Consider the following 113,207-nt stretch of genomic DNA (forward strand, 5'->3'; position numbering starts at 1 on the left):
GCTCGACTTGCATGTATTAGGCACGCCGCCAGCGTTCGTCCTGAGCCAGGATCAAACTCTCCAAAAAGGTTTGTTCGATATAGCTCATTCATTACACTTGGCTGTGTTTGTTGTTACTACTCGTTGTTCAGTTTTCAAGGAACCGGACGGCTTGTTAGCCGTTTGCTCGTCCCCTTGTCAGAGGCGACTTTTATAAGATAGCACAGACTGGGTACCGGATGCAAGTGCCCTTTTATGGCAAAACCACCATTAGGCAAGAAAATGTTGCGGAAACGTGTCTGGACGGAACCATTTCCAAGATTTCCCGTACAACCTAATGGTGCGGAGATCATTCTCCGCGAAGTTGATCAACGGAAGGAGTTTCGCTATGAAACGCATTCGTAAATCCGTTTTACCTCTGGCACTGGGACTTGCTCTGGTTTCGGGAGGACTGCCTGCCGGTTCTGTCCGAGCGGCGGAGGCGTCCGGCTTCCCGGATCTGCCGGGCTCTCATTTTGCCAGCACCGCCGTGTCGACGTTGAGCCAGCTGGGATACATCGCCGCCGACCGCGACGGCTTATTCCACCCGGACCGCAAGATTACCCGCGGCGAAGCGGCCTCGCTCCTGCTGAAGTACATGAAGGCTCCCGAATCGATAGCCCGCACGGGCTTCCGGGATGTGGGCGCGAACCATCCTTATGCCGGCGCCATCTATGCTCTGAAGGACTTGGGGATTATGAAGGGGGACGGCGAAGAGTTCCATCCGGATGCCGAGATCACCCGGGAGGAGCTGGCCTCCGTACTGGTCCGGGTGTTCAAGTGGACGGACAATGGGGTCCAGGTCTGGTTTAAGGACAGTGAGGCGATTTCGCCGGACCATAAGGAGGATGTAGCGCGGCTGAAGCAGCAGCTGGTCACCGGGCAGGACACATTCATGCCGTCCGATTCGGTTACGCGGGCCGAGCTGGCCGTCTTCCTCTACCGGGCGGCGGACCTTGACACGAAGACTCCCGGCCAGATCCCGCTGGAGGACTTCTTCCGTCAGCCGGCTCAAGTTTCCTTCTCCATGTCTCCGGATGGCAAGTATATGGCCTATATGCAGCCGGCCGATAACCGGATGAACGTATTCGTCAAGAAGATCGGGGAGAAGGACGCCGTACAGGTCACGCACGCCACCGAACGGGATATTATGGGCTACATGTGGAAAGGCAATGACCGTCTGGTCTATATGACCGACAAGGGCGGCGATGAGAACTATCATCTGTACAGTGTGAAGCTGGACGGCAAGGATGATAAGGATCTGACTCCGTTCCCGAATACCCGCGCCATGCTGCTCGACGATCTGAAGGAAGTCAAGGACGAGATGCTGGTGCTGCTGAACAAGCGGGATCCCCGCTTCTTCGATGTGTACCGTCTCAACGTGCAGACCGGCGAACTGAAGCTGACTGCCGAGAATCCGGGGAACATCACCGGCTGGATGACCGACCATCAGGGGCGGATCCGGATCGCGTCCTCCTCCGACGGCAATAATACGGCGATCCTGTACCGTCAGTCCGAGGACCAGCCTTTTGCGCCCCTGCTGAATACAGGCTACCAGGACACCTTCTCCCCGATCACGTTCGATGCGGATAACAAGGAGCTGTTCGTCGCCACCAACCTGAACCGGGACAAAATCCAGATCGTCCGCTACGATCCCGAGACGAAGCAGGTGAAGGAGACCGTCTTCGAGCACCCGGATGTGGATGCGTCGAATCTCATCTACTCCGTACAGAAAAAGCAAGTGCTTGCTGCCGTTTATGAGACCGACAAGGTTCATTACCAATACTTCGATGACAGCTACAAGTCGCTCATGCAGACGCTGGAGTCCAAGGCTGAAGGCAAGACCGTCTCTCTTCAAAGCATGAGCGAGGATGGGAACCTCGTCATGTACCGCACTTACAGCGACCGTTCCTTGGGCGCCTACTACTCCTACGACCGGAAGGCCGATAAGGTGGAGAAAATCGCTGACGTGGCCCCTTGGCTCGACGAGAGCAAGCTGGCGGAGATGAAGCCCATCACCTACAAGTCCCGGGACGGCTTGACCATCCACGGCTATCTGACCCTGCCGAAGGGCAAGGATCCCAAGAATCTGCCCGTCATCGTCAATCCCCACGGCGGACCATGGGCCCGCGATTCCTGGGGCTTCAACCCGGAGGCTCAATTCCTGGCAAGCCGGGGCTATGCGGTGCTCCAGATGAATTTCCGGGGATCCACCGGATACGGCAAGGAGTTCATGTTCCTCGGCAATAAGCAATGGGGCAAGAACATGCAGAATGACATCAGCGACGGCGTTCAATGGCTGATTCAAGAGGGCATCGCAGATCCTAACCGGGTGGCCATCTATGGCGCCTCCTACGGCGGTTATGCAACATTGGCAGGCTTGACTTTCACGCCTGAGCTCTATGCCGCCGGCGTGGATTACGTCGGTCCGTCCAGCCTCTTCACCCTTCTGAATTCCCTTCCTCCGTACTGGGAGTCCGAAAAGCAGAAGATGTACGAGATGGTCGGTGATCCCGTGAAGGATAAAGCGCTGCTGGAGGACATCTCCCCGCTGTTCCATGCGGACCGGATCGAGGATCCTCTGTTCGTCGCACAAGGCGCGAACGATCCCCGGGTGAATAAGGCCGAATCCGATCAGATGGTGCAGGCTCTTCGGAGCCGCGGCGTCGACGTGCCTTATATGGTGAAGGCCAACGAAGGACACGGCTTCGCCAACACGGAGAACCAGCTGGACTTCTATCGGATGCTGGAGAAGTTCCTGGCCCGCCACCTGAAGCCGTAATTACCGACAACATACAACAGGAGCCCCCACAAGGGCTCCTGTTTGTTTTGGGGCATCGAGGCCTACGCCTCGGTTCTCCAGCGCTTCAGATGCGGCAGCTGCTGCTGGAGAAGGGCCCGGGCTTCTTGCTCGGGCATTCCTTTTTCCGTCATGAACGGCACGCATTCGTTAATCATCTCTTCTAACGTCTGTCCCGGGTTCTTGTAGCTTCCGTTCTCGTAGCAGTAGATGCAGTAATCTCCCGTTTTGGAGCCGTCCGCTTGGGTTCCGTGGAGCTCGTCCCCGTGCATCGGCATGCCGCAGCTCTGGCAATATGTTTCCGTCATCTTCAAATTCCTCCCTAAATTTGGATTCCCCATTATCATAACCGTACGCTGTGACAGCCTATTGTCAGGTTTCTTCCGGAATTCGGACCGGCTGGCGGATAATGGTCCGCAATCGCTCCGGCGCCGTCCGACGAGGGTCGTTCAGATAAATCTCGTGGTGCTTCCCGGTCAGCTCCCAGCCCATCTGCTCGATGTAGTCATGCAATCTCCCAATGGTCGGAGCCTCCTCCGCATAGGGTCCCGTGTGAAGGAGCTGGACCGAGGGACCCTCTTGATAAGCCTCGTACCGTACACGCTGCAGAGCCGCCAGCTCCTTCTTCCGCTTCACCGCTTCCATCGCCGCATGAACCAGCTCGCCGGTCACGGGCTCCGGCTGCAGGATCAGCATGGTCCATTTCCAAATGCTTTTGTTATCGTAGCTGAAATCCTCCATCCGGTCGGTCCACCACAGTCCCTCCAGCGGCATGACCCCGTAGTCCGGGCCGGACGGACTCTTCTTCACGAGAAACTTGACGGCGTACGACACGGCATACAGAGCCTCCACCGCCGCCTTGTAATCCTCCGATGTATTCGGATCTCCCATTCCATCCACGGCCAAATACGCGAATGCGGGAACCCGGACGAGCTTGGGCTCCCGTGCGGCATCGTAATAGGCATTCCAAACCTTCTTGTAATCGATCTTCTCCATAGCGGGCCTCCCTCCTATGGACTTAGTATAAGCCTTCGCTGTGACAGCACCCTGTCAGCTTTGTACGGAAGAGGCTCCGGAATATTGCATGACGATGCGAAGGGCCATATCCCGGATCCGCTCCCTCAGGCGGGCCGGCTCAACGATCTCCATCCGGTCTCCGAAGCTCAAGAGATACCCGTAGAGCCACTCATCCTCGGGCCAGGCGGCCCTCGCCAGCACCGTCCGCCCGTCCGATCCCGGTTCCGGCTCCACAGCGTCTATCCCGAACCAATCCTCGGCCAGAAGCCGCAGCTCCGCCGGGAACCGGAGGACCATCGGCACATGCGGCGCGGGCGCCGCCCGGTCTCCCTCCCACGGCGCGGACTCCGGGTCCAGTTCCCGGCGTTCGAATCCTTCCCCGGTAAGCTCCAGCTCTCCCATCCGGGCCAGCTTGAAGAGGCGGAAATCTCCCCGGCTCCGGCAGAAGGCATAGAGATACCAGGTGCCGTTCTTCAGCACGAGGGTATACGGCTCCGCTTCCCGCCCAAGCAGCTCTCCCTTGGCGCTGCCGTACTGGAAACGGACGAGCCTGTTATTTTCCAACGCATCCCGGAGCATCTCCACCCGCTCCTTCAGCCACGGCGCCGAGCCCCAGGCGTTGTAATCGATGCGGATGCTCTCCGTCCGCTGCCGGAAGCGCTCGGAGGGACGGCCGGCCATGACGGCCCGGATCTTGTCCTGCACCGCGGCGGCATGGGGATCCCCGATGGATCCCGCCACCCCGTCCAATGCCACCATCACCGAGGCCAGCTCGTCCACCGAGAAGACATTCCGGTCCAGCCGGTAGCCGTCCGCAATCCCCAAGCCGCCGTTCATCCCGGGAAACGACACGATAGGAATCCCCGCCTGGCAGATCGTATCGATGTCCCGATATACGGTCCGGACGGACACGCCGAATTCGTCGGCCAAATCCTTGGCCCGCACCCGCTTCCGGTTCGCCAGCAGCACCACCATATGCAGCAGCCGGTCCAATCTCATTGCTTATGCCCCCTAGCTTCAGCTTCATCATCCCGATCTTTCCTTCTTCTCCATCATGACCCGAAAAAGAGCCAACCGCAAGATCCGCGCCGGAACATAAAGAAAAACGGCACTCCCGAGAAGGAGTGCCGCTGGGTATTCCGGATCAGCCTTGGCTGCCGATGAAGACGTAGCGAAGGATGACGAGAACTGCGAGGATCCACATGAGCCAGTGGATGTCGTATTTTTTCTTGTTGGCCAGGTTGTTGACGCAAGCCAGCACCACGTAGGCCACGATACCGAAGGAGATGCCGTTGGCGATGTTGTAGGTGAAGGGCATCAGCACGATGGTCAGGAAGGCCGGAATGGCGATGACCATGTCCTGGAAGTCGATGTCCTTGACGGACTGCATCATGAGCACGCCGACGATGATCAGCGCGGCAGCCGTAGCGGCTCCCGGAATAAGGGAAACCAGCGGGGCCAGGAACAGGGAGAGCAGGAAGCAGGCGCCGGTGGTTACCGCCGTCAAGCCGGTGCGTCCGCCTTGGGCTACGCCCGCAGCGCTCTCTACATAAGCGGTTACGGTGGAGGTTCCCACCATGGCGCCGCCGCCAACGCCGATGGCGTCGATCAGCATCGCTTTGCCGACGCGCTTGCGGCCTTCCTCCGGGTCCTTCATGATGCCGGCGCGGTTCGCGGTGCCGACGAGGGTACCGAAGGTATCGAACAGCTCAACGAAGGTGAAGGTGACGATAACGGAGATGATCCCGGTGTGGATGATGCCATCCCAGTCGAAGGCCATAAATTGCAGGCTGCTGAAGTCCGGAGTCCAAGGAGTCTTGTCCGCGTTGATGCTGCTGAACTTCACGTCGCCCATCAGCATGCCGGCTACGGTGGTGCCCAGAATGCCGAACAGGATGGCGCCGGGCACGTTCAGAACCATCAGGATGGAGATCAGGAACAATCCGATCAGGGCCAGGACCACGGTATGGTTCTCCAGGCTGCCCATATGGATGATGCTCTCGAAGGACAGGAGATCGGTGAACTTGCCCTTCTCCACGTTGTTCAGGGTCTCGATGCCGACAGTCATGATGCCGCTGTTCTTCAGACCGATGATGGTGATGAACAAGCCGATGCCCACGGTAATGGCATGCTTCAGGCTGTCCGGTACTGCAACCAGCAGCAGCTGGCGGACCTTCGTCACCGTAAGGATGATGAAGATGATGCCGGAAATGAAGACGGCCGTCAGTCCCATCTGCCAAGTGAACGGCTTATCGGTTGCCGCACTGGAGAGAACCACCGAAGCGAAGTAGGCGTTCAAGCCCATACCCGGAGCCAGAGCCACCGGAAAGTTGACGAACAAGCCCATAGCGATGGTGAAGACACCTGCGGCGATGGCGGTTGCCAGGAACACCGCATACCAATCCATGCCCGTCCGGCCGAAAGCCGTGAGCGTGTCCGGGTTGACGGCCAAGATGTAGGCCATTGTCATGAAGGTGGTCAAGCCGGCCATAATCTCCGTACGGACCGTGGTGCCGTTCTGTTTCAGTTTGAAAAACTGATCCATTGTCGCTAACTCCTCCTAAAAAATGATGTGAACAACAAACAAAAAGAGCCGGGTGTCATTGACCCCGGCTCCCCTGGATACAGCCAAAAACGAAAACGAACGGAAGAAACATAAAGGTTCCTCCGCGCGCCGCGTGGCTTGCATCCCATTCGTAGCCAGATCATTTACGGTGATCTCGTAGAGACTTCCAGGCCGATTCCCGGAATTATACGAAATGAAATTTTGTTGTTATGATTACCTCTAATTCTAAAATCCATGTCGATCCCTGTCAACAAAAATACGAATAATTCGATGGTTAATTTTTGGCCATGTTCGGAATCTGTAACAAATTGACCGGGTGGTAAATAATGTCATACATTCATAATTCGAAGAAAGGTTGGTAAATAGAACGATGACGGCCCGCGAAGGCCGTCATCTCATGCTGCAATATAGGTTATTCCCACTCGATCGTCGCCGGCGGCTTGGAGGTCACGTCGTACACGATGCGGTTGACGTTGTCCACCTCGTTGACGATGCGCACGGAGATCTTCTCCAGCACATCCCACGGAATACGCGCCCAGTCGGCGGTCATGCCGTCGATGGAGGTCACCGCACGGATGCCCACGGTGTAGGAGTAGGTGCGCTCGTCGCCCATGACGCCTACGGATTTCATATTCGGCAGGGCGGTGAAGTACTGCCAGATCTCCCGGTCCAGACCGGCCTTGGCGATCTCCTCCCGCAGGATGGCGTCGGATTCCCGCACGATGTGCAGCTTCTCCTCGGTGACCTCGCCCAGCACGCGGATGGCCAGACCCGGACCCGGGAACGGCTGGCGCCAGACGATCTCCTTGGGCAGGCCGCATTCCTCACCCACCTTGCGGACCTCGTCCTTGAAGAGCTCCTTCAGCGGCTCCACCAGCTTGAACTTCATATCCTCCGGAAGACCGCCCACGTTGTGGTGGGACTTGATCGTCTGGGCGGTCGCCGTGCCGCTCTCGATGATGTCGGTGTAGAGGGTGCCCTGCGCCAGGTATTCGAAATCGTCGAATTGGGTGGACTCTTCCTCGAACACACGGATGAACTCGTTGCCGATGATCTTCCGCTTCTTCTCCGGATCGTCCACGCCGGCCAGCTTGCCCAGGAAGCGCTCGCGGGCGTCGATCTTGACCACCTTCAGGCCGAATTTGCCCACGAAGGTCTCCATGACGCTCTCAGCCTCGCCCTTGCGGAGCAGACCGTGGTCGATGAACATACAGGTGAGCTGCTCGCCGATGGCCTTGTGGATCAGCATGGCTACCACGGAGGAATCCACACCGCCGGACAGGGCGCACAGCACCTTGGCGGACCCGACCTGCTCGCGGATGGCGCGGACGGTATCCTCGATGAAGGTCTTCATGCTCCAGTTGCCTTCGCAGCCGCAGATCCTGTAGAGGAAGTTATGGATGATTTCGTTGCCGTAGACGGAGTGAACCACCTCCGGGTGGAATTGAACCGCGAACATGCTGCGGTCCGGATGGCTCATGCCGGCCACCGGCGCATGTCCGGTGAAGGCGTCGATGACGAAGCCCTGCGGCACCTCGGAGACCATGTCGCCGTGACTCATCCACACGGTCTGCTTCGGGTCCAGTCCCTCGATCAGGCGGTTCGACGGGGTGAACTCCACCTCGGCCTTGCCGTACTCCCGCTTGGCCGCGCGCTGCACCTTGCCGTTCAGCTGGAACGCCATCAGCTGCATGCCGTAGCAGATGCCCAGAATCGGCACGCCGAGCTCATAGATGCCCGGATCCACGTGAGGTGCTCCCTCGGCATACACGCTGGACGGACCGCCGGAGAAGACGATTCCCTTCGGATTGAGCGCCTTCAGCTTGTCCAGGGAGGTGTTAAAGGGCAGAAGCTCGCTGTATACCCCCAGGTCCCGAATCCTTCTGGCAATCAATTGGTTGTATTGGCCACCGAAATCCAACACGACGACTATTTCGTTCGGCTTCATGCATCTACCTTCGCTTTCCAGGACAGGAATGTTCGGAAATCGCCCTTTGGGCCTGCCTGTCCCCTTCATATATTTTGTCTCATATTCTATACGTTCCGCCAAGGCGCTGTAAAGGGCCGCGGTGCAGGAATCCGGAAGTCCATGCAAGGATAAACGCCTAACGGCGTCTTCAAGACGCCGTGCGTTTACCCAGGAGTCGAACAATCATCCTCGATTTATACTTTCTAGAGACTTCGAAAAAAGGCGGGTCGCCCCGCCTTCCCTACAGCCCGACGCCTCTTCCGCGGCCTGTCTCTTCCCCGAACAGACTTCGCCACAGCTCCGTCATCCGGCTCCGCGGCAGCCGCGGCGGGGGATCGTCGGCGAAGCGGACGTGCTCGTACAGCCGCACCAGCTCGCAAAGCGCGTCACGGGCATCGGGGAACCGTTCCCCCGTCTCCAGCGCGTATTCCCGAAGCGTCCGGTCCGGCGGCTTGGGGCCGTAACGGCGGAACACCGAGAGCCATAGCCGTTCCAGCACCTTAAGGGCCAGCGCCGGCCGCCCCCGCCCTCTCCGCCGGTAACGGGCGAGCAGCAGCAGGGCTAGGAGGTGGCGCTGGGTGCGGACCAGCCAGACCGCCAGCCCCAGCGCCAGCAGGGCCGCGGCTAGCAGAAGCCGATGGGCCGCCACCCAGTCCCCGAGCCTCGGGGCCAGCCGGTCCCAGGCGTCCGCCGCCGCCGACTGCCACGCCCCGAAGGGCATGGGGGTGCCGCGGGCGGAATCGCCGGCAGGAGCCGAGGCTTCTGCGGCTGCGGGCGGAGTGCTGGCGTCCAGACCGGCGAGGGCCGCCGCAGCCTCAGCAAGCTCCGCGCTCCCGGCTTCGCCGAAGCCGGTGAAGCCCGGCGTCGGGTCGAAGGGCACCCAGCCCCTGCCGGGGATGTAGGCCTCGACCCAGGAATGGGCGTCCTTGCTGCTGACGTTCACGGTCAGGAGGCCGTCCCCTTCCCCCGTCCGGGTTCCGGGGGCGAAGCCCTTCACCCAGCGGGCGGGAACGCCTGCGGAGCGGAGCATAACCGTCATGGCGGTGGAGAAGTAATCGCAGTAACCGGCACCCTCGGGACCGAACAGGAAGCGGTCCACGAAATCTTCACCGGCTGCGGGCACCCCCACCTCCGTCAAGCTGTACCGGTAATGCTCCTTCAGATACCGCTCGATCAGCTGGGCTTTGGCGTAGGGGGTGGCCCCGGAGGCCGCCGTGCGGACCGCCAGCGTGCGGACCCGCTCCGGCAACTGCGCCGGCAGCTGCAGGTAGGTCCGCGCCACGGCCTCCGGCACCGAGCCTTTGGCCGCCAAGAGCGCCCCGGTCTCCGAGGACGGGTAGCCGGCCTCGCGGACCCGGAGCCGGGCGTAGCCGATCCGGTCCCGCATTCCGCCGGACACCTCGTACCGTCCCGTCTCCGGATCGGACTCCAGCGATCCCGTCGGCAGTTCCCGGCCATCCAGGGTGTACATGGCCAGAACCGACTCCACGGTTCCCCCGGCGAACAGGACGCCCGGGTCCCGCCGGCCGGAGAACAGCAGCTCCTGGACGAAGACCGCCCGGACATCCGGCTCTCCGCCGGAGAGCTCCTTCGGATCGGCGGCTTCGCCCCCGGCAGACTTCACGGCCGTCCATCCGCTGCCGTCGTAGAAGCTCTTCGATTCCCCCCGCCAGTAGGTCATGAACGGGGTCCGTGCGGTAAAGACCGGCTCGTCCAGCACCTCCAGCGGCCCTCCCAGCGTCCGGTCATCCTGGCCGTAGCCGGTCACCCCTTGGCGGACCGAGAACGCACCGGTCCCGGGGGACAGGCCTTCCGTCACGGCAGCGGCCCGTGAACCGGGCTCATGGAACCAATCCGCCCACTTGGACCAGGTATCGAACGCAAGGGGCTTCATGAAGCGGGCCGCTCCGCTGCTGCCCGAGGCGGCCAAGGCGGAAGTGAAGATGAGAAACGTCACTGTTAGAGCTGCCGCATACACCCCCGGCGGCATCCCGCCCCGCCGGCCGGAGCCGAAGGCGGACGTCCAGGAGGGGTCTGCCGGGCCGGCTCCAACCGCCGTTACGACGCCGGCGCGGCTGCTGCGGACCAGACCCGGCGCATAGAGATGCCGGATCCGCTCCAGATGCAGCACGGCCAGAAGTGCCAAGCCGGCGGACCCCGACGCCCACAGCTCCCGCGAGGTATCCCAGCCCGGCCACAGCTGCAGGCCGATGAGGTACGCCCAAGTGGCAGCAACCATCCAGAAGCCCCGCCTGCGGTGAACCAGAATGGTCTGCACCACGCCGGCCAATAGCCCCCAGCCTGCCAGGAATATGACGGTCCGATTCTCAGCGCTGATAGAGTCCCAGCTTCCAGACAGGGCTGCCTTCCCATCCTCCCAGAGGATATCGCCATAGGCACGGAGCCAATCGAGCCCATAGCCGGAATGGCCGCCGGTCTCCCGGAACAGCCAGCCGACCGCCAGCCAGATGCCCAAGACCTTCAGCGGCACGCCGGCCGCAGCCGGCACCCGGGCAATATCCAATAGGACGAACAGCGCGGTTGCCGCATACAAGGGCCCCGTCTGCGCCGGCTCCGTCCAATCCGACATGCCCGCGATCGGCGTGATCCAGGCCCACAAGAGAACCAGCCAGAGAAGGCCGGCTGCCGCATCGAATGCCGGTGAGCGGCCGTCTCCGGCAGGCGGGGCGCTCCTCGGACGGGGAGCCGGCGAAGCCTCGGGGAGCTTCCTCCCCCGCCGGCTGTCCGCTTCCACACTATGCTCCCGTCTGGTCCGCATGGAGCATCACCGCCCTTCTGCGCGCAGCCGGAGCCGCTTCCATGACCGGGCAGCCCGCATGCGCCAGCTTGCGCTTGCGCTCCCGCTCTGCCGGAGACAGAAGGGCTCCGGCCCGAAGCAGAAGTACCGCAGCAGGGCGGTTGGAGGCGCGAAGCCGGGCAAGCGCCTCTACCGTCTCCTCCCGCAGCGCGGGGGTAATCACAACGAAGGTATAGGCACCCCGCTGCAGCTCCTCCCCCTTGGCGCTTAAGAGCCCGGTCAGCGATGGCCCGCCGTCCGGATGCACCCGTGCCAGCAGCCGGTGGGAGGAGGCGAAGTCCGGGCGCACCGCCGGAGGCAGCCATACCTCCGTCCGGCCGCCCACGGCCAGTCCCGCCTCCAGCCTCTCGTCAGAAGCCAGCTTCAGGAGACCGGCCGCATATTCCACGCCCGTCTCGAACAACAGGGCCCCGGCCTCGCCCCCGTACGCTCCGGCGTCCGCGTCGAGGAAGATCATATACCGGGACTCCTCGGCCGGTTCCACGGCGCGGGTCATCAGTTCTCCGGTTCTGGCGGTGGATCTCCAGTGAACGCTGCGGAGCGGATCGCCCCGCGTGTAGGGCCTCACCGTCGAACCAGGCACCCCACCGCCGCCGTTGAAGAGCAGGCGGAGCGAAGGCTCCTCGCCCCCCCGGTCCCGGGGTGCGGGAGAGGCAGCCAGCGGCCGGACCTCCGGGAGCACGGCGAAGCCGCCGAAGAGCGGAATCCGGCGGCGCTTGACCGCCATGCCCCACAGATCTCCGGAGACCAGCTCCGTCCCCTCAAAGCGGTATTCGCCCCTCGGCAGCCCTGACAGCCGATAGCGGACGGTAAAGCTGCGGGAGAAGCCGGGGTACGCCAAACGCGTCACCTTGAACTCCTCTCCGTCCTGCACCCGGGTCCACCGGTCTGTCACCGCTACCCACAGCAGGGGCAGGAGCGAGGTGTGCCGGATCTTAAGCTCCGCTTGGAGCGTCTCACCCGGAGCCACCGTCTCCGCCGCAAGCGTGCGGACGGCCCGGACCCGGACCATCAGGAACAACAGCGATGCGGCGGAGAGCCCCCAGATCCCGGCCAAGACCATAGCCAGAAACCAGACGGAGCCCCCGCCCCTCGTATAGGCCAGCGCTATGGCTCCCGCCGCCATCGCGCTCATTATCAACAGCCGGTACACCCTGCCCCATGCCATGTCGGTCCGGCCCCCTTACGAGCCCGGCGCATAGCGCAGGCCGGGTACCGGCACCGCTTGCGCCACCGAGGCCAGAACCTGCTCCGCTGACCTCCCGGCCATCCGGGCCTCCGGGGTCAAGAGCAGGCGGTGCGCCAGTACGGGCTCCAGGACCTCCTTAAGATCGTCCGGAACCACATAGCTGCGCCCCTTGCGATAGGCCTGGGCCTGCCCGGCCAGCATCAGAGCCAGAACGGCGCGGGGACTGGCTCCCAGCAGCACGTCCTTATGTTTCCGCGTTCCCACGGCCAACTCCACCATATATTCCCGCAGCGACTCATCCACATGGACGTGGCGCACCTGCCGCTGCAAGCGGATCAGCTCCTCGCGGAACAGCACCGGCTTCAGCTGCTCCAGGGGGGACTGCTCCTGCATCCGGCCGAGCATCTCCACCTCATGGTCCCGGTCGGGATAGCCCAGCCGAATCCGCATGAAGAACCGGTCCAGCTGCGCCTCGGGCAGCTGGTAGGTGCCTGCATGCTCCAGCGGATTCTGAGTGGCCAGGATCAGGAACGGCTGCGGCAGGGGATAGGTCTCCCCGTCCACCGTCACATGCCGTTCCTCCATAGCCTCGAGAAGGGCCGCCTGGGTCTTGGGCGAGGTCCGGTTCAGCTCATCCGCCAGCACCAGATTGGTAAACAGCGGGCCGGGCCGGAACTGGAACTCATTCAAGCCCCGGTTGTAGACCGACACCCCCGTCACATCTGAGGGAAGGAGGTCAGGGGTGAATTGGATGCGCTTGAAGCCGGCATCAACGGTTTTGGCCAACGCCTTGACCAGCATGGTCTTCCCGACGCCGGGCACATCCTCGAGCAGCACATGCCCCCCGCACAGCAGGGAGGTGAGCACGAGCTCGACGGGCCGCCTTTTGCCGACCATGACTTTTTCGATATTCGAGATAATGCGTTCCAGCTGGAGCAGCGGTTCGTCGAAGGGCATAGAGGAAGCGGATGGTCGTGCCAATGGAAAAACCTCCTGATAGAGCGCTGCGCCGGCTCCCTCTATTAGGGCCGCATAAACGCACGCTAGTAATCTATGATGTCTAGTTTTTCCATCCGCCTATGATTTTAGACATGAGATTGAGAGAATCCCGGCTTCAGCCGGTCCATGAAGGAGGCGGCCCAGGCCGGATGCCGGTCTCCAAGCCGGGCCCACGCGTACAGCCCTTGCCGCTCCCGGACGTCCAGCTCCACCTTGTACTCGTCTCCGGCCAGGGAATAGCCCGCCACAGGCTGGCCCAGCATGGCGGCGGTCACACGCAGCGGAACCAGAATCTCGCCCTCCGCCGTCCAAGTCAGATCCGCCAGATGATGGACCTTCATCGGCTGCCCGGGACGCTGCTCCAGGATCGTCCGCCGCACAGGATCGAACTCCAGCACCGACGCCCCGATCCGGACTGAAACCTTTCGCTCTCCCCCCGCCATGCTCACGCTTGCGCCCAGATGCTCCGCCAGCTTACGCAGGGGTACGGTGAACCGGCCGCTGTCGAAGCCATACTCCGCCTTCGACAAAGTCCAGGATCCAGACCCGCCAAGACCTATGCGCAGCGGAGGCAATCCGGCCACGCCCCCCGGCGACGCAGCCCCTCCCGTCACCGAGGCTGCAGCCACACGCGCCTCATGCGGGACGGAGGCACTTCCTTCACCGCCCGTCGCTCCAGCTCCCCCTCTTTCGGCCCTCTTCAGCGCCTCCGCAGATTCCGCCATCGCCTCCTCGCCCTGCCGGGCCAGCCGAAGCTCGCTCTTCCGGTCCTCGGCCCACTGGGTACCCCGCTCCTCCGCCGCCAGTTCGCTCTCCTTCGACATCGCTTCGAACCGCTCCACCGTATAGGTTCGTCCCCACTTGGAGGCACTCAGGCGGAATTGAGCCGGCTTGACGCTCTCGTCCAGGGCGGCGAAATCATAGCCCTTCTCCCGGTAGTAGGCGATGATGCCCGGCAGCGCCTTGACCGTTTCCTCATGGCCGATGCCGTCGTGCATAAGTACGGTCAACTCATGCTTTAGGGGGCTGTTGCGGACCTCCTCCAGGATTTCCTCCGCCTTGACCCCTTTTCGGACTGCATCCCGCGAATCCACATTCCAGTCGACGACGGAATATCCTGCTTTTTCCAATTGATAGAAGTAGACGGCGTCGAAGTTGGAGGCTGTGCCTCCCGGCGCCCGCAGCAGGAAAGGCTTCCGACCCGTAATCGACTCCAGAATGCCGTCCGTCTTCACCGCCTGCTTCCAGAACCCGCCGAAGTCCCGGTAGAGCTCCTGATAGACATGATTATACGAATGGTTGCCGATGGCATGCCCTTCCTCGGACATCCGCCGGATCAGCTCCTTATGCTCCTCCGCATACTGCCCCAATACGAAGAAGGTGGCGGCAATCCGCTCCCGCTTCAGGATGTCCAGCACCTGGCCGGTCAGCTTGCTGGGACCGTCATCGAAGGTCAAGTATACGGTAGGCCGCTCCGGCTCCCTGTACCCTCTCCCTTGGTCCTGCTCCACCTTGGCTCCGGAAACCAGCTTGCCCAGCAGCTCCGCCGTACCGTCCGGCGCCTTGGCGGCCGCCGCCGCATCCGCCAGCCCTCCTCCGGCCAACAGCATCATGGCCGACATTGCCGCCATAGACCGCCGGATACCAGCCCGCACGCCACTCCATCGCTTCCCCATTCGCGGATTCCTCCCGTCTCTGTCCGTTCACTCGAGTCTGATAGAGTATATGGGAGATTCCGAACCGTTATGACAGAGGTATTTTTCAGATTTATTCGAAAATTTAGACCGAAAGGGGTGGTGAAACGTGAAGCGCTTACATATAATAAGAGTACCATGATCCGTAAGGAGGCGTTTCCATGTTGCAGGAGACTCGGAATTTAGGCATCGGAATGGTATGGGGCACCTTGTTGGCCATACCTTTGTGGATGGCGCTGATCGGATGGGTCCAGATTCTCGCCGGATGATCCCCCACTTAGCTTGCTTGTTCCTAGCGGCTAATCTGTTAAGATAAAGGGAAGTCGTTTCTCTTAAGGAGTCCTATGCCCAAGCTCAACCTATGGAACCTGACCGCCCTTCTCTACCCGCTGGTGATGACCGTGGGACTAATCTTCGGCGTGCCCAATGCCGCTCCGGCTTATGTGATGTACTTCCTCCTCTTCGTCTCCCTGGGCGGCTACGGATGCTTCATCAGCCTCTACTTCAGGCATCAGCGGCAGATGGAGCATAAGCAGCATATGATCGAATGGATGGCTGAGTCCATTCCGGGAGGCGTCTATATCGTGGACAGCTCCTACCGGTATACCTTCGTCAGCATCAACACCCCCCGCTTCCGGGATCTCTTCCCTGCCCCCGAATCCTTGATCGGACGGGACTACCGAGAGCACATGCGCTCGATCGGCGTTGACCCGGAGCAGTCCGATATCATCCGCGCCCTCGAGAAGGGGGAGTGCATTTATAACGTCGTGATGCATTACGGCCCTTATACGCTATCCTATGATACGGTCCCCTTGATTCTCCCCCATTCCGGCAAAATCATCGGCGCCACCACCTACTGGCGCGACATTACGGAGCAGGAAGCCTCTCTGGCCAAGCTGGAGGAGCTGAAGACCGAATACCAGAGTCTCTCCCAGCAGCTTCGTGCCCTGGTCGATACCATGCCCTTATCCGTCTTGTACATCGATGAGGATGCCGTCATCACGACCGTCAATCAGGAATTCGTCTCTTACCATCCGGAATTCACCAAGGAAGAGCTCATCGGCATGAGTTGCCGGGAGCTGGCCCGGCTCCGGGGCGTGCCCTTCGAATCCATGTCCATTGCCCAGGCGCTCCAAGGCAAAGAGATCGACGGTGAATGGACCACCATGGGCGAACAGACCTTCCTGTGTTACAGCTACCCGATCCGCAACCCCGATACCGGGCGCATTCTCGGCGCCGCCGCCCTCTACCAGGATATCTCCGAGATGGAACAGCTTCGCATTCGGTTGACCCATATGGAGAGCCTGAGTCTGATCGGGAAGATGGCCGCCAGCATCACCCACGAGATCCGCAACCCCATGGCTGTGGTCCGGGGCTTCGTTCAGCTGATCCAGAAGCGGAACCCCGGTGCCTTCCAAGATTACTACGGCATCATCATGCAGGAGCTGGACCGGGCCAACGAGATCATCAACGACTTCCTCGCGCTGGCCCAGAACCGGATCGTCGAGCTGAAGGAAGGGGATCTGAACAATACCCTCCGGGTCCTTGCGCCGATGATCGAGGCAGACGCCAACCTTCGCGGCATCCATCTTAGCATGGAGCTGGCGAATTCCCTTCCGCCCATCCTGCAGAACGAGAAGGAGATCAAGCAGCTCCTGCTGAATCTCTCCCGGAACGCCCTCGAGGCCATGTCCTCCGGCGGGGTTCTGACCATTCGCACCTCGGCAGGACCTGAGGGCGTATTGCTGGTCCTGTCCGATACCGGGTCCGGCATTCCCCAGGAAGTGCTGGACAAGGTTCTTCAGCCGTTCTTCACGACCAAGGAGAACGGAACCGGGCTCGGACTTGCCGTCTGCTCCAGCATCGTGAAGAAGCACAACGGCACTCTCTCCGTGGAATCGACGGAGGGGCAGGGCACCGTCTTTACCATTCAGATTCCATATCTCTGAACAAGCCCGGTATACAGCAAGAGAGCCTGCATCCGCCGTCCAACGGCATATGCAGGCTCTCTATCATTTTGCGGGACCGGACCGCTCAACCGTTGCCGCCTCTCCGCTTCAGCTCGCCTAAGAAAAACTGCAGGATCAGAATCGACAGTGTGAACGCCACGCCCGCACTGACCACGATCCAAGGATATATCCGGATCATGACGGCGCCGTAGGACAGGATGGAGCACCATTCTCCGGTCTGCGTCAGCAGAAGTGTATACGGCTCTGGGTCATAATCCAGGATCTCGCCGCCGAATAGATATACGCCCAATACCGCCAATTGTCCCATCAGGAAGAGAACTTGAACCAGCTCCGTCAGGAAGGCGAATAGGATTTCCTCCCGCATGTGGGGAAGGATGTGCCTCCTGATGACTCTGCCGCTGCCGGCTCCCATAACCCGGGCGGCCGATACGTAGGCCTTGGAGGCATAGAAGGAGCTGCGCTGCGCCATCTGATGGGCCAAGGGAAAGACGCCGGCTAAGGTCATCAGTACATAGGCGAAGAAGGCGAACCACGCCAGATTGGGATTGCCGGGCGGAAGACCCGTGTCGATCTGCATGGATCGGTACACGCCTACCAGTCCCGGATAGACGAACAAGAGCGCCGGTACGGCTGAGAAAATCGCTTGGAGCGCCGCCAGCGCTCCTCTGCCCCTGCCGCTGACGCCGGCAGCAAGACCGGCGGGCAGCGCCAGGGCGAACCGTGACACGGCAACCGCCAGGGCGAAGCCCAAGGTGTACTTGGCGCCGTTCAACAGCAAGCTCAGCACGTCGAAGCCCCGGTGGTCGGTACCCAGCCAGTGCTTGGCATCGGGCGGGAACGGAGGAGCGACGTACTTCTCCTCCCCTTGGACGATGCGCTTCTCAAATTCGATCTTCGTGCCGGGATTCAGGCCATAAGGCTTGATCACCCCGCCGAGCAGAACGGCGGCGGCCAGCAGGAGCAGGAGCGCCCAGGCGGCGGCGTACCGGATTTTGGGCCAATGGAATGCCATGGATTAGACCGCCTCCTCGGGCCGGACCGTAAGCCATACCCGGAGAAGATAGATGATCAGCTGCAGCAAGAGCGCCATCCCTCCGAGCAGGATGCTGGTTGCCGTTAGGGAGGTGACGCCGGCAAACTTGGGATTGATGGAATAACCGCCGATGCCGACGATCTGGCACAAGCCCTCCGCTATCACCATCCCTGCCAGAGAAGCCGTGACCGCCTTCGGCAGAACCGACAGCACATCCTCCCGCGTGTTCCGGAGCAGGTGCTTTCGAATTACAGTCGGGTAGGACAGCCCCTTGGCGTAGGCCGTCAGCACGTAATTCTCCCGCCACTCCCTCTCGATGGCGAGACGGAGCGTCCCGTAGACGAGGAGCGCCGGGAATACGGCGATCGTCACGAATGGGATCAGGAACGGCGTCCCGGAAAATTGAAGAATCTTGAACACCTGATCCCCCGTCCACTTGACGAGGTAAATGCCCAGCACCTGCAGCATCACCACCAGGAAGAAGTCCGGAATGCCGAGCAGGAGCCCATGCACTCCGTCCAGCAGCCGGCCGGCACGGGGCAGAAGCGCAGCAAGATAGGCTCCGAGATAACCAAGCAACACGCCGCTTGCGAGGGCGGGCACATAATATTTCAACGACGTCTCGATCATGACTCTCAAATAGTCGCCCAAGGGCTTGAACTTGCCGCTCCGCAGATAGATGCTGCCGAAGTCGCCGGATGCGAAAGCCTTCAGCTGCTTGACTACTCCATCCTTATATGCGGACAGCGATAAGCTAGGGGGAGAAACGACCTTCATGGCGGTTCGGACTCCATCCTTGAGCAGGAACATCTTCCGGTATTTCTCCGCCTGTCCCGCCGGCACCTCCACCAGTCCGCTTGCGGCATCCGCAATACGGGTCCCGGGCACACGCGGAACCACCTCCTCGAGGGTCGCTCTTCCCGGATAGGTGTACACATAGAGATGATTCATATCCGCCTGGCTGCGAACCGCCCAGCTCAGATTGCTCAGCAGTACAATGCCAGCTGCCACCCCAAGAGCGATGCACAGCCCGTATAGGATTCTACGGATCACTGCCACGGCTCTCCCCCCTATTCTTCCATTTTTTCCTACTTCTCTATCGTTGCTATCATATAACCGCAGGTCAAAAAAGACAATCCTTTCCGGACATCCGGATAGGGAGCTTGTCCCCGATGCACAAAAAGGCCTTGGAAGGCATCGCCCTCCAAGGCCCATCTCATCTGCAGATCCAAGCCGCCCGTCTGGCGGAGCAGGCTTCAGTCGCCCTTCACAGCCGCCAGAACCTCGACAGCATGGCCTGCCACCTTCACCTTGCGCCATTCCTTCACCAGCTTGCCTCCCTCGTCGATCAGGAAGGTGGAGCGTTCGATGCCCATGTATTCCCGGCCGTACAGCTTCTTCAGCTTCCATACGCCGAACAGCTCGCTGACCTGGTGCTCGGGATCCGACAGGAGCTCGAAGGGAAGCCCGTGCTTGGCCGCAAACTTGCCGTGGGACTTGAGATCATCGGGGCTGATTCCCAGGATGACCGCTCCCGCCGCTTGTATGCCCGGATGATAATCCCTGAAATCGCAGGTCTCTTGGGTGCAGGCGGGTGTCATATCCTTCGGATAAAAGTAAAGGACCACCTTCCGGCCCCGGTATCCAGAGAGGCTTACCTCTTGTCCTGACGTGGATGCCAAGGTGAAATCAGGGACTGTCTGCCCCACCGCCAATGCCGTTTCTTGCGCCATATCCATCTTCTCCTTCCTCATCCAACATCCTTCCACGATCATATCAGACCGCCCGGGCGGTATACAACGCCGGATCTGCAGGAATGTCGAAAAAAATCGAAGATAGAGGAAGGATTTTCCTTTAAAAAGTCGAACATACTAAACAATAAAAACGCCCTTATCCATTGGAGGCTGAATCCGCTATGTTTCGTACCATGGACGATTTCTATCAGGCCTGGAACCAGGAGAGCGACCATACCCTGAAGCTCCTCTCCGTCCTGACCGACGAATCTCTCAGCACGAAGGCCGCCGAAGGCCACCGGTCCTTAGGCTATCTGGCTTGGCATCTCACCACCACCATTCATGAGATGCTGTCGCGCACCGGTCTGCATTTCGAGGCTCCGGAGGAGGACGACTGCCCCTCTTCGGCTCAGGATATCGCCGAGGCCTACCGGCAAGCCAGCGACAACATGATTACAGCCATGCGCGAGAGCTGGAATGACAACAGCCTGATCTTGACGTGCAACATGTACGGAGAGGAGTGGCCCAACAGCCAGACCCTCTGGGTGCTGGTCACCCATCAGATCCATCATCGCGGCCAGATGACCGTTCTCATGCGCCAGGCCGGGCTTGCGGTTCCGGGCATCTACGGACCGTCCAAGGAAGAATGGTCCGCTATGGGCATGGAAGCGCCTGCTCTTTGACGCGCTTAATCAAATAAGGAAGGCCGGGATCTCTTCATTAAGCATGAAGATCCCGGCCCTCATAAGTGGCGGAATACCATTATGATAACCGCTTACATTCCACCCCCACAATCGAGGGTTCCGTAACGAACCCTTATGACTGTGAGGGATTTCACAAAGCAGTTACAAATCGTATCCGACAACCTTGACAAAATGTGATATGATTCATTGTGTAGCTAAAAGAGGTTTACCGATTGAGTTCCCATCCGATCAGAACAAGGAGTTTGCGGTATGATGACATGCGGAGACAAGATTGCAGCTCTGCGGGAAAAACGCGGGCTGACACAAGAGGACCTGGCATCGAAAATTGGAATCTCACGCGCCTCCCTATCCCATTACGAGAAGAGCCGCAGAGATCCCGACTATACGATTCTGACCAAGCTTGCCGATTACTTCAAAGTGTCCATCGATTATCTGCTTGGCCGTACCGAGGATCCTTCGAACATCTCAGACCTGGGTGTCCGCGAGTTTACGGAGCACATGGAGCTGTCCGATGAGCAGATCCTGGACAAATTCGCCTTCACGGTGGATGGAAGGAAGCTCACTCCGGAAGAATCCAGGCGCTTCATAGCCTTCATCCGCGCGGAACGTTCGATGTACCAAGACAAGTAAGACCGATGGGACATCCGAAAGCCTCAGCCCGTCTTCAGATCATTGGAATAATTGGAACTCTTGAGGGTAAGCTCCTCCAATGCAGTCCAACGGCCCCCGCCGCCTTCTTGGAATGGTTCCAGGTTGGCGGCTTTCCACTTCGTAAACGCTTCTTCCGAGACCCTCATCTCACGGACAATATGGTCCACATCCAGTATGATCTTCATATCCGCACCTCATTTACCTTTGTATAATCCAGCCGGACCAGTCAATATGCCCTTGATAGGGAAGCGGAAGCTTGAACGATGCGCCGTTGCGATATATGTCAAAGCTAGCAGCTCTGATTTATAATTATTCTATACAATTCGATTATACTTCGTTAAAACGAACCTGTAAACGGATGTAAATTGTCGAACCACCTCGTTCCCGACTGGAAGGGACCGTAAACCCATCTCCAATAAGGGAAATAAACCAAAGGTCATTTTGAAAATATTTCCTCCTCTTGTTCTGAATCCGGAATGCGCTTCCCAGAATGTGACAACATACGATTTTTGCCGTGTTTTCAAGCCATTTTGTCGCTCCCCTCCTCATTGCTCCTCAGCTGGATCCCCCAATCGGATAAAGGCTTATTTAGAATGGTTTTTAATAATACTTGAAAACGCTGTCATTTTTCACTGGAAAATTTCCAGCCAGCTTTTGTCCGGGACTGGGACAATCCGATCATTTTGAATGGCGGTACAAAGGGAATCTCTCGCACTATGGTTCGTTATTAAGAATACGCTTTCGTCTATGACTATCGGTTCGCCATGGCATGTCCCTGGTCCTGGGAGTACAAGCCGCCATTGCTTCGATACCGGACCATCGCCCTATCATCCGCCTGTATGAATTGTTCGTTCTAGGAGTCTCGGTTATAATGATTACAACGAGTAAGGGAAGAGGGTAAGCATGAAGAACATTGGATTCCGCATCAAAGCAACACGGCTGGAGAAGAATATCTCCCTCTCGGAGCTGGCGGAAGCTGCGGGTGTGGCCAAATCCTATCTCAGCAATGTGGAGAGGGGCATCCAGAGCAATCCTTCTATTCAAGTCATCGAGAAAATAGCGGTCTCTCTACAGGTTCCCATCCACTACCTGCTGTTCGGACAGCAGAACGAAGCGGCGCTGGACCCGAAATGGCTGGATCTGATTCGTGACGCCATATCCTCCGGCATCGACATACAAGAGCTCCAAGAGTATGTGGCCTTCCTGAAGTGGAAAAAGAACAGGCCCTCCCATTAAACAAGCCCTCCCTCCGGTTAACGGAAGGAAGGCTTGTTTTTACTTCATAGCATTACGATCGGCCGTTCCCCGGCCCTTCCGGGCCTCCGCCAGCAGATCGACCAGGTGAACCGCCCGCATCTCCCCGCTGATCCCGGCCTTGTGGATGCCGTGCTTCATCTGCAGGAGGCAGCCCGGGTTGGAGGTGACGAGGATGTCCGCCTGCGTCCGCTTGACGTGGACCATCTTCTCATCAATGATGCCCCCGGCCATCTCCGGCTGGACCACGTTGTAGATGCCCGCCGAGCCGCAGCAGCGGTCGGATTCGTGGAGCTCCACGTACCGGACGCCGCGGATGCCGCGGATGATCTGCCGGGGCGGGTTCTTCACCTTCATGACGTTCTGCAGGTGGCAGGAACCCTGGTAAGTAACCCGGCTGCCATCCAGCTCGCCGAAGTCGTCCAGGGGCGCCAGCTCCAGGAACACCTCGCTCACATCCTTGACCCGAGCCGAGAACCACTTGGCATCCTCTGCGGTGACGCCGTCCTTGCCGTGATGCAGCAGATGGTCATATTCCTTCAGCATGGCCCCGCAGCCGCCGGCGTTGGAGACGATGACGTCTACCTGGGCCTCCTTGAAGGCGCGAATGTTGTTCACGGCCAGCTTCCGGGCCCCCTCGTTCTCCCCGCTGTGGGCATGCAGGGCGCCGCAGCAGTTCTGGCCCGGGGGAATGACCACGTCATAGCCGGCCTCGGACAGAAGCATCACGGTGTTCTTGTTGGTCTCCAGGAACAGGATGTCCATGATGCAGCCGCTGAACATGCCGGCGGTGCCTCTCTTCGGACCCTTAGCCGGAATGAAGGTGCCCAGCTCCAGCGCGACTCCCGAGGAGCTGGCTTCCGGCAGGATAGCCTCCATCGACCGCATATGGTCCGGCAGGATGCGCAGAAGGCCCAGCTTCCGGGTCAGCCGCTGCAGCCCGGACTTCTGATAGAAGCGGATCAATCCGCCGAGAAGCCGCATCCGCTTCTGATTGACGAACAGATGCTTGAACGCCGCGGTGCGGATCCACTCGATCCAGGCCGGGTGGCGGGTGTTCTCCTCGATGGCCTCCTTGGCCGATTCCAGCAAGCCGCCGTACTGGACGCCGGACGGGCAAGCGGGCTCGCAGGCCCGGCAGCCCAGGCACAGGTCCAGCTGCTTGCGGAGCTCATCTCCCGCATGCATGTGGCCGTCCACGGCCGCCTTCATCAAGGCGATCCGCCCCCTCGGAGAGAAAGCCTCCAGCCCCGTCTCCCGATAAGTCGGGCAGGCCGGGAGGCAGAAGCCGCAGCGGATGCAGTTCTGCAGCTCATCATAGTTCATGAGCTCCTTCATCCGCTCGGCAGCCGGGTTGCGCTTCAGCTCGGGCATGATCTTAAGTGCGCCGCTCATTGACGGACCACCACCCTCTTGCGGGTCTCACCTGCGAACATCTTGCCGGGATTGAGAATGCCGTGGGGATCGAAGGCCGCCTTGATGCCCTTCATCACTTCGATGCCGGCTGCGCCGACCTTCCACTCCAGATAAGGAGCCTTGGCGTGGCCCACGCCATGCTCGCCGGTGATGGTACCTCCGAGCCGCAGAGCCGCCTCGAAGATCTCCTCGAAGGCCGCCTCCACCCGGAGGATCTCCTCGTGGTCCCGGGCGTCGGTCATGCAGGTGGGATGCAGGTTGCCATCTCCAGCATGCCCGAAGGTGCAGATCCGCACGTTATGCTTCTCGCTGATCTCCATGATCTTCTCCACCATCGGGGCGATCTGGCTCCGCGGCACCGTGGCGTCCTCCAGGATCGTCGTCGGCTTCATCCGGGCCAGCGCCGAGAGAGCGATGCGCCGGGCCTTCATAATATTATCGATATCATCGTCGCTCTGGGCGACCTTGACGTCAATGGCCTCCTCCAGGCACAGATCCCGGATCTTCCGGATGTCCTCGTCCACCACCGTCGGATGGCCGTCCTGGCCGATCACGAGCAGGGCCTTCACTTCAGTGGGCAATCCGATCTTGGCAAAATCCTCGACCACCCGGATCGTTCCCTGGTCCATAAACTCCAGCGTGCCCGGGATGATGCGGGCCGCGATGACCTTGGACACCGTTCGTCCGGCGGCGCGCATATCGTCGAACAGGGCCAGCAGCACCCGCTTGTAGGGCGGGGCCGGCAGCAGCTTCAGGATAGCCTCCGTAATCACCGCCAGGGTGCCTTCGGAGCCGACCAAGAGCTTGGTCAGGTCATAGCCGGCCACATCCTTCGTCAGCTTGCCGCCGGTGCGGATAACCTCCCCGTTGGGCAGGACCGCCGTCAGGCCGAGGACGTAGTCCTTGGTCGTCCCGTATTTCAACCCGTGGAGTCCCCCCGCGCATTGGGCGATGTTGCCCCCGATGGTGGAGACCGGCATGCTGCCGGGATCCGGAGGGTAGAACAGGCCGATCTCCCGGACCGCATCGTGCAGGCTCTTGGTGATGACTCCCGCCTCCACCGTAGCCGTCAGATTTTCCTGATCGATCTCCATAATCCGGTTCATGCGGGTCAGCACCAGGACTAGACCTCCATGGAGCGGCACGGTGCCGGCGGCCAGATTGCTGGCGGAGCCCCGGGTGTAGACGGGAATCCGTTCCTCATGGGCCACCTTCATGATTGCGCTGACCTCCTCCGTGCTGACCGGAAAGGCCACCGCCTCAGGCAGGGCTTGGTACATCGGCGTGGCGTCGTAGGAATAAGATACGAGGGATTGTTCGTCGTCCAGAAACCTCTTGTCACCTAGTATGCTCTTGAACCGGGTCTTCGCTGCGCTGCTGATCTTGTTCGTCATGAACCTGCTCCCTCCCATAAGGTCATCAGATGACTTATGTCACTGATTATACTTGAAAACGCTTTACAATGCAATAACTCTTGACAAAAACGTGAACTCACGTACTATATAAGTATAGAGATCAGATGACCCACTACTTGTCAATCCATTCCATTGGGAGATTTTATGGATTTTTCTGGAGAGGATGATCAGATGACGGGATCTTTGATCCTGAGTTTCCCATCAAACTGAGGTGTTGCTATGGAGTACTCTCGGGTGCAGACCAAGAAGATATACGAGCTGGTGGCCGATCAGATTCGGGACCGCATCCAGCGTGGAGAAGTGAAGCCCGGAGATCGGCTGGAGTCCGTCGAGCAGCTAGCCAAGCGCTTCCAAGTAGGACGCTCCACCATCCGCGAGGCCTTGAGCGCCCTTCGGGCCATGGGCCTTGTGGATATTCGCCAGGGAGAAGGCACCTTCGTGACCGGCTTCGACCTGTCTCGACTGGCGGAGCCCATAGAAGATTTCATCATGATTAATAAGAAGGAAATGCTGGAATTTTTCGAGGTCCGCAAGATTATCGAATCCGGTGCCGCCTTCATGGCCGCCTCCAAGCGGAAACAGGAGCATCTGGATGCCATGCAGGCTTCGCTTGTTGCTATGAGCAAGGCTACGGGGGGAGACAATCTGGGGGAGACCGCGGACGCCAACTTCCACATGGCTATTGCCGAAGCCACGGGGAACAGCGTGCTGCTCCGGATGATGAACCAGATCTCCGACACCCTCCGCGAGACCATGAAGGAGAGCCGCCGGCTCTGGCTGTTCTCCGAGGATTCCACCCTGGAGCGACTGTATCAGGAGCATACCTCCATCTACCGGGCGATCGAGGAGATGAATCCTCCGCTGGCCGAACAGCTGATGCTGGCCCATCTGGTGAAGGTGGAGAATCTCTTAATCCGCTTCAACCAAGAGGAAGAACTGGCGTAGGGGACCTGAATGGCTTCTTCGCACCTTTAATCATCATGTCATCTGATGACCAGATTTTGGCGAACTCTCTTGGTTTGAATATCTATGTAAGCGATCCCGCACCATACGATCCTCTGAAGGAGGCTGACGAAGTGAACGTATCCTTGTTCATTACCTGCATATCCGACGCGATGTATCCCAACGTGGGCAAGGCGGTGGTCCGGATGCTGCGCCGGTACGGCTGCAAGGTGGATTTTCCCCAGGACCAGGTCTGCTGCGGCCAGCCCGCCTACAACAGCGGGTATCACGAGGATACCAAGAAGGCTGCGAAGCAGCTGATCCGGGCTTTTGAGAAATCGGAGTATGTGGTGGCTCCTTCCGGCTCCTGTGTCTCCATGGTAAGGCACCATTACCCGAACCTGTTCGCAGCCGATCCCGAATGGCGCGGCAAGGCCCAGGCCCTGGCTGACAAGATGTTCGAGTTCTCCGAATTTATGGTCCGGGTGCTCGGGATTACCCAGGTGGAGGCGGAGTATGAAGGCATCGCCACCTACCACTGCTCCTGCCACATGACACGGGGCCTCGGCGTCGTCTCCGAGCCGATCCAGCTGGTGCAGGGCATCGATAAGCTGAAGTATGTCGACCTGCCGTATAAGAACGATTGCTGCGGCTTCGGCGGCACCTTCGCCGTGAAGATGCACGACATCTCCGGCGAGATGGTGGACGAGAAGGCCAAGCATATCATCGAGACCGGCGCCAACATCCTGCTGGGCTCGGATATGGCGTGCCTGATGAATATCGAAGGCCGTCTCCGGCGGCTGGGCCACGACGTGAAGGCCTACCACGTGGCGGAGCTCTTGGACGAGGGGGTGAGACGCTATGAATCCAAACGAGCTGGCTCCCTTAAGTGAACGGGTCGACAAGGCGATCCGGGATCCTTTTCTGAAGAAATCGCTGGCTAACGCCCAGGAGCGCTTCCGCACCGGCAAGGCCAACGCCGCGGAGGCCCTGGGCAACCTGGAGGAATGGCGCGTTCGCGCCGAAGCCATCCGCACCCACACCGTCTCGCATCTGGACTATTACCTCGATAAATTCTCGACGAATGTGGAGAACAACGGGGGCAAGGTGTTCTTCGCGGAGACGGACGAGGAAGTGGTCCAGTACATCCTGGATCTGGCCCGGGCCAAGCAGGCGAAGACGGTCATTAAGGCCAAGTCCATGGTGTCCGAGGAGATCCACCTGAACAAGCGCCTGGAGGAGATCGGGGTCGACGCCATCGAGTCCGACTTGGGTGAATACATCATCCAGCTGGCGAATGAGACGCCCTCCCACATCATCGTGCCCGCCATCCACAAGAACCGCAAGCAGGTGGCGGAGCTGTTCTCCAAGGCGTCGGGCCAAGAGCTGCCAGAGGATACGAAGCAGCTGACCCAATACGCCCGAACCGTCCTCCGGGACAAATTCCTGAAGGCCGACATCGGTCTGTCGGGCTGCAACTTCGCCGTGGCCGAGACGGGCTCCGTGGTACTGGTGTCCAACGAGGGCAACGCCCGCCTGTCCACCACCATCCCCAAGACCCACGTTGTGCTCATGGGCATGGAGCGGATCGTCCCCGGCTGGGAGGAGCTGGATACCGTCCTTTCCCTGCTCCCCCGCTCTGCAACGGGACAGAAGATCACAAGCTACGTGACGGCCATCAACGGGCCGCGCAAGCCGAACGATGTGGACGGACCCGAGGAGCTGCACGTCATCATCGTGGACAACGGCCGGAGCAACGCTCTCGGTACGGAGTATCAGAAGATTCTGAACTGCATCCGCTGCGGCGCCTGCCTGAACGTCTGCCCTGTCTACCGCCACATCGGAGGCCATGCCTACGGCAGCGTCTACCCCGGCCCCATCGGGGCGGTGCTGACCCCGATCCTCCAGGGCTTCGAAAACTGGGAGAAGATGCCTTACCTGTCCAGTCTGTGCGGAGCGTGTACGGACGCTTGTCCGGTGCGGATCCCCCTCCATGACTACCTGCTGGACCTCCGGAAGGATGAGGTGGAGGAGAAACGCACACCGGCGGTGGAGCGGCTCATCTTCAAGGGCTTCGGTACGGCCATGGCGAACCCGTGGATGTACAAGACGGGCATCAAGCTGGCCAAGTACGGCCTGAAGCCGTTCAAGGACAAGGACGGCTACATCCGGAAGGCGCCGAGCCTTCTGGGCAAATGGACCAAGGCCCGGGATCTGCCGGCCCCGCCGATGCAGACGTTCCGCGAATGGTGGAACGAAGAAGGCAAGAATGGAGGCGATACCCCCGATGGCAAATAAAGAGCAGTTCCTGAACAAACTGGCCTCCAAGATGGGGCGGGACCGGATCCGGACCACAGAGGACCCCAAGTGGCTGCGCCACCCCTGGGACCACCTCCACAAGGAGCTGGACCAGGCAGGTCTCGTCACCCAATTCGGCAGCGAGCTCATGAAGCTGGGCGGCATCGTGGTGCCCGTGGCGGACGAGGCCGAGCTTGGCCGGGCCATCGGCGCCTACCTGAAGGAAGCCGGAATGACCCGCCTCATGGCATGGCCCGCTGGAGACATGGTGAAGGGTTCGGACCCGACGGAGCAACTGGCGGAGGAGGGCATCGAGGTCAGCTACTGGAGCGAGGACGGGGACCGGGACGGGCTGATCCGCCAGGCGGAGAGCAGCCAAGCGGGTCTGGTATACGCCTCCCACGGCGTGTCCGAGACCGGCTCCATCGTGCTCTACAACCGGGGAGACCGGGGGCGGCTGGTCAGTCTCTTGCCCAACCAGTTCCTGGCTGTGGTCCGGGCCAGCACGGTCGTGCCGCGGATCACTCAGGTTCTTGGACAGATGGCCCCCCGGGCCCGCGAATATTCCTGCGTCAACTTCATCACCGGCCCCAGCCGGACCTCTGACATCGAGATGGATCTGACCATCGGGGTGCACGGTCCGGGGCGGATTACGATTTTCCTGATCGAGGACATCTGAAGCCAAGATCCGCGCTTCCTCTACAACTGCAGGCTTCACCGGGGAGCCTCCCGCTCCCCTTCTTATAGCTTTATCATTCTATTCGGAGAGGTGCAGCCGACCATGACATGGAAGCAAATCATTGACCCTGTTGCGGATAACCTGGTTCTTTCAGCACTCGTTGCTCTGATCCCTACCCTTTATTTCTTTTGGGCTTTGGCGGTCAAGCGGATGAAAGGGTACATCGCCGGCACCACGACTCTACTACTCTCCATTGTAGTCGCCCTGATTTTCTACCGCATGCCCGTCTCCATGGCCGTCATGTCTTCCCTGCAGGGCGCGTTATACGGCCTCCTGCCCATCGGCTGGATCATCATCCCATCCGTATTCCTATACAAGCTGACCGTGAAGACCGGCCAATTCGAAATCATCCGCTCCTCCATCGTGACGATTACGGAAGACCGTCGTTTGCAGGCATTGTTGGTAGCGTTTTCATTTGGTGCGTTCCTGGAGGGTGCCGCAGGGTTCGGTGCTCCCGTGGCGATTACCGCCGCGCTGCTCGTAGGCTTGGGCTTCAACCCGCTCTATGCGGCCGGGTTGTGCCTGATCGCCAACACCGCTCCCGTCGCCTTTGGCGCCATCGGCATCCCGATCATCGCCATGGAGGGCCCGACGGGCATCCCCGCCATCGAGATCTCCAAGATGGTCGGCCGCCAGCTGCCCTTCCTGTCCCTCTTCGTCCCGTATTATCTCGTCATCATGATGTGCGGCTTCCGCAAGGCCAATGAAGTGCTTCCGGCCATCTTCGTCACCGGCGGAGCGTTCGCCCTGACCCAGTTCCTGTCCTCCAACTTCATGGGACCAGAGCTGCCGGATATTCTGTCCGCCCTCGTTTCTCTCGTCGCCCTGACCCTGTTCCTGCGTGTGTGGAAGCCGAAGACCATCTACCGCTTCGCCCACGAGGAATCCGCGCCCGGCGTGCGTGCTCAAGACCGGCCGAAGTATACGGGCGGGCAGATTTTCCGGGCATGGTCGCCGTTCCTGGTGTTGACCGCTTTGATCTCCGTGTGGGGCGTTCCAACATTCAAGAAAGCGCTTACCGGAAAATATGACGGCGCCAACGAGCTGCTCCGCTGGATCAGCAAGTGGCTGGGCCACCATCTGACCTTCTATCCGAACGTGCCGGGGCTTCACAACCTGGTCATCGGGCTGAACGGGAAGCCCATCGCCGCCCAATTCAAGCTGGAGGTGCTTGGCGCTGCCGGCACGGCCATCCTGCTGGCCGCCATCGTCACCAAGTTCATCGTCGGCATTTCCTGGTCCAAGTGGTTCGTCACCTTCGGCGAAACCATCAATGAGCTGAAGTATCCGGTCATCAACATCATGGCGGTGGTCGGCTTCGCCTACGTCACCAATGCTTCAGGCATGAGCGGCTCCTTGGGCAACCTGCTGGCCAAGTCGGGTCCGCTGTTCCCCTTCTTCTCCCCGTTCCTGGGCTGGCTCGGCGTCTTCATCACCGGCTCGGACACCTCGTCCAACCTGCTGTTCGGCAACCTGCAGAAGGTGACGGCCCAGAGCGTCGGCATGGACCCGACCCTGGCCGTGGCAGCCAACACCAGCGGCGGCGTGACCGGCAAGATGATCTCGCCACAGTCCATCGCCGTCGCCTGTGCATCCGTAGGCCTGAACGGCAAGGAGTCGGACCTGTTCCGCTTCACCGTCAAGCACTCCTTCATCATGGTCACCATCATCGGCATCATCACCTACGCCCAGGCCACCATCCTGACTTGGATGATTCCATAAAAGATGCTTTACAAAGAGCCGCTTCCTTTCGGGGAGGCGGCTTTTTGCGCTGCTTGTACATATTCCCTGCCCGCCGGGCGGAAAATAGCCGCATGACCGGAGGTTCACCGGCGTGCCGGTACAGGATTACGGAAGGAGGCTCCGCTTCAAACGATGATCTACATTCAGAACGCCGCACCAGTCGGCGGTTCGCTGCTCTTGTCCGCAGGATTGGCTCTGATCCCCATCCTGTATTTCTTCTGGGCGCTGGCGGTCCGGCGGATGAAGGGGTATGCCGCCGGCTTAAGCACCTTGGCCATCGCATTTGCCATTGCCGCAGGGGTCTACCGGATGCCCGCATCCTCCGCCGTAATGGCTGCTCTCCAAGGAGCCGTCTACGGTCTCATCCCCATCGCCTGGGTCATCATTCCCTCGGTGTTCTTGTACAAGCTGTCGGTGAAGAGCGGCCAGTTCGAAACGATCCGCGCCTCCATCGTCTCCATAACCGAGGACCGGCGGCTTCAGGCACTGCTGGTCGCCTTCTCCTTCGGCTCCTTCCTGGAGGGAGCCGCCGGCTTCGGGGCTCCTGTCGCCATCTGCGCCTCCCTCTTGGTGGGGCTGGGCTTCTCTCCGCTTCTGGCGGCCGGGCTCTGCCTCGTCGCCAATACGCCTCCGGTGGCCTTCGGCGCCATCGGCATTCCGGTGCTGGCCATGGAAGGGCCCACGGGGGTGTCGGCACTGGACATCTCCCGGATGCTGGGGAGGCAGCTGCCCCTCCTGGCGGTGGTCATCCCCTATTATTTCATCGTGCTGATGGCCGGCTTCCGGCGGGCCAACGAGGTGCTGCCCGCCATCCTGGTCAGCGGCTTCAGCTTCGCCGCCGCCCAGTTCGCCACGGCCAACTATCTGGGCCCGGAGCTGCCGGATATCGCCGCGGCGCTGGTCTCGCTGGTGGCCCTGACCGTGTTCCTGCGGTTCTGGAAGCCGCGGACCGTCTTCCAATTCGGCGGGGCGGCGGCAGGCGGAGCATCAGGGGCGGCGGCCGCCCGCAAGCAGGAGTCTCCGGCACGCCGCCGGACCCCGGCGGGAGGCGTGCCGAGCTTCTACCGGGCGGAGGAAGCCCCCGCTCCCTCCGCCCTGCACGTGGCCGATGGGGAGAATGAATTCCCCATCGAGCTGGCGGATTCGGCGGCTCTGCCGAATCCTGATCCTGCCGGCGCTCCCCCTCCGGGCTCCGGCTACATCCGGCTCCGGGATACGGAGCTGGCCGAGGAGATCGCCATGGGGGGCGGAGGGTTCTCCAGGGCCGCCGCGCCGCCGGGGCCGCCGAGATTGACGGCGGGGAAGGTGCTTACGGCGTGGTCGCCTTTTCTGGTGCTGACGCTGATGATCTCCCTCTGGGGCCTGCCCGCCGTGAAGCTGGCGCTGTCCGGCACCTACACCGGCACCAATGCCTTGCTTCGTGGCCTTAATGCGGCCGGTCATGCCCTCTCCTTCCATCCGGCCGTGCCCTGGCTTCACAACGTGGTCATCGGGGAGGACGGAAAGGCCATGGCGGCCTACTTCAAGGTGGAGCTTCTCGCCGCGGCGGGCACCGCCATCTGGGGAGCGGCTCTCATCACCCTGTTCATCTACCGGCTGTCCCTGCCCATGTGGCTTCGAACCTTGCGCGAGACGGCGGGCGAGATGAAATTTTCCATCCTCACCGTCATGTCCGTCATCGGCTTCGCCTATATCGCCAACTACTCGGGACTTAGCGCCACCCTGGGGCATACGCTGGCTCTGACCGGAGCCCTCTTCCCTCTCTTCTCCGCGCTGATCGGCTGGCTCGGCGTGTTCATCACCGGCTCGGATACGTCCGCCAACCTGCTGTTCGGCAACCTGCAGAAGGTGACGGCCGACCGGGTGGGCATGGAGCCGGTGCTCGCCTTGGCCGCCAACACCAGCGGCGGGGGCACGGCCAAGATGATCTCGCCCCAGTCCATTGCCGTGGCCTCAGCCGCGGTAGGCTTGAACGGACGGGAATCGGAGCTTCTGCGGTTCACCTTCAGGCACAGCGTCATCCTGCTGATCGTCATCTCCCTCTTGACCTTCCTGCAGAGCAACGTGCTGGGTTGGATGGTGCCTTAATCTGGTGTTCGCTAGGCAGTGCCTCCGCTGCGCGGTATAATTCCTGTAAGTGGGAAATGGCAGGGAGTGATGATAGCTATGAAACAATCGGGCGAGGCCTATCTTAGGGAAGTGGTGCTGATGCGGGAGCAGGTACCCACCTTCGGGCAGTATCCGTTCCACCTCCCGCCAATCCGGGATCTGGAGCGGCTGCCGCTGCATCCCAAGGTGACCTACATCGTCGGGGAGAACGGCATGGGCAAGTCCACTCTGATGGAGGCCATCGCCGCCGCATGGGGCTTCAACCCGGAGGGCGGCACCAGGAACTTCAACTTCTCCACCAAGGCCACCCACTCCGCCCTGTTCGAATATCTCCGGCTGGTCCGGGGACCCCGGAAGCCCCGGGACGGGTTCTTCTTCCGGGCCGAGAGCTACTACAATGTGGCCTCGTATATCGAGGATTTGGAATTGATGGACTCCTACGGCGGACAGAGCCTGCACGAGCAATCCCACGGGGAATCCTTCTTCGCCGCCTTCCTGCACCGGTTCGGCGGTCGGGGTCTCTATATTCTGGACGAGCCTGAGGCCGCACTCTCGCCCCTCCGGCAGATGTCGCTCTTATCCCGCATCCATGAGCTGGTGCAGCAGGATTCCCAATTCATCATCTCCACCCACTCCCCCATCCTGATGGCCTATCCGGATTCGGTCCTATACAACCTGACCGTAGACGGAATCGAGGCCCGGAAGCTGGAGGAGACGGATCATTACATCATCATGAAGCAGTTCCTGAACAACCGCGAGCGCATGCTCCGGGAATTGTTCGGGGAGTAACCGGCGGGAAATGAGCCGGCGCAGCAAAAAGCCTCCGGCCCTGCAAGGGCCCGAGGCTTATTGGCGTTCCATCGATTGAATCAGCTGCTCGCTGGACATGTTGAACGGCACGTTGATCCGCTTCAGCAGGTGGGTGCTCTTGGACAGATCGGACACCCCGTCCTCCACGGTCAGCGAATATTCGAAGCCCAGCTCCTTGATGATCTCCTCCGCGTCCTCGTTGTAGTAGCCATACGGATACGTGTAGACGCTCACCTTGGTGCCCAGCTTCTTCTCGATCTCGTTCTTCAGCTTAAGCGTGTCCTTCTTGAACCGCTCGCGGTACGCTTCCCGGGATTCGCCGGCATGGGGCTTGACCCCCTGCTCCGTATCGGTCTGGTTGTGCAGATCGTACGAATGGTGCTCGATCTCGACCAGCCCGGACTTGACCATCTCCTTGGCCTCATCCCAGGTAAAATGCCGCCGGATCGGCGTAATGCCGTCCATATGGGTCTTCCGCCCGACGGACCAGCCGATGATGGAGATAGTGGCCTTCATGTTCAATTCCTTCAGGAGCGGATACGCAAATTCATAGTTATTATAATAGCCGTCGTCAAAGGTAACGAGAACCGGCTTGGCCGGCAGCGGCGCCTTGCCCTTGCGGGCCTCGTCGATGTCCTTGAAGAGAATCGGAGTATAGCCGTGTTCCCGGAGTGCGACCAGATCCGACCGGAGCTTATCCGGCCCGACGGTGCCGTAATCCCACGTCAGCGGATCCGGATTGATCTCGTGGTAGAGCAATATGGGAATGCGGGCGGGAGCGGCGACGGGAGCGAGAGCCGGCTCCGAGCAGGCTGCAAGCCCAACAGCAGTCAACAACAGAAGCAGCAGAACCGCGAACAATTGGGCTCTGCCGGGTACATATCGGTTCATGAGCGTTCGAATTCCAATCATCCCAATCTATCCTGAAATAACGATATCCGGAAGGGCCAGGCCACAACGGACTGACTCCATTGTACAGAACCTGCCGGAGGATGACAATCTTCGCTTTATACCAATTCCAAAAGCCGCCAATTTCCCCCGCTGTCCTTGGACAGGAACCAGATGTGCGAGAACACGCCCTCCGGAAGCACCACCTCGTCCCGCCTCGCCAGGAAATCCTCCATGCCGAAGCCGGGCGACGCGTTGCGGATCAGGAGTGCGATCGGATAATCCATGCTGTACGAATCCCGCTTGCCCACCTTCTTGCGGATCAAGAGGTTAAGCTCCCGGAGCAGCACGTCAAAATCCCCCGGCCCCACCGCCGCAGGCGGCCGCCCGTGATTCAGCACCCGCATGGCCTCCTCCTGGCTGGAGAACAGGTGCGTGATCTCCACGCCCAGCTTGCGGCGGAGCCCGCCCTTCTCCTCCAGCACGGAGTCCGGCCGCTCCTGCTGGTACAGAAGCCGGTAGCCCGCCCCCGGAAATTCCCGGTTGTACAGCCCGATGAAGAGGCGGATCGCCTGCCGTTCCCAATCTCTCTTCTCCCTGGAGCGGTCGGTCATGACCATCGGATTCCTCCTGTCGAGATTCATTGATTATTAAGAGCCTGCTCCCCGGTACCGCTTCACCCCGAAGTTCCACAAGAGCATGGCTCCCCCGAAGAACACGACGCCCACCACCGGAGTCAGAAGAGCCATGCCCCCCCACTCCGCTCGGTCCAGATAATAAGCAGCCGGGTAGAAGCCCACGAATGCAAACGGCAGAACCCCCGTCAACAGCACGGTGATCAGCCGGTTATAGATGGTGATCGGATATCGGCCGTAATTCTGGATGTTCCAGACCAGCGGCAGAATGCCTGTTGGCGCGTCCGTGAAGAACGAGATGGATGTGAAGGCGATATAGATCCCCGCATACACGAGAATGGAGCCCGCCACCAGCAGGATCAGCACCAGCGGATCGGTCCAGGTCCAGTCCACGCCCAGCGACGGCCACGTCCAAGCCATAATGACAAGGCCTACCACGGAGCCCGCCATGGACGGCGGGTCCAGATTTTCCAGGATCAGCTGGATCAGGTTGTAAGCCGGCCGGGTCAGCACCCGGTCCATCTCACCCTTAACGATATACCGCTCCGTGAAGCCCCACAGATTGAAGAAGCAGGTAAAAATTCCGTATGGCACCATAAAATAGCCGTAGACGAACAGCATCTGGGACTGGGTCCAGCCGTCCAGCAGGTTCGTATGCAGGAACACCACCAGGAGGAAGAACAGGTTGACCCCCTGGAACATCAAGTCCGACAGGATCTCCACCAGGAGGTCGGAGCGGTAGGTCAAGCGGGTTTTCATATAGTTTTTGAAATAATCCCAGAACAATGCAGGATAGAACATTCTTCCTCAACCTCCTTGAACGAACAGCCGCCGCCGGGACAGCTGCCACATCACAGCCATAGGCACGATCAGCACGACGAACCACAGCGCCTGGACTCCCAGCACGTTCCCGATGCCGATGCCGCCCGTCTTACCGGAGAACACCGCCGCGGGCAGGTAGGTGATGGCTTGGAAAGGCAGCAGCCGCAGCACGGTCTCCGCCCAGCCCGGGAAGAAGGAGACGGGAATGATAAGGCCGGAGAAGAGGTCCACGAGCACCCGCTTGAAGCGCATCATGCCTTCGTTGTTCTCCACGAAGAAGGCGAAGAGTCCGGTCAGGATGTTGATCTGCGAGTTGATCAGGAAGCTGAACAGCAGCATGGTCAGAAAGGCTACCCACAGGACCGGATCCCGCGGCAGCGCCACCGGGAAGAACAGCCATACCAGCACCATGCCCGGAGTGGAGAAGAACAGCAGGCGGAACAGGCCTTCGCCCAGGCCCTGCATCATTTTTACAACTAAATAAGGATAAGGGCGAATAAACTGTATAGCGACGCTTCCGTCGCGGATCTCGTTGGCGATCTCACGGTCCAGATTATTGAAATAGAAGGCGCGGGCCATCCAGGCCACGGCCACGTACGTCGTCATCTGGGACAGGTTCATCCCGCCGAGCCCCTCGGCTCCCGAATAGATGGCGTGCCACAGGAAGTATTGGGCCCCGATGTTCACCATATAGATCAGGATGCCGCTGTAATAGTTCATCCGGTAAGCCAGCATGGACAGGAATCGGATGCGGATAAAATCGGCGTACGCGCTGATCATGAGCGCCCACTTCCTTGTCCAACAGGCTCCTCGGCTGTGTCCCCGGCGGATGCTTCGGCAGCGGCGGTTTCGGCGGTTTCGGTGGCTTCCGCGCCTTCACTGCGTTTCGCGGCACTGCCGGACTTGTAGATCTCCCGGACGATGTCGTCGGTCTGGGTCTCGATGATCTTGATGTCCGCCAGATCCGCGGCGCCGACGACGCGTCCCAGCACCTCGGAGACGTTGGTCCGCTCCTGAGGCACCCATACCCGGGCGGTGAACTCATTTTCCTTGGACCACTCCACCCCCAGGTCGTGGGTCAGCTGATGGAGGGCGATCAGGTCGACGGGGGCGCCGTAGGTTAAGACCAGCTCCTTGCCCTTGCCCCAGCGGGACTTCAGTTCGTCCAAGCCGCCGTCGTAGATGATGCGTCCGTCGTCCAGCATGATGACCCGGGAGCAGAGCGCTTCAATATCCTGCAGGTCATGGGTGGTGAGCAGAATCGTCGTTTCGTACCGCCGGTTCATATCCTTCAGGAACTCGCGGATCTCCGTCTTGACCATAATGTCGAGTCCGATGGTCGGTTCGTCGAGGAACAGGATGGACGGATTATGCAGCAGGGACGCCGCCAGCTCGCAGCGCATCCGCTGTCCCAGGGACAGCTTGCGGACGGGCCGGTTCAGGAGCTCGGACAGCTGAAGCCGTTCGACCAGCTCGTCGAGCCGCTTCTTGAAGTCGGCTTCGCTCACGCGGTACACCTTACGGAGCAGTTGGAAGGACTCGATGACGCCGATGTCCCACCAGAGCTGGCTGCGCTGGCCGAACACGACTCCGATGCCCCGGACGAACTCCTCGCGCTCCTTGAAGGGCACATAGCCGTTGACCCGGATCTCTCCGGAGGTGGGCACCAGAATGCCCGTCAGCATCTTGATGGTGGTGGACTTGCCGGCACCATTCTCGCCGATGTAGCCGCAGATTTCCCCCTGGGGAATTTGGAACGAAATATCGTTAACGGCGGTGATGCTCCGGTATTCGCGCCGGAACAGATCTCGCAGGGCTCCGGACAGGCCCTCCCGGTTCTGCTGGACCCGGAATTCCTTGCGCAGTTGCTTAACATCAATGGCCCACATAGATGGAGCGGTCTCCTTTCGCCTGCAGGTGGCAATTTTCGTCAATGATGACGTGAAGTTCCTGCTAATATACGGTATAATCGGACAAGATGCCATTCACAATAACCCCATGTTTGTCCGGACCGCGTCAGATGAAACTTTTTCTTGGCGATTCGCGTCTAATCATGCAGGTCCGGTGTGAAGGAAGCTTTTTCCGTTCATACTATGAGTTCTAAGCCTATGGTTTATCATACAACAACCCCTTGCAAAAGGAAAAAGAACAAGCCCGGAATGTTGGATCGAAAGGAGCGCACTCATGCGTAAAAAAATCATGTGGTCCTTAATCGGAGTCGCCGTGGTCATACTGGGTTTTGCCGGTTATTATGCTTATTCCTTCTGGTCGTTCGCAGATAAGATATCCACCGATTCCGGCGAATCCCGGTTCCACTTCCCTAAGATGACGAACACCGCCAAAGGAAGCGAGAGCCTGGCTCCTCCCAAGTGGGAGGGCAAGGAACGGGTCAACATTCTTCTGTTAGGCGGAGACTCCCGGGGCCTGCAGGCCAACGAGATTCCCCGGTCGGACTCCATCATGATCGCATCGCTCGATCCGGTTTCGAAGAAGTCCTATCTGTTCTCCATTCTCCGGGATACCTATGTGAAGATTCCCAACAACGGCATGGACCGGATCAACACCGCCATCTCCACCGGTGGCCCCGAGCTGGCCATGAAGACCGTCAGCAATCTGATGGGCATTCCGATCCAGTATTATGTGTACACGGATTTCAAAGGCTTCATCGCATTGGTGGACGCGCTGGACGGCATCGATCTGGAAGTGGAGAAGGACATGCGCTATACCGATGCCGCGGACAATCACGAGTACGACATCAATCTCAAGAAGGGCTTCCAGCACCTGAACGGCAAGACCGCCTTACAATACGTGCGGTTCCGCCACGATGCAACCAGTGACTTCACCCGCACCGAGCGCCAGCGGAAGTTCATGAAAGCGGTGGCCGAGAAGCTCCAGTCCACTACCTCGCTTATCAAGCTGCCGAAGATTCTGTCCAGCATCGATCCTTATATCGAGACGAATCTGTCCGTCACTCAGATGCTGAAGCTGGCCTCCCTCGGCTTCGAGGTGAAGACCGACGGCATGGTGAGCCAGCAGATTCCACCTCAGGATCTCTTGGAGGAGAAAGTCGTGGGCGGCGCCCAGGTGCTGGGAATCGATCCGGCCAAGCTGCAGCCCTTCATCAAGGAGCTGTTCGGCGAGCCGGCCGCCACGTCCCATCCCGCCTCCGGCAGCGGCAAGCTGAGCTTGGGTGCGGAGACGGGTGTGATCAACGGCGGTGCGGCGCCTTCCAAGGTACCTGCGGCGGCGACGAAGAAGCCGGTGACCACCCCCAAGCCCACGGTACAAGCGACGCCGAAGCCTACGGTGAAGCCTGCCGCCACTACGGAGACCAAGACGGGCGAGGAGCCCGTGAAATCCAGCGCGGCTCCCAGTCCGGCCGCTACGAAGGCCCCGGCGGCTAGCCCCAAAGCCAGTGCCGGGACAAGTGCCGGTACCGGCTCCGCCAAGCCTGCGGCCGGTGCGGCTACTCCAGCGCCTACGCCCAAGGCCAGTGCCGGGACGGCCAACCCCTAAGCGATCCTGCGGGATGAATTCCTGCTGGTACTTATAGAAGGAGAGAGAAACCATCATGGCTACACGCAATCGTTCTGAGGCGCTTTATAAGGAAGCGCTGGAGCACATCGTCGGAGGGGTGAACAGCCCCTCCCGTTCTTTTAAGGCGGTGGGCGGCGGAGCCCCGGTCTTCATGAAGCGGGGCGAGGGCGCCTACTTCTGGGATGAGGACGGCAACCGCTATATCGACTACCTGGCGGCCTATGGGCCCATCATTCTGGGACATGCCCATCCTCAGGTGACGGAGGCTATCTGCCGAGCCGCCCAGAACGGCACCCTGTACGGGACGCCGACGGAGCTGGAGATCACCTTCGCTCGCACGTTGAAGCAAGCCATCCCGTCCATGGACAAGGTCCGCTTCGTCAATTCCGGCACGGAGGCGGTTATGACCACCATCCGGGTGGCCCGGGCTTATACCGGCAAGACCAAGATCATCAAGTTCGCCGGCTGCTACCACGGCCATTCGGATCTGGTGTTGGTGGCGGCGGGCTCCGGCCCCTCCACCTTGGGCACTCCGGACAGCGCCGGCGTGCCGAGCAGCATCGCCCAAGAGGTGATCACGGTGCCGTTCAATGATCTCAAGGGGCTGGCCGCCGCCTTGGAGCGTTGGGGCGACGACACCGCCGCGGTGATGGTGGAGCCCATCGTGGGCAACTTCGGCATGGTTATGCCGGAGCCGGGCTTCCTCGAAGGGCTGTGCCGCCTGGCGCGGGAGCACAAGGCCCTCGTCATCTATGACGAGGTCATCACGGCGTTCCGCTTCCATTGGGGCTCCGCCCAGACCTATGAGGGTCTGCTGCCCGAGGCGGTTCGGGCGAGCGGCGATGAAGCCGCCAAGAAGGCCGCGTTCGCGGCCATCGAGCCCGACCTGACCGCGCTCGGCAAGATCATAGGCGGCGGGCTGCCGATCGGCGCCTACGGCGGGCGGGCGGAGATCATGTCGCAGGTGGCGCCCCTGGGTCCGGCCTATCAGGCCGGGACCATGGCGGGCAACCCTGCGTCGATCTCCGCGGGCATCGCCTGCGTGGAGACGCTCCGGGAACCGGGCGTCTACGACAGGCTCGATGCCCTGGCCGCGCGCCTGTGCGCCGGCCTTGCCGATGCCGCCGGGGCGGCGGGCGTGCCGCTCACCATCAACCGGATCCGCGGGGCCTTCTCGACGCACTTCTGCGGACATCCCGTCCGCAATTACGACGAGGCCCAGGATACCGACGGTGAGCGCTTCGGCGAGTTCTTCCGCCTCATGCTCGAGCGGGGCATCTGCCTGGCCCCGTCCAAGTACGAGGCGTGGTTCCTGACCACCGCCCACACGGAAGCCGACGTGGACGCCACCATCGCCGCCGCCCGGGACGCCTTCCGGATCATGGGCAGCCGCGAGTAATCCTCTTAAAGCCTTGTCTCCCATTCCGTCTGACGGATGGGAGGGACAAGGCTTTTTTTGTCCGCCAACAGCAGCTAGGTGCGCCGGCACCTTATTTTACACCCACCGGTCCTCGGGTGGACCTTGGCTCGGTTAAGGCGCCTGAGCACCTTATCTTCCGCCGCTCCCTCCTCTCCGCCGCGTTAAGGCTTCTCACCGCCTTATCGCTACATCCCACCGGTCCCACACTGGACCTTGGCTCGGTTAAGGCGCCTGAGCGCCTTATCTTCCGCTGCTCCCTCCTCACCGCCGCGTTAAGGCTTCCCTCCGCCTTATTCCCTTGCCACCGGCTCCACTGGCGGACTGGGCTCGGCTAAGGCGCCTGAGCGCCTTATCTTCCGCCGCTCCCTGCTCACCGTCGCGTTAAGGCTTCCCTCCTCCTTATCGCCATCCCAACTTCGGAACCGGTGGGTCACGCCCCCCTCACCCGTTCGCGGTACGACCTCCCTCCCCTAACCTCCTCCAAAAACCGAACAATCCCGCTTGTCCCCACGCATTTGTTCGACTCTGCGATGGCCATTTTTTGCTGCCAAAAATGCCTATACAGCCATATACAGCAGCGGTAACGCTTACATTTTTGTGATAACTCTCACATCTATTGTCGAGTTTTAAAATTCGTGTTATTCTATATTTACTTTTACCTGAGTACAAGTGGCGTATCTACAGCTTGATTTCTCTCGATTTTCACGCTGCTTTCGAGGGGATTTTTTTATATACAGCCTATTTTACCCGGTGAAGCTATGCAGCAGTTAAGTCCTGGAACCCCAGGTAAACGCTGCTTTCAACCGGGTTCACATGCATCATCTATGCATAATTATTCATTATCCCATGCAGGAGGTGGAGGTCAGTCAACTGACCGCATAACCATGAACCAAGCCATGATCCAAGAAGGACGCTTCGAAAATCTGCTCCTGACCGAGCATGACAGCTGCGGCATCATCTGTTTGATCGAAAAGAACGGGAAACCCTCCCGCGACAACATCCAAAAAACGATTAATGCCCTCGTCAAGATGGAGCATCGTTCGGGATTCATCAATGGTGAAGGCGACGGCTGCGGCATTCTGACCGATATCCCCCGCGCCCTATGGGAAGCCAAGCTCAGCCAAGCGGGCCTCGACGGCCAGCTGGCCTACGCGCCTCACTTCTCCGTGGCCCATATCTTCGTGCCGCGGAAGCTGGAGCAGACCCCTGCCCAGATTCAGGCGGAGATTCGCCGGATGTTCGCCGACCGTCAAGTGGACATCATCCTCGAGCAAGAGAACCAGGTCGATAACCGGGTGCTCGGCCCCAACGGCCTGAACGACGAGCCGCTGTTCTGGCAGATCGCCGCCCTCTGCAACAAGCAGGAGGCGAAGACCGCTGACCATCTGTTCGAGCTGCATATCGCCATCGAAGAGCGTTTTTATGTCCATGTGGCCTCGCTCAGCAATGTGACCGCCGCCTACAAGGTAATGGGCGCCGCCAGCATTTTGCCCAAGTACTTCAATGATACCCGCGATCCGCTGTTCGCCGCCCAGGTGACCATCGGACACAACCGGTATTCGACCAATACCCAGTCCAGCTTCTTCCGGGTGCAGCCTTTCTCGCTCCTGGGCCACAACGGGGAGATCAACACCATCAAGAAGATGCGTCTGGAGGCCGAGATGATCGGCGTTCCGCTGGTTGACGGCGGCTCCGACTCCCAGGATATGAACCGGACGCTCGAAACCTTCATCCACCGCTTCGGCTTGACCCTGTTCGAGGCCATGGAGCTGGTGTTCCCGCCGATCCACAGCGAGATGAAGCAGCTTCGACCGGAGCTGCAGGATCTATACGTCTATTTCCGCCAGATCTGGGGCCACTTCAACCAGGGCCCGGCCGGCATCGTCTCCCGCTACGACAACGAGTGCCTGTTCAGCGTGGATGCGCTGGGCCTGCGTCCGCTGTGGATGGTGGAGAGTGACACCACCCTTTATTTCTCCTCCGAGCAGGGCGTCATCACCGTCGGCGACATGGTGGCGGATCCGAAGCCCATCGCTCCTGGCGAGAAGGTGGGCGTCGTCCTGACTCCGGGCGAGCATATTCAAGTAATCCCCTACACCGAGCTGCAAAATATGGTCCTCGACCGCACCCGCGGACGCGTGGAGCTGACCGGGCTGCGCCGCCACCTGACCGGCGGGCCGCAGGTTCTGACATCCGATGAAGTGTTCTCCGAAGAACATCCGGATGTGTCGGATTCCGTCTACAGCGCCTTCGGCTGGGACCGCGAGGGGATCCAGAACATTGAGACCACGTCCGAGACCGGCGCCGAGCCGATCCGCTCCTTGGGCCATGACGGCCCGCATGCGGCTATCAACGGGGAGCGTCAGAACATTCCGGACTACATCAAGGAGAGTGTCGCCGTCGTCACCAACCCGGCCATCGACCGGGACCGCGAGATGGAGCATTTCTCCACCCGTGTGGTCGTCGGCCCCCGTCCAGCCCTGTACAACCAGCCGGCGCAGCCGGACCAGACCCGTCTGGAGTTGCTGTACCCGATGCTTCTGGAAGGCAACAACGGCAAGGATAGCCTCGACATCCTGCACCAGCCTTCCCTGGAGCAGCTGATCACGACCTTCCGCCAGCACGGCGAGCAGGCGGTGGCGACCTTGTCCGTTACCTTCGCCCGCGGCACCAGCCTGGCCGAAGGACTCGACAGCCTGGCACAGCAAGCCGTAACCGCCGTGCAGAACGGAGCCCAGCTCCTCATCCTGGACGACTCGGAGGCCCACCAGAACGACCGCCTGTGGCTCGACCCGCATCTGGCCGTGTCCAAGGTGGACATCGCCCTCCGCGGCGTCAAGCTGGGCAGCGGCGACAACCTGCGCCGCCGCACCTCCATCGTGCTGCGCTCCGGCGCCATCCGCAACCTGCATGACATTGCCGTCGCCTGCGGTCTCGGCGCAGACCTGCTCTCGCCGTACATCCTGTTCGCCACCGCCTCCGCCAAGAGCGGCGCGGGAGCGGCTCACAAGGTCTTCACGGCGCTGTCCAAGGGTCTTGAGAAGGTCATCTCGACCATCGGCACCCACGAGCTCCGCGGCTATACCCGCTTCTTCTCCTCCATCGGCTTGAAGCCGGAGGTGGCGGAGGTGTTGGATATCATCAACTATCTGGGCTCGGAGAAGGCCGGCGCCGGCTTCGCCAAGCTGGAGGCCGACGCGGAGGCCCGCTATGCGGACTTCACCAACCCGAAGGCCAAGGCGGCCCGGAACTTCCACTTCTTCCAGCGCATGTGGAAGGCCCTGAACGAAGCAGCCGCAGGCACCGCTCCGTACAGCGACTATCGCGACAAGCTGCGCGACGAGGAGAAGAAAAATCCGATCTCCATCCGCCATATCGCGGAATTCGATTATGAAAAGTCCCAGAGCGAAGGCCGCAAGCCGCTGCAGCCGTCCGAGGTGGATATCTCCATCGGCGGACACAGCCTGCCCATGCTGATCGCTTCCATGTCCTTCGGCTCCCAGAACGAGACCGCGTTCCGGGCCTACGCCGAAGCCGGCGAGCGCCTGAACATGGTCACCATGAACGGCGAAGGCGGCGAGATCAAGGATATGCTGGGCCGCTACAAGCGGACCCGTGGCGCCCAGGTCGCCTCCGGACGCTTCGGCGTCAACGTGGAGCTGGCCAACGCCGTGGCGTTCCTGGAGATCAAGATCGGCCAGGGCGCCAAGCCGGGCGAAGGCGGTCACCTGCCGGGCTCCAAGGTAACGGCCAAGATCGCCGCCGCGCGGAACGCCACCATCGGCTCCGACCTGATCTCGCCGTCCAACAACCATGACATTTACTCCATCGAGGACCTGGCCCAGATCATCTCCGAGCTGAAGGAGGCCAGCGGCCGCAAAGCCAAGATCATCGTCAAGGTTCCGGTCGTACCGGGCATCGGCACCATCGCCGTAGGCGTGGCCAAAGCGGGCGCGGACGTCATCACCCTGTCCGGCTTCGACGGCGGCACCGGCGCGGCGCGGATCCACTCCATCACCCACGTGGGCCTGCCGACCGAGATCGGCACCAAGCTGGCGCACGTGGCCCTGATTGAGGCAGGCTTGCGCCACAAGGTGGAGATCTGGTCCGACGGCGGCCTGAAGTCCGGCGCGGATGTGGTGAAGATGGTCCTGCTCGGCGCCAACCGTGCGGGCTTCGGCTCCATCGCCATGCAGTCCATCGGCTGTACCACCTGCCGCGGCTGCCATCTGGATACCTGCCACGTGGGCATCGCTACCCAGATCGACTCCATGGAGGAAGCCGAGGAAAAAGGCCTGCGCCGCTTCGTGCCGCGCGTCTACGACACCGCCGTTGACAGCCTGGTCCGCCTCTTCGGCAGCATCGGCGAGGAAGTGCGTGAGATCGTGGCGGAGATGGGCTTCAAGTCTCTGCAGGAGATGGTCGGACGCTCCGACCTCCTGAAGCAGTCCGCTGCCCATGACGCCATCGACCTGTCCGACCTGTTCCGCCCGGCTCCGCTGTCCTTGGCTGCCGCTCAGGCGGCCCGCGCCAACGACGAAGCCGCCGTGTCCTCCGACATCCGGATCGCAGCCGGAGCCGAGGGCCAGGCCATGTTCCCGGATCAGCTCCAGTTCCACTCCGCCATTCTTCGCCAGTGGAAGGGCATCGATGCGGAAACCCGGATCCTCGGTACCCGCTTCTCCAGCCACCGGGTCCGCGACCGATTCGACGGCAGCTACGACCAGCTGCCGGATGTGCGCCTGACGCTGGCCGGGGGCTCCGTGCCGGGTATCGGCCTGGCAGCCTTCAACGCCCGCGGCGTGAACATCACCGTCGAAGGCGGCGCCGAGGACGGCCTCGGCAAGATGTCCTTCGGCGGCAAGGTAGCCATCCTGAAGGCGCCCGGCAAGAACGGCGTCTACATCAATGGCTCCGTGGGCAAATCCTTCGGCTATGGCGCCCAGAAGGGCCTGTTCCTGATCCAGGGCGGCGCCGACTCCCGCGCATGCATCCGCTTCTCCGGCGCCGACGTCGTGTTCGGCGGCGAGCTGACGGGTCCGCTGCAGGATGAGCTGGGCTCCATCGCCTCCCGATCCAACCTGAAGGGCTTCGCCTTCGAGTACATGACCAACGGCCGCGCCGTGGTCCTGGGCGACCCGGGCCCCTGGATCTGCGCCGGCATGACCGGCGGTGTCATCTACCAGCGCCTGAATCCGGAGCTGGGACTCGACACCGCTGCCATCGAGCGCCGGATCGCCAAGGGGGCCAAGGTGAAGATCGAGCCGGTGGGACCGAAGTCCAAGGCCGATCTGAACGAGCTGCTCGGCGCTTACCGCGACGAGCTGGCGTCCCACGGTCAAGCCGATGCCGCGGCGAAGATTGACGTGCTCTTGGCCGACCTGGACACCCACTTCGTCCGCATCGCTCCGGTCAATCTCCAGGCCGACCAATCGGTGGCCACGGAATAATCGCCATACACAAAAACGGTTCGCACCCGCCGGGAATCCGGCAGTGCGAACCGTTTTTTTAGTTCCCGTAGAAACGGGGAGTGAGCAGTCTCATTGCTTTTCGGAGCGCCTCCGGGTCAGACCCCGTTTGACTCATCCGGAGCAAGTCGGAGATATCCAGCCGGTTGTCCCGGTTATAGTCCTTGGAATGGTTGGCCATGGACAAGCTTCTCCCGGCGGCCGCCCTTCCATAGGCTCCGGTCGCCGCCGTAGACAGAATCTCGAAGGAGCCTGCGGCTCCCGGCTCCAGGGATTCGCGAAGGCGCAGCTTGACGGCAGTGCCGTAGAGGGAATGGCCCCCGGACATCAGATCGGACAACCGGCTCCGGACGGAGCCGACCGTGACATAGATGTGCGACGGATCGAAGGCGGTCAGCTCCTCCGAGAAGATCAGGTTGACGCTCCGGCCGTCATCTAGAATCTGCGCGGCCGTCAACTCCGGACCGACGGAAAGCCGGCGGATATGCAGGCGGTAGACCGACGTGCCGTTCGGACCGGCAACCCGAAGCATGTAGGAGTTGTCCCCCACTTGCAGAGTCAGGGAGGAGGGATTCAGCGCCTGGCCGTCATACCCGAGGAGAGAAGCCCCGGAAGGAAGCGTGACGTTGACATCCGATTGATGGTAGAGAACCGTCGCCGTAATATCGTATCTCAAGACGTCGGGTCCGCTTACGGCCCCGTCCACGAGAAGACCGTTCAGCTCCGACGGACTGGGGGTCTGATCCAGATCTCGTCCCACCCATACGAGGGCGGTCCCGGCTCCGGACGCATTGGAGCCCTGGAAGAAGAAGCTGTCCCACCCGCGGAACGGAGCCATCGGATCCGGCACGTATTGGTATACGCCCGTCACATTGGCCTGCAGAAGGGTGCCGAAGAAGGGTCCCGTCCCACTCTGCACTTGATACGCAGCCAGAGTAAGCTCCGGGTTCAGAATGCGGAGATCCAGGATGCCCCCGGCCGGACTGACTTCGTATTGTCCCCCCTTGACGTTCACCCCAGGCAAGGTGCCACCTCCGCCTGTGTTCGCCTTAACGTCTGCATACTGGATCAGGAAATCGTTATAGCCGACCTCCAGCAGCCCGAAGGGATACATGCCGGTCAGCGCCGGATTCGTCAGCCCGTACACCGCGAAGCTGACCGGTATACCCGCGGGAAGCGTCTGCTGGTCCGACAGGAAGAGCATCATAATCGTGCCGTCTTTGGCCACAGACGCCGGATGGGTTCCGTTCACGTAGATCTGTGTCCGGTCCAGAACCGCCGGCATCTCGTAACCGCTAGGCAGGATGATGCCGATTCGTTCGTTCGGCAGATGCCCCTTCCGGAGGATGGCGCTCCATTCGGCCCGAACGCCGGCTGCCGATCCCCGGTTATCGGAGAGGAGGATCGGATTGTAATCTATCATCACGCCGACCTGGCGGAGTGACTTGTTGCGGTTCGTCGAGATGTCGAAGGCACTCGTCATGATCGAGTTGGGATTGATCAGTGCGCCGGGGACGAAGGTGATCGTCTGATCCGTATCGGCGGCCAAACCACCGGCCGGAACGAAGATCTTGAGCGCATGATCGTTCAGCCCGATCACGGCCGCCGGCATCCCATTCAGCAGGATGGCGGGCTGGTTCGGATTGCTCAGCAGCCGGTTGTCCTCCCCGAAGTTGATCCGGAACTGCTGGGGCACCGCGACATGGATATAATCCCACTCCTGCAGGGCTGAGGGAGAGTTCACGGTAAACACCAGTTTATTGGTAAGGTTGGAGATCAACCCAGCCGGCTCTGCCGCAAGGGATGCCGACAGCTGCTGAGGATTGGAGCCGTAATGGACCTGGATATCGGTGGAGAACGGGAACGCCGGATTCGCATACCAGAACAAGGTGAAGGGACGCCCCGCGTTCCATGGATTCTGGAGCTTGACGCCCGTAACGCCGTTCAAGAGGATATTCACATGCGTATACTTCGAGAGACTCTCCGGAGCCGTCAGCTTAATCACATGGCGGCCGCCTATGCGCGTCACCTCATAGTCCGCTTCATGGCTGACCGCGTCGAACACCATGGGCAGGGTCGTATCATTGGCTGTCTGGTCCAGCGTGAATTCGCCGGGGATGCTCAAGTATAGCGGGCTGCCTGCGGCCAGGTCCTCCTGCAGCTCGATGTCCCAATCAAGCTCCGCCGGGCTCAGAGCCTCGTAAGTAGACAGCGTCACAGTTATGGGAGCACCGCTCGCCTTCGCTTCCGGAACGGTACAGAAGAAGAGCGCTGCCGCCGTCAAGCCGCACAGGAGCCAGACCATAGGGCCGGATAAGGCCGTCAATCGGTTCCGAGAGATCAATGAATTCTACCACCTTTGTCGACAATTCGTGCAATTATATTCCATTATAGTAGAATTTCCTGCAGGATAGGGCACTCTTCACAAAAGCTACATACCTCCTTTCGGCAGCGCAATCCGTCAAATAGGTCTTGTCTCCGGCGGCTTTTGATGTAGAATGGTTCTAGATACCCAATTCGTTACAATGGAGGCGTTCGGTTTGGATTTTGCAATCGAGGATATGAATGCCCTGGCCATCGTGGTCGCGGCATTGCTATATTTCTTCATCGGCACCGTCTGGTATTCGCCCGTTCTGTTCGCTCAGGCCTGGATGAGAGAGACCGGCAAGACGAAGGAGGAGCTGAATCCGAATCCCTTCATCTACATCCTGATCTTCATTCTGACCGTTATTGCGGCCTTCTCCATGGCTTGCGTCTTCGAGATCTCCGGCCTGACGGGGCTGGTACCCGGCTTGTTCGCCGGTCTGGTCTCCGGTCTCGCGCTGGCCGCCGCCACGGCCATCACCATGATGTTCAACGATTACCGCCGGTACAAGCTGTACCTGATCAACGTGGGCTACCATCTGGTATCCTTCACGGTGATGGGCGCATTGCTGGGACTCTGGAGATAGCGAGGCGGCCCGGCCAACGGCAAGAAGACCTTCCGGGCCCTTGTTCCTGGGCTTCCCGGAAGGTCTGTTTACAGCGGAACGAACATATACTTCTTCCATTCGGTTGTTCGGAAGAAAGCGTGCGCATGAACCTTTTTAAGGAGGTCTTATCTTTTGAAAACGTCCAAAATCTTGCAATGGGTCAGCGGCGGATTGGAAGCTTTCCTGGCCATCCCCGTAATCGGCGGTATCTTCATCGTCTCCTTATCGTGGACTCCACTGGCCGCCATGCTGGTACTCCACATCATCACCCTCGTCTTCTGCTCGCAGGAGTACGAGAACAAGACGGGAAGCATTCTCGGCATCGTGACGTCCGTGCTCGGCTGGATCCCCTTCGTCGGCTGGATCATGCACGTGGTGACGGCCGTCATCCTGATGGTGCAGGCGTCCCGCCGGCGCTAATAGGCTCTCTTTTACTTGGAGAATGCTTCGATGAACTGGATGACGGCCGGTCCGAGCAGCACGATGAAGAGCGTCGGGAAGATAAAGAGCACCAGCGGGAACAGCATCTTGATCGGCGCCTTCATCGCCTCCTCCTCCGCCCGCTGCTTGCGCTGCTCCCGAGTCTCCTGCGATTGGACCCGCAGCACCTGCACGAGGCCGATGCCCAGCTTCTCCGCCTGGAGAATGCTGGCGATCAAGAGCTTGATCTCGTCCAGCTGCAGCCGCTCCTTCACTCCCTGAAGAGCCTCCCGGCGGGTCTTGCCCAGCCGGATCTCCTCCAGGCACCGCCGGAATTCCAGGGCCAGCACGCCGTCGGACCGGGAGACCAGCTTGCCCAGGGCCGCATCGAAGCCCAGCCCCGCCTCCAGACTCACCGTCAGGAGGTCCAATACGTCCGGAAGCTCGCGCAGCACTTGTTTGCTGCGCGTTTTTATTTTGACGGAGAGGTACCAGGACGGGAGAAGGGCGGCCCCTGCCAGACCGGTCAGCGCCGAGGTGAACAAGCCGCCCGGACCTGCCCCCAGCAGCAGGGTGTAGCCGCCGAACAGCACCGGCAGCCCCAAGATCAGGGCGGTCTGCAGCATCCGGTATTCCACCGGTCCCATACCCCAGGGACGTCCGGCCTGCAGGAGCCTCCTCTCCAGCCCCCGCAGCCGGTCCCCTTCCCCCGCACCGCCGGATAGACGGCGTCCGGCCTTGCGCTTCCACAGCCTCCAGACCGCCAGCATTCCTCTGCGCAGCATGCCGGACAGGCCAAGCTTCGGCCGGTCCGCCGTCGCCTCCTCCGCCGCTTGCCGGGCGGCCTGAAGGCCCGCCCCTCCATCTCCCACCAGCGCCAGCCGGCGCTTCACCTGATGCCTCCGCTCCACAGGAAGCAGCATCACCGTATACGCCAGCAGCGTCACGGTCAGAAAGAACAGCAGGTACAGCAAGCTCTACACCTCGATTCGGGTCAATTTGCGGACCAGGACGAAGCCGATGGTCCCCGAGACGGCCCCTGCGCCAAGCATCATCCGGCCGACGGGGTGACGGAACAGGCTGCCGATGTACGAAGGCTCGATCAGATAGAGCAGGAAGGCCAGAACTACGGGCAGAAGCCCGATGACCATGCCCGACATCCGTCCTTGCGCGGTCAGCGTGCGGATCTGGCGCTGGATCTTGTTGCGGTCCCGGATCGTCTGGACGATGGTCTCGAGGATGGTGGCCAGGTTGCCGCCGATCTGCCGCTGGATCAGAATCGACTGGATCATGAGATCCAGATCGTCGCTCGGCATACGCTCCTTCAGGTGATGGAGCGCATCCTCCATGGTGGAGCCGTACTGCATCTCCTTCAACACCTGCTCCATCTCGTCGCGGATGGGATTCTCCGACTCCTGCACCACGGTCTTCAGCGCTTGAGCGAAGCTGAAGCCGGCCCGCAGGCTGCCGATCACCGTGGTGATCATGTCCTGCAGCCCGTCGTTGAAGGCGTTCAGCCGTTCCCGCTCCTTCTTCCTCACGTACCAGCGGGGCATTCCGTAGCCGCCCGCCGCTCCGGCCAGGAAGAGCACCCCGCTGCCGGACAGGAGATACAGGAGCCCGCCGGCCAGCGCCGCTGCGATCCACTGGAAGAGGACATATTCTTCGGGATGCAGGGCCAGCCCCGCACGGGCCAGCATAAGCTCCAGCCGCTCCCCCTTCTTCTTCGTCAGCACCTTGTCCCGGACGGTCATCTTGTACAGCTGGAGCTGCACCATCAGGTTGAAGCCTCTCCGGGAGAGCTTCTTCTTGTCGTTCACCTGGAGATAGCGGTTCAAGCGCTTGTTCAGCTTCCGGTCGGACAGGAGGAGGAGCTGAAGAACGGCGGCGAAGATCAGGAAGCTGGAAAAAGCGAACAGGCCGATGATCGCCGCCTTCATCCGAAATCACTCCCATCGATGAAGACCGTGGCCGGGATATGCAGACCCGAGGTTTCCAGCCGCTCATAGAACTTGGGCCGCACGCCGGTCGGCACCAGCCTGCCCGCCACCCTGCCGTTCTCGTCCAAACCGGTCTGCTCGAAGGCGAAAATATCCTGCAGCACGATCACCTCCCCTTCCATCCCCTGGACCTCCGTAATGTTGGTGATCTTCCGGGAGCCGTCCTTCAGACGGGTCTGCTGAATGATCAGGTCGATGGCCCCGGCGATCTGCTCCCGGATGGCCCGGACGGGCAGGTCGATGCCCGCCATCAGCACCATGGTCTCCAGACGGGAGATCATGTCCCGGGGACTGTTGGAGTGGCCGGTGGCCAGCGAGCCGTCATGCCCCGTATTCATGGCCTGCAGCATGTCCAGAGCCTCTCCGCCCCGCACCTCGCCGATGACGATCCGTTCCGGACGCATCCGCAGGGAGTTGCGGACCAGGTCCCGGATGGAGATGCCGCCCTTGCCCTCAATGTTGGGCGGACGGGATTCCAGGGAAACCACATGCTCCTGGGACAGCTGGAGCTCCGCCGCATCCTCGATGGTGACGATCCGCTCATCCTCCGGGATGAAGGAGGACAGGACGTTCAGCGTGGTGGTCTTCCCCGAGCCGGTGCCGCCGCTGACGAAGATATTCAGCCGGGCCTTCACGCAGGCTTCCAGGAAGACGGCCATCTCGGCCGTGACCGTACCGAACCGGATCAGATCGTCGATCCGGTAAGGGTCCTTGGAGAACTTCCGGATGGTGACGGTAGGTCCCTTCAGCGCCAGCGGCGGAATGATGGCGTTCACCCGGGAGCCGTCCGGCAGACGGGCGTCCACCATGGGGCTGCTCTCGTCGATGCGCCGGCCGATGGGGGCCACGATCTTGTCGATGATGTTCATGACGTGCTCCTGATCCCGGAACTGGACGCCCGTCAGCTCCAACCGGCCTCCCCGCTCCACGTAGACCTGGTAAGGGCCGTTCACCATCACCTCGGATACCTCGGGATCCAGCAGCAGCGGGTTGATGGGGCCGAAGCCCGTCATCTCGTTGACCAGCTCCTCGATGACCTTCTTGCGGTCGATGGCGCCACGGAAGCTCTCGTCCTCCTTCATGATCTCCACCGCCATGGCGTCCAGCTTCGGGAGAATGGACTCTACCGGCTCGTCCTTCAGCTCGTTCAGCACCTGCTTGTGCAGGCGGTTCTTCAGCTCCTGGTGCTTGGTCAACCGTACGCTCTCCGCCGTCTTGACCTTCGAGAACTGCTCCGGCTTGCGAATCTCGCGGAAGGCCGCCATCAGATCCTTGCGGAGGGGGACCCGCGCCGGTCCGGACACCGCAGGGGCGCCCAGGGCTCCGCCGGCTGCCTGCCCTTCCTGCTCCGCCGCCTCCCCCTCCGCCGGCTTCCCGTCCCGGTCCGCGGATTGGGCTTGGCGGGCTTGAATTTTGCCCAACAGACTCATGCTTGTCGCCTCCTCTAGAACATGGACGTGGTGCCCTTCGCCTTGGCCTTGCCGAACAAGCTCTGCAGGAGCGACGGCTGCTTCGGCTTGAACAGGGCGATCTCCCGGCGGGAGATGAGCTGCTCGGCCATCTTGAAGATGGACTTGGCCACATCGGTCTTGGCGCTGTTCAGCACGAACGGGACCCCGATGTTAATCGATTGGGCCACGGTCTGAAAATCATTGGGGATATACAAGGGCTGCTCCACCCCCAGAATATCCGCCACATCCGAAGCCTTGATGACACTCTCCATGGTGGAGCGGTTGACGACCACCTGCGCCTTGTGGCGAAGGCCCAACAGCTCCAGCGTCTCCAGCATCAGCCGGGTATTCTTGATGGCCGTCATCTCCAGGGTGGTCAGCACGAACACCTGGTCCGCCTTCTCGATCAGCGCGAGGCTCGTCTCGTGCAGACCCACTCCCGTATCCGCGATGACGTAATCGTGCTGCTGGAGGAGCAGATCGCACACCCGGTCGATGACGGCGGGCGTGATAAGCTCCGCATGCTCCGGCCGCTCCGGCGCCGCCAGCACCCGGACTCCGCTCGTGTGATGAATCAGATAGCTGGCCAGCGTATGCCGGTCCATGCCGTCAAGGGCGTCCACCACATCCTTTACCGTGAAGCTGGGGTGGAGATCCATGGCCAGGCCGACGTCCCCGAATTGGAAATCTCCGTCCAGCACGCTGATCTTAAGACGGTTGTTCTTGGACAGGGCCACGGCCAGATTGACGGCCGTCACCGTCCGTCCGATTCCGCCCTTGGCGCTGGCCACGGCGATCATCTCTCCCCGTCCGGCGTGTACGCCCCGGATGTCCTCCGCTTCCGCGTTCGGCACAGCTCATTCCTCCCTTACTTATCCCGGTTGATCCGGGTATGGAGAGCCAGGCTGATGGCTCCCTGCTCGTCCGCGTTCACCAGGCTGACCAGCGCCTTCGGCAGCACCTCCAGGGTGGCCGAGCTGTACTCGGCATAGACGGTGTCCTTGTCCGCCTCCACCATCCGCCGCCCGATGGCCAGCACCCGGATGTTCTCCAGGAGCAGCACCGAAACGGCAGGCTCGTTTCCCTTGGCCGGCGGCGTGTAGATAACGTCCACCAGATCCTCGGGCTCGATCAGGTTCGAGACGGATTGGACGAAGTTGACGCCCACCGATACGGCCCGGTAGCCCTCCTTGACCTTGCGTGAGACGAACAGGGCCTCGTCCTTCTCCTCGGTCAGCCGGGTGGAGAGCAGCGTCTCCCCGGGCGCCAGATCGGCCGACGCCATCTTTCCTTCGGCCTCCGACACGGTCTTCACCGCTTGGGGATGCAGGCCCAGCTTCGGCACCTGAACCACCTCCAGCATGCCCGCGCTGATCCGCTGGTCCTTCTTGATGGCGCCTTTGGCGGCGACGACCTCCACCAGGTTCTCCCCGGCCAAGGACGCCTCGTCAAAGCGCTTCATATATCCGAAGAACAAATAGGTGGTGCAGGCGCCCATCAGAAGCGCCAGGATCAGGATGATTTTGGCTCTCATAGCTCGCTTCACCTACTCCGTCAGTCTGATCGTGTATGTCCCCCGGTTCACCGCTCCCGGCTTGGCCGTCCCCGTATCCGCCCGCTTGATGAACATGCCGGTGATGTACGTATCTCCGGATTTCATAGGCTGGGTGATATAGAAGGTGGCGAAGCCCGTAATCTGCACCCGCTTCAGCTGGTTGCTGCCGTACTCCACCGGCTTGTAGACGGGGATCAGGATCATCCGGCTGCAGTCCCGGTGGCTCGTATCGCCGGGGGTGTAAGGGCATTGGTCCAGCCGCAGCTGGACGCTGTCCCGGGTCTTGCCGGCGATGTTGCCCGTCTGGGTGTCGATGACGTCACCGACCGACAGCTGGTTTTTGTACCCATACTTCATGTTGTCCTCATAGGTTGCGGAGCCGGTGCCTCCCAACGCCAGTACGCCGAAGTTGCCGGAGCTGACCTCCGTCTGGTCCACCTTCAGCTTGTATTCCTTGTAGTAGGTCAGCTGGATGGCCTCATCGATGCCTAACGGAGCCGCTCCCGTGGCCGCGCCCATAACGGCCAGCTCCGCCGCTGCCTTCGCTTCCACCGTCGCCGTCCGGAATCCGAACAGGCCGGAGAAGCCCAGGCGGACCTCCTTGGCCAGCCGGACGCCCACCTTGCTGCCCATGACGACGCTGGTCTCCCGCAGACTCGCCGACTCATCCTGCTTGGCAAGCACCTCCTGAGCCACCTGCAGCACGGAGGCCTCGGTCAAGGTCAGATTCTGGGCGGCGGAGAGGACGGCAGCGTCGGCCGCTTTTTGCAGGCGGGTCTTGGTCACGAAGAGGGTTCCCCCGTCCGTTACCAGCCCTGCCGCAGCGAGAAGCACGGTCAGCGCCAATCCTGCAAAAGCCAGCGTACTCCCTTTCTCGCTCCCCGCCGCCTCCTGAATACGCCGGGCCCACGGGCCGAGCACGGTTAACCCTTTCATCGGGTTCCCCTCCTTCTGTCGGAATATCTCTTGCCCGGACTCATTCCACCCGGATGGTGGAATCGGCCGTCACCACCGGCGCTGGGAGCACCCGGGAGAGGAAGGGGGTCGCGAAGCCCACCGGATATTCCAGCGTCACCTTGACGTATTGTCCGGAGGTGCGGGTGGCCTGGGTTGGGCTGATGGTGATCTTCAGCTTGGCCGGGTCCCCCAGATGCACGTACCCTCGGGCGAAAGCAGTGATCTCCGCGTCCGTCTTCCCCAGCCCGCCCAGCCGGACCGTCTCCTGCGCAGCCATATTCAAGTGCATATAGCCGTACATGACCCGGCCGAAGTCCACGATGCCGCAGACCAGGAGCAGCAGGAGCGGCACCAGGAGTGCGAATTCAGTCAAGGACTGGCCTTGCTCCCCGCGTATGCTCCTCATTAGGTCAACCACCCGCTTCCCCACACGGACAGGAGGGCGCCGGCCGCAATCGCCACTCCGTAGGGCAGCCCTGCAGCGTCGGCATTCCGTCCTGCCGTCAGCGGCAGCCGGACGCCGTACCGGAGGCTGTAGGCAACAATGGCCGCCCACTTCAGCTTGCCGAGCGCTCCCTTGCGGAAAAGCAAGAACATGACGGCCATCACGCCCCCCGCCAGCGCCATGTAGAGGGCGGCCACCCATACGAAGGCGGCCCCCTTGCACAGTCCGACCAGCCCCAGGAGCTTCACGTCGCCCGCCCCCATGCCGCCGGCCAGATACGGCAGGAGCAGGATGCCCATTCCCGCCGCCAAGCCGGCCAGCCCCGATACCAGGCCGCCCCAGCCGGATTCGGCCAGGTGGAGCGCCAGTGCCGCAGCCGCAGCCGGAAACAGCAGCTTGTTATAGATTTTGCGCGTTCTTATATCCGTTACGACGCTGACCGCCAGCGCCGCTGCCAGCAATCCGTTCAGCCACATGGCGTCACCGCCCTTTCGCGTTCTGCCGGGCAGAATGCCCGCTTGCTTCCCGGTCTCCCTGGTCTCCCCGGTCTCCCCCGTCCGCAGGTTCAAAAAAAAGGCCAGCGCCTGAAGACGCGCTTGACCCTTTTTGGGAGATGCCGATGATTGGCGGAGAGGGAGCCGGTTGCGGTACGGTATGGTTCGTTACGGCGTGGTGGTCGGCGTCGTGTTCCGGCCCCGCACGGTGTTCAGGGCATCGGTGAAGATGTTGGTGATCTCCTGGCGCAGCGCCACCAGCGTCGCCACTACCGCCACGGCGATCAAGCCCAGCACGAGACCGTACTCCGTCATGCCCTGTCCTTCTTCTTCCTTCACGAGACCGATCAGCTTTTTCATCATGATGTATTCGCTCCTTTTTGGGTTTGGGTGTAGGGTGCACGGGTTATCGCACGATGTCTGCTTCTTCCTCGAATCTCACGGTTTGTCCCAGCTCCGGTGCTGCCCGGTACAGGGCGCCTGCCGCAAGCTCCACAATGGACGCCGTTCCTTGAAAGGTTCTTCCGATTCTTCCGGGCTTTAAGTCCGGCTCCAAGCCTACGATGCGATTGTGCAGGTCCAGATGCAGAACATCGATGGCGTACCGCATGAAATAGGTATGGACGGACCGGCAGGGTTTCAGATGCAGGCCGCTGTCCGGCGGGAGATGGGCGGTTCCCATAAGCCCCCGCAATCGGTTTGCAAAACGGTACGCCGGCTTGACCTCCCGGGCCAGCTCGCGGCCGTTTTCCTCGATCAGCAGCCTCACGCTCGCTCCTCCTTTCCTCATGAGAATGGCCCCACCTTTTAGCCGAAAGGAGGGGTTCTGGGCATAGGATATACGCCACAAACTCCCGTCATCTTTCGGTAGCTGGCTGGCATTCCGCCGCTTGTCGCCGCGTCTTAGCCCCTGTAGCTTTGCGCCGCCGGCTTTCGCCGGGTTTGCCTTTATCGAGATTCCGCGAAGTTTGTCGGAATTCGATGATGACTTCATCATAAGGCTGGCAGGGCTGACGGAATATCGGACGAAGTTCGTAATTTTCAGACTTTTCGGAAGGGTGCAAAATGTGTCGTACGACACATTTCCCGCCTAGGGAGGAAGTCGGAGGTTTTGGACATATCTGGAACGCCGGGGAAAACGGCTAGGGCACCAGACAGGGGCGCCCTGCGAAAACGCTACCCCTTCGTAAGCGGCTTCCATTATGTGTCCGTGCCCGGAGGGAAAAATGGCCGGCAGGGCCCTTATACCCTCCACCCCTGCCGGAAGGAGCATAATCTTCCGGCGGCGCGGAACATTACCGATTAGAGGAGGGAGGTGGAAGGCGGATGGCCAGAAGATTGAAGCGGATCGCACGGCAGATGGACCCGGCGGCCGAGGGACGGGACAAGCACTTCATGACCTTGGATTCGTGGAACCAGGACGGCAACTATCAGGCGCGACACGACGAGTTCGGGCCGGAGATGGAGCAGGAGGCGCCCCCGACCCTGAACGGGAAGCCCCTGTAAGGCAGCGCAGCAGCCCAAATACCCGGATCGGACACGCGATGGCGTGTCTGTTCCGGGTATTTGGGGTGTGCGTTTGCTCCGGGGCGGCGGGGCGGGGAGTGCGGGCGGGAGTGCGGGCGGGGCGGAAATGCGGACGCGGATCGAAGGCCACTGGTGGCCTTTATTTCTCCGGCCTGCACCTGCTGCCGGATTGAAGGCCGCTCCTGGCCTTCATTCTCCCGCTCCGCCGTCGGAGCCCTGCGGACGCGGATCGAAGGCCACTGGTGGCCTTTAATTCTCCGGCCTGCACCTGCTGCCGGATTGAAGGCCGCTCCTGGCCTTCATCCCCCCCGCTCCGCCGTCGGAGCCGCTGTGGCTCTTGCTCCACGTCCCGCGACTGGGCCTCACTCCGCTCACCACGGACCGCTCCTCCCGCGCCTACGGCTCCAGACGGCGCACGTCCACCGTCACCGTGAGCCGCTGTTCGCCCGTGCCGCGGTAGATGCCCTTGACGGGGACGATGTCCTTGTAGTCGCGGCCGTGGCCCAGCTTGACGTAGCGCCAGCCCGTCTCCGTCCGGTTGGTCGGGTCGAAGCCCCGCCAGCCGCCGCCGGGCACCAGCACCTCCACCCAGGCGTGGGAGGCCTGCTCGAAGTCGGCGCTGCCGCCGCTCAGGTCCCCGACGAAATGGTAGCCGCTCACGTACCGTGCCGGCACGCCCATCGAGCGGCATACCGCCAGCATCAGGTGGGTGTAGTCCTGGCACACCCCCCGCCGCAGCTCCAGCGTCTCCTCCACGGTGGTATGCACGCTGGTAGCCGCCGGGTCGTACACCAAATCCCGGTGGATGCCCAGATTCAGCCGCTGCGCCCAGGCATACACACCCCCGCCCGCCGGATCCAGCGGATACCCTGCCGAGTATTGCTCCAACTCCGGGGAGAAGGCCGTGTATGCCGTCGGCAGCAGGAACTCACAGTACTTGTCGAAGAAGCGGTCCGAGCGCATCAGCTCCAGCTCCTCCTCCGGCGTCAGCCCGTCGCCGCCGGTGGCATGCCAAGCGGGATCCACCGTGGACACCACCGACCGGGTGCGGACCGTCAGCTCCTTATGGGCCTTGTTCACCGTGAAGGCATGCACCCGGTTGCCGAAGTAGTCCTCATACGTCAGCAGCGCCGCCGCCGGCTCGATGGTCACCTCGTGGTGGTAGCAGGACTGCCGGCTGTTGGTCCGGGGCGTCAGCCGGATCTCATTGACACTGTCCGTAGCCGGCTCCCCATAGGAGTACCGGGTCGTATGCAGAATCTCCAGCCTCATGCGCTAGCCTCCTCCAGCCGAAAAAAGCTGTCCGCCATGGTCCTCCCCAGCCCCCGGCAGCCCTCGGTCAGCCGGAGCAGCAGGGCCCCGGCGGCGTCCGGGGTCAGATCCTCCCGCTCCACGCAGCCGAGCTCCGCCTTAATCTTGCCCGCCTGGCGCAGAGCCCGCTCATGCAGAGGCGTACCCGCCGCCGGCCCTTCGAACCGGCCGATGTCCTCCAGGTGCTCCTCCAGCCGCTCGAAGGCGAAGTACGCCGACCGCGGGAAGCTCCGCCGGGTCAGCAGAAACTCCATGATCTGCGGCGCCGACATCCCGTCGGCATACGCCTTCCGGAACGCTTGGGCGGCGCTGACCGACCGCAGCACGGCATTCAGATACGCATACGGAGCCGCCCGGTCCGCCGAGATGGCCGCCAGTACGGAATGCAGGATCCGGACCGTATTTTCCGCCCGCTCCAGATACCGCCCGCTCTCGATGAAGTGCCACTCCTGCTCCCGGGGCAGCACCGAGTGCTCCAGCCCCTGGAACATGGCGATCCGATCCTTCACCTGCCGGAAGAACGGATTGGGCCCCTCGGCCAGCATATCCGCCACCTGCATGTCCCCCAGCCACAGATAGAACGCGTTGACCGCGTCCCACAGCTCGGTCGGCAGCTTCTCCCGGATACTCCTCAGATTGTTCCGGGCTTGGGACACGCAGCTGAACAGGGAGTTGTTGTATCCCCGGTCCAGCGTCATGAAGGAGAGCACATCGCGCTCCGTGAATTGGTCGAACTGCTTCCGGTAGTCCTCCCGGGCGCCGAAGGCGTCGATCAGCCGCGACCACTTATGCTCCTCGTGGGCAAAATCATTTTCGTGCTGGAGGTGATAATGCACGTCGATGAGCCGGGCATGGTTCTCCGCCCGCTCCATATACCGCCCAACCCAAAACAAAGCCTCCGCATTCCGGTTCAGCATCCGCATCCCTATCCTTTCCCCGGCCCTCTAGGCCAGCACCCATGTATCCTTGCATCCGCCGCCCTGCGACGAATTGACCACCAGCGAGCCCTCCTTCAGCGCCACGCGCGTCAGTCCGCCGGGGATCACGTGAATCCCCGCGTCCTCTCCGCCCATCAGCACGAACGCACGAAGATCGATATGCCGAGGCGCCAGCTTGCCGTCGAGGAAAACCGGCGCGCGCGACAGCTTCACGGTCGGCTGGGCAATATACCGGGCCGGGTTAGCCAGAATCTGCTTCCGGAACAGCTCGATCTCCTCCTCCGAAGCCGAGGGGCCGATCAGCATGCCGTAGCCGCCCGACAAGGAGGTTTCCTTCACCACCATCTCATGGAGCCGACCCAGCACATATTCCCGGTCCGCCGGCCGGGACAGCACATAGGTAGGCACGTTGCCGAGAATCGGCTCCTCCTTCAGATAATAGCGGATCATGTCCGGCACATAGGCATACATGGCCTTGTCATCGGCCACCCCTGTGCCCGGCGCATTCACGATGGCAATATTCCCCGCCCGGTACGCGTTCATAATGCCGGCCACCCCCAGCATCGACGACGGGTCAAAAGCCAGCGGATCCAAATAATCGTCATCGATCCTCCGGTACAGCACATCCACCTGGGTCAGGCCGCCGCCCAGCCCCCGGATGTACACCTTGTGCTCCATGGTCACCAGGTCCCGCCCCTCCACCAGATGGATGCCCATCTGCTGGGCCAGGAAGGCGTGCTCATAGTAGGCGGAGTTATATTCCCCCGGGGTCAGAAGGGCGATGACGGGATCTTTTTTGCGGGAAGGGGAGAGGCTGCGCAGGACCGTAAGGAACCGGTTCAGGCTGGCCTCCACGTCACGGAGGGCATTGGGCAGGGTCAGCCCGGGGTAGAGCTGGTTCATCATGGACCGGCTCTTGAACAGGTACGAGAAGCCTGACGGAGACCGGAGATTATCCTCCAGCACCAGATAGCGGCCGGCCTCGTCCCGGATCAGATCGATGCCCGAGGCGGTGATGTACACGCCGCCGGGAACCCGGACGCCCGCCATTTCGGGGCGGAAGTATTTGTTCGCCACCACCATCCGCCTGGGGACGATGCCGTCCCGGATGATGTGCTGCTCGTGGTAGATGTCGCGGATGAACAGATTCAGCGCATGGACCCGCTGCTGCAGCCCCTTCTCCAGCTCCGACCATTCGCTCCCCGGGATGATGCGGGGGATCAGATCGAAGGGCAGCGTCCGTTCCAGCGGCTGCAGCTGCGAGGGCTGGTACAGCGTGAAGGTGATGCCCTCCTCCATCATGCGGCGGTCGAAGGCCTTCTGCTTCTTCGCGAACTCCTCCGGCTTCAATCCGTTCAAGCAGCCGAACACCTGCCGGTAATGCTCCCGCACTTCAGGCCCGGCCTCCGTCTCCGCGAACATCTCATCGAAAAACCCGCCCAGCGCATAAGGCGCCTCCGGCACTCGCTCCAAAGCATCCATAGCCATCCGACCCTTCTCTAAGTGGATCATGTATATGCCGTTAGATATACTAACATTACTGCCATGAATATTTAGGAATATTTAGAAAATTCCGAGGATTATAAGCATAATACTATCTCCCGTTAAAAATGATGTCAAGTATCTTAACATAACTTGAACCGATTTTTAGATTGAACGCAAAAAACGCCATTCCCATCCTCTAAGGGATGGGAATGGCGCATACGGACCTTCCGGTTAGGGGCGCTGGATCGGGATATAGGTCATCTCGGAGCTTAAGAGCCATGCTCCGCGAACCAGCTTAAGCTCCGTCCCCGTATTCGGGAGCTGCAAGAGCTCCGTTACCGAACCGGCGGAGGGATCATACATCCGGACGGCGGTCCGGTTGGTCCTGTGATCCGTCTCGGACCACATTAAGGGAGCGCCTGGGGCTCCCGGGCTGGAGAGCAGGGAAAGGCTGAGCTTCAGCGTGGTTCCGCCGTCGTTCTCCCCGTTCAGCCAATAGGTGCCGGCCGTCCGGTCCACCACAAGGAGCTGGACGTCGTTCTTGCCGATGACGGGCTCAGGGTGCTTCAGCTCCAAGATGCGCTCCTTGCGGATCAGCGGGGTGGTACGGCCCGTGCGGGCATCCGCCAAGCTGTAGACGGAGCCCGCCTTCACCGGCGGCTCTCCGGGGTCCCGCTCCAGCCTATACTCCCGGATCACTCCGGCGTCCTCCCCAGGGAGCCAGCCGCTCCACTCCACACGCATCCCGCTGTCCGCAGCGGACTTACGCTCCCACACCGGCTTGCCCGCGCGGTCCAGCATCCGGATGCCCTGCGGGGCGATCCGAAGAATATCCTCTCCGTACATGACGTGGTCCACGCTCCGGTCCAAGGTGAATTCGTACAGCCCGTACTCCCCCTTGGGACTCCACAGAACCCCCGGCTCGGCGCGATAGCCCATCTCCTCCGGCAGGGCGGCCAGCACCCCGCCGTCCAGACCGTAGAGCCGGGGCGCCTCCTCCTTGGGCGCGTACCAGAAGGTGCTGCCGTCCGGCGACGGCCACAGGTCGATGGAGGGCCAGCTCTGGGCGAAGCCCATCTGGGTGCGGACGGTCCGCTCCTTCAGGTCCGCCACCCACAGCTTGCCATCGCGGAAGGAGCTGAGCACCAGCCTGCCTCCGTCGGCCGTCAGCCAGCCCGCCCCCTGGAAGTCGCTTCCGAGATCCGGCAGCACCCGGTCCATCACCAGATCGAGCTTACCCGTCGGAAGCTGCAGAGATAAGAGGCGGTATACCAGACTGCCGCTTCCCGCAGGCTGGTACGGCTGCAGGAACAGCAGGTGCTCCGCGTCCAGGAACCCGTAGAACCGGGCGAAGCTGTCCACGGAATACGAGTCCAGGAGGCGGACATCCGCTAGAGGGTAGACCCGGCTCTCCCGCGTGCCAGGGTCTACGGCCAACGCGTCCAACCGGTAATGACGGTCAGCGTCCGTCCCGGTAATGCTCCGCAGCAGATGGATCACCGGAAGCGCCGGATCCTGCGGGACCATGGTCTGGACCGGGTAGGCTTCCACCCCCGGCTCCTCCCGGACTTTGAAGATCACCGTGCCGTCCTTCTCCTCCACCTCGAGCGCAGGAAGACGCTGCATGGCTTCGGGAGGGAGCAGGCTGCCGGGGGCCTCAAGCTCCGTCAGATTCAATAGCTCTCCGGTCTTCGCATCGAGGGTGTACACCTCCCGATTGCCGGCCGGGAACCGGGCCTCCACCTTCCATTGGCGGACCCCTTCGGGAACGGCGTCGATATCGTAGGGGTGGTGCTCCACCAGCTCCGCGCTCCAGACCGCCTCCCGGTCCTTCACTTGGGCTTGGGCGATCCGCAGCGCCTCTTCCTTCGCGATCGTTTCCTTGCCCGCCTCCTCCTCTTTGCAGCCCGCAGTAAGGAGCAGAAGCAATATCAACACCAGCGCAGCACGAACCGGCTTCATGGGCCACACTCCTATTTCCATTTACCCCCTTAGACTCCCTCCCCCTCCAAAAGGTTGCATAACGGCCTGCGCATCCGCTGCGCGAAGGAGCGCGCATTGCCGCCCTTTCCGGGCGACTGACCTTAACCGCTGCTTACACTACGGTCCAGCCCTTCACCTGCTCCCTGACCAGGGAGAGGAACGCAGCGGCTGCGGGAGAGAGCGATTCGTCCTTCCGGGTACAGACCGCGATGGGGTTCAGGAGCGACGCTCCCTTCACCAGCACCCGGTCCACGTCGCCCCGCTCCACGTACTCCCGGACGGCGAGCGAGGAGATGAAGATGGCTCCGTAGCCGGCCATGACCGCCCGGACCATTTCATTCACGCCATTAAATTGCAATCCCACCTTGGGCGGATTCACATTCAGCGCGCGGCACAGGGAGAACAGCCGCTCCCGGGTGGAGCTCCCCTCCTCCCGGAGGATGAACGGCACCTTCATCATCTCGGCCAAGGTGATTTCCTTGCCGGCATATGGATGATTTTGGGGTACGATAAACCAGAGCTCATCCTCCAGCAGCTCCTCCCATTCAATGCCGGGCTGCTCCTCCCAGCCCCCGCCGTAGACGGCGACCTCCGCATCGTACTGCAGAAGCCCCTCCACCGCCTCCCGGGAGTTGGCCGTCGTCAGCACCACCTCCACGGAAGGATGCTCCTGCTTGTACAGGGCCAGCCATTCCGGCAGCAGCAGGTTGGCCGGCAGGTACGTGGCCACGATCCGCAGCACGCCGCTGAAGCCTGCCTTGTACTCCCGCACCGCCTCGTCCACCTCCCGCTCCAAGGCGAAGAGGCGCTTGGCGTGGGCCGCCAGCATCTGCCCGGCATCGGTCAGCAGGATGCCCCGCCCCTTCGAGGCGAGCAGCTGGATGCCGAGCTCCTTTTCCAGATTGCGGATCTGGGCCGTAACGGCCGGCTGGCTGATGAGCAGCTCCTCTGCGGCACGGGTGACGCCGCCCTTCTCGGCTACAGTGTGAAAGATTCGAAGTGCATGCAGATTCATAAGCCGATCATCCTTTTACATAAAAATTGATGAAAAACGAAAAAATATATATTTTTCTGATGAATCATTTTGCCTTATTGTAATAGGTAGCGAAAAATTTCACAAGGCTAACCTTGTGAATCATTAAGGAGAGAAACCATCTATGCGTAAAACAAAAATCGTCTGCACCATCGGTCCCTCCAGCGAAAGCCCGGAAATGCTCCGCAAGCTGATCCAAGCCGGCATGAACGTCGCCCGTCTGAACTTCGCCCACGGCGAGCTCGACGAGCACGCAGAGCGCATCCGCCGCATCCGCGAGGCAGCCAAAGAGCTGAATAAGTATGTAGCTGTACTGCTCGACATCAAGGGTCCGGAAATCCGCATCGGCAAGATGGCCGCCGACTACGCGGAGCTTGTCCCCGGAGAAACCGTGGTCCTGACCACGGAGGAAGTCCTCGGCACCAAGGACCGCATTCAGGTGACCTATAAGCAGCTGCCCCAGGACGTGAAGCCCGGCAGCATCATCCTGATCGACGACGGTCTGGTCCGTCTGGAGGTCGTCAAGGCCGAAGGCACCGAGATCACCTGTCTTATTAAGAACGGCGGCCGCCTGAAGCAGCGCAAGGGCGTCAACGTTCCCGGAGTGAAGACCAGCCTGCCCGGCGTTACCGAGAAGGACGTTCGCCATATCAAGTTCGGCATCGAGCAGAACATCGACATCATCGCTCAATCCTTCGTCCGCAAGGCTGAGGACATTCTCGAGATCAAGCACATCCTCGACGAGCACAACGCCGGACATATCCAAGTCATCGCCAAGATCGAAAATGACGAGGGCGTCGAAAACCTGGACGCCATCCTGAGCGTAGCCGACGGCCTGATGGTCGCCCGCGGCGACCTGGGCGTCGATCTTCCCGTTGAAGACGTGCCTCTGGTTCAGAAGGATATGATCCAGAAGTGCAACCTGGCCGGCAAGCCGGTCATTACCGCCACCCACATGCTGGAGTCCATGCAGGTGAACCCCCGCCCGACCCGTGCGGAAGCCGGCGATGTCGCGAACGCCATCTTCGACGGCTCCGATGCCGTCATGCTCTCCGGCGAATCCGCCGCAGGCAAGTATCCGCTGGAGTCCGTTGAGACTATGGCCCGCATCGCGGTCCGCGCCGAGTCCGTCCTGGGACGTTACGGCCGCTGCAGCTGCAAGGGTGCCGAAACCGCAACCGACGTCACCGGCGCCATCGGTGAAGCTGTAGCCCGCACCGTGCTGGAGCTGAACGCCAAGGCTATTCTGGCTCTGACCGAGAGCGGCTTTACCGCCCGGATGATCGCCAAGCATAAGCCGGCCGCTCCCGTCATCGCCGTCTCCACCAAGGAGAGCGTGCTGTACGCCCTGTCCCTGACCTGGGGCGTTACCCCGCTGCTCCGCAGCGAAGCGGCAGCCAGCACCGACGAAGCCGTCGCCGCCGCCGTATCCCTGGCCCAGCAGGCCGGCTACGTGCAGGAGGGCGACCTGGTCGTCATCACTGCCGGCGTACCGGCAGGCTGCACCGGCGCAACCAACCTGCTTCGTGTGCACCGTGTCGGCGAAGCCTTGTAAGAGATGAGCCTGTTAGGAAGCCGCAGAGGATCCCCGTCCTCTGCGGTTTTTTTGTATGGTTCTTGTAGGACTCTGTCGCAGCCAAAGGCATAAATGCCGTTGGTCGCTCTGATAACGAACGAAGTCAGAGATCAAAGGCAAATATGCCGCTCATTCCTCCACTGGAGGGAAAAAGGGGACTCCCATCCCCGAATCAAAGGCATGATTGCCTTTCATCGAGTCTGGTGTTGGGGAGCTGGATGAACGAAGGGCAAATGTGCCGTTGATCCGACGGAGGGCTTACGGGAGAAACGAAAAAGCGAATCGACCCGTTGACGGGGGAGACGGTGAAGCAGGAGGAAACCGAGGCGGGTGTTCGTGACAAGAAGGTATCCCAAGGTAAGGGCAGGACTAGAGCATGGCCTTACCCAGCGGTGCAGATCACCGGTAAAATAAGACGGTGGGTACTGTTGGTCGCGGGCCACTTTTGGTAAGATTAGTGTGTTATTAGTAAAATTTTTACATGCCCTTTTGGCATTTTGTCGAAATTATTTTCCTTATAAAGGAGTGTATCCTGATGACCACCCCGCCCCTGGAGTACCGGATCCCCTTCCTGCCGGACGCGAACGGCCCGATTGCCTGGGAGCAGGTTCCTCCGGCTTCCATCGGCCATTTCCTCTGGCTCGGCAACGGCTATGCTCCGGAAACCGAGGTCCGCCTCTGTTGGACCCCGGAGCGGCTTCACATCCGATTCCGGGTTCGGGAAGCCGACCCGACCGTCCGTTACCTGGAACGGAACGGGCCGGTGTATCAGGACAGCTGCGTGGAGTTGTTTGTTCAGCCTTGTCCGGAGACGGATCCCCGGTACTTGAATTTTGAGTTGAACGCCCGGGGAACCCTTCTCTTGCAGCTGGGCGCCGGCCGGGAAGACCGGCGCTTTCTCCGAGACGGGGAGAGCGACGACCTGTTCGCCATCCGCAGCGCTATCCATCCGGAGCTTCCTTCTTCCGCTGCCGGGTGCTGGGAGCTGGAGTTTTCCATTCCCTTTCGCTGGCTGCAGGGCTATTTCCCGGACTTCCGGCCGGAATCGGGATGGTTGCTCCGAGGCAATTTCTACAAGTGCGGGGACGACACGCCCGTGCCCCACTACGGCTGCTGGAGCCGGGTCACCTCCGGCACCCCTGACTTTCACCGCAGCTGTGACTTCGGCCTGCTGGAGCTGGCCCTCCGCTAATTCCGTTCCAAGTGCAAAAAGCAAAAGCCTTCCCTCCCGCCTGTTCGGCGGGGTGGAAGGCTTTTGTGCGTGCGGTGCGCAGGCTGCGGAGATCAGACCCCGCTTAGCACCGCGGTGATGTAGATGTAGCACAGGAAGCCCAGGGCGACGGCCAACGTCCAGGCCACGCCGTGGACTACCACATCCTGCTTGGCATTCCGGGCGATGCGCACCACGGAGGTGAAGATGGCCCCCAGGGCGAAGACGATGCCGGACACGACCCCGAGCCAGAAGCCCAGGACGGTCTGGGTCATCTCCAAGAGAATGAAGGCCGCCCAGCCGATCAGGGCGATCCAGAGATAAGTGAACCGCTGCCACAGGTTGTTCATGAGGCGAACGCCTCCTTCGTTGTTGTTATACCGGACGGGTGCCGGTGGTGATGGCGCGGATGACCGAGTCCGCAAACGGGTGTCCGGAGCCCTCGAAGGCCTTGACCGCAGCCTCCAGATCGTAGGGAACCCGGCGGATGGAGATCTGGAACCGGGGTGCAGCCGAAGCGGTGACGGCTTCATCGGATGGAGCTGCATCCTCCACCTCGATCCAAGCGTAAGAGGCTTCGGGGCTGCCGTCGAAGGGCAAGCCGACGCTGCCCGTATTAACGATGGCCCGGCCGTTCAGGAAGCGCACATAAGGCTGGTGGATGTGGGCATAAGCCAGGAGCTTGGCGTCCGTGCCCCCGAATTGGCCCATGAGCTCCTCCTCCGGAGCCAGCGGGAGGACGATATCCAGCAGGTTGAGGGGGTTGGCATGGACGAATAGGGCCTTCAGCCCGGGGGCCAGCTCCTCGTCATAGGAGAAGGGCAGCTCTGCCAGATACGCCAGCTCCTCCTCCGTCAGACGGGATCGGGTCCACTCCATCTCCTTGCGGAGGGCGGCTTCATGCTCCGGTGATTTGGCGAAGCCGGGCTGGATGAAGCTGCGGCCGATCAGCTCGTCGATGTTGCCCTGCAGGACCACGGTGTTGAGATCCCGCACGGCCCGGACGCACCGCTCCGGCAGCGGACCCTTGAACACCAGGTCCCCCAGCACGTAGATGCGGTCCGCCTGCCGGCTGCGGATGTCCTCCAGCACAGCCTGCAGCGCATGGTAATTGCCGTGAATGTCGGCGATAAGCGCCAGTTTCATATCGGTTGGTTCCTCCTTTGGGGTACGGGCAGGCTTACAAGGAATAACGGAATCTTATTCCGCTAAGTTGCAGCGGAGCTCATAATGGGCGGACCGCGATTACCGGCTTCCGTTATGGAAGGGAGCAAGCTGCGGACGCTTAAGTCCTGGCCTTCCGGTATGCTTGTAGAATGCGCAAAAACACGTTCGGAAACGCATATTTATCCATTTCGTCAAAATCCAGCCACCGGTAGCCCGGCGGCAGGGGTGCCCCGGCCGGTGCGATGGCGCCCCCGTAGCCCGGGCCTGGCGCCTCGGCGGCCATCGAGCCGGCCCCCGGCGGCGCAGCGGCTGCGGCTGCGGCGCTTGCGCGGGCTCCGGTGCCGGCGGCGTACGCGGCGCCCGGCAGCGCGCCCGGGGCGGGCAGGCAGCGGTACACGGCCATGTCCCAGTGAATGTGGCTGAACGTATGCTCCGCATCCATCAGCCACTCCACCGGGACCAGGCCGACGCCGTCCTCGCCCGCCAGCTGCGCCGCCAGCTCGCCCATGGCCCGGCCATGGGCCGACGCCGCTGCCGCTGCCTCAGCCGCCTGCGGACCGCCTTCGGCGCCGACCGGGCTCGCGCCCGCACCGCGTCCGCGCCGTGCGGCTCCGCGGCTCCGGCCGCTGCCGGCCGCTGCGCCTTCACCTGCGGCGGCGCTGGGCCCATCCGGGAGCTGCACGTGAGGCAGCTCCCACAGCCGGGCCAGGAGCCCGTCCGCTGGCCGCTGGCGCACCAGCACGCGGCCTGCGTGCTCGCCCGTGCCCTCTACGAGGGCCACGGCACGCCGCTCCGTACGGGGAGGCTTCGCCTTGGCCTTGACGGGCAGCTCGTCCACCCGTCCCTCCAGGCGCGCCCCGCACCACTCCATCACCGGGCACGGCAGGCAATGGGCCGCCTTGGGCGTGCAGATCGTGGCGCCCAGCTCCATCAGCGCCTGGTTGAAGTCGCCGGCGGTCCCTTCGGGTATCAGGGCCTGGGCCAGCTTTTCGATGCCGATACGGGTGGATGGCTTGGCAATGTCCTCCTCCAACACCAGGTACCGGGACAGCACGCGCATAACATTGCCGTCCACGGCCGGCTCCGGCTGGTTGAAGGCGATGCTCAGAATCGCTCCCGCCGTATAGGGGCCGACGCCCTTCAGGCCCGACACGCCTTCCTTGGTATCCGGCACCCGTCCTCCGTACTGCTCGCATACCTCCCGGGCTGCCGCCTGCAGATTGCGGGCCCGCGAATAATAGCCCAGACCCTCCCAAGCCTTCAGCAGCCGCTCCTCGGGTGCATAAGCCAGCGCCTCCACTGTTGGAAACCACTCCATAAAACGGTTAAAATAAGGAATGACCGTCTCCACTCTCGTCTGCTGCAGCATAATCTCGGATACCCAGATCCGATAGGGGTCGCGGCTTCGTCTCCAGGGCAGATCCCTGCGGACGGAACGGTACCATTCCAATAACGGCTCGGAGAACCGCTTTTTCGTCTCATCCAGGCTGTCGAACTTTTTCATCGGCTTCTCCTTCTCATTTGTTGGATGGGTTCGGTATAATAGGGAGGGGTCAAAAGACCCGAATCGGACCTTACTAGCACTAGGAACGGAGGCGCACGTATGCTGCAAATCGGTGAGATCGCATCCAAGCTGAACAAGCTGGTGCTGACCATTCTCTTGATCGGCCATCAGAAGACCGGTCCCGAATGGGTCAAACCGCTGCATCTCATGCGCTATCATTCCTTCTGGCTGATCGTCAAGGGCAAGGGCGTGTTCACGATCAATGGCACCCCATACCCCGCCGAGCCCGGCAAAATCTTCTTCCATACGCCCGGCATGCACATCGAAAGGGTGAACGATGCCGAGAACCCGCTGGAATACTACTTCTTACGGTTTCATTATACGGAAACTTACTGGGAGAAGGAACAGTGGATTTCCCGCCCTGCGTCGGAGAGCCCGTTTCCCATCGAGGGTGTTCACTCGATCCACAACGCTCCGCAGCTCATTCAGCTTATGGAGCAATTGGACCAGCTGTGGCAGCGCCGGGGACATATGACGGCCATGAGACGCAGCATCCTGCTGCACGAATTCCTGCTCACGCTCCTTCAGGACCTCCGCGCCCAGCAGATTGCCGGGGACACGACGGCGGCCATCGAGCATACGCAGGACTACATGACCTCCCATTACCAGGAGCCGCTGACCCTGGAGGGGCTGGCCCAGATGGCCGGCCTAAGCGTCAGTCACTATTCGCGCCTGTTCAAGAAATCCATCGGCTACAGCCCCATCGAATACCTGACGCATTTGCGGATCGACCGGGCGAAGGAGCTGCTCGCCTTATCCGACTACAGGCTGAAGGCCGTCGCCCACAGCGTCGGTTATTCGGATGAATTCTACTTCAGCCGCATCTTCAAAAAAATCGAGGGCATCTCCCCCCGGGACTATGCCAAGCGCAACCGCCTGGCCCCCTTCGGGGATCCGGGATGAGTCCGTCCTCGCGAACCGGAGGTTATGGCTTTGTCTAACACGCTGCAGCCCCTGCACCACCAGATGCGGTCTCACGTCCGCCTGGTGCGGGGCTGGCTTCCCATGTTTCACATCTGGGCCGCTCAATGGATTCTTACCGGCATGATCCAATGGTACGGCAGCTGGAAGCTTCCGCCCTGGACCCAGCCGGCGTCCGCCATGACGGCCGCTCTAGTCTGCATCGCCATCCTGCTGGTACACGGTTGGCTTCCGGCAGGCGAACGCAACGTATCCGGACTCCGGCTGGCCGCCCTGGCCGCCGTCGTCCCCTTCTGCCTCGCGGCAGGCTCGCTGATGCTGATGGAATATGTGCATGCGGTGAATCCGTTTTTTATGGACTTATTCCGGGCCTTGCTGCTGAGCTGCTTCTTCTCCGTTCTGGGCCTCCTGCTGGGCTTCGAGCTGATGGCCCTGGGAATCTGGCTGTTCGCCTTATCCGCCGTCACCTTCATCCGGTATTTGGGCTTCGCCCCCATGGTGCTGGACGTCATGGGCGGCCTCAGTCTGGCGGCCTGCGGCTGGATCCTCCAGAATTGGACCCGGACCAAGGCCGGAGGCTGATCCGGCGCTGCGCAGAAAATGAACGAGGCTATCCCTGCCCCATCTTCACGGGCTTGGGATAGCCTCTTCAAGCTGTTGCGAACCGGGCAGCGCGACGCCTGCTGCTCTTCAAGGCCATGGGTGGTCTTTATTGGGCGATATCCGCATTCCCCCGCGAATAAAGGCCATGGGCGGCCTTCAGCCGGGCGCAACACTAAGCAGCGCGACGCCTGCTACACTCCAAGGCCATGGATGGCCTTTATTGAGCAATAGCCGCATTCTCCCGCCATTATAGGCCATGGGTGGCCTTCAGCCGGGCGCTGGGCCATGGGCTACTGAAAAGGGACCTCTTTCCCCTCTTTACCTGCCCCTATTTACCGACTCGCCCGTAGACGGGCCGGTGTTGTTTTCTCATTTCGCAACCCATCCGTCTGATCAACGGCACATTTGCCCTTCGTTCATCATCCCCCCCTTCATCAGACTCGATGAAAGGCACTTTTGCCTTTGATTGGGGGGTGAGACTCTCCTTTTCACTTCAACCGGGTAACCAGCGGCACATTTGCCCTTGGTCTCGGAAGTTGGGTTATTTCCGGGCAACCAAAGGCATATATGCCTTTGGTTGCGAGAAGGCCTCGGATATTCTCAAAAAGGAGCCCCCGCCAAGCAGGTATGACCTTGGCGGGGGCTCCCATATTCTTATGCGGCCTTAATCCTTACCGGCCGCCACCGTTGCGGCCTCCCATTCCTTGGAGAGCCGAAGCTTCTGATTCAGGATCTCCCGCTCGCTCCAGGAGAGCCGCTCCGCCATGATGTCGATGACGTCGAGCGCGATGGTCTCGGCCCGTTCCCGGTCGAAGTAGAGCAGCCCCGTCCGCCGGACAAGGAAATCATCCGCATTCAGCACCATCTCCTCCTCGATGCCGTACAGCACCTCCGCCACCAGCGCCCTGTATTCCATCTCCGGGCTCACCGTCTCCACCGGCACCGTACGGCCCGTACGGATGGCTGGGGACGGCGATGGGCGGCTCATCCCGCTCGGGTAGGCCGGCTCCCTTCGACCGGTCGGCTGATGCACCGGCCGGGCGGGGGTCCGGCGGTCCGGCTCTGTCCTCGGGCGGTTCACGGGCTCTGGCCGGACGCCTGAGCGAAGGACCTGCTCCTGCGCCGTACGTGCAGCTGCCGGGCTCTCCGGCACACTTCGGGACGAGTGGGGAGGAAGCTCCCCCGCCGCAGAAGCGGATGCCGAAGCCTGACTCGGCGCTTCGGAGGAACCGGTCTCCGCAAGCCCCGGCTCTCGCGCCGATGCTGCGCCGGGTTCGTCCCGGGCTACAGCTCCGGCTTGGGAGCCACCTTCTTCCGCCATGTCTCCAGCCCCGCTTGCGCCTGTATCGGCGCCTGCTTCCGGATCGGCATCCGCATCCATAGCGTCAGCCGCACCTCGGTCCGATTCAACACCGCCTTCATACCCGTCAATCTCGTTGACGATCTCCAGCGACTCCGAGAAACCTCGCTCATCGTCATTTCCCGCCACAGGCACCCCATCACGCCCTACACTCGGCGCTCCTGGCACTGTCTCTGCCCTCTGCGCACCCGACATTCCATCACGCCCTACGCTCGGCGCTCCCGGCACTATCTCTGCTCTCTGCGCACCCGACATTCCATCACGCATTGCCCTCGGCGCTCCCGGCACTGTCTCTGCCCTCTGCGCACCCGACATTCCATCACGCCCTAGGCTCGGCTCACCCGACGTTCCATCACGCCCTACACTCGGCGTACCCGACACTGCCTTCGGCTCTCCGGGCAATCCTGCACTCGGCGCCTCTGGCACGGCCTCCGCACCCGCCTGCTCCGACTCTCCGGTCTCTTCCGTACCGGATTCGGCCAGCCGAAGCTTCACCAGCTCCTCGAAGCGCTGGTCCATGCCCTCCAGCCGCATGTAGATGTCCGCCGTATTGGAGCCGTACTGCTTCACCAGATAAGCGGCCGTCTTGATGGACAGCCCCTTCTTCACGCCGAGCCGGACCAGCTGGTCCCGAAGCTCCTCGTAGGTTTCGCACCGGCCGCTGTCTCCCCCGCTTAAGGCTTCCTTCGCCGTGGTGCAGGGGCCGAAGGCCTGCCGGCCCTCCTGGGCCAGGCTTGACGCCACCACATCCACCGTCTTCTCCGCCATCTTGCGGAAGCCCGTCAGCTTGCCGCCCGCTATCGTGATGAGTCCCGAAGGCGATTCCCAGATCTCATCCTTGCGGGAAATATCCGAAGGCTTCTTGCCCTCCTCCCGGATCAAGGGGCGAAGTCCCGCCCACATGGCCTCCACGTCGCCAGGCCCTACCTTCACATGGGGGAAGGCGGTCTTGACCGCCTGAAGGAGATAATCCCGGTCGGCTTCCGTGGTCCGGGGCTCGCCCGGGTCTCCGTTATAGACGGTGTCCGTTGTCCCGATATAGGTCTTGCCATCCCGGGGAACCACGAAGATCATCCGCCCGTCCGGCACGTCAAAATAAGCCGCCTGCCGCACCGGCACCTTGCTATGGTCCACAACCAGGTGGACGCCCTTGGTCAGGAGGACCCGCTTGCCCTTCAGCGCATGGTCCTTGGCCCGGAGCAGATCCACCCAGGGACCCGTCGCGTTCACGATCTTCCGGGCGCGGATCTCCACCTCCCGGCCGGTCAGCCGGTCTACGGCGCGGACCCCCGCCACCTTGGAGCGGAAGTAAAAAAACTCCTCCGCCTCCACGTAATTCACCGCCCAGGCACCATGCCGGACGGCGGTCTTCAGCACCTCCACGGTGAGCCTGGCATCGTCGGAGCGGTATTCGTAGTAACGTCCCGCTCCCTTCAGCCCCTCCCGCTTGAGCAGGGGCTCCATGCGGACCGCTTCGTCGGCGTCGGCCATGGTGCGGCGCTCGCTTTTGCGGACACCTGCCAGGCGGTCGTACAGCCAAAGCCCGAAGGAGCTGGACCAATACCCGAAGGTGCCTCCCTTATAGATCGGCAGAAGCATCTGCATGGGCGTGACCATATGGGGCGCATGGCGGTACAGCCACTCCCGCTCCCTCCCCACCTCGCGGACCAGCTTCACCTCGCCCTTCTTCAGATAGCGGAGGCCTCCGTGGATCAGCTTGGTGGACCGACTGCTCGTTCCGAAGGCAAAGTCATTCTGCTCGATCAATACCGTCTTCATGCCCCGCTTGGCCGCATCCCAGGCAATTCCCGCCCCGGTAATACCACCGCCGATGATCAAGAGATCGAACGTGGCCGATTCCAGATCATCCAGAATATCGGACCGTGCAGACGCAGATAATGGCCGGTTCATTCCGTTCCCCTCCTGATGTATAACCCGATTGGAAAATTCCCACTTTATTCATAATTGTACCATGTTTCACAAGAGGAACGGAGTCCTTATTGGAGAAGAATTATGGAAGCATGATCCACTAATCGAAAGGAATGAAGATCTAATGCGCAGAACGGCAACCCTGCTGCTGGCCTCGACCCTGGCACTGGCCGCGGCGGGATGCGGCACCACCGGCAGCAAAGCCGCCAACGCCCCCGTCATCGACGAACAATCCTCCGACCCGGCGGTTCAGAAGGCCGTTACCCTCTACAAGAATCAATGCCTGGTCTGTCACGGACCGATGCTGGAGAAGAGCATGAGCGGGAAGAACAGCGTCTTGAAGGGAATCGGCTCCAAGATGACCAAGGAGCAGATCAGCGACAAGATCATGAAGGGCGGCAGCGGGATGATCGGCTACAAGGACCGGCTGTCCCAGGATGAGGTCAATACCTTAGCCGAGTGGCTCTCCACGAAGAAATAAGAACGGACCGTCCGCAAGGACGGTCTATTCCTCAACCCCTGGCTTCCTCCGCTACGGCATAGGCCGACGCATATTCAGCCGTATGGGTGATGCTCAGATGCACCTTCAACCCGCTCCTTCCGAGCTTGGCCAGCGCAGCCTCCGACAGCCGGACCACCGGCTGCCCCCCGGCCGACGGGAGCACCTCCACGTCCTGGAAGCCGGTAGCAGCGCTGATGCCCGTCCCCAAGGCCTTCACCACCGCCTCCTTGGCGGCGAACCGGCCGGCCACGAACTCCGTCAGCCTTCCCTGTCTCTCCGCCGACAGCCTTCGCTCCTCCGGGGTCAATACCCGCTCGATGAAGCGTCGGCCGCCCGGCTCCTCCAGCAGGCGCCGGATCCGCCCGATCTCCACCAGGTCCGTTCCAATTCCGATGATCACAACCCGTTCCTCCGTTACGCCGTTTTCACCAGTTTACACTATACAGGATGCAGAAAGAAGGTTTCCGCCCTATGAAATTCGCAGGAATCTGTCTCATTACCAAGGATGTGCCCGCTCTGGTCCGGTTCTACACCGACGTGCTCCGGGCAGAAGCGGACGGAGACGACACCCACGCCGATCTGCACATCGACGGGAGCATCTTCTCCATTTTCTCCGAGCAAGGAATGGAGGGGATGGCTCCCGGGTCCATGGCGGGCGCCGGAACCGGCTCCTTTACGATCAGCTTCCGGGTGCAGGAAGTGGACGCGGAATACGAGCGCCTGAAGGCTCTTGGGGTCCCCTTCGTCAAGCTGCCGGCCACCCACCCTTGGGGGGCCCGTTCCTTCTGGTTCCGGGACCCGGACGGGAACATCGTCAACTTTTTCCACGACGGGAGGTAAGCCGCCCGTTCCTGCAGTCTGCCCAAAAAGCCGTCCTCCCCTTGCTGCTATTCAACCTGCAGCTTGAGGGAGGACGGCCAAAGGCCGTGCCCTATAGGTGCGCACGCCGGCGTGTCAGAACCCTTAGATGCCAGGGATCGGCGCGCGTTTGTGCTCCGTCTTCAGATATTGCTTCTCCAGCTTCTCGCGGGCTTCCTCCGGTATGGCCTTGCCCTCCAGATAATCGCTGTTGTCGCCGTAGGTAATGCCGAGCTCCCCTTCATCCGTCTGCCCGTCCCACAAACCGGCCGTGGGAGCCTTGTCCAGAATCGGCTGCGGCACGCCCAGCTTGGAGGCCAATTGGCGCACCTGGCGCTTATTCAGCGAGGACAGCGGCGTGATGTCCACGGCCCCGTCGCCGTACTTGGTGAAGAAGCCCGTGATGGCCTCAGAGGCATGGTCGGTGCCCACCACCAGCAGATTCAGATCGAAGGCCAGCGCATACTGCAGAACCATACGGGTCCGGGCCTTCACGTTGCCCTTGCCGCCGCGGCTCAGATGCTGGTGGATGCCGATGGATTTCAACCCGAATTCGGCCTCCAGCACGATCTCGTTCACCGCATCCTCAATGTTGGTCTCAATCCGGTACTTCAGGCCGAAGGCCTCCGCCACCGAATAGCTGTCCTCGATGTCCACCTGCTCGCCATAGGGCTGGAACACGCCGACGGTTTTGTATTCCTTGCCGGTCTCGGCGGTCAGCTCATCGGTGGCCCTCTTGCACAGACCTGTAGCCACCGCGCTGTCGATCCCGCCCGAGATGGCGATCAAGAGGCCGGCGGTGCCGGATTTTTGCACATAACCTTTAAGAAAATCGATCCGCTTGCGGATCTCCTCGTCCACATCGATGACCGGCTTCACGCCCAGCCGCGCGATGATTTCTTCCTGCAGGCTCATAACTCCATCCATCCTCTCTTCATCTTCGGTCTAACATCTCTATGTATCCTTGGTGCGTGTGAGGAAACCTCACTTCAACGTGCTGCATGCTTCTAGTATAGACCACCGGAACCAGATTTCAAGAGCATCACCCGAGGACAGCCATACCGCGCATCCCCTACACGCCAAAAAATCCGTTTCCTGTATACAGGAAACGGATTCGGCCGCCCCGGCTCAGCCGCGGCAGTATTCGTCGAAGATGCCCTTCAGCTCCGCTGCGATCTCGGAGGCCGTACGGTCCTCGATGCTGTGGCGCTGGATGAAGTGGACCAGCTGGCCGTCCTTCATCAAGGCGATGGATGGGGAGGACGGCGGGTAAGGAGCGAAGTATTCGCGGGCCTTGGCGGTGGCTTCCTTATCCTGTCCGGCGAAGACCGTGAACAGATGGTCCGGCACGACCTCGTGCTGGAGCGCCTGGGCCACGCCCGGACGGCAGTTGCCGGCCGCACAGCCGCACACGGAATTGACGACGACCAGCGCCGTGCCCTTGGCATTCTCCAGGTTCTCGGTCACTTCCTCCGGCGTCCGCAGCTCCTTCACGCCCAGGCGGGTCAGCTCATCCCGCATCGGCTGGATCACATCGCGCATATAAGCATCAAACGTCATCGACATGTATAATCCACTCCTTAAACAAATTATCATATCAAAATGTTTCTTAAGTAATATTATACATGCCGAATCCCCTCATGCAACTATATCGCCCCGCCGCACGATTTATTCCTTCTCCCCGCCCTTGGCCTTGGAGCCGCTCTCGCCCTTCGCCGGACTGTTGAAGGCCGGATAGGCCACATCCTTGTCCGGGTGCATGAAGATGCCGCCTTGCGGCGGGATCCCCTTCTCGAAGTAATCCCGGTTCTCCTGAGTATGGAACCCGATGTCCTTGAAGGGATGCACCCATTGGTCTCCCGCCATGATGGAGGGATCCGTATCCTTCGACCAATGGTTCAGAGGGGATTCCGGAGAGTCGTAATCATGATCTCCGATGGTCACCCCGTACTCATTGACGAAGGGCTCCTGCGGTCCCCGTCCTTCGCGGAACTGGGGCAAAAACTCGATCTCGAACGGATCCAGGTCCTGGCGCTCCTCCCCGCTCCGTCCGCTTTCCTTGCCGGTACGCTTCCCGTCCGCCATGGAAGAAGCACCTCTCTTCTATTCCGCCGGATGGTTGGGTCCGTCGATTTTTTTGTCCTCGGCGGTCTTGTCCCGGTTGGCCTTGAAGTCCGTGGTCTTCAGCGGATCCTTCGTCTTCTCCATCTTGGAAGTGCCTTTGTCTGCCATGTTCATCATCTCCTTGGATGTTATCATGGTGCACTTCTAGTATGCTCCGCCAGAAACGGAAGTATGAAGGAGCGTTCAGAGCGCTCCCATGATCCAGCCGCCTGCAGCGGCCACGGCTACAAGCGCCCAGGGCGGCAGCCTCCAGAATACGAAGAGGCCGAACAGCGCCAAGGCCAAGGCCATATCCCGAGGCTCCCTCACCGCTTCGGTGAATACGGGGCGGTACAAGGCGGCCAGGAGAATGCCCACCACCGCTGCATTAACTCCCTTGAGCGCCCCCTGAACCGTGGCTCTCCGGCGCAGGCCGCTCCAGAAGGGCAGTGCTCCGGCCACCAGCAGGAAGGCCGGCAGGAAGATGGCGGCCGTAGCCAAGATAGCTCCGAGCCAGCCCCGGGCGATCATGCCCAGATACGCGGCGAAGGTGAACAACGGGCCCGGAACGGCCTGCGCCGCGGCGTACCCGGCCAGGAATTGCTCCTTGGCCACCCATCCCACGGGCACTACTACCCGCTCCAAGAGCGGCAGCACGACGTGTCCGCCGCCGAATACCAGGGCGCCGGAACGGTAGAAGCCGTCGAATAGGGCCATTGCGTCCGAGCCTGTCCACGCCGCCAGCACCGGCAGGGCTACCAGCAGCAAGCCGAACAGCCCAAGGAAGGCACCGCCCATCCTTCGGCTTACCCGAACCTCCAGAGCCGCACCCGCACCCGGCTGTTCTCCCCGGAACAGCAGCCGGCCGGCAAGCCCTGCCGCTGCAATGACCGCCACTTGGGACCAGGCCGAATCCCATAGGAACAAGACCGCCGAAGCGGCTAACGCGATGGTGGCCCGGCTCCGGTCCGGCGCCAGGCTCTTCCCCATGCCCCAGACGGCCTGGGCCACAACGACTACCGCCGCCAGCTTCAAGCCATGGATCCAGCCTGCCCCCGCCAGGTCATAGGACCGGAACAAGAGCGCGAACAGCGCCAGCAGCAGCACTGACGGCAGCGTGAAGCCGACCCACGCCGCCAACGCCCCCGGCAGCCCTGCCCGAAGCAGCCCGATTCCGATTCCCACCTGGCTGCTGGCCGGTCCGGGAAGAAACTGGCACAAGGCCACCAGGTCGGCATAGGCCCCGTCGTCCAGCCATTTTCTCCGCTTGACATACTCCTCCCGGAAGTAGCCCAAGTGGGCCGCCGGCCCGCCGAAGGAGGTCAATCCCAGCTTGGCCGACACCTTGAAGATCTCCCAACTCTTCCCCGTCAAACCGCATCCCTCCGCTGCTTTATGGTCTGCCGCCCGGCACCAGAGGCATCCGAACGGTGAATGTCATCCCTTCATGCAACCGGCTATCCATCTCGATGGATCCTTGATGGTGATTCTGGATGATATTGTGGGTCATGATTTTCTCTTATTGTACAGCCTGCTTTCTCGCCCCGGCAACCGAAGTTCCTGACTTGGTATATTCTGCATAGACCTGGCCCATACTACCATCCAAAAGTTTCAGCCTGCCCCTCTTGCGCGATCGGACCGCTTGACGGACGTGCACGGGTGTAGCACTATTAGTGAAGCTGTTATGCCTGATCGGAGGATTGATCGGATTGTCTATTTATGATGTCATCGTAGTCGGAGCCGGCTCGGCCGGCTTAATGGCCAGCATTGCGGCCAGCCGGCACGGAGCCCGCACTCTTCTCTTGGACAAGGGGGATAAGCTGGGCCGCAAGCTAGGAATCTCCGGCGGAGGGCGCTGCAACGTTACGAACGCCAAGGAGCAGGACGAGCTGATCCGGCATATTCCCGGCAACGGTCGGTTTCTGTACAGCGCCCTCTCCATCTTCGGCAACCGGGATATCATCGCCTTCTTCGAAGAGATGGGGATCCGATTGAAGGAAGAGGATAACGGCCGGATGTTCCCTGTGACGGACAAGGCCAAGACCGTGGTGGATGCCCTGGTCAACCGCGCCCGCTCCCAAGGCGTGGAGATCCGCACCAATCACCCCGTTGCGGAGGTACTGTACGGAGAGGGACGCGTCGAGGGCGTCCGGCTCCGCTCGGGGGAGACGCTGCGAGCCAGGGCGGTCATCGTGGCCGTTGGCGGCAAGTCCGTTCCCCATACCGGATCCGAGGGGGACGGGTATGCTTGGGCGGAATCGGCGGGCCACACCATTACCGAGCTGTTCCCGACGGAGGTGCCCTTGGTGTCTAAGGAGGCCTTCATCCAGAGCAAGGAGCTGCAGGGCCTATCCCTGAGAAATATCGAGGCGACGGTCTGGAATCCGAAGGATAAGAAGGTCGTGACGCACCGAGGCGACCTGATCTTCACCCACTTCGGCTTGTCCGGCCCGGCGGCGCTGCGCTGCAGCCAATTCATCTACAAGGTGCGGAAGCAATTCGAAGTCCCGACGGTCCGGGTGACCCTTGATTTATTCCCGGAGGACCGTCCGGAGGACCTCTATGAGCGGATGACCGACCTTGCCCGTTCGGAGCCCAAGAAAGCGCTGAAAAATGTGCTGAAGGGCTATCTTCCGGAGCGGATGATCCCCGTTCTGTTCAAGAAATCCGGACTTCGGGAGGACCTTACCTTCGACAATCTCCCCAAGCAGCCGATGCTGACGCTGGCATCCGTTGTGAAGGCGTTCCCGGTGCAGATCTCAGGGACCTTGTCCATCGAGGAAGCCTTCGTCACCGGAGGCGGCGTCCAGCTGAAGGAGATCGATCCCGGCACCATGGAATCCAAGCTGATGGGCGGGCTGTACTTCTGCGGGGAAATACTCGATATCCACGGCTATACGGGGGGATATAACATTACGGCCGCCTTTTCCACCGGTTATACGGCCGGCCTTCATGCCGCACAAGCTGCAGCCCTCCCCTCCTAGCTTTCCAGGGGAAGAAGCAGCGTGAAGCAGGTGCCGGCACCCTCCTCGCTCTGGACCGTGATGGAGCCTCCGTGCTCGCGGATGATCTTGTGTGCGATGGCAAGGCCCAACCCGGTGCCGTCCGGCTTGGTCGTGAAGAACGGATCGAAGATTCGAGGGATGTGGGCGGCGGGAATCCCGATGCCGGTATCACAGATGAGAATCCGGCCGTACTCTTCCGACCTGTCCAGCTTGATGGAGATTTCTCCCCGGTCCTTCATGGCATCCAAGGCGTTCTTGATCAGGTTGATCAGCACTTGAGCGATCTTGTCCTGATCGCACAGCACCTTCAAGGGACTCTGACTCCAGAGACGTACGTTTAGCTGATGGCCGCAGGACACGATTTCCGGCTCCGTCATCTGGATGCACCTGTCGACCAGTATCTCCAGATAGGTCACTTGATGCTGCTGCGCCTTCGGCTTGGAGTACTGCAGGAACTCCTGGGTCAGCAGCACCATCCGATCGATCTCGCTCATGATCAAGCCATACCAGCGGTTCAGGTCTCCGCTGTCCTTCGCAATCTGCAGGAAGCCCTTCACCGTCGTCAGCGGATTGCGGATCTCATGGGCCATCCCCGCCGCCAGTTCCCCCAGCGCCCGCCGCTTCTCCGCCACGAAGAGCCGCTCCTGCTCCTGCTCCCACTTGTTCTTGTTCAGCTGCTGGAGCTTCCGCTCCGTCTCCTCCAGCAGCTCCACCGCCGTCATTCCATCCTCCGGGAAGCCTGAACAAGCCGTTACTAAATCCAGCTGATACTTGCCGCGAAGCTTGGCCGCCAGCCGCTCGAGCACATCTTCAGCCCCTTCTCCGCCGTCGTTCCGGGGGAGGACGAAGCAGAAGGTGCAGCCTCCCAATCTGGAGAGAGACTGCTGCCCGGGGATCTCCTCCCGAATCTCCAGGGGGATGCTGTGCAGAAGCTCCCGGGAACTCTCCACCCCTCCGTTCCATGACGGATGCCGGTTGTGCGCGCATTCGATGAGCAGGAGATCGAAGCTGGCTTTGGCCTTGGAGGCTCTCCCAATATGTCCGTTCAGCTGGCTGATCAGCCCGAAATAGTTGAAGATCCCCGTCACATAATCCATCTCCGAGGCTTCCTTGATCTTGCGGTTGACGATCTTGGCGCTTCGCAGACTCATGCCCAGATAGAGACAGACTCCGCTGAAGAGCAGCATGGCGGACCATTCGAATATCAGCAGACAGAGGAGCCTTGGCTTATCGGCCGTCACCCAGATCATGGCGGCGGAAGCGAGAGTCATGCTGTACAGGTTCATGATCAGCCATTTTTTCCAGAGGGAAATCGTGCATCGGCCGAGCCAGGAGAAGCCGGCTCCTACACATAAGGCTACGGCTGCCGACAGGTACGAGGTGAAGGTTAACGGAAACGCCAGCAGACGGGTGCACAGGAGAACGAAGGAAGCGATCAGAGTCGGTAATGCACCGGCGAAGAGGGAGGATAAGAGAAGCGGAATATACCGAAGGTCCATGATGACGTTATTGGGGCCATGGATGGTGAAGAAGAGGCTGAGCGAGGACAGGAAGCCGTAAGCGAGCCCATAGACCACGCGTTGGGAGAGCCGGGAATGCCTCGTGACCACATGGTCTCCCGACAGCTTGTCGATGATGAAGATATTCGCAACCATCATGCAACCGTTAATGTAAAATTCCGATATCATACAACCTCCCCGATTACCTGACGGAAGTGTGGATTATCCATGTACGGCATAGCCTTTTGGGGAAAATTCCCATCCAGTTAGTACAATATAACTAAAGTGTTAGGAAAATATTAGTTTATTGAAAATATTAACTTGCCTGATCTGATCTGACGGAAAACAGCGTATATTCGACAACAAACAGCAAAAAGCACCCCCCTGGGTGGAGGATGCTCTTAGGCTGTGCCGAGTTCGCAGCTACATGGTTCCGCCGCCTTGGCGGACCTCGGGGGAAATGGTTTCGGGACCGTGATTGATGAACCGGTTAATGAACGAGCCGAGCTTCGCCTCGTCGTAAGCGGGCAGCTCCATCGTCTTCGTCCATGCCGCCGCCACGATATCCTTGCCCGCCGGCAGGTCCTGCGTCGGTACGGCCAAGATACCGGACCCCGCCTTGCGGTAACGGACCAGCTCCTTCAGCTTGTCCGTCAGCTCCGGTGCCGCATCCGGGCGATAGTAGAGAATGATGTCTCCGTGCTCCAGGTTATGGACCAAGAGCTCGTAGCCCGGCTTCGCGGTGTAGAACCCGTACTTCAGATCATGGGGACTGTGGGTGCCCGAGGTGGGGATGGCCATCTCGTACTTAACCGGATTGTCCGTATGCCCTGCGCCGTAATCCTTGTCGTTCGTCACTTCGATGGCCGCTTCATGCGGAAGCTTCTCCACATCGAATCGGCCGGTATTGTACCGGATTCCTCCTATCCCGGACAGCACGATACCCAGGATCAGCAGCAAGACGGAGGACCATGCTAGAATCGTCTTGCGCTTCCTGATCCTGCTCCGCTGCTCTTTCCGGAGATGACTGGCCGTTTCACTGCCGAGTGCGGACCGAAAGCCGAAGCCCGCCAGCGACAGGACCGCCAGGATGCCCCCCGTCCATAGTAAAATCAGGTTAACCATGCTCCCCCTCCTCCGATAATGGTTTTATTCGAATATAATAACGTTTATTAATAAACTTATCAAATGGAAGTTACTGTACAAAACAATGCCTCACATAGCAAAAAGACCGCATCATCTGCGGTCTTCTTCTCCTGAAAGCCTATCCCACTCCGGCTCCCATGCCATAACCCGATTCCGGCCGGTGTTCTTCGCCCGATACAAGGCCAGATCCGCTTCCTGCAGAAGCCTCTCCGGGTGCTGCTCGGACGTCGCATCCGGGATATGGACCGCCACCCCCACACTAACGGTTACGCGGTCCGATACTAAGGATGAGGCATGCGGCACCGCCAAAGCCTCGACGGAGCCCCGGACTTCCTCCGCTACCTCCAGCGCCCGTTCCCTTCCCATGGCGGGCAGCACGACGGCAAATTCCTCTCCCCCGTACCGGGCTGCAAAGCCTCCCGCCAAGGAAGCGGTCGTCTCAAGCACCGCCGCCACCTGCTTCAGACACTGATCGCCGACCATATGCCCGTAGGTATCGTTATAGGGCTTGAAGCAATCGATATCCAGGAAGAGCAGTGCCATGGGATCCTCGTGGAGCTTGACCTGGTCCCATGTGATCCGGAAGAAGGCGTCGAAGCCTCTCCGGTTCGCGATCCCTGTCAGACCGTCGGAAACCGACAGCTTCTCCAGCTTCCGGTTAGCCTCCAGCAGCTTGCGCTCCGATTCCTTGCGCAGCGTAATGTCGCGGACAAAGCACAAGCAGACGGACTCTCCGTGAAGCTTGAAGATCCGGCCGGACACCTCCACCGGGATGGTTCGGCCTCCCCTGGCGATCATGCCCCATTCGAAGGTATGACGTCCCTGCTTGCGGAACTCGGCTATGATTCCGGGGAGCCGGTGAAGATAGGCCGGATCGTACAGGTCGGAGGGATTCCGCGCCATTAACTCCTCCCGGGTATACCCCAAAACCTGGCATGCCATCTCGTTGATATCCAGGAAACGCCCGGGGCCGGGACCGAGGTCTGCTGCCCCGGGCTCCAAGTCGACCAGGAAGACGCTGTCCTGCGCGCTGTGGAAGAGCTGCCGGTAGGTCTCCTCCCGGTAATGGAGCTTCTTGTAAAGCTTGTGGAACCGGGTCAGGACCATATGAAGCTGGCAGCAGAGCCAGCCTACCGGAAGTGCCGTCAGCCAGTAGGCGACCAGAAGCTTCCAGAAGGTTTCCGCATCCTGAATCACGATGATGTAAACGACGGTGGTGACCAGTCCGCAATAGAGAAGAGCCTTGTAGAAGGCACCGGGCTTCAAGGAGGCTTTATTCAGAATCCAGGCGGCGCCTAAGGCCGTGATCACGGAGCTGACGGAGCCCACCACCGAGGCATAATAGATTCCCCCGAAAGCGAACCGGGTGATGCCGATTATAACGGCCGTCGTCAGCGCGGCGGGCATGCCGCCCAAGGCGGCCGCCATGAGGATGGCCAGACTCCGCAGGTCCATCCGGACCAGACCTTCGACGATGATCGCGTTGGACAATAACCCGATCCCGGCCAGACCGAACACCAGACCCGTGAGAAGCGGTGACGGCCCTTTTTCCACGCCCTTGCGGGCTTGGAGGTGGAACAGGTAGAGATAATAAGCGAAGACGCATAACAGCAGGATGGCGGCATTGAAGGCAAAATCCTTAACCATGTCGAAAACACCTCATGTAGCAACCCGAATGAGTGCTGAAATTCGACATGATATGATACGATTCCTCTAGACAAATGATGGTTTATGACGAATTTAGAGGGATTTTAGCGGAATTTCATCAAACGTTCGATTTCACCCGATCAAATCAGCAAATTAAACAGCACCGGATCCTTGTTCAGCTCAATAAAGGCGATGCCCTTACGGTTCATCCGTTCGATCAGAGGCTCGTAATCCTCCCGGCGCTTCAGCTCGATGCCGACCAGAGCCGGACCGTTGTCCTTGTTGTGCTTCTTGGTATATTCGAAGCGGACGATGTCGTCGTCCGGCCCCAGCACCTCGTCGAGGAATTCACGAAGAGCCCCTGCCCGCTGCGGGAAGTTAACGGTAAAATAATGCTTCAGCCCTTCGTGGATCAGCGAGCGCTCCTTGATCTCCTGCATCCGGTCGATGTCGTTGTTGCCTCCGCTTACGACGCATACCACCCGCTTGCCGCGGATCTCGTCCTTATACCGCTCCAGCGCTGCAATCGGCAATGCGCCTGCCGGCTCGGCGACAATCGCGTTATGGTTGTACAGCTCCAGGATGGTGGTGCAGACCTTGCCCTCCGGGACCAGAACGATGTCGTCCAGCACCTCCTTGCAGATGCCGAAACACAGCTGCCCGACCCGCTTGACAGCGGCACCGTCCACGAACTTGTCGATCTGCGGCAGCGTCACGACCTCCTGCCGGGCCAGCGCCTCCGTCATGGAGGCTGCGCCTTCCGGCTCCACGCCGATGACCTTGGTTCCCGGACTGATCGTCTTCACGTACGCTCCCGTGCCGGCCGACAATCCGCCGCCGCCGATGGTGACGAACAGGTAGTCCACCGGTCCGTTGGCGTCTTCCATGATCTCCATGCCGACGGTTCCGTTGCCGGCGATGATCCTCGCATCATCGAAGGGGTGGATGAAAACCATGCCTTCGGATTCGCAGGTCTTCATGGCCTCGGCGAAGGCGTCGTCGAAGGTATCGCCGGTCAGGATCACTTCCACGCTGCTGCCTCCGAACATCTTCACCTGGCTAACCTTCTGGCCGGGGGTGGTGCTGGGCATGTAGATTTTGCCCCGGATCCCCAGACGGTTGCAGGAATAGGCTACCCCCTGGGCATGGTTGCCCGCGCTGGCGCAGACGATCCCCCGGCCCCGCTCCTCGTCCGACAGGCTCTTGATCTTATGATAGGCGCCTCGGATCTTGAAGGAGCGGACCACCTGCAGATCCTCCCGCTTCAGATATACCTCGCAGCCGTACTTGCCCGATAGATACGGGTCCCTCATCGTCGGCGTCCGGATAATCACTTCCTTCAGCACGTGATGGGCCAGCACGATATCCGCCATCCCCACCGTAGCCCCCGTTGTCGCTTGATCCATCTCCATCAACCTCTTCCTTCCCGCATATAAAAATGCAAAAAATCCCGTCCCCTAAGGGACGAGATATTCTCTCGCGTAACCACCCTTGTTCCCGGCTCTCCCTGCTCATGTGAACGGGGTAGGTCCGGGCTCCTCATCTTCGCACTCTTCTGATGCGCGTCCCGTATAACGGCGGGCTTCCGGCACGGCTTACTGGCGCCCGGGGGCGGTTCGGCCGGCTTCTCGGAGATGATATTCGGCCTTCCTCTCAACACCGGCTTGCAGCGGGATACCGGCTCTCTGGAGATGATCGGAATGCGTACTCGTTCTCGTCAGGCGAATTTACAGGAGGTATGCTGTTGATTCAGTTATACCTTCTTTGGCCGCCGGTTGTCAATCGGAGGATTGGACACCGGATGCTTTGGAGGGACGGGACGGAGCCTCCGTACCGGCAGTGGGATGTTCGTTCCCGAATCTCCGCCGCTCCGTCCGCTCGATCTGAACGATCCGGCCGTCGTGGACGATGATCTGGACCTGCCCGTACTCCAGTCCTTCCACGCTGCGGCGGATCCGGTCCAGCCACGCGTCATTCAGCTCCAGGGGGCTTCCCATGGCGATTCCTCCTCCCCTCTAGCCTAAGCCGATAACCGCTTCATCGGCTTTCAGGGCATTCTCGGCGATTCCCGTGAAGGGCCCTTCATACAGGTACAGCCGGTGGATCATCACCCAGATGGCTTCCCCCGCCGACAGGGCCGGCTTCTCCAAGGACCGGTACACGGTCAGCCGGTGGGGCCCCACCTCGACCTCCAGCTGCCAGCGGCTGCCGCAGAACAAGGTATCGCGGATGATGCCTTCCTCCGAAGCCAGCGGCTGGGATAGCTCGTGCCGGCGGCCGGCCTCGATGAATTCGGGACGGACGATGGCCTTGGCATGGGCTTCGTAATCCGCGAACCCCTTGATGCTGCCGGGCTGCTCCAGCACCCGGGATTCCCCTACGAAGCGGGCGACGAACGGCGTCTCGGGCTGGCTGTAGATGTCTAGGGGCGCGCCCTTCTGCTCCAGTCTGCCGCCTTGGATGATCATGATCTCGTCCGCCACCTCCATGGCCTCTTCTTGGTCATGGGTGACGAAGACCGTTGTGATCCCCACACGCCGGATGGTTTCCTTGAGCCATGATCGCAGCTCTTTGCGGACCTTGGCGTCGATGGCGGCGAAGGGCTCATCGAGGAGCAGAAGCTCCGGCTCCGGCGCCAAGGCCCGGGCGAAGGCAACCCGCTGCCGCTGTCCGCCGGACAGCTGGTTGGGGTAGCGCTTCTCCAGCCCCTTCAGTCCGGTCAGCTCCAGGAGCTCCTGGACGCGGGCGGCGATGGCCGCTTTTTTCCACTTCTTCACCGTCAGGCCGAAGGCGATGTTATCGAAGACGTTCATATGCCGGAACAGGGCATAGTTCTGGAACACGAACCCGATGCTGCGCTCCTGGGGCGGGAGATCGTTCACCCGCTTGCCGTTGAAGACGATCTCGCCGGAATCGGGCTGCTCGAGCCCCGCCAGCATCCGCAGAATGGTGGTCTTGCCGCCGCCGGACGGTCCCAGGAGACCGATGAGCTTTCCTTTCTCAATATCGAAGCTGACGTCGTCGGACGCCGTATAGGAACCAAAGGTTTTGCGAAGCTGTTTAACCTCCACATGCATGGCCGGTCACTCCTTCTCTTTCAGCAGGGATTGGGCGTGCTTCCATTCGACCAGCGACTTCACCAGAAGGGTGACGACCGCCAGCAGCACCAATAACGAGGCCACCGCAAAGGATGCGGCGAACTTGTAGTCGTTGTACAGAATCTCCACCTGCAGGGGGAGCGTGTTGGTCTGCCCCCGAATGTGCCCCGAAACGACGGATACGGCGCCGAACTCGCCCATGGCCCGGGCGTTGCAGAGGATGATGCCGTAGAGCAGGCCCCACTTGATGTTCGGCAGGGTCACCTTCCGGAAGATACGCCAGCCCTTGGCCCCTAGGGTGGCCGCCGCTTCCTCCTCCAGGGAGCTCTGAGCCTGCATCAGAGGGATCAGCTCCCGGGCGACGAAGGGGAAGGTGACGAAGCTGGTGGCCAGCACGATGCCGGGCAGGGCGAAGATGATCTTCATGTCGTGGTCCTGCAGCCAAGGGCCGAACCAGCCCCGCGCGCCGAACAGCAGCACGAAGATCAGGCCCGAGATGACGGGCGATATGGCGAACGGAAGATCGATGATGGAGATCAGGAAGTTCTTCCCCTTGAAGCGAAATTTCGTGATGGACCAGGCGGCGGCCACCCCGAACAGCGTATTGAGCGGCACGGAGATGGCGGCGGTCAGAAGGGTCAGCTTCACGGCGCTCAGCGCATCCTTGTCATGCAAGGCGGCAAAATACACGTCCGCCCCCTTCTTGAAGGCCTGAGCGAACACCGTGATAAGCGGCAGGACCAGCACGACGCCCAGGAACAGCAGGGCGACGGCGATCAGGATGATGCGTACGGCCAAGGGCTCGCTGGTGGCGCGGGCCTTGGCGGCGGACGCGCCGGTCAGACGTGCGGCAACGGCTCCAGCCATGGGGAACGCCTCCTTATCCTCTGCAGGGTAGTGGGACTATACGGTGGAAGACGGCGGTTATGCATCATGGGTCGACATCCTCCGTCTCGCCCGCCACTGCAGGTAATTGATGACCATGATGAGCAGGAAGGAGATCAGGAGAAGCACCACGGCGATAGCCGTCGCCCCCGCATAATCGTACTGCTCCAGCTTCGTCATGATGAGCAGAGGCGCAATCTCGGTCTTCATCGGCATGTTGCCGGAGATGAAGACGACGGAGCCGTACTCCCCGATCCCCCGGGCAAAAGCCAAGGCGAACCCGGTCATGAGCGCCGGCAGCACCTCGGGGAAGATGACCCGGGTGAAGGTCCGCAAGCGGTAGGAGCCCAGGGAGGCGGCCGCCTCCTCGATCTCTGCGTCCAGCTCCTCCAGCACCGGCTGGACGGTCCGGACGACGAACGGCAGACCGATGAATACGAGGGCGATGGTGATGCCGAGAGGGGAATAGGCCGTTTTCAGCCCCAGCTTGCCGAGCCAGGAGCCCATCCAGCCGTTCTGGCTGTAGATGGTGGTCAGGGCAATCCCCGCCACCGCCGTCGGCAGCGCGAACGGCAGGTCGACGATGGCATCCACGATCCGCTTGCCGGGGAATTTATACCGGACCAGCACCCACGCCACCAGCAGTCCGAACACGGCATTGATGAGCGCAGCGTACAGGGCTGCGGTCAGGCTGACTTGGTAGGAGGCCAGAACCCGGTCGTTCGTCACCGTATCCCAGAAGCGCCCCCAGCCCATGGAGAAGGACTTGATAAACAATGCGGACAGCGGGAACAGCACGATAAGGCTCAGGTAGAATACCGTATACCCCATGGTGAGCCCGAAGCCCGGCAGCACATGGCGCCGTTTGGCCAGACTGATCATGATCGGAACACTCCGTTTCAACCGGTTGCCCGGTATGATGAAATTTGGTCCCCGTCTAACCCCGTCCTCTACAACAAAGATCCCTGCAGATTGGCTGGATTCGCTTGCTGCTGTCGCTCTGCAGGGAGGTAGATCGGGTTATTTGGACGGCTTGTAGATCTGGTCGAAGACACCGCCATCGGCGAAGTGGGTCTGCTGCGCTTTGGTCCAGCCGCCGAAGTCCTTGTCGATGGTCACCATCTTGATGGCCGGGAACTTGTCGGCGTATTTCTTGGCGACAGATTCGAGGCGCGGGCGGTAGAAGTTCTGGGCCGCCAGCTCTTGGCCCTGCTCGGTGTACAGGTATTCCAGGTAGGCCTGGGCCACCTCGCGGGTACCGCGCTTGTCGGCTACCTTATCCACGATGGCCACCGGCGGTTCGGCCAGAATGCTCAGGGACGGGTTGACGATCTCGAACTTATCCTTGAACTCCTTCAGCGACAGGTAGGCTTCATTCTCCCAAGCAATCAGGACGTCGCCGATGCCCCGCTCGACGAAGGTGGTGGTGGAGCCGCGAGCGCCGGAGTCCAGTACCGGTACGTTCTTATACAGCTTCTCGACAAAAGCTTTGGCCGCCGCCTCGTCGTTGCTGTTCTTCGACAGCGCATAAGCCCATGCGCCCAGGTAGTTCCAGCGCGCGCCGCCGGAGGTCTTCGGGTTCGGCGTAATGACTTGGATGCCCGGCTTGATCAGATCGTCCCAGTCCTTGATGCCCTTGGGGTTGCCCTTGCGGACCAGGAATACGATGGTGGAGGTGTAAGGGGAGCTGTTGTCCTTCAGCTTGGTCTGCCAGCCCTCCTTGATGGCGCCGGCTTTGACGATGGAGTCGATGTCGTAGGCGAGAGCCAGGGTGACCACGTCCGCCTCCAGGCCGTCCGCTACGGAACGGGCTTGGGAGCCGGAGCCGCCGTGGGACTGCTTCACGGTGACGGTCTGGCCGGTCTTCTTCTTCCAGTAATCGGCGAAGGATTTATTATAAGCTTCATAGAGCTCGCGGGTCGGATCATAAGAGACGTTGGTGATTTCCACCGAAGGCTTCGGGGACGGCTTAGCCGATTCAGCTGCTGCCGTGGCGCCGCCTGCCGTTGCTGCCGTGCTTGCGCCTGTGGTTTCTTCCTTGCCGCCGCAGCCGGCGAGTCCGGTGACCAGTGCCAAGGATAATGCCAGAACGGACAAGATGCGTGTTTTCATACTCTCATTCTCCCATCGTTTCTCTGATTGGTTAGGTGAAGAACCCCTTGAACTTACATCTGTGGCGGGTTTGTATGAAATCTCCGGCTGTCCGGTCGATTTAACTTCATTAATCCTATGCATTTACTATGAATTAATGTTGTGCCCATTTTACCACCTGGAATTCCATTCCGTCAACGGTTCTTTTCGTAGTGGTATATAGTTTTTTTTGCAAAGTCATAAGATTTACTTATAAACTGCAGCTGCTACGGGGGAACGTGCCGGATGCCTAACACGCTCCTATCCTATTCAAATAGGTGGGTGTTGGTACCTGTCCGGCTTCATTTCCGACCCTTACATCATGACCCCCGGTTTCCCCCATTCCACAAAAAAACGCCTGAACGATGTTCCCGTTCAGACGCTTTCTGTTGAATTGCCTGCTTACAGCCGGACTCCGGCTGAGAAATGATCGTAGTCGTCTCCGGACGGATCGAAGACCTCCCGATCCTCGGGGTCCTCCGCCGCTGCTGGTCCGCCGTTCATATAGGATTCCGGCAGATCCTCCGTGACCGTATGGGCGGGAATGCGGATGCCGTCCAGATTATACGCGCTCGTGTACACGGCAGGCTCTTGCGTCTCCTGAGTCTCGCACAGCCGCCCGCCATGGGCCTGGGTAATCTCCAGCGCCGAGGTGATATCGCCGCGGTCCACCAGCACCTGCAGGGCCGGCTTGTGGTCCGGATGCCGTTGCTCCAGCATGTCCGCCCGGAAGCCGATTTCCTGAAGGGTGTCCAAGGCCAGCAAGGCCGCTTTTTTGTCCGGGAAGATAAAGTAAATCGGTGCTGTACTCATGGGGATCCCGTTCCTTTCCTTTTCTTAAGACTTGGACATAAGGTTCCCCCATCTCCCACACTTTATCCCGAGCCGGGCCGGAGCCGGCAAAGCTGCATGGGTAGCAGCCATATCCCGGACAGCTCCGAATCCTCTCGTTGCTAATACCAAAAAGCCCCTTCCCCGCCGTTGAGCAGGAAAAGGGCCTTTCATCAGCCTTTTCGCGGGCCTCCGCCCCAGAGGCCGAACATCTGGGAGCCCATCCACGATACCCCCGCTCCCAGAGGAATCAGCAGCACACCGTTCACTCCGCTTCTCTGCAGCAAGGCTGTTAGAACAGCCAGCAGCAGAACGAGAGGCAGCGAAATCCAGAGCCCTGCCTTCTGAAAAGCGGCGAACCGGACCGTGTCCTCCCAATGGAACAGGCGAACATAAGACTCCTGCGCTCCGTCCTTGGCGAACTCGGCGGACATCCAGACGTATACCGTGCTGACCACAAGCCAGACGACGAACCGGCCCCCTCCCGGAGGGCTGACCAGGATGGCCATACTAGAGGCCAAGGCGAAGTAGCCCATCACCTTCAGCTTTGCCTTGGTCCGGAAGAAGGCCTTGATCAAGGATTCCGCCAGCACATTCTCCGCCGAGCGCTCCCGGAAGAGCTTGCGGGAGGAGGCGAAGAGCAGCGGCTTCTTGCGCCGAAGCTTCGTCTTCTTCGGAGCCGGGAACCCGCCGATGCTGAGCAGGATGCCGGCCACCTTCATCCGCTCCTGCTGCTCCCGCCGGATATCGTGGAAGAAGGCGCCTCTCATCCGGATTCGGGCCGGCAGCAGCCGGAGCAGCGGCAGCGCCAAAAGCACCGCCGCCGCCAGTTCCGCCGGCCAGCCCCACCGGGGAATAGCCGTCAGAAGGGCGAACAGCAGACCGGCCACAGGCAGCAAGCCCGTCTGGATCAGCACGCTTCGCCAGCCGGAGAAGCGTATGGACAGCCACTGCTTGCCCAGCATCAAGTGCAGCTTGAATAGATAGATCGCCGTGAATAGGTACGCCGTCTGCCCGGGTCCAACCCCGTAAACCCTCGTCAAGAGAGGATAGAAGAGCGCAGCCGCCCCTAGGGTCCACAGCGCATGCTTCGCCATGGAGAAGATCATTCCCCAGCCCATCATGCTGCGGAACCATTCCGTCCGCTGGACCAGGAAGAGCTGGTCCGCCTCCTCCACATAGTACCGCAGAGTCCCGCCGGCGGCGAAGACGAACCATAGACTCCGCATCACCGCATACGGCACATGGGCGAGCCACAGGGGCGGCTCCTTATACAACAGCCCATATTGGTAACCCGCCAGAATCAAGGCCGGGATCACGATGTACAGCGCCACCGTCCAATCCACCGCCATCCGCCAGGAGCGGTATTGAAACCGGATGGAGGCCCGGATCCGCTTGGCGGCTGTTCCGCCTGGTGTCAGCATGTCCGTTCCCCCCTTAAGTCATCGTCTGAAAGCATTCGAACAGGGAGCCGCCCGGCAATCCGCAGGACTCGCGGATCGCGTCCAGATCCCCCTGGGCAATCAATCGGCCGTCATTCACCAGGAGGAAGGACGAGCAGATTTTCTCCGCCGTGTCCAGTACGTGGGTGCTCATCAGGACACCGGCCCCCCGCCGCCGTTCCGTCTCCAGCATGTCGAGAAAATCCTTCACGGCCCGGGGATCCAGGCCGATAAACGGTTCATCCACGATATAGAGATCCGGCTCATGCAGGAACCCGATGATGAGCATCAGCTTCTGCTGCATCCCCTTGGAGAAGCTGGACGGCAGATCGTGCTTCGCCTGCTCCAGCCGGAATCGCGCCAAGAGCGCTCCGGCCCGCTCCTCGAAGGCTTGCTCGTCCATCCCGAAGGCGGAGGCCGCCAGCCGAAGATGCTCCCACAGGGTCAGCTCCTCATAGAGCACGGGCTGCTCGGGAATGTAGGCATAGCTCGGCTTGCCCCCGGCGAATTCCACCTTGCCCTTCACATCCTTCAACAACCCCAGCACCGCCTTGATGGTGGTGCTCTTCCCGGCGCCGTTCGGTCCGATGAGACCGACCAACTCTCCGGAACCGACCCGGAACGAGACGTTCCGGATGACTCCGGAACGCCCTTCGTACCCTGCTTCTTCTATATCCACCCGAAGCTTCTCCATCATTACACCCTAAACCTTTCGACCAGCCGGTCTGAGTTTCATTGCCATGCGCTCCAGCCCCTCCGCGGCATGCGGCGATATCATCCACCGAGGGATGACCTCAAGGGCGAAGCGACCTTTTCTACCACATTGTTCATCGAATTGCACTAATCTTACTATAATTGGAGCCCTTCCTCTATGTCTACCCCTTGAAAAATCATGAAAAAAAGGACCGGTTCCCCGGTCCTGTCGGATGCGTCTGCGAAGGAGCGCTTCTACAAAATCAGCTTGAAGATCAGGTTGTAGATCAGGTATGCCACACCGAACGAAATCGGAATGGTGATGACCCAGGTCAGAATCATCTTGCCGACGACGCCCCAGTTGATGGACTTGAAGCGGACGGCGGAGCCTGTACCGATAATGGCGGACGTGATGACATGGGTGGTGGACAGCGGCAGGCCCATGGCCGTACCTCCCTGCAGAATCGCGATGGAGGTCAGGTCCGAAGCGAAACCGTTCATCGGCTCGATCTTGATGATCTTGCGGCTCACGGTCTCGATGATCTTCCAGCCTCCGATGGAGGTGCCTAAGCCCATGGCGGTTGCAGCCGCAATCTTCACCCACAGCGGAACGTGCATGCCATCCTGAAAGCCGCCGGCCACCAGGGCGAAGACGATGATACCCATGGCCTTCTGGGCATCGTTGGCACCGTGAGAGAAGGACTGGAGTCCTGCAGAGGCGATCTGCATGAGGCGGAAGGTCCGGTTGACCTTGCCCGGGCTCCGGTTGCCAAGCAGCACGACGACCCAACGGATGAGCGTCAGCATGATGAAGCCGAGTACGAAGGCCAAGACCGGAGACAGGATCAGGCCCAGCACGATCTTCTGGAAGCCCGCCCAGTGGATGGCGCCGTTGCCCGCGCCCGCGATGACCGCGCCCGCCAAGGAGCCGATCAGCGTATGGGAAGAGGAAGACGGGATGCCTAAGTACCAGGTCAAGAGATTCCAGAAGATAGCGGAGATCAAGGCGGCGGCCACGATCTCCATGCCGTGCTCGATGTGGAGCGGATTCGCGATGCTGCCGCCGACATTCTTGGCGACGCCGTCGAACAGCATGGCACCTATAAAATTCAAGATCGCCGCCATGAAGATGGCGACCCTGGGCTTCAGCGCTTTGGTGGAGACCGATGTGGCTATGGCGTTGGCGGTGTCGTGGAACCCGTTGATGAAGTCGAACAGAAGCGCCAGAAATACGATAACAATCAAGAATGTCACGGTAATCCCCCTGATATGTCGAAACTTTTGGAAGGGTCTGGAACAACCCTTTATGTCCTTTGACATCATACCATACTTTACATGACTTGTATTAAGATTTTGTTAAGAACCGGGCCGTTTCCCGAAGATTTAACACTGCGTTTACAATTCTTCAAAAATTTCGACACGCGATGGAGTTAGTATAGCCCAAGACTGGAAAAGCATCCGGTTTCCGGTGGATTATCTCGGCCGGAAATACACGCTAACGCTATTACGGCCTTTCAAACCCAACAGAAAAAGCCTTCCTTTGCGGCATGCCGCGAAGGAAGGCTTGACGGTACGGTCTCTGCCGGGCTACATCCGGTTCAAGAAGAACAGCGCCAAAGTTCCCGGTCCGGCGTGGGCGCCTACCACCCCGCCGATCTGGGAGACGAGGAAGCTCTCGCAGCCGAACCGCTCCCGAAGCAGCGCCTTCAGCGTCTCCACCGCTTCCAGATCGTCCCCGTGGGAGATCCCGATCAGCTGCTCCTTCACATGGTCCCCCCGCTCGCCCATGATGGCGGCCATCCGTTCGAACACCTTGCGGCGGCCCCGGATCTTCTCCAAGGGAACCAGCCGCCCGCTCTCGACATGCAGCACGGGCTTGATATTCAAGAGCCCCCCGATGAACGCCGCCGCCCGGCTCACCCGTCCACCGCGTTGGAGATACTCCAGGTTGTCTACGGTGAAGATGTGCTCCATATGGCTGGCATGGCGGGATACCTCACTGACCAACTCCTCCATGGGCAGGCCTTGACGGGCCAGCTCCGCCGCGCGCAGCACCACCAGACCGAAGCCCAGCGAGGCGCACTTGGTGTCCAGGATCTCAAGCTGGAAGTCCGGATAATCCTCGAGCACCTCATTGCGGGCCAGAACGGCCGACTGATACGTGCCGGAGAGCTCCGACGAGAAGGCGACGTACAGGCACGGCTCCTTCTTCTCAGCCAGCTCCTGGAAGGTCTTCCGGAACTCGTGAAGAGGCACCTGCGCAGTCTTGTACACCTTGCCTTCCCTCATGCCGTCGAACATGTCCTTCGGGTTCATCGTTTCTCCATCCCGGAATTCCTGCTCCCCCAGAAATACGAGGAGCGGAAGCACCCGGATGCCGTTCTTCTCCGCGATGTCCCGCGGCAGGTCGCTGGCACTGTCAGTCAATATGGTAACGGGCATAGATCAGGGGTCTCCTTTCGCTTGCGTACGCTTACAACCATTGTACACCAGAACCCCCGCCGGAACAAAAGGGGGGCCCGCCATCATGCGCGGACCCGCTCCGTTCCGGGGACGGCCCATACGCCGTCGAATAGTGTGGCTGCATAGACGCCCGACCGTCCCTGAATCAGATCCGTGACGGGGCCGCCCTGCTTGACCGAGCACAGGTGATACTTGCCGTTCCAGGTCAGAATCCGGTACAGACCCCGGCTGGTGCAGGCATACACCCGTCCCCCCGCCTCCGCCACGGACAGCACCTGAATCCGGCCGAACCGGACCAGGTCGAAGCGCCCCCGCTTGTCGCCGATCATCAAGCTGCCGCCTGCAGCTCCGAGCAGGCTCCCCTGCAGGACGGTGAGCCCTGTGGGCACCGCCTCGAGAGGAATCGGCTCCAAGGTCTGCATATACCGGTCGAAGAATGCCAGCCCCAGCGGCTGGGCCATGAAGATCATTTGCGGGGTCGCAAGCATGTCGTACACCGGCCCTTCCGCATAGTCCGTGCGCACCCAGCCGTCTCCGTGACGGACCCACAGCCCGTCATCCGCCGCGGCCATAGGCTGGCTACCGGTGCTCCGGAGGCGGTAGCAGGGGGCGGTGATGTCCGTCCGCTCCCAGACGGCTCCCCGCAGCACCCACAGCCCCCGGCTGGTGCAGGCGTAGACCGCCGCATGGTCCGACTCCAGCCGGTGGATGACTGCATCCGCAGGCAGCCCGGAGCAGAGCTCCGTCCAGCCTCCGTCCTCCGCCAGAAGGTACGGCCCGCCGTTCATGGAAGAAACCATCAAGCCGCCGTCAGGATGAACGGTGAGCGATGTCAGCAAGAGCCCCTGCGGGCCGGTCAGGAAAGAATGGGGAGAACGATGCACCATGGATCAACCTTTCCATAAAGGAATATGTCTCCATGGTAATTGATAATGATTATCATTGTCAATTAACTTTTTTGTGTCTGATTCGCCACCGGCTCCACGATTCGACCTCTTAACACCCTCCTGCCGCCGTGCGGTCTTCCGCCTGATTCCCCGAATCAGGGGCTCCCGTTCCGGAATGGGACACCGCTTGGTTGATCGCCGACAGGAACGCTTGGGCCACGGCCGACAGGATATCCCTGTCGATTCCGCTTCCGCGGTAGAGACTCCCTCCCGCTTCCACCGTCACTTGGGCTTCGCCCTGCGCCGATTCCGAGGAGGACAAGGAATGAATCTCCATGTCCTTCAGCTCCACGTCCATGGGAACCGCCTGCTTGATGCAGGCCACCACCGCCTCCACCGGACCCGAGCCGGCTGCCGCAAAGGAGGCTTCCTCTCCCGTCCGGTTGTCCTTCAGGGTGACGGAGGCCACCTTGATCTTCCGGTGATTGGAGATGACCTGGAAGTCCACGATGCTGTACGGCTCCGCCTGGGTGTCGGAGGTGTCCCCCCAGATCCGCAGGAGATCGGCGTCAGAGACGAACTTGCGGGCGTCGGCCTCCTCCTTGAACCTCTCGGCGAACCGGTTCAGCTCGTCTTCCGACATCCGGATTCCGTACTGCTCCATCCGGTGCTTCAGCGCATGGCGCCCGGAGTGCTTGCCCAGGACGATCATGTCCCTCGGAATGCCCATCCGTTCCGGGTCCATGATCTCGTAAGTGTTCCGGTTCTTCAGCAAGCCGTCCTGGTGGATGCCTGCTTCATGCTGGAAGGCGTTGCGCCCTACGATGGGCTTGTTGTGGGCGATGGACAGGTTCATCAGACGGCTGACCAGACGCGAGGTCTCGTAGATCTCTTCGGACCGGATGCCGGTGGTGATGCCGATGGCTCCGCCCCGCGTCTCGACGGCCATCGCCAGCTCCTCCAGGGAGCAGTTGCCCGCCCGCTCGCCGATGCCGTTCACCGTGACCTCCACATGGGAGGCTCCGGCTTGAACCGCCGCCAAGCTGTTGGCTACGGCCAGCCCCAGGTCGTTATGGCAGTGGGCGCTGTATTCCACCCGGTCCCCGCCCCGGACGTTGGCGCGGACCCTGCGGAACAGATTGCCGTATTCCTCCGGCAGCGCATAGCCGACCGTGTCCGGAATGTTGATGATGGTCGCTCCTTCGGCAATGACCGCCTCCACCATCTCGTACAGGAAGTCCTCCCCCGAACGGGTGGCGTCCATCGGTGAAAATTCAATGCGGTCCACATGCTGCTTGGCATAGGCCACCATGCTCCTGGCGATCTCCAGCACCTGCTCCCGGCTCTTGCGCAGCTGGAAGTCCATATGGATCTGGGAGGAGGAAAGGAACAGATGCAGCCTTCTCTTGGCTGCGTCGGCGGTGGCCCGGACGGCGGCGTCGATGTCGTCCTTCACGGCGCGGCCGAAGCCGCAGATCTCCGTGTTCTGCAGGAGCCGCGAGATCTGCTGCACCGCATGGAAGTCACCGGGGCTGGCGGCCGGGAAGCCCGGCTCCACCGTGTCCACCCCCAGCCTCTCCAGCTGGCGGGCGATGATGATCTTCTCCTCCGGGAACAGGCTGGCGCCGGGGGATTGCTCCCCGTCTCTCAAGGTCGTGTCGAAAATGCGGATTTTCCGTGTATCCATGTTTTATTCCTCCTCGGTAAGTTAGGGTTTGGGAACGCCAAAAAACCTGCCGTCTCCTTCTTCTGAAAGAGACGACAGGCTCGTGAAAGTCTGCCGCGGTACCACTCTTCTTGCCCGGCATTCGATGCCGGGCCCGCTCCGCCGCGGCCGGTCGGGCCGCGTGCCCTGTAACGGGGGCGAGCCGTCCGGATGTACGAGGGCAGGAATCCACCCTTCTCCATCCGGCCGTTCCCGGGCGAGTTTCAGGGCCCTCCGCCGCCGCGTCCCACCGTCCCGCGGCTCTCTGAAGGTCGTCGAAGCCCTTACTGCTCCCGTTCGTCACGTTCTGAGTCTTGTTAAGCTGATGCCTTGGGGGAGGGGATGGCATAAATATAAAAGCCTGCCGTCACTCCCCCGGTTGGGGAAGAGACGACAGGCTGACCTATCGCGGTACCACTCTTCTTGATTCCCGTCTGCTCCATCGAAGCAGGCGGGGAATCCGCTCGGTGCGGGGCCATGCCATTGCCTGCGCCAGCTGTCCAGGCCTCGGCGGCTCCCGCCATCCCTTCACGGGGATGAACCGTCAGCATGTAGGCCATGGCCATGGCTTCCATCCTGCCGCTCCCGGGCGAGGTTCGGAGCTTCACCCGCTGCGTCGCACCAACCCGCAGCTCTCTGACGGTGTGAATGACTCTTACTGATCCCGTTCTTCGCGTTTCAAGTATAGTTAGAATTTTCTCATAACTATAATACACCGAATTGCGGTTGTCAATACGCGGACAAGAAACTACATTCGTCCATATGAAGCCTGCTTGGTTCCATACGCTCAGGGAGTATCTGGCGCTATAATGGTATCATATGCCTGTATTAGGAGGATTTCCTTATGCCGATTTTTTATCATCCGAATACGAAGCAATTCCATCTTCAGACCCGACATACCAGCTATGTGATGGGGATCTTCCGCGACCGCTACCTCGCCCATTATTATTGGGGCGCCAAGGTCCGCGAGGAGGCCGATCTCACCGGACTGCATGTGCCTGCAGGGCGTGCCTTCTCCCCCACGGTCGATCCGAAGGACTGGCATTTCAGCCTGGATACGACTCCGCTGGAGTACCCCTCCCACGGCACCGGCGACTTCCGGGAGCCCGCCTATGCGGCCGAGCTTCCGAACGGCACCCAAACCACCGAGCTCGCTTACGTATCCCACAGCATCCGATCGGGCAAGCCGGCTATAGAGGGGCTCCCCTCCGTCTATACGGAGAGCGACGAGGAAGCGACCACCCTTCAGATCGTGCTGGAGGATGCCGCCGCCGGATTGCGCGCGGAGCTGACCTATACGGTGATGGAGCAGCTGGACGCCATCACCCGCTCCGTCCGCTTCACGAATACCGGAAGCGCACCGCTTAAGCTGAACCGGGCTCTGTCGGTCAGCGTCGACTTCGACCACAGCGGCTTCGACCTGATCCAGCTGTCCGGCGCTTGGGCCCGCGAGCGCCACCTCGTGCGCCGTCCCCTGGCTTACGGACTCCAGGGCGTCGAGAGCAGCCGCGGTGCCAGCAGCCACCAGATGAACCCGTTCCTGGCCCTCTTGACTCCGGACGCCGGCGAGGAGCACGGGGAGGTCTACGGCTTCAACCTGGTGTACAGCGGCAACTTCACGGCCCGCGCCACGGTGGATCAATTCCGGACTACCCGGGTAAGCATGGGGATCAACCCCTTCGGCTTCCGCTGGCTGCTGGAGCCCGGCGCCACCTTCCAGGCTCCGGAGGCGGTCCTGGTCTATTCGGCCCACGGCCTCGGCGGCATGTCCCGCATCTACCACAAGCTGTACCGCACCCGGCTGATCCGGGGGGCCTTCCGGGATCAGGCGAGACCGGTCCTGATCAATAACTGGGAAGCGACCTATTTCGACTTCACCGCCGACAAGATCGAATCCATTGCCCAGGCCGGCCAGGAGCTCGGCATCGAGCTGTTCGTGCTGGACGACGGCTGGTTCGGCAAGCGGGACGACGACACCACCTCCCTGGGAGATTGGTTCGTCCACCACAACAAGCTGCCGAAGGGTCTGCCCGATCTGGTCGAACGGGTCCGAAGCTTGGGCCTGCAGTTCGGCCTCTGGTTCGAGCCGGAGATGATCTCCCCCGACAGCGAGCTGTACCGCGCCCATCCGGACTGGTGCCTGCACGTGCCGGAGCGCCGGAGATCCGAGGCCCGCAACCAGCTGATTCTGGACCTGTCCCGCCCCGAGGTGTGCGATTACATCGTCCGGGTGGTCGGCGACGTGCTCCGTTCGGCACCCATCACCTATGTGAAGTGGGACATGAACCGCCACATGACGGAGGTCGGCTCCGCCGCCCTTCCGCCCGAGCGCCAGGCTGAGACCGCCCACCGGTACATGCTGGGCCTATACGGCGTCATGGAGCGGATCACAAGCGAATTCCCGCACGTGCTCTTCGAGAGCTGCTCCGGCGGCGGCGGACGCTTCGATCCCGGCATCCTGCACTATATGCCGCAGACCTGGACCAGCGACGACACGGACGCGGTGGAGCGCCTGAAGATCCAGTACGGCACCAGCATCGTCTATCCGGCCAGCTCCATGGGCTCCCACGTGTCGGCGGTGCCGAACCATCAGGTCCACCGCAACACGCCGCTGACCATGCGCGGGGACGTGGCCATGTCCGGCAACTTCGGCTACGAGCTGGACCTGACCAAGTTCACGGAGGAGGAGAAGGAGACCGTCAAGCAGCAGGTCGCCTTCTACAAGGAGATCCGCACTCTGGTCCAGCAGGGGGACATGTACCGGCTGCGCAGCCCGTTCGAGGGCAACGACACCGCCTGGATGTTCGTCTCCGAAGACCGGAGCGAGGCTCTCGTCGGCTACTTCCAGGTGCTCTCCGAGCCCAATGCCCCCCTCACCCGGCTGCGCCTCCAGGGATTGGATCCGGAGCGCCAATACGTGCTCCAGGAAACCGGCGAGGTCTACGGAGGCGACCGTCTGATGCATGCAGGGATCGTCATCCCTCACCTTCATGGGGATTTCCAGAGCCGTCTGTTCCGCTTCATCGCGAAATAGCAAGGAAGGACCGTACCTCCCAAGCGGGGTATGGTCCTTTTTTATAACCGGGATATGGATTCGAGGAGTTCGCCGACCGTCACGTCGCTCAGCTCTTCAACAAGCTTATCCGTCTTGTTCTTCCTTCGGAGCGAGCCGCTTAGGACAATCTGTATCTCTTGGTCTTTATCGACAAGAACGGAATCCACAATCAAGGCGTTGGACAACAGCGCCGTTATAACGGCCAGCTGCTGGGGCGTAAGCTTGCCTAAGCCGAGAGACAGTCCTTTGGCTCCGTTTTTCCCGTTGCCGTTGCCGTTTCCGTTGCTGCTCCCGTTCTTCTTCCCGTTCCCGTTCCCGTTTCCATTGCCATTGCCGTTACGGCCCACGCTCGCCACTTCCGCCCATCCCCCTTCTAGCCGGGAATGATCGTGTCCTTCGGACCGCCTTCCCTTCCGAATCCATAAATAAAAGACAAGATGATCACGATTGTCACGACCAATGTAATACCCCGCTTCAACTCATCCGAATTCTCATCCGCCATCCCGCTTCCCTCCTTAAGCAACGGCCGCTTACTCTTCCCCCTTCACTTCAGAGGCATCCCGGCCGGCGAACAGCAGGGTGAACACGACAACCGTCGCTATAATGATATAGGCATCCTTCCACCTGTTGCTCACTTCCGTTTGATGCTCCGCCTGTTCCTCCCCGGCCCCCATCCTCCGTCTCCTCCTGTTCCAGACGCTGCTTTTCCTTCTATATCATAATCAGAGTAACGACCGAAGTTGCCGGGGCATCCGCCCAATGTGTCCGACCCTTCCGTCAAAGATTGCGGATCCGAACCTCCCGGAAGAGCTCCGCTTCATCCGCCTTCGTGAGCCGGATCTCCAGCACCCGGTCCTTATAGACCGCCTTCACCGACGCATGGTCCACCGCATGGGGGAGCCGGATGTAGAGCTTCTTGCGGGAAGGATCCTGCTCCAGCTTCAGCTGGTAATCCGATGCGTACACCCGCACGTTGCGGATATGGACCTCGGCGGGAATCTCCACCCGCACGATCACCGACGTATGAGTCTCAAACAAACCGTAGTCATAATCGAGCTCCGAAGCCTCCGACGACGAGGTTCTTACCTGGGAGGAAGCGGTCTCCTCCCGGTGACCCTTGCCTTCCTCCTCCTCCTCTCCGGCGGCTCCGAAGGATTGCTTCAGCACCTCTTCCACATATTTGCCGATCCAATCGCCCCCGGCTTCCATTCGGCCCTTTATACCCTGAGGCATAAAGGGAAAGCGGGCGCCCATCAGCTTTTCAAAATGTTCCCAGTCCGGTCCGGACTTCTTGCCGTTTCCCATACCGTTCCCTCGCTTCATCTTCCGCATAATCGGCGGCTCCCGCAAACCGCATTCTACTGCCACTCTTCATCGTATGCAGCATATGGGCGAATGTCACACCCGGGCGGCTCCCCACATAGAATAGGCATACGACTATACACGAAGGGGGCAGCACCATGCCGGCCTTTATTGGCAATATCAAGATCGTCAGCGTCGGCTCCAGCGCCATCGTCCATTTCGGAGACGCCATCTTCCTCTCCCCGACCAGTGCCTCCAAAACCTTCGCCGGAGCCGGCTCCTTCCTGACCGGCGACTTCCCGATGACCAACAACGGCATCAGCGCCACCAACACCAACGATCCCGACATCAACGACGACTCCGTCAGCAAGGTGGGCACCGCATGATTACTTATGTGAACCAATCCATCTGGATCCAGACCCTTCGCGTCAATTCCGTTACCAACTCTTCCGTGCTCCAAGTCGGCTCCGCCGGCTTGATCAAGAGCATCTCCAACAACTTCAACACCGGAGGCTTCACGGGACCCGCCCCGCAGGCCGGAGAGGCAGGCGATGGCGGAGCGTCGGAGGATGGGTCGGACGAAGGCACCAGCGTTTCCCAGGCTTCCTCGCCTCTCAGCACCCAAGCCCCTCTCTTTCCCCTGGTGCCCCTGCCCGCCCTGCAATAGGTCTACATCCCTTCTCCCAAGCGTAGGTATGAGGAAAAAGGGAGGAATTGCCATGGAACCGCAATTGCTGTGGCATCTGCAGGAGCTCCTTCGGAGAACCGGCTGGCTGGCCGAGCAGCAGCTCCGGATGGAACGGCAGCTCCAGGACATGGGGGAGCGGCTGGCGGCCGTCGAGGTACACCTCCATGCTGTGGAAGTGAGCCTCGCCTCCGTGCAGAAGCAGCTGGAGGAGCAGGAGAAGCAGCCGACGACCCGAATCGACAAGATCGAATACCGGTTCGAGCAGCTGAAGGTGGATACGCTGGCGGGAACCCTGCAGATCGGTCTGGCCCAGGGAGCCGACGGTCTCATTGAGGATCTGGCCGCCGGTTCGGCCACCGCCCAGGACGTCAAGCTGTCATCCGGGGATGATGATGGGGATGAGAACGGGGGCGGAGACCGCGGAGAGCCTTACGCCTCCATGGGCCGCGCTCTGGAGGGCTATCTGGCGGCGGAGCTGGACCAGGACATCGACGCAGCGGCGGAGGAGGCGGGGATGGCACCCGCCGAGGCCCGGCGGGAGGAAGTGGCCGAGGATCTGCGCCGGCAGATCCGCCAACGTGCGGCCGTCTACATGAAGCAGATTCCGACCCGGGAAGGCAGTGACGAAGCGGCCGTCCGGACCATGCTGGAGCGCGTCCGCAAGGACGTCCGGGAAGGGCTGGCACAGTTCTACAAGCAGGAAGGAAAGGGGCAGGAGCCATGATTCAACTGAACGTCGTGAACAAGGAGCTGCAGGTCGGCGCCATCCGCATCATGGGAGTGGGCAGCGCCTCCGTCGTCCTGATCGGGGACACGGAGGCCATCGCCACCTCCTCCATCTTCGATACCCCGCCGGAGTCGCTGATCATCGGCCCGCTGGTGCCCTTCGCACCGGAAGCGGGAGGGCGGTGACGCCGATGCCTGTGAGAAGCAGCTTAGTAGGCGGCATCCGGATTCTGTCCGCCCAGTTGAGCTCCATCGTCCAGCTGGGGGACTCGGCCGCCGTCGCTCCCCGCTCGGAGGTGCTTGCAGTCCAACGGGAGGTGGCCAATTACGAGGGAAACGAAGGAGGCTTCGACGCCTTCGCCATCTACCGGCAAAATCTGCTGAGGCCGGTGGTGTACGAGCCCGTTGCCTTTACGGCGGAGAACGAGTGCTCCTCCATCCGGGTGGGAGCCGTGGAGATTCTCGGGATGTCGGTCTCCGCCGTCCTGCACGTCGGCTCCTGCAAAGCAGTCGATTCGGAGAACCGGACCAAGCATATCCGCCAGCTTTTGTCGGGCAAACGCCCGGTTTAGCGGGTTTGGGCGCTTTTCTGGCCGAAACCGGGCATACGTCCATACGGCCCCCACCCCTTTCGCATAAGATACACTACATGCGAGCGAAAGGAGGATGAGATCATGAGCGCAGTAGGAGCTTATGGTGCAGGGATCGGTATTGTCCTGGTACTGTTCATTCTGTTGGTTATCATCTCCCGTCCGTTCGTTGTCTAAGAACCAGCGAATCTGACATGCAAAAAGGTGGCTTCCCGGCGGGGAGTCACTTTTTTGTCTTCGTGCGGGAAGAGGGAAGGGCCGGAGGGGGAAGCAACGGTGAAAAATATCAAGGAAGCCCGCAGCGCCATGAAGGGCCTGAACGGGATCAAGAAGGAGCTGGAGAAAGAGAGAAGCCGTCTGAAGGGGTCCATGAAGACGCTCCGCAAGCATGCCCGGGAGGGCAGCATGCCGGACTGGACGGAGGAGGCATTCTCGCTGTTCCGCTCCCAGGATTATTCGTATTGGAAGCTCTTGAAGCTGATGCGCAAGAAGAAGGTGCTGTAGGAGAGGAAAATCAAAAGGGCGCCCGGCGGGGCGCCCCTTGCTGTGTCAGCCGTGCTCCAGCCCGAGCGGAGAGGGCAGGCCGTCCAAGCTGACGGTATTCTTCTCCCTCCGGTACTCGCGCAGCCCCTCCTCGCCCTTCTGAGCGGACCACCGCTGCAGGGTTTCCCTCTCTCCCTCGTAGGACAGGAACGGAACGGCGTAGCCGCAGGACGTCTGCACCTTGCGGATGTCCACCGTGATGATCTGCCTGGAACCGGGCAGTGCGGGGAACAGGGGCTCCAGCTCCTCCCACTCCGGGGAGCCGGGAAGATGAACCTGTCCGCTTCCGTACAGCCGCAGGATGTTAGGCGGCCCTTCGAAGGCGCAGAACATGACCGTGATCCGGCCATTCTCCAGCAGATGGGCGCTTGTCTCATTGCCGCTGCCCGTCAAGTCCAGGTAAGCGGCCCGGTTGGCCGACAGGATGCGGAAGACGTCATGCCCCTTGGGCGACACGTTCACATGGCCCTCCGGGCCGAGCGGCGCGGACGCAACGAAGAATAGGTGCTGCCTGCGGATAAACTCCTGGTGCTCGGGCAGCAGAGCGTCGAATAATTTGCCCAACGGGACATCCCCCTTCTTGAATCCGGATATATATACCTATTCCAGGGGATTCCAAATAATCCTGCCGGCGCCGGCTAATTCCCCAGCAGCTCCTTACGGTAAGGCTCCAGGAGCTCCGGACGCCGCCGCCGATCCTCATGGGGCACCTGAACGGTAACCGTCCGGCGGACGGCAAGGGGCGGACCCTGCAGCAGCAGCACCTCGTCGGCCAGCAGCAGCGCTTCCTCCACGTCATGGGTCACCAGCAGGACCGTTACGCCGGCGCGCCGGACGAACGAGAGGAGATCCTCCATGAGCCCCAGCTTCAGCTCCCGATCCAGCCCCTTGTACGGCTCATCCATCAGGAGGAGCTCCCCGCTGAAGGCCATGGCCCGGGCCAGGGAGACCCGCTGTTTCATTCCTCCGCTAAGCGCCTCGGGGTAGGCATTTCGGAAGGCCGTCAGTCCTACCTGCTCCAACGCCAGACGCGCCGCCTCCTCCGCCTGTTCGTGGGACATCGTGCTTTCCAGCACAAACCGCACGTTCTCCCAGACCGTCGCCCACGGCAGGAGACGGTCCTCCTGGAAAACGAAGGAGCAGGAGAGCCCCTCCGTCCCTTCGACGCTTCCGCTCTCCGGCTTGAGCAGGCCTGCCAACAGGTGGAGAAGCGTGGTTTTGCCGCAGCCGGAGGGCCCGAGGAGGGCCTGGATCCGTCCCTGCGCCAAGCTCAGGGAGAATTCCTCCAGCACGCGCAGGGAACCGAACCTGCGGGATACCTTTTGCAGCCGGATGCTCATCCCGCTGCACCTCCTCCGCCCTCGGGTCTCCATCTGCGAATGACCCGGTCGAGCAGCGTCTCAAAGATTAGACTCAGGAGCACCACCACCAGGGTCCACGCGAACAGGTCGGTGGATTCCAGATAAGCCTTGGCCTCATAGAGCCTGCCGCCGATGGAGAGCTTCGGATGGCTCAGCACCTCCGCCGCCACGCCCACCTTCCAGGCGAAGCCCAGAGACGTCACGCACGCCGGGGAGAAAAAAGGCACCAAGGAAGGCACATAAATCTTCCTTACAACCGAAGACAGGCTTACCCGGTAGACCCGGGCCAGCTCCAGAAGCTTCGGATCCACCCGCCGGATGCCCTCCGCCATCTGGGTCCACATGATTGGAAAGCACATCAGGAAGCCGATGAATACCGGCACCCTGCCCGATGAGAACCAGAACAGGGCTACCATGATGAACGAGATGACCGGGGTGGCCTTGATGGCCGTCACCACCGGATTCAACAGCACGTACAAGGGCCGGTACAGACCCGACAGGATGCCGAGCACCGTGCCGGCCGCCACGGAGAGCAGGAAGCCGGCGGCAATCCGGCCTACCGACAGCAGCACGTCCTTCCAGAAGCCCGCCTCGGAGGCCAATCCGGCCAAGCGGAGAAGCACCGCCGCCGGGGATGGCATGTACAGCTCCCGGTCCACCGCCCGGTAGACGGCATACCAGACGAGGAGCCAGAAGATGCCGACTCCGGCATGCACCCAGATTTTTCGGCTACTTGGCATAATAGAAGGCGTCGTCCGCCAGCTTGCCCCCGACCGACTTCGGCTCGAAATCGAACAGCACCTGATAGAACTTGTTCAGGAACGGCTTCGCCTCCTGGGCATCGATATAGACGATGTTCGAGAGGGGAATCGCCTTCTTGGCCACCGCCGCATTGGGCAGGATCGCGTGCTTGGCGATGAGCTCCGCCGCTTGGTCGGCTTGACCGTTCACGAACTGGACGGACTGCTTGTATTCCTCCAGATAGGTCGTGAATGCCCCCTTGTTGGCCTGTGCGTATTTCTTCTGCACCAGTACGCAGCCCATCGCCAGCTTGTCGTTGCTGCCGGAGGCCTTGGCCCATTCCTGGGTGATATCCAGTGCTACGCGCAGGTTCGGGTTCTTCATCATGGCCGTCGTCACGTGAGGCTGGGGCAGCAGCGCCAGAGCCGCATCCCCGGAAGCCGCCGCAGCCGCCAGCTCGGCCTGCTGCAGCTTATAGTCCAGGGTCACGTCCTTCTCAGGATCGAGACCGTTCTGCTTCAGAATATAGCGGAAGGCAAAATCCTGCGTCGCCCCCTTGCCGCTCGTATAGATGGTCTTGCCCTTCAGATCGGCGACGGACTTGATGCTGCTGCCGTTCTCCAGGAGCGACAGGACACCCAGGGTGTTCACCGCCGCCAGCTGTACGGCACCACCGGTCTTGTTGTACAGGGTCAGCGCCATATTGGTGGGCACCGCCGCCGCATCCAGATCCCCGTTGATGATCTTGGCCGTCATATCGTCCGGGCTGTCCAGCAGGGTGAACTCATAATCCACGGCCGTCTTGCCTTGGGCGTCGTCCTCCATCAGCTTCGCCATTCCCATACCCGTCGGTCCCTTCAGCGCCCCGACACGCAAGACCGGCTTCGGTCCGGCCGGCTGGGGCGTCTTCGCTGCCGGTACGGTGCTTCCCCCTGCCGGTACGGCCGTCGATGCGGCGGAAGCGGCTGCGGTGGGATCCGCTTTCTGTGCGTCACCGCAGCCTGCCAAGCCTGAAGCCAGCGCCAGCGTGGACGCCAGTACACCTCCGATTAACCTTCCATAAGTCCGTTTCATGTGCATGAACCTCCGCTGCTCAAAATGGAAAAATTTTAATTAACCTCATAGTAGGTGATTTTTTTCACATTTGTCAACGGCCATTCACAGCCTGCGTGACCGTCCGGGGGAAGGTTTCAACATTTCTCCATATTTGGCGGAGCTCGAATCCACATTCCCGAATCAAGGAGGCTCGAGGGAAAAGGAGGAAATTCTGCTGGTTTATAGAATTATTCTTGTGGACTACAAATCGTTTGGAGGGAAGCTACCGGATGAAGCTAACCGTTATTCAGAGTGTTCGAACGAATAATTTCAACGACGATCAACTGATGCAGAAGATTACGGGCTTGTGGCAGGAAGCGTCGCTCCGACTGACGGATCGGGATCTGTTGACCTACGGTGTCTATCATGACTACGAGAGTGACTATAAGGGCGACTATACCTTAAGCGTGGCCGTTGAAGATCGCCAGGGCGAGTCCACACTGGAAATACCGGATGATGCCCGATACGAAATTTTCCCTGTGGACGCAACCGATGAACAAGGAGTCATCCGCGCTTGGAATACGATCTGGGAACGTGAGAATTCAGGTACCCTGCATAGGGCGTACACCTACGATTATGAGAAATATGATCCCCGCGGACAAATTGAGATTTACATTGCCATTAAGTAAATCGAGTTGGTGCGAGCGCCCGTTGGAGGGTGATCTGGAACGAAAAATAGCCCCTTTCGGGGCTATTTTTGTTATGGATGCGTCTATCAGAGGCGCCACTTGTGAAACAGCCTCCTCTATTTTTTGCCTATGCATAAGAAAATTTGGCATTCGGAATTCTACATCAAAATGACTCTTGCGGGAGCTGGACCTTGTGACCTACCTCAACGAAGTGATATGGATCACCGGCTGTTTCCTAATAAGCGCATATCTCCTTCTCTTCCTCCCGATGCACCGGTACCGCGAAGCGTGGGTCGTCTTCTTGTTCAATCAAACCTTGACCTGGGGGATCGGCGTCGTCATCTTCTCCGCAGGCCGGATCAGCTCCCCCGTCCGTCCCTTCCCCAACGCCACGAACCAGTATGTTCTGGACGGCTATCTGTTCTACCCGGCGCTGTCCGTACTCTCCTACTTCTTGGGAGAGCGATGCAGGAGCCGGATGGAGGTGCACCTCCTGACGCTTTCCACAGCCGCTCTGATTACCGCTTGGGATTATACGGAAACCCGCTTTACGAGGCTCAAGGAATATAAGGGCGGGATAACCTCTCTCTACGTATTTCTAATTGCCGCCGCCGCTCTTTATCTGACACGATGGTTTGCCTTGCGTTTCTTCCAAGACTTACACAAGGAGAATTCCCGCCGTGAAGATTGATCCGAACTCGATCGTGGAAGCCGGGGTATGGGGCATTTCCTTAGGATTGTTGATCTTCTCCTGCAGTAAGGATTGGAGGAAAGCCTCTCTCAGCTTTATCTTTATGCAGCAGCTTACTTGGCCCCTCGGCATACTCGCTGTGGAATTAGGCGCCGTGGAATACCCCGTCCGATTCTTCTCCCATACCATCAGCACCAGCTTTACCTATGAGTTTTTGGCGCTTCCGGCTGTAGGGTCCGTCTTCTGCGTTTGTTTCCCGTTTGGCCGGCGGAGGTCCGTGAAGGCTGCCTATATCCTGGCTTACCCGACGGCGTTGACGGTCGGAGAAGTCATTTTGCTGCACAACACGGATCTCGTCCGCTACATTCACTGGAATTGGATGATCACCTGGCTGTCCATTACAGTCACCTTGCTGATCCATTTCCGGTACTTCCACTGGTTCTTCAACCCTGCCCGCACCCTTGGACGCTTGGCTAAGGGTTGATCTTCCATAAGCCCGACCGGGGGCGTACTATCGTCATGTGGCCCACGTACCGGGTCCCCACCCAGACCAGCAGCACAGCCAGGGGAAGACTTAGCCCAGCCGTAGCCCCAAGGTGGCCCCAATCCGGGTGGGACCGGGCCAAGTCCGACAGCTTCGGGAGCCACAACGCGGCCAGCCTGTTCTGGTTCATGGTGATGGTGAAGATCATCACGGCCAGCAGCAGCCCGGCCATGGGGTTCTTGTTGGAGGCCAGCACAAGGCCCGTGAAGCATCCGAACATTACCGTTACGATCAGCATACCGAGCAGGATGACATAAACGGCCCACTCCGCATCTTGTGCCAGGCTGCCGAGGCTCCCCTGATCGGCCAGTGCCGCCAGAGCCAGCCCTGTCCAAAAGGAGGCATAAATGCCGGCCGTCCATCGTCCCGATTGCCGCCAATAGGCATAGATACGAGAGAGCACCAGCGTCCAGCGGGACACCGGAACCGCCGCCCACCATTCGGATCTGCGCATTTTGATATCCGCCGTGATGGAGATGGTTTGGAACAGCAGCAGGAGATACCCGCAGACTCCGCTCAGTACGAGGGGCGCCAGTAGGGTGGGGGCCGGATCCCCATACCAATATAGCCCGCCTGCCGCTAAGCCTGCCATGACCAGCACCTTGACCGCCCTTCCCGGAGTGGTGTCCGTATAAGCGGAGATCCGTTCCCCCTCCATCCGGTGCAGCGCGCGGAAGGGTGACATCGGGCGGCTCTGCCGGGTAATTCTGCCGGAGGTTTGATCCGGGTACGCCGGATCGCCCGTGACGGCCAGCGACCCGGTGCTGTTGCGCGGATCCGCCAGATTCTG

General features: G+C 60.9%; 106 protein-coding genes, 1 rRNA gene, 3 pseudogenes, 2 riboswitches and 1 other annotated feature (1 of these 113 running past the window's edge). Of the genes and pseudogenes, 37 read left to right on the forward strand and 73 right to left on the reverse strand.

Annotation, left to right across the window (positions count from 1 at the left end; translation table 11 throughout):
* A 16S ribosomal RNA gene (locus tag ACSEXW_RS18725) occupies positions 1 to 67 on the reverse strand; the annotation flags it as partial.
* Positions 68 to 367: 300 nt separating this feature from the next.
* Between ACSEXW_RS18725 and ACSEXW_RS18730 the strand changes: the two genes are divergently transcribed.
* Positions 368 to 2,800: a S9 family peptidase gene (locus tag ACSEXW_RS18730; RefSeq protein ID WP_438447701.1), complete on the forward strand. Its 2,433-nt coding sequence runs from the start codon at positions 368 to 370 to the stop codon at positions 2,798 to 2,800.
* A gap of 62 nt (positions 2,801 to 2,862) precedes the next feature.
* Here ACSEXW_RS18730 and ACSEXW_RS18735 read toward each other — a convergent pair whose 3' ends face one another.
* From ACSEXW_RS18735 to ACSEXW_RS18775, 9 genes are all read right to left on the reverse strand, one after another.
* Positions 2,863 to 3,126, reverse strand: a complete 264-nt coding sequence (locus tag ACSEXW_RS18735; RefSeq protein WP_438447702.1) for a zinc ribbon domain-containing protein — start codon at positions 3,124 to 3,126, stop codon at positions 2,863 to 2,865.
* 64 nt (positions 3,127 to 3,190) lie between these two features.
* Positions 3,191 to 3,814: a GyrI-like domain-containing protein gene (locus ACSEXW_RS18740; RefSeq protein WP_438447703.1), complete on the reverse strand. Its 624-nt coding sequence runs from the start codon at positions 3,812 to 3,814 to the stop codon at positions 3,191 to 3,193.
* A gap of 54 nt (positions 3,815 to 3,868) precedes the next feature.
* Positions 3,869 to 4,834: a helix-turn-helix transcriptional regulator gene (locus ACSEXW_RS18745; protein WP_438447704.1), complete on the reverse strand. Its 966-nt coding sequence runs from the start codon at positions 4,832 to 4,834 to the stop codon at positions 3,869 to 3,871.
* Positions 4,835 to 4,979: 145 nt separating this feature from the next.
* The gene (locus tag ACSEXW_RS18750) at positions 4,980 to 6,380 is read right to left on the reverse strand and encodes an NCS2 family permease (RefSeq protein ID WP_438447705.1); all 1,401 of its coding nucleotides are present in this window, start codon (positions 6,378 to 6,380) and stop codon (positions 4,980 to 4,982) included.
* Between the two features lie 132 nt (positions 6,381 to 6,512).
* A riboswitch (purine riboswitch) is annotated at positions 6,513 to 6,613 on the reverse strand.
* 200 nt (positions 6,614 to 6,813) lie between these two features.
* Entirely contained in the window at positions 6,814 to 8,349 is a 1,536-nt protein-coding gene (gene guaA, locus ACSEXW_RS18755) for a glutamine-hydrolyzing GMP synthase (protein WP_438447706.1), read from the reverse strand.
* A gap of 262 nt (positions 8,350 to 8,611) precedes the next feature.
* The gene (locus ACSEXW_RS18760) at positions 8,612 to 11,149 is read right to left on the reverse strand and encodes a DUF4129 domain-containing transglutaminase family protein (RefSeq protein ID WP_438447707.1); all 2,538 of its coding nucleotides are present in this window, start codon (positions 11,147 to 11,149) and stop codon (positions 8,612 to 8,614) included.
* The gene (locus tag ACSEXW_RS18765; RefSeq protein ID WP_438447708.1) at positions 11,127 to 12,356 is read right to left on the reverse strand and encodes a DUF58 domain-containing protein; all 1,230 of its coding nucleotides are present in this window, start codon (positions 12,354 to 12,356) and stop codon (positions 11,127 to 11,129) included. Before ACSEXW_RS18765 ends, ACSEXW_RS18760 begins: the two co-directional genes overlap by 23 nt.
* 15 nt (positions 12,357 to 12,371) lie before the next feature.
* On the reverse strand, positions 12,372 to 13,334 hold the full coding sequence (locus ACSEXW_RS18770; protein ID WP_438447851.1) for an AAA family ATPase: 963 nt from the start codon (positions 13,332 to 13,334) through the stop codon (positions 12,372 to 12,374).
* A gap of 128 nt (positions 13,335 to 13,462) precedes the next feature.
* Complete coding sequence (locus tag ACSEXW_RS18775; protein WP_438447709.1) at positions 13,463 to 15,052, reverse strand: polysaccharide deacetylase family protein; 1,590 nt, start codon at positions 15,050 to 15,052, stop codon at positions 13,463 to 13,465.
* A gap of 362 nt (positions 15,053 to 15,414) precedes the next feature.
* Here ACSEXW_RS18775 and ACSEXW_RS18780 point away from each other — a divergent pair, with 362 nt between their 5' ends.
* Positions 15,415 to 17,019 (forward strand): ATP-binding protein, encoded by a 1,605-nt coding sequence (locus ACSEXW_RS18780; protein ID WP_438447710.1) that lies wholly within the window; start codon positions 15,415 to 15,417, stop codon positions 17,017 to 17,019.
* A gap of 85 nt (positions 17,020 to 17,104) precedes the next feature.
* Here ACSEXW_RS18780 and ACSEXW_RS18785 read toward each other — a convergent pair whose 3' ends face one another.
* The 3 genes from ACSEXW_RS18785 to bcp form a co-directional block, all read right to left on the reverse strand.
* Complete coding sequence (locus ACSEXW_RS18785) at positions 17,105 to 18,052, reverse strand: ABC transporter permease subunit (protein ID WP_438447711.1); 948 nt, start codon at positions 18,050 to 18,052, stop codon at positions 17,105 to 17,107.
* Between the two features lie 3 nt (positions 18,053 to 18,055).
* Positions 18,056 to 19,132: an ABC transporter permease subunit gene (locus tag ACSEXW_RS18790; protein WP_438447712.1), complete on the reverse strand. Its 1,077-nt coding sequence runs from the start codon at positions 19,130 to 19,132 to the stop codon at positions 18,056 to 18,058.
* A 197-nt stretch (positions 19,133 to 19,329) separates the two neighbouring features.
* A complete protein-coding gene (bcp, locus tag ACSEXW_RS18795) occupies positions 19,330 to 19,806 on the reverse strand; it encodes a thioredoxin-dependent thiol peroxidase (protein ID WP_438447713.1) in 477 nt (158 codons plus the stop codon).
* A gap of 182 nt (positions 19,807 to 19,988) precedes the next feature.
* Here bcp and ACSEXW_RS18800 point away from each other — a divergent pair, with 182 nt between their 5' ends.
* Both ACSEXW_RS18800 and ACSEXW_RS18805 read left to right on the forward strand, forming a co-directional pair.
* Positions 19,989 to 20,489: a DinB family protein gene (locus tag ACSEXW_RS18800; RefSeq protein WP_438447714.1), complete on the forward strand. Its 501-nt coding sequence runs from the start codon at positions 19,989 to 19,991 to the stop codon at positions 20,487 to 20,489.
* 270 nt (positions 20,490 to 20,759) lie between these two features.
* Positions 20,760 to 21,140 carry a helix-turn-helix domain-containing protein gene (locus ACSEXW_RS18805; protein WP_438447715.1) on the forward strand — a complete coding sequence of 127 codons (381 nt, stop codon included), beginning with the start codon at positions 20,760 to 20,762 and terminating at the stop codon, positions 21,138 to 21,140.
* A 23-nt stretch (positions 21,141 to 21,163) separates the two neighbouring features.
* Here the strand turns inward: ACSEXW_RS18805 and ACSEXW_RS18810 are convergent, their stop codons facing one another.
* Positions 21,164 to 21,346 (reverse strand): hypothetical protein, encoded by a 183-nt coding sequence (locus ACSEXW_RS18810; RefSeq protein ID WP_438447716.1) that lies wholly within the window; start codon positions 21,344 to 21,346, stop codon positions 21,164 to 21,166.
* Between the two features lie 718 nt (positions 21,347 to 22,064).
* Between ACSEXW_RS18810 and ACSEXW_RS18815 the strand changes: the two genes are divergently transcribed.
* Entirely contained in the window at positions 22,065 to 22,397 is a 333-nt protein-coding gene (locus tag ACSEXW_RS18815; RefSeq protein WP_438447717.1) for a helix-turn-helix domain-containing protein, read from the forward strand.
* Positions 22,398 to 22,436: 39 nt separating this feature from the next.
* Here the strand turns inward: ACSEXW_RS18815 and ACSEXW_RS18820 are convergent, their stop codons facing one another.
* Positions 22,437 to 23,810: a (Fe-S)-binding protein gene (locus ACSEXW_RS18820; protein WP_438447718.1), complete on the reverse strand. Its 1,374-nt coding sequence runs from the start codon at positions 23,808 to 23,810 to the stop codon at positions 22,437 to 22,439.
* Positions 23,807 to 25,225 carry an FAD-binding oxidoreductase gene (locus tag ACSEXW_RS18825; RefSeq protein WP_438447719.1) on the reverse strand — a complete coding sequence of 473 codons (1,419 nt, stop codon included), beginning with the start codon at positions 25,223 to 25,225 and terminating at the stop codon, positions 23,807 to 23,809. Before ACSEXW_RS18825 ends, ACSEXW_RS18820 begins: the two co-directional genes overlap by 4 nt.
* A gap of 255 nt (positions 25,226 to 25,480) precedes the next feature.
* Between ACSEXW_RS18825 and ACSEXW_RS18830 the strand changes: the two genes are divergently transcribed.
* From ACSEXW_RS18830 to ACSEXW_RS18865, 8 genes and pseudogenes are all read left to right on the forward strand, one after another.
* Positions 25,481 to 26,191: a FadR/GntR family transcriptional regulator gene (locus tag ACSEXW_RS18830; RefSeq protein WP_438447720.1), complete on the forward strand. Its 711-nt coding sequence runs from the start codon at positions 25,481 to 25,483 to the stop codon at positions 26,189 to 26,191.
* 131 nt (positions 26,192 to 26,322) lie between these two features.
* Positions 26,323 to 27,081 carry a (Fe-S)-binding protein gene (locus ACSEXW_RS18835; RefSeq protein ID WP_438447721.1) on the forward strand — a complete coding sequence of 253 codons (759 nt, stop codon included), beginning with the start codon at positions 26,323 to 26,325 and terminating at the stop codon, positions 27,079 to 27,081.
* Positions 27,050 to 28,486 (forward strand): LutB/LldF family L-lactate oxidation iron-sulfur protein, encoded by a 1,437-nt coding sequence (locus ACSEXW_RS18840; RefSeq protein ID WP_438447722.1) that lies wholly within the window; start codon positions 27,050 to 27,052, stop codon positions 28,484 to 28,486. The genes ACSEXW_RS18835 and ACSEXW_RS18840 overlap by 32 nt, the downstream gene beginning before the upstream one ends.
* Positions 28,476 to 29,165, forward strand: coding sequence for a LutC/YkgG family protein (locus ACSEXW_RS18845; protein ID WP_438447723.1), 690 nt, complete (start codon positions 28,476 to 28,478; stop codon positions 29,163 to 29,165). Before ACSEXW_RS18840 ends, ACSEXW_RS18845 begins: the two co-directional genes overlap by 11 nt.
* A 102-nt stretch (positions 29,166 to 29,267) precedes the next feature.
* A complete protein-coding gene (locus tag ACSEXW_RS18850; RefSeq protein ID WP_438447724.1) occupies positions 29,268 to 30,947 on the forward strand; it encodes an L-lactate permease in 1,680 nt (559 codons plus the stop codon).
* 153 nt (positions 30,948 to 31,100) lie between these two features.
* Positions 31,101 to 31,976: pseudogene (locus ACSEXW_RS18855) on the forward strand (L-lactate permease); the annotation flags it as partial.
* Positions 31,977 to 32,231: 255 nt separating this feature from the next.
* A pseudogene (locus tag ACSEXW_RS18860) lies at positions 32,232 to 33,056 on the forward strand (L-lactate permease); the annotation flags it as partial.
* 120 nt (positions 33,057 to 33,176) lie between these two features.
* Positions 33,177 to 33,866 carry an AAA family ATPase gene (locus tag ACSEXW_RS18865; protein ID WP_438447852.1) on the forward strand — a complete coding sequence of 230 codons (690 nt, stop codon included), beginning with the start codon at positions 33,177 to 33,179 and terminating at the stop codon, positions 33,864 to 33,866.
* Positions 33,867 to 33,923: 57 nt separating this feature from the next.
* Here ACSEXW_RS18865 and ACSEXW_RS18870 read toward each other — a convergent pair whose 3' ends face one another.
* From ACSEXW_RS18870 to ACSEXW_RS18890, 5 genes are all read right to left on the reverse strand, one after another.
* A complete protein-coding gene (locus ACSEXW_RS18870; RefSeq protein WP_438447725.1) occupies positions 33,924 to 34,799 on the reverse strand; it encodes a polysaccharide deacetylase family protein in 876 nt (291 codons plus the stop codon).
* Between the two features lie 95 nt (positions 34,800 to 34,894).
* Positions 34,895 to 35,395, reverse strand: a complete 501-nt coding sequence (locus ACSEXW_RS18875; RefSeq protein WP_438447726.1) for a hypothetical protein — start codon at positions 35,393 to 35,395, stop codon at positions 34,895 to 34,897.
* 30 nt (positions 35,396 to 35,425) lie between these two features.
* The gene (locus tag ACSEXW_RS18880) at positions 35,426 to 36,211 is read right to left on the reverse strand and encodes an ABC transporter permease (RefSeq protein ID WP_438447727.1); all 786 of its coding nucleotides are present in this window, start codon (positions 36,209 to 36,211) and stop codon (positions 35,426 to 35,428) included.
* 6 nt (positions 36,212 to 36,217) lie between these two features.
* Positions 36,218 to 37,012: an ABC transporter permease gene (locus tag ACSEXW_RS18885; protein ID WP_438447728.1), complete on the reverse strand. Its 795-nt coding sequence runs from the start codon at positions 37,010 to 37,012 to the stop codon at positions 36,218 to 36,220.
* Positions 37,009 to 38,121: an ABC transporter ATP-binding protein gene (locus ACSEXW_RS18890; RefSeq protein ID WP_438447729.1), complete on the reverse strand. Its 1,113-nt coding sequence runs from the start codon at positions 38,119 to 38,121 to the stop codon at positions 37,009 to 37,011. The genes ACSEXW_RS18885 and ACSEXW_RS18890 overlap by 4 nt, the downstream gene beginning before the upstream one ends.
* A 295-nt stretch (positions 38,122 to 38,416) precedes the next feature.
* Here ACSEXW_RS18890 and ACSEXW_RS18895 point away from each other — a divergent pair.
* From ACSEXW_RS18895 to ACSEXW_RS18905, 3 genes and pseudogenes are all read left to right on the forward strand, one after another.
* Positions 38,417 to 39,400 (forward strand): annotated as a pseudogene (locus tag ACSEXW_RS18895) (LCP family protein); the annotation flags it as partial.
* A 403-nt stretch (positions 39,401 to 39,803) separates the two neighbouring features.
* Positions 39,804 to 41,168 carry an aspartate aminotransferase family protein gene (locus ACSEXW_RS18900; RefSeq protein WP_438447730.1) on the forward strand — a complete coding sequence of 455 codons (1,365 nt, stop codon included), beginning with the start codon at positions 39,804 to 39,806 and terminating at the stop codon, positions 41,166 to 41,168.
* Between the two features lie 917 nt (positions 41,169 to 42,085).
* Positions 42,086 to 46,639, forward strand: a complete 4,554-nt coding sequence (locus tag ACSEXW_RS18905) for a glutamate synthase-related protein (RefSeq protein WP_438447731.1) — start codon at positions 42,086 to 42,088, stop codon at positions 46,637 to 46,639.
* Between the two features lie 58 nt (positions 46,640 to 46,697).
* Here the strand turns inward: ACSEXW_RS18905 and ACSEXW_RS18910 are convergent, their stop codons facing one another.
* Positions 46,698 to 49,001 carry a hypothetical protein gene (locus ACSEXW_RS18910; protein WP_438447732.1) on the reverse strand — a complete coding sequence of 768 codons (2,304 nt, stop codon included), beginning with the start codon at positions 48,999 to 49,001 and terminating at the stop codon, positions 46,698 to 46,700.
* 196 nt (positions 49,002 to 49,197) lie between these two features.
* Here ACSEXW_RS18910 and ACSEXW_RS18915 point away from each other — a divergent pair, with 196 nt between their 5' ends.
* Entirely contained in the window at positions 49,198 to 49,608 is a 411-nt protein-coding gene (locus tag ACSEXW_RS18915; RefSeq protein WP_438447733.1) for a DUF1761 domain-containing protein, read from the forward strand.
* A 153-nt stretch (positions 49,609 to 49,761) separates the two neighbouring features.
* Positions 49,762 to 50,049, forward strand: coding sequence for a hypothetical protein (locus ACSEXW_RS18920; RefSeq protein WP_438447734.1), 288 nt, complete (start codon positions 49,762 to 49,764; stop codon positions 50,047 to 50,049).
* 11 nt (positions 50,050 to 50,060) lie between these two features.
* Here ACSEXW_RS18920 and ACSEXW_RS18925 read toward each other — a convergent pair whose 3' ends face one another.
* The 10 genes from ACSEXW_RS18925 to ACSEXW_RS18970 form a co-directional block, all read right to left on the reverse strand.
* Positions 50,061 to 51,023, reverse strand: coding sequence for a type II secretion system F family protein (locus tag ACSEXW_RS18925; protein WP_438447735.1), 963 nt, complete (start codon positions 51,021 to 51,023; stop codon positions 50,061 to 50,063).
* 3 nt (positions 51,024 to 51,026) lie between these two features.
* Complete coding sequence (locus tag ACSEXW_RS18930; protein WP_438447736.1) at positions 51,027 to 51,989, reverse strand: type II secretion system F family protein; 963 nt, start codon at positions 51,987 to 51,989, stop codon at positions 51,027 to 51,029.
* A complete protein-coding gene (locus ACSEXW_RS18935) occupies positions 51,986 to 53,314 on the reverse strand; it encodes a TadA family conjugal transfer-associated ATPase (RefSeq protein WP_438447853.1) in 1,329 nt (442 codons plus the stop codon). The genes ACSEXW_RS18930 and ACSEXW_RS18935 overlap by 4 nt, the downstream gene beginning before the upstream one ends.
* A 179-nt stretch (positions 53,315 to 53,493) precedes the next feature.
* Positions 53,494 to 54,354, reverse strand: a complete 861-nt coding sequence (locus tag ACSEXW_RS18940; protein ID WP_438447737.1) for a CpaE/TadZ family protein — start codon at positions 54,352 to 54,354, stop codon at positions 53,494 to 53,496.
* Positions 54,355 to 54,368: 14 nt separating this feature from the next.
* Positions 54,369 to 55,034 (reverse strand): Flp pilus assembly protein CpaB, encoded by a 666-nt coding sequence (gene cpaB / locus ACSEXW_RS18945; protein ID WP_438447738.1) that lies wholly within the window; start codon positions 55,032 to 55,034, stop codon positions 54,369 to 54,371.
* 12 nt (positions 55,035 to 55,046) lie between these two features.
* Positions 55,047 to 55,991: a pilus assembly protein TadG-related protein gene (locus ACSEXW_RS18950; protein WP_438447739.1), complete on the reverse strand. Its 945-nt coding sequence runs from the start codon at positions 55,989 to 55,991 to the stop codon at positions 55,047 to 55,049.
* Positions 55,992 to 56,031: 40 nt separating this feature from the next.
* Positions 56,032 to 56,418: a TadE/TadG family type IV pilus assembly protein gene (locus ACSEXW_RS18955; protein ID WP_438447740.1), complete on the reverse strand. Its 387-nt coding sequence runs from the start codon at positions 56,416 to 56,418 to the stop codon at positions 56,032 to 56,034.
* Entirely contained in the window at positions 56,418 to 57,026 is a 609-nt protein-coding gene (locus ACSEXW_RS18960; RefSeq protein WP_438447741.1) for an A24 family peptidase, read from the reverse strand. Before ACSEXW_RS18960 ends, ACSEXW_RS18955 begins: the two co-directional genes overlap by 1 nt.
* 93 nt (positions 57,027 to 57,119) lie before the next feature.
* Positions 57,120 to 57,314 carry a Flp family type IVb pilin gene (locus tag ACSEXW_RS18965; protein WP_438447742.1) on the reverse strand — a complete coding sequence of 65 codons (195 nt, stop codon included), beginning with the start codon at positions 57,312 to 57,314 and terminating at the stop codon, positions 57,120 to 57,122.
* Between the two features lie 43 nt (positions 57,315 to 57,357).
* Positions 57,358 to 57,720 (reverse strand): DUF192 domain-containing protein, encoded by a 363-nt coding sequence (locus tag ACSEXW_RS18970; RefSeq protein ID WP_438447743.1) that lies wholly within the window; start codon positions 57,718 to 57,720, stop codon positions 57,358 to 57,360.
* A 94-nt stretch (positions 57,721 to 57,814) separates the two neighbouring features.
* Positions 57,815 to 57,908, reverse strand: a riboswitch (cyclic di-GMP riboswitch).
* A gap of 369 nt (positions 57,909 to 58,277) precedes the next feature.
* Between ACSEXW_RS18970 and ACSEXW_RS18975 the strand changes: the two genes are divergently transcribed.
* Positions 58,278 to 58,457, forward strand: coding sequence for a hypothetical protein (locus ACSEXW_RS18975; protein WP_438447744.1), 180 nt, complete (start codon positions 58,278 to 58,280; stop codon positions 58,455 to 58,457).
* A gap of 270 nt (positions 58,458 to 58,727) precedes the next feature.
* On the opposite strand, the gene ACSEXW_RS18980 is transcribed toward ACSEXW_RS18975, so the two are convergent.
* The 6 genes from ACSEXW_RS18980 to ACSEXW_RS19005 all read right to left on the reverse strand — a co-directional run bounded on the left by ACSEXW_RS18980 (position 58,728) and on the right by ACSEXW_RS19005 (position 65,210).
* Positions 58,728 to 58,853 carry a hypothetical protein gene (locus tag ACSEXW_RS18980; RefSeq protein ID WP_438447745.1) on the reverse strand — a complete coding sequence of 42 codons (126 nt, stop codon included), beginning with the start codon at positions 58,851 to 58,853 and terminating at the stop codon, positions 58,728 to 58,730.
* 21 nt (positions 58,854 to 58,874) lie between these two features.
* Entirely contained in the window at positions 58,875 to 59,750 is an 876-nt protein-coding gene (locus ACSEXW_RS18985) for a transglutaminase family protein (protein ID WP_438447746.1), read from the reverse strand.
* Entirely contained in the window at positions 59,747 to 60,706 is a 960-nt protein-coding gene (locus ACSEXW_RS18990) for an alpha-E domain-containing protein (RefSeq protein WP_438447747.1), read from the reverse strand. Before ACSEXW_RS18990 ends, ACSEXW_RS18985 begins: the two co-directional genes overlap by 4 nt.
* A gap of 27 nt (positions 60,707 to 60,733) precedes the next feature.
* Complete coding sequence (locus ACSEXW_RS18995; RefSeq protein ID WP_438447854.1) at positions 60,734 to 62,209, reverse strand: circularly permuted type 2 ATP-grasp protein; 1,476 nt, start codon at positions 62,207 to 62,209, stop codon at positions 60,734 to 60,736.
* Between the two features lie 234 nt (positions 62,210 to 62,443).
* Positions 62,444 to 64,174: a PepSY domain-containing protein gene (locus tag ACSEXW_RS19000; RefSeq protein ID WP_438447748.1), complete on the reverse strand. Its 1,731-nt coding sequence runs from the start codon at positions 64,172 to 64,174 to the stop codon at positions 62,444 to 62,446.
* A gap of 133 nt (positions 64,175 to 64,307) precedes the next feature.
* Positions 64,308 to 65,210, reverse strand: coding sequence for a LysR family transcriptional regulator (locus ACSEXW_RS19005; RefSeq protein WP_438447749.1), 903 nt, complete (start codon positions 65,208 to 65,210; stop codon positions 64,308 to 64,310).
* A 142-nt stretch (positions 65,211 to 65,352) separates the two neighbouring features.
* On the opposite strand from ACSEXW_RS19005, the gene pyk reads away from it, so the two are divergent.
* Together pyk and ACSEXW_RS19015 are read left to right on the forward strand one after the other, a co-directional pair.
* Complete coding sequence (gene pyk, locus ACSEXW_RS19010) at positions 65,353 to 66,783, forward strand: pyruvate kinase (protein WP_438447750.1); 1,431 nt, start codon at positions 65,353 to 65,355, stop codon at positions 66,781 to 66,783.
* Positions 66,784 to 67,339: 556 nt separating this feature from the next.
* Positions 67,340 to 67,996, forward strand: coding sequence for a carbohydrate-binding family 9-like protein (locus tag ACSEXW_RS19015; protein ID WP_438447751.1), 657 nt, complete (start codon positions 67,340 to 67,342; stop codon positions 67,994 to 67,996).
* A gap of 92 nt (positions 67,997 to 68,088) precedes the next feature.
* Here the strand turns inward: ACSEXW_RS19015 and ACSEXW_RS19020 are convergent, their stop codons facing one another.
* The 3 genes from ACSEXW_RS19020 to mutY all read right to left on the reverse strand — a co-directional run bounded on the left by ACSEXW_RS19020 (position 68,089) and on the right by mutY (position 70,685).
* Entirely contained in the window at positions 68,089 to 68,364 is a 276-nt protein-coding gene (locus tag ACSEXW_RS19020; protein WP_438447752.1) for a hypothetical protein, read from the reverse strand.
* 25 nt (positions 68,365 to 68,389) lie between these two features.
* Positions 68,390 to 69,160 (reverse strand): metallophosphoesterase family protein, encoded by a 771-nt coding sequence (locus ACSEXW_RS19025; protein ID WP_438447753.1) that lies wholly within the window; start codon positions 69,158 to 69,160, stop codon positions 68,390 to 68,392.
* A gap of 139 nt (positions 69,161 to 69,299) precedes the next feature.
* On the reverse strand, positions 69,300 to 70,685 hold the full coding sequence (mutY, locus tag ACSEXW_RS19030; RefSeq protein WP_438447754.1) for an A/G-specific adenine glycosylase: 1,386 nt from the start codon (positions 70,683 to 70,685) through the stop codon (positions 69,300 to 69,302).
* Between the two features lie 99 nt (positions 70,686 to 70,784).
* On the opposite strand from mutY, the gene ACSEXW_RS19035 reads away from it, so the two are divergent.
* Positions 70,785 to 71,648: a helix-turn-helix domain-containing protein gene (locus tag ACSEXW_RS19035; protein WP_438447755.1), complete on the forward strand. Its 864-nt coding sequence runs from the start codon at positions 70,785 to 70,787 to the stop codon at positions 71,646 to 71,648.
* A 30-nt stretch (positions 71,649 to 71,678) separates the two neighbouring features.
* Positions 71,679 to 72,248 carry a hypothetical protein gene (locus ACSEXW_RS19040; RefSeq protein WP_438447756.1) on the forward strand — a complete coding sequence of 190 codons (570 nt, stop codon included), beginning with the start codon at positions 71,679 to 71,681 and terminating at the stop codon, positions 72,246 to 72,248.
* A gap of 685 nt (positions 72,249 to 72,933) precedes the next feature.
* On the opposite strand, the gene ACSEXW_RS19045 is transcribed toward ACSEXW_RS19040, so the two are convergent.
* Complete coding sequence (locus ACSEXW_RS19045) at positions 72,934 to 75,540, reverse strand: FAD-dependent oxidoreductase (protein ID WP_438447757.1); 2,607 nt, start codon at positions 75,538 to 75,540, stop codon at positions 72,934 to 72,936.
* A 142-nt stretch (positions 75,541 to 75,682) separates the two neighbouring features.
* Here ACSEXW_RS19045 and ACSEXW_RS19050 point away from each other — a divergent pair, with 142 nt between their 5' ends.
* Positions 75,683 to 76,039, forward strand: a complete 357-nt coding sequence (locus ACSEXW_RS19050) for a c-type cytochrome (RefSeq protein ID WP_438447758.1) — start codon at positions 75,683 to 75,685, stop codon at positions 76,037 to 76,039.
* Between the two features lie 31 nt (positions 76,040 to 76,070).
* Here the strand turns inward: ACSEXW_RS19050 and acpS are convergent, their stop codons facing one another.
* Complete coding sequence (gene acpS / locus ACSEXW_RS19055; protein ID WP_438447759.1) at positions 76,071 to 76,460, reverse strand: holo-ACP synthase; 390 nt, start codon at positions 76,458 to 76,460, stop codon at positions 76,071 to 76,073.
* Between the two features lie 71 nt (positions 76,461 to 76,531).
* Here acpS and ACSEXW_RS19060 point away from each other — a divergent pair, with 71 nt between their 5' ends.
* Positions 76,532 to 76,900: a VOC family protein gene (locus tag ACSEXW_RS19060; RefSeq protein WP_438447760.1), complete on the forward strand. Its 369-nt coding sequence runs from the start codon at positions 76,532 to 76,534 to the stop codon at positions 76,898 to 76,900.
* Between the two features lie 123 nt (positions 76,901 to 77,023).
* Here ACSEXW_RS19060 and nadE read toward each other — a convergent pair whose 3' ends face one another.
* From nadE to chrA, 5 genes are all read right to left on the reverse strand, one after another.
* On the reverse strand, positions 77,024 to 77,833 hold the full coding sequence (nadE, locus tag ACSEXW_RS19065; RefSeq protein ID WP_438447761.1) for an NAD(+) synthase: 810 nt from the start codon (positions 77,831 to 77,833) through the stop codon (positions 77,024 to 77,026).
* Positions 77,834 to 78,046: 213 nt separating this feature from the next.
* On the reverse strand, positions 78,047 to 78,484 hold the full coding sequence (locus tag ACSEXW_RS19070; RefSeq protein ID WP_438447762.1) for a BrxA/BrxB family bacilliredoxin: 438 nt from the start codon (positions 78,482 to 78,484) through the stop codon (positions 78,047 to 78,049).
* Between the two features lie 102 nt (positions 78,485 to 78,586).
* Positions 78,587 to 79,003, reverse strand: coding sequence for a DUF3905 domain-containing protein (locus ACSEXW_RS19075; protein WP_438447763.1), 417 nt, complete (start codon positions 79,001 to 79,003; stop codon positions 78,587 to 78,589).
* A gap of 18 nt (positions 79,004 to 79,021) precedes the next feature.
* Positions 79,022 to 79,150 carry a hypothetical protein gene (locus tag ACSEXW_RS19080; protein ID WP_438447764.1) on the reverse strand — a complete coding sequence of 43 codons (129 nt, stop codon included), beginning with the start codon at positions 79,148 to 79,150 and terminating at the stop codon, positions 79,022 to 79,024.
* Between the two features lie 75 nt (positions 79,151 to 79,225).
* The gene (gene chrA, locus ACSEXW_RS19085; protein ID WP_438447765.1) at positions 79,226 to 80,395 is read right to left on the reverse strand and encodes a chromate efflux transporter; all 1,170 of its coding nucleotides are present in this window, start codon (positions 80,393 to 80,395) and stop codon (positions 79,226 to 79,228) included.
* Positions 80,396 to 80,778: 383 nt separating this feature from the next.
* Between chrA and ACSEXW_RS19090 the strand changes: the two genes are divergently transcribed.
* Entirely contained in the window at positions 80,779 to 82,005 is a 1,227-nt protein-coding gene (locus tag ACSEXW_RS19090) for a BaiN/RdsA family NAD(P)/FAD-dependent oxidoreductase (RefSeq protein WP_438447855.1), read from the forward strand.
* Here the strand turns inward: ACSEXW_RS19090 and ACSEXW_RS19095 are convergent.
* From ACSEXW_RS19095 to ACSEXW_RS19170, 16 genes are all read right to left on the reverse strand, one after another.
* Positions 82,002 to 83,714 carry an ATP-binding protein gene (locus tag ACSEXW_RS19095; protein ID WP_438447766.1) on the reverse strand — a complete coding sequence of 571 codons (1,713 nt, stop codon included), beginning with the start codon at positions 83,712 to 83,714 and terminating at the stop codon, positions 82,002 to 82,004. The two genes, ACSEXW_RS19090 and ACSEXW_RS19095, sit on opposite strands and share 4 nt — an antisense overlap.
* A 234-nt stretch (positions 83,715 to 83,948) precedes the next feature.
* Positions 83,949 to 84,650: a DUF3105 domain-containing protein gene (locus ACSEXW_RS19100; protein ID WP_438447767.1), complete on the reverse strand. Its 702-nt coding sequence runs from the start codon at positions 84,648 to 84,650 to the stop codon at positions 83,949 to 83,951.
* 111 nt (positions 84,651 to 84,761) lie between these two features.
* Entirely contained in the window at positions 84,762 to 86,318 is a 1,557-nt protein-coding gene (locus tag ACSEXW_RS19105; RefSeq protein WP_438447768.1) for a diguanylate cyclase, read from the reverse strand.
* A 140-nt stretch (positions 86,319 to 86,458) separates the two neighbouring features.
* Positions 86,459 to 87,730: a threonine ammonia-lyase IlvA gene (ilvA, locus tag ACSEXW_RS19110; RefSeq protein WP_438447769.1), complete on the reverse strand. Its 1,272-nt coding sequence runs from the start codon at positions 87,728 to 87,730 to the stop codon at positions 86,459 to 86,461.
* 366 nt (positions 87,731 to 88,096) lie between these two features.
* Positions 88,097 to 88,315 (reverse strand): YezD family protein, encoded by a 219-nt coding sequence (locus tag ACSEXW_RS19115; protein ID WP_438447770.1) that lies wholly within the window; start codon positions 88,313 to 88,315, stop codon positions 88,097 to 88,099.
* 18 nt (positions 88,316 to 88,333) lie between these two features.
* Positions 88,334 to 89,395 (reverse strand): sulfate/molybdate ABC transporter ATP-binding protein, encoded by a 1,062-nt coding sequence (locus ACSEXW_RS19120; RefSeq protein ID WP_438447771.1) that lies wholly within the window; start codon positions 89,393 to 89,395, stop codon positions 88,334 to 88,336.
* Between the two features lie 6 nt (positions 89,396 to 89,401).
* Positions 89,402 to 90,283 (reverse strand): sulfate ABC transporter permease subunit CysW, encoded by an 882-nt coding sequence (gene cysW, locus ACSEXW_RS19125; protein ID WP_438447772.1) that lies wholly within the window; start codon positions 90,281 to 90,283, stop codon positions 89,402 to 89,404.
* A 57-nt stretch (positions 90,284 to 90,340) separates the two neighbouring features.
* Complete coding sequence (gene cysT, locus ACSEXW_RS19130) at positions 90,341 to 91,183, reverse strand: sulfate ABC transporter permease subunit CysT (protein WP_438447773.1); 843 nt, start codon at positions 91,181 to 91,183, stop codon at positions 90,341 to 90,343.
* Positions 91,184 to 91,321: 138 nt separating this feature from the next.
* Positions 91,322 to 92,413 (reverse strand): sulfate ABC transporter substrate-binding protein, encoded by a 1,092-nt coding sequence (locus ACSEXW_RS19135; RefSeq protein ID WP_438447774.1) that lies wholly within the window; start codon positions 92,411 to 92,413, stop codon positions 91,322 to 91,324.
* 420 nt (positions 92,414 to 92,833) lie between these two features.
* A complete protein-coding gene (locus tag ACSEXW_RS19140; protein WP_438447775.1) occupies positions 92,834 to 93,244 on the reverse strand; it encodes a hypothetical protein in 411 nt (136 codons plus the stop codon).
* Between the two features lie 191 nt (positions 93,245 to 93,435).
* Positions 93,436 to 94,686, reverse strand: a complete 1,251-nt coding sequence (locus tag ACSEXW_RS19145; RefSeq protein ID WP_438447776.1) for an ABC transporter permease — start codon at positions 94,684 to 94,686, stop codon at positions 93,436 to 93,438.
* A 13-nt stretch (positions 94,687 to 94,699) separates the two neighbouring features.
* A complete protein-coding gene (locus ACSEXW_RS19150; RefSeq protein ID WP_438447856.1) occupies positions 94,700 to 95,398 on the reverse strand; it encodes an ABC transporter ATP-binding protein in 699 nt (232 codons plus the stop codon).
* Positions 95,399 to 95,652: 254 nt separating this feature from the next.
* Positions 95,653 to 96,651, reverse strand: a complete 999-nt coding sequence (locus tag ACSEXW_RS19155; protein WP_438447777.1) for an inorganic phosphate transporter — start codon at positions 96,649 to 96,651, stop codon at positions 95,653 to 95,655.
* Between the two features lie 333 nt (positions 96,652 to 96,984).
* Entirely contained in the window at positions 96,985 to 97,839 is an 855-nt protein-coding gene (locus ACSEXW_RS19160) for a DegV family protein (protein WP_438447778.1), read from the reverse strand.
* An 83-nt stretch (positions 97,840 to 97,922) separates the two neighbouring features.
* Positions 97,923 to 98,747 (reverse strand): hypothetical protein, encoded by an 825-nt coding sequence (locus ACSEXW_RS19165; RefSeq protein ID WP_438447779.1) that lies wholly within the window; start codon positions 98,745 to 98,747, stop codon positions 97,923 to 97,925.
* 109 nt (positions 98,748 to 98,856) lie between these two features.
* Positions 98,857 to 100,434 carry a 2-isopropylmalate synthase gene (locus ACSEXW_RS19170; protein WP_438447780.1) on the reverse strand — a complete coding sequence of 526 codons (1,578 nt, stop codon included), beginning with the start codon at positions 100,432 to 100,434 and terminating at the stop codon, positions 98,857 to 98,859.
* Between the two features lie 401 nt (positions 100,435 to 100,835).
* Positions 100,836 to 101,133: a binding site (T-box leader), on the reverse strand.
* A 163-nt stretch (positions 101,134 to 101,296) separates the two neighbouring features.
* Here ACSEXW_RS19170 and ACSEXW_RS19175 point away from each other — a divergent pair.
* A complete protein-coding gene (locus ACSEXW_RS19175) occupies positions 101,297 to 103,486 on the forward strand; it encodes an alpha-galactosidase (RefSeq protein ID WP_438447781.1) in 2,190 nt (729 codons plus the stop codon).
* A gap of 41 nt (positions 103,487 to 103,527) precedes the next feature.
* Here the strand turns inward: ACSEXW_RS19175 and ACSEXW_RS19180 are convergent, their stop codons facing one another.
* The 4 genes from ACSEXW_RS19180 to ACSEXW_RS19195 form a co-directional block, all read right to left on the reverse strand.
* Positions 103,528 to 103,863, reverse strand: coding sequence for a hypothetical protein (locus ACSEXW_RS19180; RefSeq protein WP_438447782.1), 336 nt, complete (start codon positions 103,861 to 103,863; stop codon positions 103,528 to 103,530).
* A 17-nt stretch (positions 103,864 to 103,880) separates the two neighbouring features.
* Positions 103,881 to 104,009 (reverse strand): hypothetical protein, encoded by a 129-nt coding sequence (locus tag ACSEXW_RS19185; RefSeq protein WP_438447783.1) that lies wholly within the window; start codon positions 104,007 to 104,009, stop codon positions 103,881 to 103,883.
* Between the two features lie 28 nt (positions 104,010 to 104,037).
* On the reverse strand, positions 104,038 to 104,181 hold the full coding sequence (locus tag ACSEXW_RS19190; RefSeq protein ID WP_438447784.1) for a hypothetical protein: 144 nt from the start codon (positions 104,179 to 104,181) through the stop codon (positions 104,038 to 104,040).
* A 103-nt stretch (positions 104,182 to 104,284) separates the two neighbouring features.
* Complete coding sequence (locus tag ACSEXW_RS19195) at positions 104,285 to 104,839, reverse strand: Hsp20/alpha crystallin family protein (RefSeq protein ID WP_438447785.1); 555 nt, start codon at positions 104,837 to 104,839, stop codon at positions 104,285 to 104,287.
* 128 nt (positions 104,840 to 104,967) lie between these two features.
* On the opposite strand from ACSEXW_RS19195, the gene ACSEXW_RS19200 reads away from it, so the two are divergent.
* The 7 genes from ACSEXW_RS19200 (at position 104,968) to ACSEXW_RS19230 (ending at position 107,317) form a co-directional block, all read left to right on the forward strand.
* A complete protein-coding gene (locus tag ACSEXW_RS19200) occupies positions 104,968 to 105,195 on the forward strand; it encodes a spore germination protein (protein ID WP_438447786.1) in 228 nt (75 codons plus the stop codon).
* Entirely contained in the window at positions 105,192 to 105,476 is a 285-nt protein-coding gene (locus ACSEXW_RS19205; protein WP_438447787.1) for a spore germination protein GerPB, read from the forward strand. The genes ACSEXW_RS19200 and ACSEXW_RS19205 overlap by 4 nt, the downstream gene beginning before the upstream one ends.
* Positions 105,477 to 105,528: 52 nt before the next feature.
* Complete coding sequence (gerPC, locus tag ACSEXW_RS19210; protein WP_438447788.1) at positions 105,529 to 106,221, forward strand: spore germination protein GerPC; 693 nt, start codon at positions 105,529 to 105,531, stop codon at positions 106,219 to 106,221.
* Complete coding sequence (locus ACSEXW_RS19215; protein ID WP_438447789.1) at positions 106,218 to 106,409, forward strand: spore germination protein GerPD; 192 nt, start codon at positions 106,218 to 106,220, stop codon at positions 106,407 to 106,409. Before gerPC ends, ACSEXW_RS19215 begins: the two co-directional genes overlap by 4 nt.
* A 5-nt stretch (positions 106,410 to 106,414) precedes the next feature.
* Positions 106,415 to 106,795, forward strand: coding sequence for a spore germination protein GerPE (locus tag ACSEXW_RS19220; protein WP_438447790.1), 381 nt, complete (start codon positions 106,415 to 106,417; stop codon positions 106,793 to 106,795).
* A gap of 102 nt (positions 106,796 to 106,897) precedes the next feature.
* Positions 106,898 to 106,990 carry a YjcZ family sporulation protein gene (locus ACSEXW_RS19225; protein ID WP_438447791.1) on the forward strand — a complete coding sequence of 31 codons (93 nt, stop codon included), beginning with the start codon at positions 106,898 to 106,900 and terminating at the stop codon, positions 106,988 to 106,990.
* A gap of 99 nt (positions 106,991 to 107,089) precedes the next feature.
* A complete protein-coding gene (locus tag ACSEXW_RS19230; RefSeq protein ID WP_438447792.1) occupies positions 107,090 to 107,317 on the forward strand; it encodes a hypothetical protein in 228 nt (75 codons plus the stop codon).
* Between the two features lie 45 nt (positions 107,318 to 107,362).
* On the opposite strand, the gene ACSEXW_RS19235 is transcribed toward ACSEXW_RS19230, so the two are convergent.
* From ACSEXW_RS19235 to ACSEXW_RS19250, 4 genes are all read right to left on the reverse strand, one after another.
* Positions 107,363 to 107,920, reverse strand: coding sequence for a pyridoxamine 5'-phosphate oxidase family protein (locus ACSEXW_RS19235; protein ID WP_438447793.1), 558 nt, complete (start codon positions 107,918 to 107,920; stop codon positions 107,363 to 107,365).
* 74 nt (positions 107,921 to 107,994) lie between these two features.
* The gene (locus ACSEXW_RS19240; protein WP_438447794.1) at positions 107,995 to 108,696 is read right to left on the reverse strand and encodes an ABC transporter ATP-binding protein; all 702 of its coding nucleotides are present in this window, start codon (positions 108,694 to 108,696) and stop codon (positions 107,995 to 107,997) included.
* Positions 108,693 to 109,457, reverse strand: coding sequence for an ABC transporter permease (locus tag ACSEXW_RS19245; protein ID WP_438447795.1), 765 nt, complete (start codon positions 109,455 to 109,457; stop codon positions 108,693 to 108,695). Before ACSEXW_RS19245 ends, ACSEXW_RS19240 begins: the two co-directional genes overlap by 4 nt.
* Complete coding sequence (locus ACSEXW_RS19250; protein WP_438447796.1) at positions 109,447 to 110,532, reverse strand: ABC transporter substrate-binding protein; 1,086 nt, start codon at positions 110,530 to 110,532, stop codon at positions 109,447 to 109,449. Before ACSEXW_RS19250 ends, ACSEXW_RS19245 begins: the two co-directional genes overlap by 11 nt.
* Before the next feature lie 251 nt (positions 110,533 to 110,783).
* Here ACSEXW_RS19250 and ACSEXW_RS19255 point away from each other — a divergent pair, with 251 nt between their 5' ends.
* The 3 genes from ACSEXW_RS19255 to ACSEXW_RS19265 all read left to right on the forward strand — a co-directional run bounded on the left by ACSEXW_RS19255 (position 110,784) and on the right by ACSEXW_RS19265 (position 112,357).
* Positions 110,784 to 111,182, forward strand: a complete 399-nt coding sequence (locus ACSEXW_RS19255; RefSeq protein WP_438447797.1) for a GyrI-like domain-containing protein — start codon at positions 110,784 to 110,786, stop codon at positions 111,180 to 111,182.
* A gap of 193 nt (positions 111,183 to 111,375) precedes the next feature.
* On the forward strand, positions 111,376 to 111,873 hold the full coding sequence (locus ACSEXW_RS19260; RefSeq protein WP_438447798.1) for a CBO0543 family protein: 498 nt from the start codon (positions 111,376 to 111,378) through the stop codon (positions 111,871 to 111,873).
* The gene (locus tag ACSEXW_RS19265) at positions 111,863 to 112,357 is read left to right on the forward strand and encodes a CBO0543 family protein (protein WP_438447799.1); all 495 of its coding nucleotides are present in this window, start codon (positions 111,863 to 111,865) and stop codon (positions 112,355 to 112,357) included. Before ACSEXW_RS19260 ends, ACSEXW_RS19265 begins: the two co-directional genes overlap by 11 nt.
* Here ACSEXW_RS19265 and ACSEXW_RS19270 read toward each other — a convergent pair.
* On the reverse strand, positions 112,347 to 113,207 hold the 3' portion of the coding sequence (locus ACSEXW_RS19270) for a hypothetical protein (RefSeq protein WP_438447800.1). The gene runs 741 nt beyond the window's last position; 861 of the gene's 1,602 nt are visible here — the last part of the coding sequence; its start codon lies off the right edge, out of view — the gene reads right to left on this strand; the stop codon is at positions 112,347 to 112,349. The two genes, ACSEXW_RS19265 and ACSEXW_RS19270, sit on opposite strands and share 11 nt — an antisense overlap.

It is taken from the genome of Oryzibacillus soli, assembly GCF_051594765.1.
Lineage (GTDB): Bacteria > Bacillota > Bacilli > Paenibacillales > NBRC-103111 > Paenibacillus_AR.

What these genes read in the sequence shown, in the direction of transcription:
- ACSEXW_RS18730 (WP_438447701.1), top strand. Translation starts at nt 368, where the DNA reads ATGAAACGCATTCGTAAATCCGTTTTACCTCTGGCACTGGGACTTGCT.
- ACSEXW_RS18735 (WP_438447702.1), bottom strand. Translation starts at nt 3,126, where the DNA reads ATGACGGAAACATATTGCCAGAGCTGCGGCATGCCGATGCACGGGGAC.
- ACSEXW_RS18740 (WP_438447703.1), bottom strand. Translation starts at nt 3,814, where the DNA reads ATGGAGAAGATCGATTACAAGAAGGTTTGGAATGCCTATTACGATGCC.
- ACSEXW_RS18745 (WP_438447704.1), bottom strand. Translation starts at nt 4,834, where the DNA reads ATGAGATTGGACCGGCTGCTGCATATGGTGGTGCTGCTGGCGAACCGG.
- ACSEXW_RS18750 (WP_438447705.1), bottom strand. Translation starts at nt 6,380, where the DNA reads ATGGATCAGTTTTTCAAACTGAAACAGAACGGCACCACGGTCCGTACG.
- guaA (WP_438447706.1), bottom strand. Translation starts at nt 8,349, where the DNA reads ATGAAGCCGAACGAAATAGTCGTCGTGTTGGATTTCGGTGGCCAATAC.
- ACSEXW_RS18760 (WP_438447707.1), bottom strand. Translation starts at nt 11,149, where the DNA reads ATGCGGACCAGACGGGAGCATAGTGTGGAAGCGGACAGCCGGCGGGGG.
- ACSEXW_RS18765 (WP_438447708.1), bottom strand. Translation starts at nt 12,356, where the DNA reads ATGGCATGGGGCAGGGTGTACCGGCTGTTGATAATGAGCGCGATGGCG.
- ACSEXW_RS18770 (WP_438447851.1), bottom strand. Translation starts at nt 13,334, where the DNA reads ATGCCCTTCGACGAACCGCTGCTCCAGCTGGAACGCATTATCTCGAAT.
- ACSEXW_RS18775 (WP_438447709.1), bottom strand. Translation starts at nt 15,052, where the DNA reads ATGGGGAAGCGATGGAGTGGCGTGCGGGCTGGTATCCGGCGGTCTATG.
- ACSEXW_RS18780 (WP_438447710.1), top strand. Translation starts at nt 15,415, where the DNA reads ATGCCCAAGCTCAACCTATGGAACCTGACCGCCCTTCTCTACCCGCTG.
- ACSEXW_RS18785 (WP_438447711.1), bottom strand. Translation starts at nt 18,052, where the DNA reads ATGGCATTCCATTGGCCCAAAATCCGGTACGCCGCCGCCTGGGCGCTC.
- bcp (WP_438447713.1), bottom strand. Translation starts at nt 19,806, where the DNA reads ATGGCGCAAGAAACGGCATTGGCGGTGGGGCAGACAGTCCCTGATTTC.
- ACSEXW_RS18800 (WP_438447714.1), top strand. Translation starts at nt 19,989, where the DNA reads ATGTTTCGTACCATGGACGATTTCTATCAGGCCTGGAACCAGGAGAGC.
- ACSEXW_RS18805 (WP_438447715.1), top strand. Translation starts at nt 20,760, where the DNA reads ATGATGACATGCGGAGACAAGATTGCAGCTCTGCGGGAAAAACGCGGG.
- ACSEXW_RS18810 (WP_438447716.1), bottom strand. Translation starts at nt 21,346, where the DNA reads ATGAAGATCATACTGGATGTGGACCATATTGTCCGTGAGATGAGGGTC.
- ACSEXW_RS18815 (WP_438447717.1), top strand. Translation starts at nt 22,065, where the DNA reads ATGAAGAACATTGGATTCCGCATCAAAGCAACACGGCTGGAGAAGAAT.
- ACSEXW_RS18820 (WP_438447718.1), bottom strand. Translation starts at nt 23,810, where the DNA reads ATGAGCGGCGCACTTAAGATCATGCCCGAGCTGAAGCGCAACCCGGCT.
- ACSEXW_RS18825 (WP_438447719.1), bottom strand. Translation starts at nt 25,225, where the DNA reads ATGACGAACAAGATCAGCAGCGCAGCGAAGACCCGGTTCAAGAGCATA.
- ACSEXW_RS18840 (WP_438447722.1), top strand. Translation starts at nt 27,050, where the DNA reads ATGAATCCAAACGAGCTGGCTCCCTTAAGTGAACGGGTCGACAAGGCG.
- ACSEXW_RS18845 (WP_438447723.1), top strand. Translation starts at nt 28,476, where the DNA reads ATGGCAAATAAAGAGCAGTTCCTGAACAAACTGGCCTCCAAGATGGGG.
- ACSEXW_RS18850 (WP_438447724.1), top strand. Translation starts at nt 29,268, where the DNA reads ATGACATGGAAGCAAATCATTGACCCTGTTGCGGATAACCTGGTTCTT.
- ACSEXW_RS18865 (WP_438447852.1), top strand. Translation starts at nt 33,177, where the DNA reads ATGCGGGAGCAGGTACCCACCTTCGGGCAGTATCCGTTCCACCTCCCG.
- ACSEXW_RS18870 (WP_438447725.1), bottom strand. Translation starts at nt 34,799, where the DNA reads ATGATTGGAATTCGAACGCTCATGAACCGATATGTACCCGGCAGAGCC.
- ACSEXW_RS18875 (WP_438447726.1), bottom strand. Translation starts at nt 35,395, where the DNA reads ATGGTCATGACCGACCGCTCCAGGGAGAAGAGAGATTGGGAACGGCAG.
- ACSEXW_RS18880 (WP_438447727.1), bottom strand. Translation starts at nt 36,211, where the DNA reads ATGTTCTATCCTGCATTGTTCTGGGATTATTTCAAAAACTATATGAAA.
- ACSEXW_RS18885 (WP_438447728.1), bottom strand. Translation starts at nt 37,012, where the DNA reads ATGATCAGCGCGTACGCCGATTTTATCCGCATCCGATTCCTGTCCATG.
- ACSEXW_RS18890 (WP_438447729.1), bottom strand. Translation starts at nt 38,121, where the DNA reads ATGTGGGCCATTGATGTTAAGCAACTGCGCAAGGAATTCCGGGTCCAG.
- ACSEXW_RS18900 (WP_438447730.1), top strand. Translation starts at nt 39,804, where the DNA reads ATGGCTACACGCAATCGTTCTGAGGCGCTTTATAAGGAAGCGCTGGAG.
- ACSEXW_RS18905 (WP_438447731.1), top strand. Translation starts at nt 42,086, where the DNA reads ATGATCCAAGAAGGACGCTTCGAAAATCTGCTCCTGACCGAGCATGAC.
- ACSEXW_RS18930 (WP_438447736.1), bottom strand. Translation starts at nt 51,989, where the DNA reads ATGAAGGCGGCGATCATCGGCCTGTTCGCTTTTTCCAGCTTCCTGATC.
- ACSEXW_RS18935 (WP_438447853.1), bottom strand. Translation starts at nt 53,314, where the DNA reads ATGGCGGCCTTCCGCGAGATTCGCAAGCCGGAGCAGTTCTCGAAGGTC.
- cpaB (WP_438447738.1), bottom strand. Translation starts at nt 55,034, where the DNA reads ATGAGAGCCAAAATCATCCTGATCCTGGCGCTTCTGATGGGCGCCTGC.
- ACSEXW_RS18950 (WP_438447739.1), bottom strand. Translation starts at nt 55,991, where the DNA reads ATGAAAGGGTTAACCGTGCTCGGCCCGTGGGCCCGGCGTATTCAGGAG.
- ACSEXW_RS18955 (WP_438447740.1), bottom strand. Translation starts at nt 56,418, where the DNA reads ATGAGGAGCATACGCGGGGAGCAAGGCCAGTCCTTGACTGAATTCGCA.
- ACSEXW_RS18965 (WP_438447742.1), bottom strand. Translation starts at nt 57,314, where the DNA reads ATGATGAAAAAGCTGATCGGTCTCGTGAAGGAAGAAGAAGGACAGGGC.
- ACSEXW_RS18975 (WP_438447744.1), top strand. Translation starts at nt 58,278, where the DNA reads ATGGCCAGAAGATTGAAGCGGATCGCACGGCAGATGGACCCGGCGGCC.
- ACSEXW_RS18985 (WP_438447746.1), bottom strand. Translation starts at nt 59,750, where the DNA reads ATGAGGCTGGAGATTCTGCATACGACCCGGTACTCCTATGGGGAGCCG.
- ACSEXW_RS18990 (WP_438447747.1), bottom strand. Translation starts at nt 60,706, where the DNA reads ATGCTGAACCGGAATGCGGAGGCTTTGTTTTGGGTTGGGCGGTATATG.
- ACSEXW_RS18995 (WP_438447854.1), bottom strand. Translation starts at nt 62,209, where the DNA reads ATGGATGCTTTGGAGCGAGTGCCGGAGGCGCCTTATGCGCTGGGCGGG.
- ACSEXW_RS19000 (WP_438447748.1), bottom strand. Translation starts at nt 64,174, where the DNA reads ATGAAGCCGGTTCGTGCTGCGCTGGTGTTGATATTGCTTCTGCTCCTT.
- ACSEXW_RS19005 (WP_438447749.1), bottom strand. Translation starts at nt 65,210, where the DNA reads ATGAATCTGCATGCACTTCGAATCTTTCACACTGTAGCCGAGAAGGGC.
- pyk (WP_438447750.1), top strand. Translation starts at nt 65,353, where the DNA reads ATGCGTAAAACAAAAATCGTCTGCACCATCGGTCCCTCCAGCGAAAGC.
- ACSEXW_RS19015 (WP_438447751.1), top strand. Translation starts at nt 67,340, where the DNA reads ATGACCACCCCGCCCCTGGAGTACCGGATCCCCTTCCTGCCGGACGCG.
- ACSEXW_RS19020 (WP_438447752.1), bottom strand. Translation starts at nt 68,364, where the DNA reads ATGAACAACCTGTGGCAGCGGTTCACTTATCTCTGGATCGCCCTGATC.
- ACSEXW_RS19025 (WP_438447753.1), bottom strand. Translation starts at nt 69,160, where the DNA reads ATGAAACTGGCGCTTATCGCCGACATTCACGGCAATTACCATGCGCTG.
- mutY (WP_438447754.1), bottom strand. Translation starts at nt 70,685, where the DNA reads ATGAAAAAGTTCGACAGCCTGGATGAGACGAAAAAGCGGTTCTCCGAG.
- ACSEXW_RS19035 (WP_438447755.1), top strand. Translation starts at nt 70,785, where the DNA reads ATGCTGCAAATCGGTGAGATCGCATCCAAGCTGAACAAGCTGGTGCTG.
- ACSEXW_RS19045 (WP_438447757.1), bottom strand. Translation starts at nt 75,540, where the DNA reads ATGAACCGGCCATTATCTGCGTCTGCACGGTCCGATATTCTGGATGAT.
- ACSEXW_RS19050 (WP_438447758.1), top strand. Translation starts at nt 75,683, where the DNA reads ATGCGCAGAACGGCAACCCTGCTGCTGGCCTCGACCCTGGCACTGGCC.
- ACSEXW_RS19060 (WP_438447760.1), top strand. Translation starts at nt 76,532, where the DNA reads ATGAAATTCGCAGGAATCTGTCTCATTACCAAGGATGTGCCCGCTCTG.
- nadE (WP_438447761.1), bottom strand. Translation starts at nt 77,833, where the DNA reads ATGAGCCTGCAGGAAGAAATCATCGCGCGGCTGGGCGTGAAGCCGGTC.
- ACSEXW_RS19070 (WP_438447762.1), bottom strand. Translation starts at nt 78,484, where the DNA reads ATGTCGATGACGTTTGATGCTTATATGCGCGATGTGATCCAGCCGATG.
- ACSEXW_RS19075 (WP_438447763.1), bottom strand. Translation starts at nt 79,003, where the DNA reads ATGGCGGACGGGAAGCGTACCGGCAAGGAAAGCGGACGGAGCGGGGAG.
- ACSEXW_RS19080 (WP_438447764.1), bottom strand. Translation starts at nt 79,150, where the DNA reads ATGGCAGACAAAGGCACTTCCAAGATGGAGAAGACGAAGGATCCGCTG.
- ACSEXW_RS19090 (WP_438447855.1), top strand. Translation starts at nt 80,779, where the DNA reads ATGGCCAGCATTGCGGCCAGCCGGCACGGAGCCCGCACTCTTCTCTTG.
- ACSEXW_RS19095 (WP_438447766.1), bottom strand. Translation starts at nt 83,714, where the DNA reads ATGATATCGGAATTTTACATTAACGGTTGCATGATGGTTGCGAATATC.
- ACSEXW_RS19100 (WP_438447767.1), bottom strand. Translation starts at nt 84,650, where the DNA reads ATGGTTAACCTGATTTTACTATGGACGGGGGGCATCCTGGCGGTCCTG.
- ACSEXW_RS19105 (WP_438447768.1), bottom strand. Translation starts at nt 86,318, where the DNA reads ATGGTTAAGGATTTTGCCTTCAATGCCGCCATCCTGCTGTTATGCGTC.
- ilvA (WP_438447769.1), bottom strand. Translation starts at nt 87,730, where the DNA reads ATGGAGATGGATCAAGCGACAACGGGGGCTACGGTGGGGATGGCGGAT.
- ACSEXW_RS19115 (WP_438447770.1), bottom strand. Translation starts at nt 88,315, where the DNA reads ATGGGAAGCCCCCTGGAGCTGAATGACGCGTGGCTGGACCGGATCCGC.
- ACSEXW_RS19120 (WP_438447771.1), bottom strand. Translation starts at nt 89,395, where the DNA reads ATGCATGTGGAGGTTAAACAGCTTCGCAAAACCTTTGGTTCCTATACG.
- cysW (WP_438447772.1), bottom strand. Translation starts at nt 90,283, where the DNA reads ATGGCTGGAGCCGTTGCCGCACGTCTGACCGGCGCGTCCGCCGCCAAG.
- cysT (WP_438447773.1), bottom strand. Translation starts at nt 91,183, where the DNA reads ATGATCAGTCTGGCCAAACGGCGCCATGTGCTGCCGGGCTTCGGGCTC.
- ACSEXW_RS19135 (WP_438447774.1), bottom strand. Translation starts at nt 92,413, where the DNA reads ATGAAAACACGCATCTTGTCCGTTCTGGCATTATCCTTGGCACTGGTC.
- ACSEXW_RS19140 (WP_438447775.1), bottom strand. Translation starts at nt 93,244, where the DNA reads ATGAGTACAGCACCGATTTACTTTATCTTCCCGGACAAAAAAGCGGCC.
- ACSEXW_RS19145 (WP_438447776.1), bottom strand. Translation starts at nt 94,686, where the DNA reads ATGCTGACACCAGGCGGAACAGCCGCCAAGCGGATCCGGGCCTCCATC.
- ACSEXW_RS19150 (WP_438447856.1), bottom strand. Translation starts at nt 95,398, where the DNA reads ATGGAGAAGCTTCGGGTGGATATAGAAGAAGCAGGGTACGAAGGGCGT.
- ACSEXW_RS19160 (WP_438447778.1), bottom strand. Translation starts at nt 97,839, where the DNA reads ATGCCCGTTACCATATTGACTGACAGTGCCAGCGACCTGCCGCGGGAC.
- ACSEXW_RS19165 (WP_438447779.1), bottom strand. Translation starts at nt 98,747, where the DNA reads ATGGTGCATCGTTCTCCCCATTCTTTCCTGACCGGCCCGCAGGGGCTC.
- ACSEXW_RS19170 (WP_438447780.1), bottom strand. Translation starts at nt 100,434, where the DNA reads ATGGATACACGGAAAATCCGCATTTTCGACACGACCTTGAGAGACGGG.
- ACSEXW_RS19175 (WP_438447781.1), top strand. Translation starts at nt 101,297, where the DNA reads ATGCCGATTTTTTATCATCCGAATACGAAGCAATTCCATCTTCAGACC.
- ACSEXW_RS19185 (WP_438447783.1), bottom strand. Translation starts at nt 104,009, where the DNA reads ATGGCGGATGAGAATTCGGATGAGTTGAAGCGGGGTATTACATTGGTC.
- ACSEXW_RS19190 (WP_438447784.1), bottom strand. Translation starts at nt 104,181, where the DNA reads ATGGGGGCCGGGGAGGAACAGGCGGAGCATCAAACGGAAGTGAGCAAC.
- ACSEXW_RS19195 (WP_438447785.1), bottom strand. Translation starts at nt 104,839, where the DNA reads ATGCGGAAGATGAAGCGAGGGAACGGTATGGGAAACGGCAAGAAGTCC.
- ACSEXW_RS19200 (WP_438447786.1), top strand. Translation starts at nt 104,968, where the DNA reads ATGCCGGCCTTTATTGGCAATATCAAGATCGTCAGCGTCGGCTCCAGC.
- ACSEXW_RS19205 (WP_438447787.1), top strand. Translation starts at nt 105,192, where the DNA reads ATGATTACTTATGTGAACCAATCCATCTGGATCCAGACCCTTCGCGTC.
- gerPC (WP_438447788.1), top strand. Translation starts at nt 105,529, where the DNA reads ATGGAACCGCAATTGCTGTGGCATCTGCAGGAGCTCCTTCGGAGAACC.
- ACSEXW_RS19215 (WP_438447789.1), top strand. Translation starts at nt 106,218, where the DNA reads ATGATTCAACTGAACGTCGTGAACAAGGAGCTGCAGGTCGGCGCCATC.
- ACSEXW_RS19220 (WP_438447790.1), top strand. Translation starts at nt 106,415, where the DNA reads ATGCCTGTGAGAAGCAGCTTAGTAGGCGGCATCCGGATTCTGTCCGCC.
- ACSEXW_RS19225 (WP_438447791.1), top strand. Translation starts at nt 106,898, where the DNA reads ATGAGCGCAGTAGGAGCTTATGGTGCAGGGATCGGTATTGTCCTGGTA.
- ACSEXW_RS19240 (WP_438447794.1), bottom strand. Translation starts at nt 108,696, where the DNA reads ATGAGCATCCGGCTGCAAAAGGTATCCCGCAGGTTCGGTTCCCTGCGC.
- ACSEXW_RS19245 (WP_438447795.1), bottom strand. Translation starts at nt 109,457, where the DNA reads ATGCCAAGTAGCCGAAAAATCTGGGTGCATGCCGGAGTCGGCATCTTC.
- ACSEXW_RS19250 (WP_438447796.1), bottom strand. Translation starts at nt 110,532, where the DNA reads ATGAAACGGACTTATGGAAGGTTAATCGGAGGTGTACTGGCGTCCACG.
- ACSEXW_RS19255 (WP_438447797.1), top strand. Translation starts at nt 110,784, where the DNA reads ATGAAGCTAACCGTTATTCAGAGTGTTCGAACGAATAATTTCAACGAC.